Genomic DNA, 115,343 nt, shown 5'->3' with positions numbered 1-115,343 from the left:
GTGAATCGAGTCGTCGAACGGGAAGAACGCGTCGCTCGCCAGCACGCTGCCAGTCACCCGGTCGCCCGCCTTGCTGATGGAGATCTCCACCGAGTCGACCCGGCTCATCTGACCCGCGCCGGCGCCGAGCAGCATCTCGTCCTTGGCGAGCACGATCGCGTTGCTTTTGACGTGCCGGCACACCGCCCAGGCGAATCGTAGGTCGGCCATCTGCGTATCGGTCGGCGTGGTCTCGGTCACGATCTTCCACTCGGTCTCGTCGTCCGGTTTGTCGTCGGCAGTCTGGGCCAGGTAGCCTCCGTCGATCGAACGAAGCTGAATCGCACCGGTGCCTGGTTCGAGTTGGCCGATTTTCATCAGTCGCACGTTGGCTTTCCACTTGGGCTTGGTGGTCAGAATCTCTAGCGCTTCCGGCGTGTAGTCGGGAGCCACGATGGCTTCGACAAACTTGCCTGGTTCGGCCAGGCACTCGGCCGCGGCCGCATCGACCGGCACGTTGAATCCGAGGATCGAACCAAACGCGCTGATCGGATCGCCGGCCCACGCTTTTTGCATCGCTTCGCCCAGCGTCGAGGCGCTGGCCGCGCCGCACGGGTTGTTGTGCTTCAGCACGGCCACGCCAGGCGTGGGGAGCGAGCGGGCCACTCCCAGCGCGGCATCGAGATCGAGCAGGTTGTTGTAGCTCAGTTCTTTGCCGTTGAGTTGTTCGGCATTCACCACGCTGTGTGGACCCGCATCGGCCAGCTTGTAAAGCGCGGCACACTGATGAGGATTCTCACCATAGCGAAGCGGCAACGTGCGCGAGAGGTTCAAGCGAATCGTGCTGGTGAAGTCGCCCGACTCGGTTTCGGTTTGCTTCGCAAAGTACTTGGCAATCCCAGCGTCGTAGTCGGCAGTATGAGCAAACGCTTCGGCGGCGAGTTGGCGACGCTGCTCCGGGGTGGTGCCGCCTTGTTGCTGGATGGCCGACAATATTTCTGAATATTGCTGAGGATTGCTAGCAATGGTAACGAACGCGTGGTTCTTGGCTGCCGAGCGGACCATCGAAGGGCCACCGATGTCGATTTGTTCGATCGCTTCGGCGAAAGTGGTTTCGGATTTGGCGACGGTTTGGCTAAATGGATAAAGATTAACCACTACCAATTCGAAGCGGGCAATTTCGTGATCTTCCAGAGATTTTTGGTCGCCGGTATGGTCATGTCGGCATAGAATGCCTCCGTGCACCTTAGGGTGCAATGTCTTGACTCGTCCGTCCATCATTTCCGGCGAACCCGTATACGCTGCAACGTCTTGCACCTCGATACCGGCTGTTTCGAGCGCCTTACGAGTACCACCTGTGCTATAGAGACTGACTCCCGCGGCTACCAAGCCTTTGGCAAACTCAACGAGCCCCGTTTTGTCGCTGACACTAAGCAGTGCTCGTTCGATTTTTGAAGAAGTCATCCTGGCAGTTCCTCGCTATTTGAATCTCTAGTGTTGAGCGGAATGTATCGCAGATCACAGACGGTTTAGCCCGCAGGCCTTATTTTTCTATCAACCGGTTGGTTCCTAGCTTCGTATAAATAACAGGTCTTGAGAAGTGGTCGCCCCGCGGGTCAGAAACGCAGGCGATCCCTACACTTTGTACGATCTCGTCGTATTTTTCTGGTTGATCAAAAGCCGATCGACCCAATTGAGTTTCCCCACAGATCCTTAGAGTCGCCCCTTTCACTCAGCGTGGCCTATCGCGAGTTCCCCCCCTCCCTATCGATGGCCATTACGCGAAAGGGGCGACTTCTTTTTCTCACGGCCACTGTCGGGGGGCAGGCCCGCTCGTGCGGGGGGACGCTCATTATCGTCGCAGTTCCAGTTCGCTGAGTTCCACGTCGATCGCGCCGCTGGAGATCTGAATCTCGACCACGGAGTAGAAGAGCGAAACGATCAGCAAAATCAGGCTGCCGCCGAAAATCCACTCGCCGATCAGATCCTGGTGCAGGAACAAGCAGAACATCGAAGCGGTGCAGGTGATGAAGCTCACCACCCCGTAAAGTTGCATCCGCTTGATTAGCACGATTCGCTTTCGCAAATTCTCGATCTGCGGAAGGATGCGATCGCCGAGCTTGTCGGTACCGTTGCCATGAAGTTGGCGAATGAGCTGCGCGATGGCCAGAAAGCGATTCGAGTAGGCCAAGAGCAACAGCGAGATGGCCGGAAACAGCAAGGCCGGCGTCGTAAGCGTCATGGGGGGACTCGGGGAAATGGAATGAGGGATGCTTTTCGTTACGGGTAGGTTGCCTGCCAGTCTCGCCCCCCGATCGGGGTTCGAAAAGACCATGCCCCCACGCTGGGGGCACATGGTTTGGCCTAACTCTTTCGTTGGTAAGCATTTGTGATTCTGCCCCCACTTCCGGAATATCGCCCCAACAACGATTCGTGGGGGCTTTATTTTCAGTGGGGCGATCGCCTCTCACCCGCAAACCACTCGTTTTCCAGTGGCTGCCATCCAGCGTGGCGATCGGCTGCCCTGCGTTTTGCCCCCACCCGCTGCGCATCCATCGCTGCGGAGTTCGGCAAAATCGGGGGGCAAATCGGTGCAGAAGCATCATGAAGCCGTCGGTGGGTTGGAGGATTGCGACTGGAATAGGGAGGGGAGAGCAGGGATCGTAAACGAGTTAATTGGCATACTGTTCATTAGAACAGATTGGTGTCCATTTGCCACATTAAACTTCTCAGAAAGTGGGCTCGCTCTCGGAGCGGTGCGGGGAGGCGAAAGTCGGCTAGCCGCTGTCAGTTTTGTCGACTCCAGTGGTGGTTTGTTCGACCCCAAATCTGTCCTTGGCAATTCGGCCGCCCGACACGGTGCGAGAGAATCTTGCTTGGTCGTCGAAGAATCGCCCGCTTATGAAGAGTTAGAGAGACACCGGTACGCAACTTGCAAAAGTGAATGGGCGTTTGGTGGTTCACCGAATTACTACATTCGCATTTCTCACTCCCGCAGGCTCTATGAGTACCCCAGTCACTTTCAGGCACCCCCCGCGGCAGGCGTTCACGCTGGTGGAGCTTCTTGTGGTGATCGCCATCATCGGTATCCTGGTCGCGTTGCTGCTTCCCGCGGTGCAGGCCGCCCGCGAATCGGCTCGCCGCAGTCAGTGCGTGAACAATCTAAAGCAGCTTGGCTTAGCGCTGCACAATTACGAGTCGACCAACAAGGTGCTGCCGTCGCTGCACAACTACTTCACCCCCACGGCCACCCTGTTGCCGTATTGCGAACAATCGCAGTTGGCCGACCTGTTCGACTTTACCGAGAACCCGACCTCGAGCGACCCGCGGGTGATTCAAGCCGCGGCAACCGTGATACCGATGTTCCTTTGCCCCAGCGACAGCGAACCAGCCACGCATCAGGTGGAGGAGTCGGGAGCCACTTACGAGTGGGCGGGGGCCAACTATGGCATCAATGGTTCGAGTGGAGTCGGCACGTCGCAGAATTGCGATCCTTTTGGGAGTAAGACGGATGGACTCTGCTACGTCGACTCGAAACTACGCATGGCACGCGTGAGCGATGGATTGAGTAACACGCTAGCGTTTACCGAATCGTTACGCGGCCCATGCGACGAGGCTCCTTCCGATACGACTCCCGACGTGCAGCGTTACGTCGCGACCTTGGGGCTGGCGGTTGACTCGCTTATCCCTACTGCAGACTCGGCTGAGTTGAACGGGCCGGACTCGGCCATTTCGGCCGCCAGTGCTTGGAACTCCATGCGGTTTTGCAACTGGTTCAAGATGGACCGCATTCCCGGCACCATCATGGTCGGGCGGTTTCCGCCGAATAGCGCGATCCCCGATCTCGGAGCCCGCCGCATTCGCATCCAGGCCGCCCGCAGCAACCATCCCGGCGGTGTAAACGCCTGCTTCGCCGATGGGAGTGTGCGGTTTGCCAGTGACGACACCAATTACCTGGTATGGCAATCGTATTGGACACGCGCCGGCGGCGAAGTATTGCCAGCGGAATAGGAGAGGAATCATCGAAATGCAAACCCACAACGAACATGGTTCGGCTCCCCCGTTGGAACTCACGGGGTTAACCAAACGTTTCCGGCAAGGAAGCAAAGAAATCACCGCGCTCGACGACGTATCGCTTACCGTCGCCGCGGGAGAGTTTGTCGCGGTGATGGGAGCCAGCGGCTCGGGCAAGAGCACCCTGCTGCATCTGGCAGCAGGTCTGACCGACGCATCGAGCGGCACCGTGCGAGTCGACGGGCAGGACCTCTCCGCCTTGTCCGATAAGCAGCTCACGCACTTTCGCCGCCGGGAGATTGGCCTGGTGTTCCAGTCGCTAAACCTGGTGCCCGCACTCACAGCGGAAGAAAACGTGCTGCTGCCGCTGTACGCAGCTGCGGACCGCAGCCATCGCGTGAAACTCGCGGGCGAGTTGCTCGATCAGCTCGGCTTGGGCGATCGCCGCACGCATCGTCCGAGTGCCTTGAGCGGCGGCGAGCAGCAACGCGTCGCCATCGCCCGCTCGCTGGTGACCGAGCCGGCCATCGTGCTGGCCGACGAACCGACGGGGAGCCTCGATTCGACCAACGGGCAGCTTATCTGCCAAGTGATTCGTAAGCTGAACGACGAGCAGCAGCGGACCGTGGTAATCGTCACGCATGAGCCCAGCGTGGCCATTTGGGCCGACCGCATTGTGGTGCTCAAAGACGGAAAGCTCGAGAGCGATTTTGCCGCTTCGAGTTTCACAGGGCCACAGGAGCTTGCCTCCCACTATCAACAAATCACCTCCCCGACCGAGCAGACGGAGCTAGTGCATGGCGTCGTTTAAGCTCGTGTGCAAATTGGTCGTCGCCCAGATGGTGCTGCACCCCGCGCGGGTGATCCTCACCAGCTTGGCGGTTATCGCCTCGGCGGCCGCGGTCGCGTGGGTGGTGAGCGGGTACGATGCGCTGGTGTCGCAGTTCGACGAAAACGCGAACAAGTACCTGGGCCGTTACGATCTGCTGGTCACTCCCCAGGGAGGTCCACCGGGTGCGACCACCAGCATTGAACCCGCTGTGATTGAGCAACTCCAGCAGGATCCCGCTGTGTTGGAAGTGAATGCCATCGCCCAGTCGCGAGCCAGCGTGAGTGCGGCACTGAAAGAGGGCGAGGAGCATAGCGGCCCGCTCGGGTTGCTGATCGGATCGAAACCGCCGGTCAACGGAGCCCCACCGCTAGGGCCGACGCTTGTCGCGACCCCTGCGTTGGAAGGCCCTTACGAAATGGTCGCCGGCGAGTGGTTGACCGACGCTGGCGAGCATCAAGCCGTGCTGAGTCAGGGAGCGGCCAAAAGCCTGGAAGTCGAGGTCGGCGACCGCATCGTGGTCACGACGTTTGCCAATCAGGTACGGCTCGAAGTGGTCGGCATCATCGAACAAGCTCCCCAGTCGCTCGGCGGCCGACGCGGCGGCGGTGGCGGCAGCGGAAGAGGTAGCGGAGGGAATGCCCGCGGCGGAGCAGACGCTCAAAGAGCCTCGCGCGAAGGGCAGCCAGCCGACACGCCACGCGGCGAAGGTCGACCCTCCGGCCGAGGGCCACGTGGGGCTGGACCTCCCCAATCTAGTGAGCCAGGCCCAGCGGCCGACGCTGCCTCTCGCGGGCCATCGATCCCCGGCGGTAGCGGTGGTTCGACCTTGGCAACCAACGCGGTGTACGTGCGGTTTGCGACCGCCGAGTTGATCAACGGATTCGCGTCGAAACCCGCCATCCTGCAAATCGCGCTCCGCGATGGGTTCGATGTCGAAGCCTTTCACCGCGCCTGGGATGAGCGGCTATCCACCCTGCGACCGTCGCTCAAGGCGATTGATTTCGAAGACGTTCGCGAAGGCCTGGCAACCAGTGGGTCGGTCTCGCAAAAACTCACGCAGGCCTACTCGGCGACCGGACTGGCTGCCCTGGCGGCGGTGTTCATTATCTTCAGCACCCTGAGCATGGGCGTCACCGAGCGAAGTCGCGAGTTCGCCATGCTGCGGGCGATCGCCCTCTCGCGCGGGCAGGTCGGCATGATCATCGCGGTAGAGAGCCTTGCCTTGGCCATCATCGGTTGGCTCGGCGGACTGCTCGCTGGTTGGGTGATTCTCAGCATTGCTGCCCAGAGCAAGCCCGACCTGTTTCCCGACGGGGCCAAGCTCGGCTGGACCTGCGTAGGGCTCACCGGGGCGAGCGTGGTGGTCGGGGCGCTCGGCGCTGCGATCGTGCCCGCCTGGCAAGCGATGCGCATCCGCCCGCTCGACGCTCTGTCGCCATCGACCACCGAGCAATCGCCAAAATGGCCGTGGGTTTGTCTGGCGATCGGCCTGGTGATGATCTCCATGGCACCGATCTCGGTATTCTTCGTCGCGATGGACGACGCCTCGCGTACCTGGTTGTGGGCGGTGGTAAGTTACCCTTGCCTGCTGGTCGGTATGGCCCTGGTCACCCCAGCGGCGATCATCGCCAGCGAGAAGTACCTCGGCCCGCTCGTCGCCCGTTTGCTGTGCATCGACCCGCTACTGCTGCGGGGGCATCTGTCGACCAACCTCTGGAGAACACTCGGCACCACGCTCGCGCTCGCTTCCGGCCTGGCGTTGTACGTGTCGGCCCAGACGTGGGGCTACTCGATGCTGCAGCCCTTCCTGCCTGGCGAGTGGATGCCCGACGCGATTGTCGGATTCCAGCCGATTGGGCTCGACGAGTCGCAGGCCGCCGAGGTGGCCAAGATCGACGGAGTGCAGGGCGACCTGCTTCCACTGGCGCTCGAGCAGTCCAAAATCGCCTGGCCCGACGACCAGTTGCCCCGCGGCATGGGCAAGGACAACGCGATTGTCATCGGCCTCGACGCCCCCCGCGCCTTGGCTAGCAGCGATCCGTTTTTGGATTTGAAGTTCGTCGCGGGTTCACCCGCCGAGGCGGCCGAGGCAATCGCCAGCAGCAACAGTTGCCTGGTGTCGGAAGACTACGAAATGGCGACCGGCATCGGCGTCGGCGACCTGCTGACGTTTACTCCCCCCAATGCTCCGCAGTCGAAGGTCGAGTACCAAGTGGTCGGAGTCGTCTCGCTGCCAGGCTGGCAGTGGTTTACCAAGTTCTCCGGAGTCCGGCGGCACTTCGTCCGGACCGGCGGCATCGTCCTCGCCGACCACGATCGGGTGCGGAGCGACTTCGCGCTCGGCGAGCGAACCGAGTTCTTCTGGCTCCACTTCGACGGTTCGAAGCCCGTCGCCGAAATCGAGCAAGCCATGCAATCGCTGGCCGAGCAAGACTCCGGCGAGTCGTTCGTCGCCGACGGGGTAGGGCAGGTCACCGCCTACCGACCCTTCGCCCGGCTGACCGACACCGCGAGCATTCGCACCAGCATCTCTCGGCGGGCCGATGGGGTGATCTGGAGCATGAGCCAACTGCCGCTCGTGACGTTGCTCATCACCTCGCTGGCGGTCGTCAACACCATCATCGCATCGGTGCGGGCGCGGACCTGGGAGCTTGCAGTACTCCGATCAATCGGAACCACCCGCGGCGAACTCGTGCGGCTGGTGATTGCCGAGTCGCTGTTGATCGGGCTCGTGGTTTGCCTGGTGAGCCTGAGCTTTGGGCTGATCGCAGGTTGGTGCGGAGTCGGCATGAGCCGCTACTCGGGCGCGTTCTTCGGCGGGCCGCCGACCTTCCTGATTCCCTGGAGTCACCTGAGCCTGGGCTTCGCGCTCGCGCTGGGTGCCTGCCTGCTGGCAGCCGTGTGGCCCGCCGTAACGATTGGGCGAGCCAAGCCGCTCGCGTTGTTACAAGCAGGTCGCACTGCGATGTAGGTGCTTACGAGCTCCGCAGATAACCACCATGGCGACGAGCCCCAGCAAAGCAGTTGCCGGCTCTGGCACCGCGGTCAGCGTCGGAGCAACCGGGGTGCTGGCGCCCAGGTTGTCGCGCCAGAGGGTGTAGTCGCCGAGGTCGACCTGGCGGTCGCCGTTGCCATCGGCATCGAGCGGTCCGCTCAATCCGTACTGAGTTTTCCAGACCTCGTAGTCCGCGATATCTACGTTGCCATCGGCATTGAAGTCACCAGCGATCGGGGCCGCAGCCGTGGCAATCTGGCCGATCGAAATCTCTCCAACTCGGGTCTGGCTTGCTGGTGCAAAGAGTTCGACCGTCACGCCATCGATGTCAGCCATGTCCAGCGATCCAGTCGCGTTATACTGGAACCAATCGTATTCGATATCCAAGTAATACGAATCCATCGTGGCGATTGGCAAGTACACGGCTGAGCTGCCCCGGGTACTACCCGATTCCAGGCCGCTGAATAGTGAGACACGCACGATAGCGCCCTCGTTGCCTGCACTGCCTGGCGTGGTGGCTCCCATATCGATCCGCAAGCGGTCGTGTCCCGCAGCGGTGAATTCGGCGTTCAGGTAGTCGCCTTGCGAAGTGGAGATCAGCTTTCCGTACCGCACGAGCGAGACCTCGAACATGCCGCCATCGAAGCCCATGGTGAACGAGCCTTCGCTCTGTGCCAGTTCGAAGTTGCCATCCCACATGGCAATCACCTCGCGAGCGCCGCCCAGTACTTCGGTGGTTGCCAGGGTGTGCTGCGTCATGTTCACGTCGACAAAGCCGTCGGTGTCTTCGTAAGCGCCGGCGTCAAACGAGTCGATAATCAGAGCAAAACTAGCTTGGGTGCCAATCGCCCAGATGCCGCCCACCCACAAGAGTGTAGTGAGCCAAGAGAAAATAGCCTTCATCGTTGTTCCTAGTCGTTTGTATGGAAGCTCGCCCCAAAGGAGTCCCACACGCCACTTGAAACTAAATGGCTTTTCTCTGGTTGTCAAGCGAGTCGGTACTACCACGATTCACTACGAATCCCATCCCTCTTGAGGGGGTGGGCTAGAGTGGGGACACTAGGCGATGTCGTTGTGCCCCCAAAACCGGGAAATCGATTCGTGGGGGCTTTATTCTTTCCGCACGGAGGCCGGGGGATTTGCATTTTGCCTTTGTTTTTCGGTGTTTTCTCGCACGGCCGAAAATCTCCCGCTGGGAGTTTTGCCCCACCCTGCGATGGAGTGGGGGCAAAACGATTGGTGGCCAGTCGTCCGTAGTTGTCAGTTGTCCGTAGTTCGTTGTAAGTGCAGCAGTCCGTTGTAAGTGGACGTAGGGTGCGGTCGAGCTCCGAGCTGCCCCACCGGTTTTTCACACGGTAATTCCGGCTACCACAAACATGAACCTTCGCGCAGCAGGGAGCCTACCGCTTATCGCCCAAAAGCCTACAGCCAAATTGCCAAACAGCGTCGCACCAATCGTGTCGTGGTGTGCTGATCATTAGTGCACATCTGGTGGCCAATTGCAAAGGGAATCTAGCAAAAATTCCCGACGTATAAACTGCTAGTATTCGTGTGGCCGGATCGACTACAATGCGGACCTCCTCGGCCTTGTCGCAAACTCTGGTTGGAAGTTCATGGCTGGTTTCGACCTCACCCACACCACGACGCGAGTCCTCACCTGCACCGGTTTGGTTGCTGGGGGGGCTGCCATTGCCGCGTTTGCCCCCGTAGGGGCTGCTGGTTCGTTGGCGGCACCAGTTGCCGGTTTGGCGTCAAACGTTCTAGCCAATGATATTCAGACTTCGCTGCTCAGTCGGTCGGCAAAGCCAGGTGAACTGTTCAAGAACCACGACCTCACCAAGCTCTCGGGCAATGCGGTGCGGACTTGCCTGGAGGCTGTGGCCAGCGACAAATCGTCGGGAGTAGCGGCGGCTGATGCCAAGACGCTTCGCAAAGTGGGTAAAGCGATTGAAAAGCGGTGGGAAGAGCTAACCACCATGCCCGAGTGGCAGGACGACGTTGCCCCTGTGCAGGGGGAACAGCTGACGAAAGTCATTGTGGGCGAGGCCAATATCACCCAGGCCGGCATCGCCCAGGCTACGGCACTGGAGCCCGAAACGTGGCAGGAGATGGTGGCCGTGCATGCCCGCCTAAATAGCTGGAAACTCACGCCAGCAGCAGCCAAGGCAGCCGGCGGGTGGCTTCACCAGCGATTTGCTCAAGCCGTATGGGAATTGCTAAAAGAGGACGCTACAGGCAAAGGTCCCGGGGGTGGCAAAGCGTACGCCGCCTTGCAGATGACGTTGCTGGCGGAGATTTTGCAGCGACTGCCAGACCATGCCGAACGCGATGGCGAAACCAAAGAGCTAAAAAAGCACCAAGTGAAAAGTGCCCGAGCCTTGCGAGAGGTCATTCAAGGGCAAGTCGAGCAGTTTCGCCAGCACCTGGATGCGGAAGGAGCGGAAAAGCATACCGAGCTGCTGTCGACACTGGCCACTGTTTCGCAGGACGTTGGGACCAAGCTTGACTCGCTAGCCATGAGTCTGGAGGTGGTTGTAGAAACGACAAGTGCCGCTCGCGAAGAGGCCCGCGACCATCGGGCGGAGTCGCTAGCCAACCAGCAAGAGATTCTGAGGCTACTCCGAGAAGACAGCAGACAGCGCGATTCCGACGAACAGCTTCGTACCGAAAACGAGAACCTGCGAAGAGAGCTGGAAGAGGCCAAAGCTGGCCTTGAAAGACTAGCTGCCGATGCCGAGCACGGTAACCAACGTGCCGACGAAGCCTTGGCCTCGAAAGACCCGGCCCAGGTGCAAGCCGCCCTGATGGCGATGTGCGACGAGAAAACGGAGCAAGCAGAAAGGACCCAGCAGGAGGTATTGGAGCTCCACCGCGAAATCGCCGCCATAGCTTACTTGCGAGGGGATATTAAAGAAGCCGAGCGTCGGATTCGCCTTATTCTCAATCAGTTACCGAGCGACCTGGATGCCCTCAATCGCTTAGGCCTCATCCGTAGTCTGCAAGGAGACTTAAACGAAGCAGAATGTCTGTACCAACAGGTGGAAGCCCTGGCAGCAGGGGACGCACAAATACTTGCTACTGCCTATGGCAACTTGGGGAATCTCTATCTGACTCGCGGTGACTTGGGGCACGCCGAAGTGATGTACCAGAAGGCACTCGATAATAACGAGGAGCTAGGTTGTAAGGAGGGGATGGTGAGTGCCTATGGCTGTCTGGGGAACCTCAATCTGACTCGCGGCGACTTGGGGCAGGCCGAAGCGATGTACCTGAAGTCGCTCGAGATTGGAGAGGAACTAGGCTGCAAGGAGGGAGTGGCGAGTGCCTACGTCAACCTGGGGATTCTCTACGGGACTCGCGGCGACTTGGGGCGGGCCGAAGAGATGTACCAGAAATCGCTCGAGATTGATGAGGAGCTAGGCCGCAAGGTGGGGATGGCGAGTGCCTATGGCAATCTGGGGAATCTCTGTCGGACTCGCGGCGACCTGGGGCGGGCCGAAGAGATGTACCTGAGGTCGCTCAAGATTGAAGAGGAGCTAGGCCGCAAGGAGGGGATGGCGAATCAGTATAGCAACCTGGGGATTCTCTATAAGACTCGCGGCGACCTGGGGCGGGCCGAAGAAATGTACCAAAAATCGCTCGGTATCAACGTGAAGTTAGGTCGTAAGGAGGGGATGGCGATTGTCTATGGCAACCTGGGGATTCTCTATAAGACACGCGGCGACTTGGGGCGGGCCGAAGAAATGCACCAAAAATCGCTCGATATTAATGAGGCTATAGGTAATAAGGAGGGGATGGCAATTCAGTACGGCAACCTGGGGGATCTCTGTCTGACTCGCGGTGACTTGGGGCGAGCCGAAGAAATGTACCAAAAGTCGCTCGATATCAATGAGGAGCTAGGCCGCAAGGAGGGGATAGCGATTCAGTACGGCAACCTGGGGAATCTTTGTCGGACTTGCGGTGACTTGGGGCGAGCCGAAGAGATGTACCAAAAGTCGCTCGATATCAATGAGGAGCTAGGCCGCAAGGAGGGGATGGCGATTCAGTACGGCAACCTGGGGCATCTCTCTCGGACTCGCGGCGACTTGGGGCGGGCTAAAGAGATGTACCAAAAGTCGCTCGATATCAATGAGGAGCTAGGCCGTAAGGAGGGGATGGCGAGTGACTATGGCAACCTGGGGATTCTGTATCTGACTCGCGGCGACTTGGGACGAGCCGAAGAGATGTACAAAAAGTCACTCAGGATTGAAGTGAAGCTAGGTCGCAAGGAGGGGATAGCGAGTCAATGCGGCAACCTCGGGAATCTCTATAAGATTCGCGGCGATTTGGGGCGGGCTGAGGAGCTGTACCGCAAATCTCTAGCCCTGTTTAGCGAAATCGGCATGCCGCACAAGGTGGAGCTGGTCCAGGGATGGCTTGAGGACCTTGCTCAATAGCTGCAGCCCGAGGTCCCACCTGCCAGACTGCCAGAGTTGTCAGAACCATGGCAGTCGGTGGCAAACTGTGAGGATTGGCTTCTGCCAAATTGGCATTCGTAACTCGCCAGCTCAGGGCGGGGTGGCTGGAATCGGGCTATTTCTCGGCATCTATCGCGTTTCTTGGCTCTGGCACGCTGCTTGCATACATGGGGGACACTAGGCCTACGGTCTGCCAAATCATTCCAGCGGCATTTTTGCCCGCTGGTTCAGTGCGATAGAGCGCGGCAGCGACCTCCCTCAGGTGGGGGGCGGCCGCAAACCACCGACCCAAACACGACTTACAACTGTCTACCGACAACTGCAAACAAAGGAGTTTCGACAGTGGCTAAACAAATGGTATTTGACGACGAAGCCCGCCGTCCCCTCGCTGAGGGTGTCGCGAAGCTGGCTCGAGCCGTCCGTAGCACGCTTGGTCCACGCGGCCGCAACGCGGTGCTCGACAAGGGCTGGGGTTCGCCCAAGGTGACCAAAGACGGCGTGACCGTTGCCGAGGACATCGAACTCGATGATCCCTACGAAAACCTCGGTGCCCAATTGGTGAAGGAAGCCGCCAGCAAGACCAACGACGTCGCTGGCGACGGAACCACCACCGCGACCGTGCTGGCCGAAGGCATCTTCCGCGAAGGTCTGAAGATGATTGCCGCTGGTGCCGACGCCATGGCCCTGAGCCGCGGCATTGCCAAGGCGGTCGAAGCGGTTCAAGACTCGATTGCCAAGATGGCCGACCCCATCGACGTGAAAGACAAGAAGCGTCTGCAGCAAATCGCCACGATCGCTGGTAACAACGATCCCACGATCGGTTCGGTGCTGGCCGACGCGTTCAGCAAGGTTGGCAAGAACGGTGTGATCACCGTCGACGAAGGTCGCGGCAACGAGACCACCGTCGAAGTGGTCGAAGGCATGCAGTTCGATCGCGGTTATCTGTCGCCTCACTTCGTGACGAACGAAGACGAGATGTCGGCGGAGCTCGATAACTGCCACATCCTGGTGTTCGAAGAGAAGATTTCGAACGCCAAGAACATGGTGCCGTTGCTCGAAGCCATTTCGAAGGCGGGCAAGCCGTTGTTGATCATCGCCGAAGACGTGGATGGCGAAGCCTTGGCCACGTTGGTGGTGAACAAGATGCGGGGTATCGTCAACGTTTGTGCGGTCAAAGCTCCTGGCTACGGCGATCGCCGCAAGGCCATGCTTGGCGACATTGCCACGTTGACTGGTGCGAACGCCATCTTCAAGGACCTCGGTATCAAGCTCGACGCGGTGCAGGTCACCGATCTTGGTAAGGCCAAGAAGGTGATCATCACTGGCGACAACACCACCATCGTCGGTGGTGCTGGCAAGAAGGACGCCATTGCTGGCCGTGCCGATCAGATCCGCAACGAAATCAACACCACCGACAGCGATTACGATCGCGAGAAGCTGCAAGAGCGTCTGGCCAAGCTGGCCGGCGGTGTGGCCGAAATCAAGTGTGGTGCTGCGACCGAAAGCGAAATGAAAGAGCGCAAGGCGCTGTTCGACGACGCTCGTGCTGCTACGCACGCCGCGCTGCAGGAAGGCATTGTCCCCGGTGGCGGTGTTGCTTTGCTGCGTAGCGAGAAGGCCCTCGACAAGCTCAAGCTCGAAGGCGACGAGCAACTCGGTGTTGCCATCGTGAAGGCCGTGCTCGAATACCCGCTGCGTTACATTGCCGAGAACGCCGGTGTCGACGGCGCCGTGGTCGTCAACCGCGTGCGTCGCCTGAAGGGTAAGACCGAAGGGTATAACGCCGATAAGGACGAGTACACCGATCTGGTCGCTGCTGGCGTGATCGACCCCGCTCGCGTGGTTCGCACCGCTCTGCAAAATGCAGCCAGCGTCGCTTCGCTGCTGCTCACCACCGATTCGCTCGTGACCGAGATTCCTTCGGAAGAGGAAGAAGGCGGACACGATCACCATGATCACGGTATGGGTGGCATGGGAGGAATGCCCGGCATGGGTGGCATGGGTGGCATGGGCGGCATGGGTGGCATGCCCGGCATGATGTAAGCCAGCCGCTGGCTACCTAACTGCGATCCTTTCGACCTTACAAATACAAACAACATATAAACCAATCTGGAAATACAAATCATGGCAAAGATCAATCTGCGTCCCCTGGACGATCGTGTGGTGGTGCAACCCATGGAAGCCGAAGAGATGACCGCTGGCGGTATCGTGCTGCCGGATGCCGCTCGCGAAAAGCCGCAGCGTGGCAAAGTCGTAGCTGTCGGCGTTGGCAAGCTCATGGACAGCGGCAACCGTGGTGAGCTCTCCGTGGCCGTTGGCGACGAAGTGATTTACGGCAAGTACGGCGGATCGGAAGTCGAAGTAAACGGCCAGGAATACAAGATCCTGCGTGAGAGCGACATCCTCGCCAAGGTTACCGCCTAGGGGCAAACCCGCCCGACGCACCACTTGCGTCTGTAACCTGTAACGTTCCGCACAACTCACCGAATTTAAACCTGCAAAGGACTCAATCGTGGCTAAACAACTCATGTTCGACGATGCCGCACGAGCCAAGATGCTCAAGGGTGTCGACAAACTGGCCGATGCCGTGGCTGTAACCATGGGCCCCACCGGTCGTAACGTTATCATCAACAAGTCGTTCGGCGGTCCTACCGTGACCAAAGACGGCGTCACCGTCAGCAAGGAAGTGGAACTCGAAGACCCCTTCGAAAACATGGGCGCCAAGCTCGTGCACGAAGTGGCCGACAAAACCTCCTCGCTCGCTGGCGACGGTACCACCACCGCTACGGTGCTAGCCCGCGCCATCCTGAAGGAAGGTGCCCGCAACATCGTTGCTGGTAGCAATCCAACCGCCGTGCGTCGTGGCATCGAAAAGGGTGTCGCTGCTGCTTGCGAGTTCCTCGACTCGAAGAGCAAGAAGGTTTCGAGCAAAGAGGAAATCGCCCAGGTGGGTGCCATCAGTGCGAACAACGACCGCGTGATCGGCGACCTGTTGGCCGACGCGATGGAAAAGGTTGGCAAAGACGGCGTCATCACCGTGGAAGAAGGCAAGTCGACTGAAACCACCCTCGAGTTCGTCGAAGGTATGCAGTTCGACAAGGGTTACCTGTCGCCTTACTTCATCAACGAGCCTTCCACCATGGAATGTGCTCTGGAAGACGCTTACATCCTGATTCACGAGAAGAAGGTCAGCAATCTTCGTGAGTTGCTGCCGATTCTCGAGCAGGTGAGCCAGAAGGGCAAAGCCCTCGTGATCATCGCCGAAGACGTGGAAGGCGAAGCCTTGGCCGCGTTGGTGGTGAACAAGCTGCGTGGCATCCTGAACGTTGCCGCGGTAAAGGCTCCTGGATTCGGCGATCGTCGTAAGGCGATGCTCGGCGATATTGCCACCCTAACCGGCGGCACCCTGATCTCCGAAGACCTTGGCAAGAAGCTCGAGGCTGTCACGCTCGAAGAGCTCGGCCGGGCCAAGAAGATCACCATCAACAAGGACTCGACCACCATCGTGCAAGGTGGTGGGGCGACCTCCGACGTGCAAAAGCGAATCGATCAGATCCGCAAGAGCATCGAGAACAGCACCAGCGACTACGATCGCGAAAAGCTGCAAGAGCGTCTGGCCAAGCTCACCGGTGGCGTTGCCATCGTGTCGGTGGGTGCCAACAGCGAAGCCGACATGAAGCAAAAGAAGGCTCGCGTCGAAGACGCGCTGCACGCAACTCGTGCAGCGGTGGAAGAAGGCATTCTGCCTGGTGGTGGTGTGGCGTTGCTGCGGTGTCGCGAAGCGGTAGAAGCTGCTCGTAGCGGTGCCAAGGGCGACGAGAAAATCGGCGTTTCCATCGTGCTCGGCGTGTTGGATGCTCCGCTGCGTCAGATTGCCGACAACGGTGGTCTGGCCGGTAGCGTCGTAGCCGACGAAGTCTCGCAGAAGCCGTTCAACCAAGGTTACGACGCCAACGCTGGTGAGTACGTCGACATGCTCAAGGCAGGTGTTATCGACCCAGCCAAGGTTGTGAAGACCGCGCTGACGAACGCTTCCAGCATTGCTGGTCTGATCCTCACCACCGAGGCTCTCGTGACCAACTACGATTCGAAGGACGACGACAAGAAGGCTGTCGTTGGTTCGATTCGCTAGTGGTCGCTGAGTGAGAAAAACGCTTGCATCGGGCCACTCGTGCATGTTCGCGAGTGGCCCGGTGTTTTGAGACAGACTGGCGGTTTGAATGAGTCGCTAGCCTATAGCTTACAGCCCAAAGCCAATAGCTATTCATGCCTACACAACGTTGTTATTACGAAGTTCTCGGCGTCGAGCGTTCTGCGTCGGAGGGTGACATTGCCACCGCTTATCGCAAGCTGGCAATCAAGTACCATCCCGATAAGAACCCCGGCGACGAGGAAGCGATTGAACGCTTCAAAGAGTGCAGTGAAGCCTTCGAGGTACTGCACGATTCGCAGAAGCGTGCGCGCTACGACCAGTACGGCCACGCAGGCGTGAATGGTGCTGGGGGTGGTGGAGGTCATTTCCACGACGTCGGCGACATCTTCAGCGCGTTCGGCGACATCTTTGGCGACATCTTCGGTGGCGGCGGAGGAGGGCGACGCGCCCGCGCGGGACGCGATGTTCGCTGCGACGTAACGCTCACCCTGCACGAAGCAGCCGAGGGTTGCACCAAAGAAGTCGAGTTTCAACGACACGAAAACTGCGACGATTGCAACGGCACCGGAGCCACCGCTGGCAGCGCCCGCGAGGTCTGCAGCTACTGCGGCGGCCACGGTCGGGTGATTCAATCGGCTGGCATCGTCCGCGTACAAACCACGTGCCCCGCCTGCGGCGGCGAAGGCTCGAAGGTGAAGGACCCTTGCCGCACCTGTCGCGGCAAAGGGCAGCGACTCCGCACCGTGGCGATCGAGGTCAAAATCCCCGCTGGTGTCGACGATGGCATGCGGGTCCGAATCACCGGCGAAGGAGAGCCAAGCCCCAACGGCGGACCTCCCGGTGATTGCTACTGTTTTATTTCGGTGCTGAGCCACCCGCTGTTCGAGCGACAAGGCCCTCACCTGATTTGCCGCGTGCCGATTACCTATCCCCAAGCAGCGCTCGGTTGCACGCTCGAGGTGCCGACCCTCGCCGGGCGGGGCGAAGTAAAAGTACCGGCCGGCACCCAGTCGGGCGAGGTGTTTCGCATGAGCGGCCGAGGCATGCCCGACCCGCGGTCGCACAGCGTCGGCGATCTGCTGGTGCAGGTGAGCATCGAAGTACCGACCAAACTATCCAAAGACGAAGACAAACTGCTACGCGAGCTGGCTGAACTGGAACACACGAACGTGGCTCCGCAGCGGAAGTCGTTTTTCAAACAATTGACTGATTACTTTACCGCCAACGATTCTGATGGCGAGGAGGCATAAGCGAAGATGGCCAACGAAGAAGAACTGGTTGACGAAGCGATGGACGAATCGCAGGAGTTGGAAAACCAGCCCGAAGTCGATACCGAAGAACTCGAGGCCGAATTGGCTACCGAGAAGGATCGTTCGCTACGTTTGCAGGCCGAACTCCAGAACCTGCGTGCTCGCCAGGCGCGGGAACTGGCCGATGCTCGCAAGTACGCTGGTATCGAATTGATGCGCGATATTCTGCCGGTGCTCGACAACGTGGATCGGGCGATCGAAGCCGCCGGCGAAGGAGCCGAAGTGGCCAGCCTGCTCGAAGGTTTTAAACTGGTCCGCCAGCAGCTGCTGACCGCCCTCGATCAGCACAACTGCAAGCAGATTGCCGCCGAAGGCGAAGTGTTTGATCCCGATTACCACCAGGCCATCCTGCAGCAGCCTTCGCCCGAAGTGCCTGCTGGGGTGATCATGATGGTCACGCAAGCGGGCTATCAGTTGCACGACCGCGTGGTGCGGGCCGCTCAGGTGATTGTTTCCGCGGGTCCTGGCGAGATTGGCAACATTGCCGAGAACGATTCGGCTGGCGACGAGGCCACCGCTTAGCGACAATTGGAGTGTCTCGTAGAGACGTTTGAGTTCCGTGAGTCGTCTCAGCGACTCTGCGCGATATTTATTCTGGTTGGTGAGAAGTGAAAGATGCCTACCTACGACTATCAGTGTGATGCGTGCGATCATGAGTTCGAGCTGTTCCAGTCGATCTCCGAGCCGGTCAAACGCAAGTGCCCGGAGTGCGGCAAGTTGAAGCTCCGCCGGTTGTTCGGCACCGGAGCTGCGGTGATGTTCAAGGGTTCGGGGTTTTACGAAACCGACTACCGCAGCGACTCCTACAAAAAGGCCGCCGCGAACGACAAAAAGTCGGAGTCGAGCACCAAATCGGAAACCAAGGCGAAGTCGGATAGCTCGACCAAAAAGAAGAGTTCGAAGAAGGATTAAGCTGTTGGTCTGCCCTACCTGCAAAAAAGAGTTCGACCCGAACGATTCCGACTCGTTGCCATTCTGCAGCGAGCGATGTCGTCTAGTCGACTTGAACCGCTGGTTCGGGGAAGGTCACGGGCTGCCGTCGATTCCGGATCCCGATGCTGACGAAACGCCCGAAATGCTGTAAGTGCTAGCACCGATTCAAGGTAGGCGGACTGGCCAGCGCGGTTTATAATCGCGATTCGTTCCGTCTTAGGCATGACGCCGACTTCTGATGACGCGGAGGAGCCGCACGATGCAGGCCAAGCTGAATCCCACGAATCGCTTTGAACTTCAAGACACCCTTCACTTGCTGACCAAACCGCTGGCATTGGCCATGCGTGGGCGGGTGATGCTGCTGGCTGTGGTGGGAGTGCTGGCCATCTGGGCCGCTGATCGCTTGCTCGTGGACCAATCCGCCGGTGTTGTGCCGCTCGAAGCGACAGGCGTTGCTGGTTGGTGGGCCGCTTGCTGGGGCCAGCTGCAAGGCATCTGGCTGGGATTCGTCGACCCATTTGTGCAACTCGTACGCGGCGAGCACCTGCTCGCTAGTGCGGTACGTTGCCTAGTGCGGGTGCTCGTGTGGGGCCTGGTCGGCGGGGCAATCGCCCGCCTGTCGGTACTGCATTTGACTCGCCATGAAGAACCGAATCTGGTCGCTTCGCTCCGCTACGTCTGGAGCCACAAGTCGCATTTCCTCGGCGGCCCGGTCGTGATGCTCGTCGGCCTGGCGATTGTTGCTTTGCCGCTCGGTGCTGCGAAACTCGCCATGCAAGTCACTTGGCTCGCCCCGGTGGCAGCCGTGCTGTGGCCGCTGGTGCTGGTCGTTGCGATGGTCGCTACGGTTTACGCGTTCGGGGCTCTGCTGGGCTGGCCGATCATGGTGATGGCCGCGGCGGCTGATCAGAGCGACTCGTTCGACGCGGTGAGTCGCGTTTATGCATACGTATTTCAGAAACCCTTGCGACTGGTCGGCTACCTGGCGGCGATGCTGGTGCTTGGCACCTCGGCTGCTGCGGTGAGCCAGCTACTGGCGACCACGGTCGTCGCAGTGGGCGAAGCTACCGCCGGAGAAACACCAAGCACCTGGGCGGCCGAAACCACCAGTTGGTGGATGGGGCTGGTCGGCTCGGTCGTGACCGTTTACCTGACGTCGCTCTTCTGGACGACCTCGGCTGGGCTGTATTTGCTTCGTCGACGCGATGTGGACTGCATGCCGACCGACGAAGTCTATATCGATCCCGCAGAGTTCCGTGGGACGATTCCCACGCTCCAGCCAGGCGAGACCGGCGTTCCCGAGATCGTCGGCAATCAGGCCGATGCGGCTTAGGCAACTGAGACGCAACCGCTTGCATAACGCGACCTGCAGCACAGCAGGGCAGGGGGGCGAGCCTTCCTCCGGCTAGCGATGGGCCGCTACCGCGTCGGCGATCAACACCCGCAAGTCGCGGTGGAACTGCCCGCGGGAGAGCACCTGCGTGCAGCCAGCCGCTTGCGCCTTTGATAGCAGCTCGGCGTCCACGTGCGGGCCAAAAGCGATCACTGGGGTGTCGCTGCCAAACGCATTATGGACACTCTCGACGAAGCTGGTCACGTCGTCGATGGTCAACAGATCGAGAATTACCAGCCGAATCGGCAAGTCTTCCACGTCGGAGAGGTTTTCGGGGGCGACAACCAGACACCGCTCGCCATTTTGCTGCGAGGCTCGCTCGATCGGCGTAGCAGTGATCAGGTCGTTAGTAACAGCAAGAATCATCGGGGTTAAACCGCTCCTGGGCCACGTTGGCCATCGCTAATCTGTATGGACTGTTCCAAAGGCACCACAAACACCTTGCCGTCGCCAATATGGCCTTCCACGCTGGTGCGGGCGTGTTCTTCCAGGCACTCGATGGTGCGGTCGACGAAGTCGTCGTTCACGGCAATTTCGAGCTGCACTTTACGCAGTAGGTTGGTTTCGTATTCGTGGCCGCGGTAGGTTTCGATGTGCCCCCGCTGCCGTGCGTATCCCATCGCGTCGAGCACGGTCATGCGGGTCACGCCGATGTTAATGAGTGCTTTTTCGACACTCGCAAGCTTGGTGGGTTGAATGACCGCCCAAATTAGTTTCATTCTATGGTCCTCCGCCACGAATGATACCATGCTCAATCATAGTACCGAAGAGTGCGGTGCCAACAAAAAAAGGGGCTAAGCTGCCAGCGATCATCGCTAGCAGCGTTAGCCCCACAGTCACTGTACTACAAGCAGTCTTACGGACGAGCTTCGAAGCGGGAGTCCATTACTCTTTCGATGCGAGCCGAGGTCTCCTCGAGGTGAGCCTGGCTGTAGCGGTCGAGTTTCTCGCCGTTGGCTTCGAGGAACTTGTCGATCATGCCTTTCAGGCGACCGAGTTCGCTGTAGGCCATCGTCTGGCAGTCGGCCGGGGCCGAGGTGCCAAGCGCGAGCTGAACCAGGCGGTCCAGGTAGCTGCGTTGGATGTTCCGGCGAAGGCTCGATATGGCAGGCTTGCGAGCGGTGAACTCGGTGCCTTCCATGTTGCCGTTGAGCTCCTGGTACATCGCATCGGTAAGCGAGGTCAGCAGTTCGGCAACGGTCACCATGTCGGTGTCGGGCGAGGTTTTCAGTTCCGAGTCGTGAATCCGCTCGAGGGTCAGACCCGAGGTGAGCTGCTCCAGCACGCGTTCCTGCCACATGAGGATGGCATCGTGGGCCGGGTAGTCGTAGCGAGTTGTCTCGCTCACGCCCCAGTGGCTCCAGTGCGAAGCGGCCAGTTTGTCGTAGATCTCAGGCGAGAAGTTAAACGGCTCGGCGGAGAACATGTTCTCGCAGACGAACTTCAAGGCCTCCCGTTGGCGTTCGGCGGGCACCAATTCCAGCGGAGCTGGGGCATTTGCATCGCCCTTGTGGCTGCGGCTTACGTACACGCCGCCCACGTAACGCGAGGTAAAGAACACGGCCTTACCGTGCGACGACAGCAACAGCCCAAACGCCCGGCGAGCACGCTCGTATCCTTCGCCATCTTCTACCAGCTCGTCCACAATGCTCGGCATGGTCTCTGCAACCACTTGCACTTCCTGCTGAGCGTACTCAATCAGGTTGTCCGAGAAATCGAAACGGTTGCTGTGCGGGTCGGGGTCGATACCGCGAGTGTCTTCGTCGGTGGAGTACACCAGGTTTGGCTCACCGCTCCGGGCGGCAATCTTGCCCAGCTCTTCCAGCTCATCTTCCGGCTTCGAGCCCTTGATCGGCTTGTAGCCGTATTCAATTGCCCAATGGTCGTAAGGACCGATGGTGGTCGAGTAGTAATCGCCTTGCGGCTGACCCATCGGAGCCAGATTGGTGGGATTGTAGTCCATCACCGAACCGGTCAGGCCTGTTTTGCTGGTTTTCGAAACATCGTGCAGCTCATCCATCGAGTACAGAGTGCTCGACTTAAAGTTATGACGCAGGCCAAGCGTATGGCCCACTTCGTGCATGGCAACTTCCTTCAGGCCCTGCAGGATCATCTTGTCGAGCTCTGCGCTGCTGCGTTTGCGGGTCGAAACCACCGCAGCGCCCTTGGCAAACTGCATCGACATGCCGCCGAGCAGGTTACACATGCAACCCGACTGATGGCCGTTGTTCAGGTAGCTCGGTTGGCGAGCACGCATGGCCAGGTAGTCTTCGATCTCGAGCGGACCACCGGTCATCGCAGCGATGCTCTCGGGGGTGAAGGTTTCGTACTCCCGCTTCCACGATTGCAGGAAGTCGGAGTCGAAGATGATGTCGGCATCGAGAATCTGACCGGTGGTCGGGTCGACTCGCGAGGGGCCCATCGCAAAGCCAGCACCGGCGGTGATCCAGCGGAACGTGTTGTAGCGAACGTCGCCCGGTTCCCAGGTGGCGTCGTCTGGCTGCTGGCGAACCTCAATCGCGTTGTAGAAACCAGCTTCTTCGTAGGCCTTGTTCCACTCTTCAATACCATCGCGGATCGGCTTGCGATACTTGAACGGAATGGTCTTCTCGAGCCAGAACACGATCGGCTCCTTCGGAGGCGATTTTTCGGCCGAGGGGTCCGATTTCTCAAGATTCCAACGGTTGATGTAGCGAACGAAGCGATCTTCCGATTCCTTCTTCGAGTAGTCTTTGACCACGGTCAAGAAGTAACCAATTCGATCGTCGGCTAGACGCGGAGTGTAGTTGGTCTTGGGAAGATTGCTGATGGAGTAGTGCACGTTAACGGTCACGCCGCGCGTGTCGGGGACCGATTCCATGTTCGAGCTACCATTCGAGGCGTAAGTGGCAGCCACCTGAACTTCGACGTTCTTCGGGTGAGCTTGCACGTCGGCCCAGTTACTCTTAGACGGCGAGAACGAAAAGCCCGAGAGCACCTGACCAATTTGAGGCAAATCGCTCATCAGTACGGGAGTCATGTCGAGCACGATCGAACCACCAGGGCCGGTCGTGGCGATTGGCAAGCTGTACAGCACGCTATCGCTGTAAGACAGTTTGACCGCTTCGGCCGAGGGGCTGCCTTTGTCGGCAACAAAACGCACGTTGCGACGCACGATGTGGATGCGATCGCCTACCCGGCGGAACTGCCAGACCCAGTCGTCGCCGAAGCCCCAGCTATAACCACCCAAGAGCGGCCGCTGGCCAATACCCTTGGCGATGGTAATGAGTACGAAGAAATCTTTGTCGAGATCGCTCGGCTTGAGTTCGAAGAACAGCTTCTCTTCGCCTTTGTGCAGCTTGATGAGTCCCTCTTCCACGCTGGTGTCTTTGAGCACCTTGCTGTATTCAGGGAACTTGGCCGACGAGGACCCACTCGATCTGCTAGAGCTCGAGGAGCTACCACCTTGTCCGGAGTCGGACGAGATTTGATCGGGGGTAATCTCGGTTTGTTGTTCTTGGGTCGGCTCGTCCGACTGGTCGTCGGCCGCTGCCTGGGCACAATAGCTGAGGGACAAGCTCAGGGCGAGTAATGTCGCGAAGGAATACAAGTGATGCACGGAAAGGGACCTTCGAAAGGTGAGTAATGAAACGACCGTTAAAGGTGGGAATGTACCGGTTGGGTAAGCTGGGTGGCCGTAGGGAGCCCCCAGAATATACAACATTTCTAGCCGCCTGTCGAAGGATTTTGGCCTACGAACAATCGATTGGGGACATCTTGTGATTCCGGAGCAAGTCATCGCCATTGTGCAACAAGGCTGGCCCCAGCTCGCTGTCGCGGGAGCGGCCGCTACTCCAGTTACTACCGGCAGGTTCTCCACCGACCCGCTCTGGAGGATCGAGTCGTCGGGGGGAACCTACGCCTTGAAAGGCTGGCCCACCGAGCGGAACGAGCAGGCGTTGCGGGCGCACCGGTACGTGAATCACCTGGCAGTCCATTTTGCGATTCCGGTGCCAGTTCCGCACACCTGCTCGCAGCAGAACACCCCGCTGTATCGCACCGCGAACCAAGAGTGGGAGCTGACCTCCTGGCTGACTGGTGCCGCTTTGGACCATCCCCCCGACGAGCGTCAGCTGATCGCCGCAGCCGAGGCCCTCGCGCAACTGCACCTGGCGACCCGCGACCTGCCGGCTGGCAGCGGGGCCCGGGGCTCGTCGCCGCCGTGGTCGCGATACGCCGATCAGCTGCAACAATTAAAACAACAGATCTCGGCTAGTGTTTTTGCTGGTTGCCAGCTCCCGGTGCTCGCCAGAAGCTGGCAACCGGCCTGGCCAGATGCTTCGCATGCCCTCGATCGGGGGGCCACCCTGGCGCTCGGGCAATTGCAAGCGATCCCTGCGACCCAACCCTGCGTACAATGGATTTGGGGCGATGCCTGGCACGGCAACCTGCTATTCGACGGATCGCGGGTAACCGGCCTGGTCGATTTTGCCGCGGTGCGGGTCGACACCCCGCTGGCCGATCTCGCCCGGCTGCTGGGTATGGCGGCCTCGCCCGATTCGGCGGAATGGAGCTCGGCCCTCGACGCCTATGCTCAGGTAAAACCCCTGAGCCAAGGTGATCGGCAAACCGTGATCGCACTGCATGCGGCGGGCACGGTGCTGTCGCTCGGCAACTGGTTGCGGTGGCTAAGTGTCGAGCAGCGTCGCTTCGCCGATCCGCAAGCAGTCCTCGAGCGAGTGGACCAATTCGCCCAGCGGTTGGCAAAATTGCTGGGTTTATCGGAGAAGGGCCGTTTTTCGTGAGACATCTCACAGCCTGAGTGGGTAGTGCGTGTATATAGATTCGGTGTCGACACATCTTTCGCACCCCCCAGCGTACAGGTTACGCTAGTCATTGCGGTTTTCACCGAGCAATTCGCTGTTTTAACCGCCGCGGGCGATCGCTAGAATGCTTAGCCCAACGATCGACAATCAATTCCCTCCAACACCTCCCGCCAAATATGATGCCACGCATTGCTTGCTCGATCCGACTCGCCCTATTGCTCCTGTGTGCCCTTTCGCTCGGCACCCGGCCTGCGGTGTCGCAGGATTTCGACCCCTCCTTCGGGTATGGCGGTCTCGACGGAATTGGTGGTGTTAGTGAGCCAGAAGATCCGGTGAGCTTCGCAGCCCAGTTTACCGCTGCCACGGACGATCGTCCCGCGGTGCTCATGGTGACTGCCACGATCGAACCGGAGTGGCACATCTACTCCATCACCCAACCTAAGGGTGGCACCAAACCCACCAAGCTGGAACTTGCCGAGTCGAAGCAGTTTCGTCCCATCGGCAAATGGGCCGCGATTCCCAAGCCACATTCCTACGTCGACAACGATCTCTACAAAGGCGTACGGATCGAAGAACACGAAGAAACTGTCACTTGGTATCTGCCGATCGAAATAGCCGAGGGTGTCGACCCTGCAACGCTTGAGATCAAAGGTACCTACTCTACCCAGGCGTGCAAGCAATCGTGCTTGCAACTCGATGGCAAGTTCGTCGCCAAGCTCGGCTCCGGGGTACCAATCGGGCCGATTGAAGTCACCGACCCCGCCAGCGCGGTTGCCTTGGGAGAGAGTTCCACCAAGAGCAAGGGGCCCAAGCTGCCCGAGCAACCTGCCGAAGCCGGCGTGTTTAGCGCCGAGGGCTCGGTGGTGACCTGGTACGGATGGCTCGACCGCGGGCGGGTTCGCCCCGGCGACCGGGTGTTCCTGTACCTGCGAGCCGAACTGCCCGACCACTGGCACGTGAATGCGTACGAAGAACAGAAAGCCGAACTCGGTAACCAGCCCACGCTGATCGTGCCGAAGGAGACCACCGGCGTTCAATACTACCAGCCCGAAGCCCGCGCGATGGTGGTTGAGACCCCCAGTGCGGTCGAAGGGTTTGGCAACCTGCGTTACCACGAGAAGACTGCTGTGTGGGTCGTGCCGTTCGATGTGTCGGAAGACGTGGGGGCGGGCGAATTCGAATTGAATGGCATCGTTGGATACCAGGCCTGCGAACTCACCGAAGCCGGTGTCGGCAGTTGCGAACTTGAGTCGGCCGTTGAATTTACGACGAAGCTCACCGTCGATCCCCAGGCAACCAGCTTCGAGCCGATTGGCCTCACCTTCAGTCGTGGCACGTACGACCAAGCCGCCGAGTTGGCCGCAGTGGTCGCCCCGACACTGAAACCGGCTCCCAACAACCTGCGCATCATCGAATTTGGTGGCGAAGACACCGCCAAGATTGGCTTTGTCGGCATGCTGGGGCTCGCGCTGGTAGGTGGTTTGATTCTCAACCTGATGCCATGCGTCTTGCCGGTGATTGGTCTGAAATTGATGTCGTTTGCCAAGCAGGGGGGCGAAAGCCGCTCGCGGGTCTTCCTGCTCAATCTTGCCTACGTCGCTGGTTTGCTCGGTGTGTTCCTGTTCCTGGCCACCTTGGCTTCGTTGCCGCAGTTAGGGCTTTCGACCACCACTGATTACGACTGGGGCGAGCTGAACACCGAAACCTGGTTCAAGGTGTTCATGACCGTGCTCGTGTTCACGATGGCTTTGAGTTTTCTTGGGGTCTGGGAGATTCCGATTCCAGGGTTTGCCGGATCGTCGACCGCCGCCGAAATGGCCTCGCGCGAAGGCTACAGCGGTGCCTTTTTCAAAGGCATACTTACCACGATTTTGGCCACGCCTTGCAGTGGTCCGTTCCTCGGTCCGGTGTTTGGGTACACGATCGGCCAGGACGTGTTTACGACGTTCATGATCTTCTTCTTCGTCGGCCTGGGGATGGCGTTGCCGTACCTGGTGATTGGGGCTTTCCCCTCGCTGGTGCAGTGGATTCCCAAGCCGGGTGCCTGGATGGATACCTTCAAGCAGGCCATGGCCTTCATGCTACTTGGCACCGTGGTTTACCTGTTGTCGACGCTCAATGAAGATTACTTCATCCCTACCATGGCGCTGCTTGTCGCGTGCTGGTTCGCCTGCTGGTTGGGTGGCCGATTGCCGATTACTGCTTCGGGATTCTCTCGCGGTTTTTCGTGGTTCGTTGGTATTTCGGTTGCCGCCGCGGTTGGATTCGTGGGCTTTGGGATGGAGAAAGAGCACGAACTTCCCTGGCAAGAATTCACCCCGAGCCAATTGGCCGAAGCCCAAGCTACAGGCAAGCCAGTACTGCTTGAGTTCACCGCGAACTGGTGCCCTACGTGTAAGTTTAACTTAGCGACCGCCATCGACGTGGCGGCCGTTAAGCAAGTGGTCGAAGCCAATGGCGTCCAGGCGATCAAAGCGGACTGGACCGACGAAAACGCCGAGATCGAAGCCAGCCTCGAGCAACTCAATAGCCGTAGTATTCCGCTGCTGGCGATCTATCCAGCCGGCCGGTCGAACGAGGTGATTGTGCTCCGCGATACGGTGACCAAAACCCAAGTGCTGCAAGCCTTGGCCGCTGCCGGCGCTCGCGAGAATAATCCAGAGGAGAGCTTCCAACTCAAGCAAACAAGCGAGCCGAAAGGCGACCGCCTGGCCAGCAACGACTAGTACGTCTTTCCTGAAATCCATTCCGCTGCTATATGCTGCGGAATGAAAAAGCACATTGTTTGCCTGGACCACCAGGCCCGTGGAGGTTTGGAGCAGCTAGCACGCTCAGGCACCCGCGCGGCGCAAGTGGTGCGTCGCTGCCAGATATTATTGAAATCGGACTCGGGATGCACCGACGAAGAGATCGCCGAGCATGTGGGCTGCACGACGCGCAACGTCCGAGCCGTCCGAAAGCGGTTCTGCGAAGAGGGCGTCCAGCGGGCGGTGTACGATGCGCCTCGCTCGGGCCGCCCCCCAGAGTTCACCAAGCGGCAGCAGCAACAGGTAATCGCCCTGGCGTGCAGCGAGCCGCCCGAGGGACGGGCTCGCTGGACGCTGGAATTGTTGTGCGAGCACGCGGTGAAGGAAGGCTTCGTCGATTCGCTCAGCGTGACGGAGGTCTCGCTGTGGCTCAAGGAACACGACCTGAAGCCGTGGCGAAAAAAACTTGGTGCGTGCCCAAGCTGAACGACGAGTTCTGTGAGCGGATGGAGGACGTCCTCGAGCAGTACGAGAAGCCGCTCGACCCGAACGAGCCGGTCGTCTGCCTCGACGAGCAGCCCTATCAGAGGGTCGACGACGCGCGGCCGCCCGAGCCCGCGGCACCCGGCAAGATCGCGAAGCAGGACTACGAGTACCGCCGCTGCGGAACCTGCAGCGTGTTCGTGGCGGTCGAGCCGAAGGCGGGCAAGCGATTCGTTCAGGCCAAGCGTCACCGCAAGCGAGCCGACTTCGCCCGGTTCGTCCGCGACCTCTTGAAGCGCTATCCCGACGCAGAGCGGGTTCATCTGGTGATGGACAACCTCAACACGCACAACGAGAAGTCGTTGATCGAAACCTTTGGCGAGGAGGCGGCTCGGCCAATGCTGGAGCGGATTGTGTGGCATTTTACCCCCAAGCATGCCAGTTGGCTCAACATGGCCGAGATCGAAATCTCGGCCATACAGCGACAATGCCTGGGACGTCGGTTGGCTTCGCTCGACAAGGTTCAAAGCGAACTCTCCCACTGTTCACGCGACCGCAATCGGAAGAAAATCAAAATCAATTGGACCTTCCATCGAAAAGACGCCAAACGCGTCTTCCCTGAACTCTATAGGAAATGACTTCCGGGACGACGTACTAGAACAGTACGCGTTTGCTGGTTGTCAGCTTCTACTGCCCGCTAGAATGTTCGGAGAGGTCGAGCGGCACCCGAAACACGACGTCAGGCTCGCCCTGACGCACTTGTGGTCCATCGGGCGACTCGGTTGGCAGTTCCTGCCCGCCATCGTCGACGCGGTCGACACCGACGCTGTAGAAGCGAAGTTCGGTATTGGTGCGAGCCAGCCGGAGAGGCTCTCCCGTGCAAGGGTCGAGGGGCACTTCGGCCAGATGCTCCGGCACCAATGCTTCGAGTGTCTCCGGCCAGTTGCCGGTAGCTGTATGGTATCGAACCGCAGCGACCGCCGCGGCTGCGGCTCGGAGCCGAGCGGTGACTTCCGCGGTGAGTTCTATCCGCGAAGCAATCATCCCTGGCTGAGCCGACGGTGGTACATCTTGTTGCCCCCAAGGAGAGCGAGAGCCAAACGTGCGAAAGTCGATGTTTTGGTCGTACCGATCTAATAACTGGAGCGGGACAGGCCAATCTTGTGCAATCTCTTCTTCTACGTCGCCGAGCCCCTGCAAAACGGCAAGAGAATCATCGCCATGCCATGCGCCCCGCAAACGTCCTGAGAGGGACTGGTTTAGTTCCCCAACCACCAAGGCTCGCTGGCCTATTAAACCTCGGTGCATACCCTTGCGTAAATCGATGGAAAGCAACTCCGCTTGAATCAACTCCAAGGTTTCGGCTTCGCTGGCAATGCTGGGGAGTAACTGTTCGAGGCATGCGAGGCTGTAGTCGTGCATGCTGACACGAACAATTTGTGAGACAAGCATTGGCTCTCGATGAAGAGTTTCGCCCATCTGCAACAACCCCAGGAGGTCGGCAGCTACCCCTCTTGTGTCTCCCTGATGAGCCCAGACATAGGCTCGCAAAACAAGAAAGTGTTGAATCGATCGAAGGCCATCGATATGGGGGAGCAATATCATGGCAGGGGTGTAGTCACTAACGTAGCAGCAGTCTCCTTCGGTTGCTAACGCGGTATCGACGGATTGGTAGTAGATATTCTGGCTTGCAATGAATTGGGCTTCCTTATCGAGGTCTGGCCACTCGGTATTCGGTAGTGGCGGAAAAACCCATTCATCCCGTGAAAGGGGAAAATCCCAGGTGTGGGCTTTCTTCAATGCCAACGATTGACCAATGGGAACGTTCCAAATGGGAGTAGCGTCGCTGGTGCCAGCGGATACCGCGGCGTAGGTGTTCAACTCTATCGAGTTCGTCGGTAGCCCCAATTGGCGAATTCGATCATATTCGAATGCCGCTAATTGCCAGCGCCGCCATGATGAAATCTGGCGCAAACCCGCGACCACAAGCACAAGAAATAGACAACTCGCTACAAAGCGATGTCGCTTAGTCCAAGAGATAATGCCTGAGAAAAACACGGAGCCCCCCAACAAGAACAGTCAAAGATTGCCGCCCATTTCGAACACGGTATAGGCAATATGGCACTGAGGTCTTCGACGTTCAAGCGAATGCACGAAAAAGGCCTTGCCGACTAGAAGATCGGCAAGGCCATTTCGTGTTGGGCGATTGGCGGCCAGCGAGAACGGGAGTGCCCGCTGGCTCGGCCGCAGGTCGAGTCATTCGACGCTGCTGCCCTCTATGTTAAGCCACCCTACAGGTCTCGCAGCGCGGGTGGATCGTACGCTTGGTTTCTCGTTTCTCAAGAACTCTTAGACGAGTTCTTTCTTGCTTCCGATCAGCGTCCGCAAGCGTTCGGCCAACAAAGCGGCATCGAACGGCTTCTTGAACGTTTCGTTGATGCTCGAACGATCGAAGCTCATGCTCGAACCATCGTCCGGCAGCAAGGCAATCAGGATCGTCTCGGCGAAGTCGGGATTGCGACGCAGGTTTTGGCAAATCTGCAACGCTTCGACCTGACCGATCGAGAAGTCAACGATAATGCAATCGGGGTGGAAGCTCTCGGATTGAATTCCAGCTTCGAAGCCGCTCGCGGCAGTGGAAGTCTTGAACGACTTCTCAAGTGGTAGTTCGCGCTTCAGGTTCTCAATGAGTACCTGGTCCTGGGCGACGATTAGCACTTTGGCCATCGCTTCGTCTTCCAGGTCGCCCAAAGGCATACCATGCTCTTTGAGGAACTTAATCAGGTACTCGCGGGGGATCCGTCGGTCTTGGGAACCGGGGATGCGGTATCCCTTGAGACGTCCCGAGTCGAACCACTTGCTGACCGTGCGCGGGGCCACTTTACAGATCTTTGCGACCTGACCAGTAGTAAAGACCTTCATCGGGCTCTCCAATTTCAACATGCTGTTTTTTACTGCGAAGCTCGTGCTGGCGTTTACCAGCGGCGAGCGGCATTGGCGCCTGACGGCTACTCTCACACGGGACATGTGTTCCCTGATGCTCGTGTGCTTGGGTCGAGTGGCCGCTTCTGGGTCGGTGCCTTTGCGCTTTGGGAATTAATGGTTTGGGTTGGGTCAGGTCCTTCTGATCCGCTCCTGCGTAATGTTCGCATCGGTTAAGCAATGGCGGAAAGATTGGTCAAATTGCTTGCAGGCGGATTCTCCGGTTCGGGTGGGGTCGGAGAATCGTTACAACCTCTCTATCCTGCCAACGCCGGGACGATGTGATAGCATCGACGCAATCGTTGGGAATGGCCTTAGCAGGCGCAATGGGGGCACTGAGTAACACCGGCTCGGTGGGAGGTGCGCGGCGCACCGTGAGCCAAGGAATCGACTTTGCAAATCGACTGTTTAGGCAGGGCCCCCCCTGCTGGAGCTTCGACTCGGCCAACCTCGCCGCGCGGTGCGGGGGTGGCGGCCACCGAAGCAAACCATCCAAGATACTATTTCGCCCATTCGTGGGGTGCCACTTGAGGAAGATTGGACAGTCGCAACACAAGAACCGCTAATGCGGGAGCTAACCGGAGTGCCGGCAAGTCGGATCGTAGCGAAAGTGCCGGTAACAGAGAGTGAAAGGGATGCTCGACAGAAGAGCTGGCGGATCGCCGCGAAGCGAATTGCTGTTGAAATAGGGGCAAAGCTCGCTACCCACCGCGCACGAAAAAACCGCTGCGGCACCCTTGGGCACCGCAGCGGTTGTGGATTGCTATCTAAGACTCAGCGAGCTTAGTTGGGCTGTTGGATTTCGCGACCAGCACGGGTAACGAGGTGCAGGAACAACGAAGGATCGATGTCCTCTTCCACGCTATCGGCATGGCCATCCAGGTAACCGCAGATCACGACACCCGAGTGATTCGAGCTGGGGCCCCACTTGCGAGCACCACCACCATGCACCCAGTTGGTCATGTAGTATTCTTCCTGAGCAAGGGTGGTGTTCTTGTCGTCACCCTTGTTCAACGCGGAAACCGAACCTTCGTCCGAACCAGCATTGGGATAACCCCACTTGCCAGCGTTCGCACCAGCGTTGGTCGGCAATACGGTCGGCTTGGTGCCGCGTGGCCAGGCAGCCACTACGTACGACGAAACACCACTGTACCAGGAGGTTTTGTCCTGATCACGGGTTTCGGCAATCACCACCGTGTTCGAAGTACCATCGCGGACCGAAGCCAGCGTTACGCCATCCTTGGTCACCTTGTTGCCAACGTAACCAGGGAATACCAGGGTACCGTTACCGCAGTACGACTTGTTGTTACAGTCGGTTGCGCTCAAGCTGGCCGAAGGCGAGCTGGTAGCCAAGTGAGTCGAACCACTTGGGGGATGAACCGTGTAGTGGGTCGAAGCAATGGCAGCGTAACAGTTAATCGCGGTGTCTTCGCCGAGCAGTTCGTTGGTTTCTTCACCAGGATAGCTGGGGCAAAGGGTCTCTTCCAGTTGAATCTGGTAGGGGCGCTGACCGCTGGTCGAGGCAAACTCGGTCAATACTGTTGTATTGAACGGCGAGTATTGCAGCTTTTGCGTAACATCCGACAGTTTGTCGTAGACCGTGTTGCCTTCGATATAAGGCATGATCTGCACGACCCAGCTGAAGCCATCGCCGTTTTGGGCGGCGGTGTACTGACCCTGCGAAAGGGTACCGGCCATACCAGGAGTGATCGACTGGGTGTGGATCGGTGCGGTCGAAGCGAGCGGAAGTTCCCGCTTGCCACTTTCGAAGTTCAGAATCGACAGCATCAACTGCTTGTTGTTGTTGATGCACGAGTTACGGCGGGCAGCTTCGCGAGCGGCCTGCACAGCGGGTAGCAGCAGGGCTACCAAGATGCCGATGATGGCAATCACCACCAGCAGCTCGACGAGCGTAAAGCCTCGTCGTTGCGCACTTGAATGCGACTTCATAACGAACCTCCTCAAACAAAAAAACAAATAAAAAAGGATAAAGAGAGATATATGATCCAGCATCTTCCCGATGCCGGGTCCCTCCTACCATTCGTGCCTGTATCTAGCGATTCTTCCCCGTACGGTTCTCGTCCTGAATAAACAGCTTGGTCGGGGGTCGTGAAGTATAAGCCACGGTTGTGTGTTCCGATCCACAACCCAAAACACAAGTTCGTTCCGAAGTGCCGCCCGCTCCCGCGGGGGCAGACCGCAAGTAAAGTGATGAGAGACGCCAGGTTTCGGCATGAAAACAGTATTTTTCATACTATAAGTCGTTTTCCAGGCAGATGTCAATCAGTTAGCAACGTCGGTTTCCATTATTCCAGGCCTTCTTGCAAACTGCCGAATCGCCAGGAAATGCCCTGGGAAGCTAACGCCTTCTGCCGGTTCCAGGTACTATGATGCTCTGCGCAAATCTTCAGACAAAGGATGGCTGGAACGTACGCACATGTCCGCTTTATCTCATTCCGAAGCCACAACGGCTCAACTTCACCTGATTGAGCACCCCAGTCGGGTCCCAGCGACACGCCTGCTCGTCGGGCGGTATGCCGCATCGCTGTCCCACGCACGGGGGGCTCGGCAGGTCGCTCGGCTGCTTTGGATTACCCCTCACCGGTTGTCCGCAGATGCGGTTCGCCGGCAGCTGGTCGAGTCCAATATCGACGCCAGCCTGGAGCCCGGCATCAAAACCTTGAGTCGGCTGGCTGAGTCGATTGTATCGATGGATCCAACTGCACCTGCGGTGGTGCCGAACGCCGCGAGTCGCTGGTTGGTCGAGCAAGCGATCGCCGAGTTGCATCAGTCGGGGAAGCTGCGGGTGCTGGCCGGAGTGGCCCAGCGTTCGGGACTAGCCGACGCGGTAGAGCAGATGATCGGGCAGCTCAAGACCCGCGGCATCACCGCCGGGCGGTTCGCTACCTGGGCCAAGCACAAACGACGCTCAAATCGCGATCGCGAATTAGCCGCAGTGCTCAGCTTGTACCAGCAGCGGCTCGACGAGGCGCATGCTGCCGACCGGTTCGACCTCACGCGCTTGGCAGCGGACTGTCTCGCCAGCACCAAGGTCGAGCAGCGGTGGGACCTGGTGGTCGTCGATGGCTTTGCCAGCTTTGCCTACTACGAGCGGCAACTGCTGCTCCATCTGGCGCAGCGAGCAGGGGAGACTTATATCGCCCTGCCGACGCTCGACCAGGCGGAGCGGCGCGAGTTGGTGAGCACCGCCCGCCGAACCAAGCAGTGGCTGGTCGACGAATGGCCCTCGCTGGAAGTGACCGAGCATCGTGACCCCGACGCATCCCCATCCACTGCATTAGAGCACCTGGCCGACCAGGTGTTTGTTCCCCCTGACCAAGCAGCACCACCGGAGCAGGAAGCGTTAGCGACGCTCGAGCAGCTACAGGTTATCTCGTCGGCCGATTCCTACGACGAGGCGGTGACCATCGCCCGCCGCATCAAGAGTCTGCTCAACGCTAAAGTCTCGGCCAGCGAGATCCTGGTGGTCGTGCCGAACCTACAGGCCGAGCGGCGCCGGCTCGACGAAGTGCTGCAAGTGTACGGAGTGCCTGCATCGTTTACCGTGCCGGCTACGTTGGGCGAGGCCCCGGCCATCCGGGCGCTCGGCAGCCTGTTATCGATCACGGCCGACGACTGGCCCTTTCGACGCGTGTTGGCTTTGGTGTCGAGCGGCTTGTTCGGCCTGTTCGATGGAGAACTCGAAGAACCACCTTGGCGGACCCTGCGCGGGGCGGCCGAATGGCTGGTGCGCGACTTGCAGATTGCTACAGGCCGCGAGTCGCTACTGAGGGCGGTCCGCGCAATGGCCGCGGCGTCCGACAAAGCCAAGGCGGCCGGCGAGCGTCCCAGCGATCGGCAAGCGGTCGCGGCGACGACGCTGACGGTGTTTGAAAAGCTGAACCAGGCTTGTATGGCGCTCCCCTCCACCGCATCGCCGCGAGAGTGGGTTGCCGCCTGCGAGCGTCTCGCCCGCGCGGTGGGGCTGGTACTCGAACCTCGGCAACCTTCCGCTTGGCAAGCGGTTCGCGAAGCGGCCGCCTGGATTGAGCGAGTTGCGGTGGCCGCGAGTGTACCGCTGCCGCGGTGGAGTGCCAGCGACTGGCTCGCCCAGCTCAACGACTGGGCCGAACGTGTTTCGCTCGCCAAACCGCTCGACGAAGAAGGCCGCGTGCGGGTGGTGCCAGTCAGCGTCGCCCGCTTCGCCCACGCCCGACATGTATTCGTCGTCGGCATGGACGAGCAGGCGTTCTCCTCGGCCATCGGTGGCGGAGGGCTGTACAGCGAGCAGCGTTACGACGAGATGGTGGCCGCCGATAGTTCGGGACGAGCCGTGTCGGCCACGCCCGCCCATGAACGCACGATGCAAGCATTCCACAGCGTGGTGACCGCGGCCAGCGAGTCGCTCACGTTCAGCTACGCTGCGCTCGATGGCAGCGGACAGTCGACGCCGGCCAGTCCGATGCTGATCGAAGCTTGCCGCACGTTCGGCGATCAACTGCTAGGACTGCTGGAAGCAACGCCTCGCATCTCGCCGCTTCCGCCCGACGGCGCGATGCCAAGCTCGTTTCGCGACTGGCGTCTCTCTGCGGTGCACGAAGCCGATCAGCAAAGTCCCAAGTTGCTCGCCAGCCTAATCGGTAGCGAACTGGCCGAGCCGATGAACCGCTCGTTGGTCGATTCGCTCGAGTTGCTGCACCACCGCGCCCGCGGCGATTCGTTTGGGCCGATGGAAGGGGTGCTATCGAGCGAGAAAGTGCGGCGGTGGTTTGCCGATCGCTACGGGCCTGATCATCAATGGAGCACCAGCCAGCTCGAGACTTACGCGACCTGCCCTTACAAGTTCTTGATGCAAAACGTGCTTCGCATCCAGCCGCTTGGCGAAGCCACGCTGGCGGTCGACTACGGTCGCCGAGGTAGCATTCTGCACAGTGTGTTTTCCGAGTTGCATCAGCGGCTCGATCTGATTGCCCGCGACCTCTTGCTGTCGCAGCACCCGGAAGCCGAGTACGAAAAGCACCTCGCCTCGGCGATTCATCTCGCCAAGCTCGACCTTACCAACTTCGGGTTGGAAGGGGTGCTGAACGAGCTGTTGGTTCGCGAAATCACCAAGTGGGCGCGGAAGTACCGTGAGCAGCATGTGGAGTACGATGCTCGCAGTCGCGACTTCGACGAGCCGATGCGGCCCACGCAGTTTGAATGGCGATTTGGCAAGGCCAGCCGTGAGTCGGACGACGAAGAGTCGGAAGACTCGACCGACGTACCGTACACGCTCGATCTCGGCGACGGGATGCAAGTGTTGCTTGGCGGTCGCATCGATCGGCTCGACACCGGCAAGGTGCATGGCACCGACGTGCTGCAGGTGATCGACTACAAGTCGGCCAGCAAGCACCCGCTGAAAGAAGAGGAAATGACCAGCGGCCGCAAGTTGCAACCGCCACTCTACGCGTTGGCTGCGGCCGAGCTGCTAAGCACCCGGGAGCAACCGATCGTGCCGCTCAAGGCGGGATACTGGGTGCTCCGCGACAAAGGGTTCGCCGATCACAACACGCAGGAGCTGTACGTCGTGCAAGCGGGGCAAGTCGCGGCGACCAAAGACTGGCAGCGACTCGACGAAGCGATTCGCGAGCGGATTCGCGAACTGGTGTTCGGCGTGCGAGCCGCAGAGTTCCCGATGGTAAACACCGACGACAAATGCACGAGCGCGTGTGACTTGAGCCACGTTTGTCGTGTGGCCCAAACACGTAGTCTGGGCAAGGCATGGCCTCCGATTCAAGACGACACGCAGGAGGCAACCGATGGCAACGCCTGAATATACCGACCAACAAAAGAAAGCGGTTCACCCCGCTGGCGAGTCGCTGGCGCTCGACGCAGGTGCCGGTTGCGGCAAGACGTTCGTGCTGACCGAGCGATTCATCAAGGAACTCGAGAAACCCTCCGACGCAGGGGCGCAACAGCGGCTCACGCAGTTGGTGGCCATCACCTTTACCGATGCTGCTGCTCGCGAGCTACGCACACGCATTCGCAGGTTGGTGTACGATCGCATCGCAACCAGCTCGGGCGAGAATCGCGACTACTGGCTGCAACTGCAACGCGCGATCGACGGTTGCCGCATCAGTACCATTCACTCCCTCTGCACCACGATTCTGCGGGCGCACGCGTTCGACGCTCGACTCGACCCGCTGTTCACCACACTCGACAGCCCCGCGGCGATGGTGCTCGAAGCCGAGGCGGTGGAGGACACGCTCCGCGAGTTGCTCGAATCGAAAGATGCCGACGCCATGCGGTTGGGGGGAGCCTGGAACATCGACCAGCTGAAGACCCACGTGCGAAGCATGATGCAGCACCACCGTCGGCAGGCGTTCCGCGACTGGTGCGACAAGACCCCCGACGACCTGCTGGCTGCCTGGCTCGAGTACTTCAAGCAAGTTATCTGGCCCGCGGCCGTGGCCGGCTTGCAGCCGGAGCTGAACGATCTGATTGACCTGCTGGGACAGTTTTCGTCGAGCGAATCCGAAGCGATGGCCGATTGCCACGAGCTGATCGACGCCCTCGTTGCGCTGCGCGACAACGAAGCCGAGGAACATCACTTCCTGAGTATCGACGAGCTGTGTCGCAACCGCAAGTATAAGCGTCCGGTCCCCTTTCTCAAAAAGGCGTGGGGCGACGACGTGCTTCACGCCGAGTTTGGCATGCTCTCGAAAACCGTCCGCGAGGCGGTGCGGGAACTGCCGGTGTTCCATCTGGGCAACGATTTCACCCGCGAGTTTGCCGAACTCGGGCTGGCCATGGCGCGAGTCTCTCGCAAGGCGGCCGAGCGATATCAGGCGGCCAAACAAGAGCTCGGCGGGCTCGACTTCGAAGACCTGATCACGGCCACCCACCAGTTGCTCACCGATCCCAAGCATCGCGATATTCAGGAGCACCTCCGCTCGGAAGTAGCCGTGCTGTTTGTCGACGAGTTCCAAGACACCGATCGCGTGCAGGTCGAAATGGTGCAGGCGTTGGTGGGGGACATTGCTGGTGCGGGCAAACTGTTCTTCGTCGGCGACGAGAAGCAGTCGATCTACCGATTCCGCGGGGCCGAGCCGCAGGTGTTCCGCGAGTTGCAGGGGGCGGTCAAAGAAGACTGGCGACTGCCGCTGTCGAAGAACTTCCGCAGCCAGCCGGCGGTACTGAATTTCGTGAATGCGCTGTTCGAGCCGTTGTTCTCCAACTATCAGGCGCTCGAAGCGAGCCGCTCGCAATTGACCCCCGAGCCGGCCATCGAGTTCCTGTGGGCCGACACCCCGAAGGCGAGCAAGTCGGGTGGCAAGCAAGCAGGCGAGACCGCACTGGCCCGCCGGGCGGAGGCTCGCACCATCGCCGCCCGCTTGCGCGAGATGGTCGACAAGCAGCAGCCGCTGGCAACCAGCAAAGGAGCAACCGAGCCGCGGCCCGTGGAGTATGGTGACATCGCCATCTTGTTCCGTGCGCTCAGCGACGTGGCCGCTTACGAAGAAGCCTTGCGAGCCGAAGGCATTCCCTATTACTTAGTCGGTGGGCACGCGTTCTACACGCAGCAAGAGATCTACGACGTGCTGCATCTGCTGCGGGTCGTGGTAAGCGAATGCGACGAGCTGAGCCTGGCCGGCGTGCTGCGGAGCCCGTTGTTCTCGCTCGCCGACGAAACGATCTTCTGGCTTTCGGTGCGCGGGCGAAGTCTCGAACGTGGGCTTTTTGCCGAGTCGCTCCCGCCGGAGTTGATGCCGGAAGAACGCGACAAGGTGATCCGAGCGGCCGACACCCTGCGGGTGCTTCGCAAGCACCGCGACGATTGGACGGTGCCGCAGCTCTTGGCCGAGGCCATGGAGCGTACCGGCTACGACGCCGCGTTGCTGGCCGACTTCATGGGGCAACGCAAACTGGCGAACGTCTACAAGCTGATGGAGCAGGCCCGTTCGGCGGTGGCCAGCGGTGTCGGCTCGCTCGACGACTTCGTCACCCAACTGGCTGAGTTTATCACCGCCACGCCGAAAGAGTCGCTCGCGACCACCAGCCCCGACACGGCGAACGTGGTCCGGCTGATGACGATTCATAAGTCGAAAGGTCTCGAGTTTCCGGTGGTGGTCGTCGCCGACCTCGATCACAAGGCCAGCTTCCATCGCAGCGCGGTCGCGTTCACTCCCGAGTTGGGCCCGATGGTAACCCTGTCGAAGAACGACTACGACGACGCTAGTTCGAAGAACTCCCCGCCGTCGGGGATGAGCCTGTTTCGCTACGTCGACAACCAGGCCGAGCGGGCGGAGACCGATCGGTTGTTCTACGTCGCCTGCACGCGGGCTGCCGACTACTTGCTGCTCTCGAGCAGCGTTGCCGACATCGATAAGCCGAGCGGCCCGTTCCTCAAGCAGCTTTCGCAGCAGTTCGATCTCAAAACCGGCGACATGCTTCAGCCAGGGCGAGTCGAGTCCGGCGCGCGCCCTCAGGTGGCTGCCTCGTTGGTGACACCGCCGGCGCCGAAGCAGTCGACTGGCAAATCGACCAACTGGCTCAAGGTGATCGAGAAGGCCAAGCAAGGAGCTCGTTCGGCGAAGATCGAGCAAGCGGCCCGACCATGCCTTGTGGCCGCTGGAGCGCGACAGCGTTTCTCGGTCACGCGACTGTCTGGGCAGATCATCCCCAGCGGTGGCGACTGGTGGCAACACGATCCCGATCACGAGCGTCTGGCGGTGCCGCTCGATTACGATCCCCTGGGCCTTGGTACCTTGGTGCATGCGGTGCTGGAACGAGCCGACCTGGCCGACGAACAGTCGATCGCCACGTGGGCCAGAGCGTTGGCTCCGCACTACGATCTGCTGCACGCCGAGCGGGCGGAGGAGCTGGCTCGCGAACTGGTCGAGCGGTTCGCCGAGAGCCCTCGCGCGGCCAGTCTGGCGACCGCCCAGCAGGTATATCACGAGGTGGAGTTCCAACTCACCTGGCCGATCGGCTCGACGAATTCCCAAGGTCGTTATCTGCAAGGTTACCTCGACTGTCTCTATCAAACGTCCGACGGCGACTGGTGCGTGCTCGACTACAAGACCAACCAGACCATGGCCGACGACACCGCGGTGCTAGCCGACAAGTACGAGATGCAGATGCTGGTCTACGGGCTGGCGGTCGAGCAAACTTGGGGCGAAGGTCCAAAGGAACTGGTGTTGCATTTTCTCCGACCTGGGGTCGAGCAGTGTTTCGCGTGGGACGACCAACAACGGGAGCGGGCGATTGCGTTGGTCGACCAGGCCCTGGCGAGCATCGACTCGGCGGAACCTATCCCCGTGTCGTAAATGCCGAAGCCCAACTTCAGTGCTTATGCAAAACACAGGCGTGTATCGCTTGTGGCGGTTAGTTTCTCCGGATTCTCTTGCCCGAGTTGCAGCCGAACTCGGTAGGGCGATCTAAACTTAGGAACCATGATTGCGCGCCCTGCTCCTATTGAATCCTTCGAAACGCCGCACGGCGGCAGCTTTGCGCTGCGCCGGTTTCGGCCGGTCGGTGAGTTTCGCGGTTCGGTCGTCTTGTTGCATGGCATCATCAGTCACGCAGGTTGGTACACTGCGAGTGCCGACTATCTCGCCTCGCAAGGTTTCGATGTCCTGGCGCTCGACCGGCGTGGCTCGGGGCTCAATACCGAGTCGCGTGGCGACATCGAGCACTGGCAAACTTGGGTGCGCGATGTGGTCGCGGTGTGCGAATCCCAGCGACGCCTGGGGCCAGTGGTGCTGCTCGGCATTAGCTGGGGCGGGAAGCTCGCCCCTGCGGTCGCGAGGGCCCGTCCCGATTTGCTGGCCGGTATGGGGCTCATTTGCCCTGGTCAGTACGCCCACCAGCAGCCGGGATTGCTGAAGCGGGGTGCTTTGGCCGCAACCGGCGTAGTCGGCGTTCACGAGAAGCGAGTTGAGATCCCGCTGCAGGATCCCGCGTTGTTCACGAACTCGCCGATCTGGCAGCAGTACATCCGCAACGACCCGCTCACGCTTCGCCATATCACCTTGCGGTTCGCCCGCGAGGATCACAAGCTCACCCGCTACTCTCGGCGGTCGGGGCCGTTCGTCACGACCCCCTCGCTGCTGGTGCTGGCAGGTCGCGATCGCATGATCAAGAACCCCCGCACGCGTCGGTATTTGGCGACCTTTGCCGCTGGCGACAAGGTGGTGCTCGAGTACCAATCGGCAGCTCACACGCTTGAGTTCGAACCCGAGCCCGAGCTGTTCTTCGAAGACCTCACCGGCTGGGTGTCGCGGGTCGTCAAACGCCAGGCGTAGCACTGTTTGCCACGGCGTCGGCCGCTGCGACACCTTGACTTCATGCACCCGCCGGTCGATCATCCAATCTCCTTTCTCCTGGCTCGGCTTCCTTCTTTATGGCATAGCGACGACGTGAAACTACTGGCTCTGGAAACAACGTGCGACGAAACAGCGGCGGCCGTCATTACCGACCAGCTCGAAGTCCTATCTTCGGTCGTCGCGTCGCAGGAAGACTTGCATCAACAGTTCGGCGGAGTCGTACCCGAGATTGCCTCGCGGGCTCACGTGGAGAAGATCCTGCCGGTCATCGATCAGGCGGTTCGCAAGGCCGAGCTGAAACTCTCCGACCTCGACGCGGTGGCCGTGGCCAACACGCCGGGGCTGTCGGGCTCGCTGCTCGTTGGGCTCACTGCTGCCAAGGCGTTGTGCCTGGCGCTCGATGTGCCGCTGCTGGCGGTCAACCACCTGCAAGCCCACGTGTACGCCTGCAAGCTCGCGAGTGGTCGCGACGTATTTCCCTGCATCGGCATGATTGTCAGCGGAGGTCATTCGAACTTCTACCGTTGCACGGCCGCGACCGACTTCACTCTGATCGGCGGCACGATCGACGACGCTGCCGGCGAGGCCTTCGACAAGGTCGCCAGCCTGCTGGGGCTTCCCTACCCAGGCGGGCCAGCCATCGGCAAGGCGGCAGCCAAGGGGGATGGCAAGCGGTTTCGTTTTCCCCGGCCGCTGCTCGACGACAAGTCGCGACTCGATTTCAGTTTCAGCGGTCTCAAGACCGCAGTTCGCTATCAGGTGCACGGCACCGGCAAGCTCGACGATACCACGCAGCTCGACGAGCAAACCGTGTGCGATGTCGCAGCTAGCTTTCAGGAAGCGGTAGTCGACTGTCTGGTCGGTAAAGCCGAACTCGCTTTACAGCAAAGTGGTTACCAGACCTTGTGCGTCGGCGGTGGAGTCGCTGCCAACGGGCGCCTGCGTGAACGGCTCGAAGAGTCGGCCGCCAAGCAAGGCTACGAGTTGTTCATTCCACCGATGTCGCTTTGTACCGACAATGCGGTGATGGGAGCGATTGCCATCGAACGTTGGAAAGAAGGCAAGTTCGAATCGCTCGATCTCGATATCTCGCCCGGGCTCGAGCGCCCTCATTAAGCGAGTTTAAACAACAACCGGCCCGGACATTGCTGTCCGGACCGTTGCTGGGTCTTGCGGGTTTCATGGTCTAGGCCGGGGAACCTAGAACTTAGCGCTAGTGCGTTCGACTTAGTAGCCGCGTTGGCACTTCGCACAATAAGGCTTGGCCGACCCGTACGAGGGATAACCTTCGTAAGTGGGGTACGTGGTGACAGGTTGCTCGTTGATCACAGGCTTGGCAACAACGCGACGAACCGGCAGTTCACCAGTGCGGAACTTGCCCAGCACTTCGCTCCACTGTTCGGCCGAGACGTCGCCCGACTGCGAGTGAACAATCACCTTGCCATCCTTGTCGGTAATGGCCATGTAAGGGAACGAGGTCGTCTTGAAGGCTTCGGCAACTTTCTTGCCATACTTGGTGGTCGCGTCGATGTGGCACAACTGATAGTCGGCCAAGGCACCATCGGCCATGTTGTTCAAGATCTCTTCGTTCAAACTGTGCTCGGCGGTGCCGGGCTCGTCGATCACTACCAACATCGGGCGATCGTCGCTGCGGGTCTGCTTGAGAGCCTCAGCGTAGTCACTACTCCACTGGGGAGCCGCCGGTTCGTTGGCACTCAATCCAAAAGCGACGGTGACCAGGGCGAAGTAATGCAACATGAAACAACTCCTTTGCAATTTTAGCCATGCAACCAAAATGGGTCTCCATGCGAGCGTGAATCCACGCGATTCAAATCACTCGCGGCGAGCGGTTGGCTAGCTAACCAAACTAGAGTGCGGGGGGGAGGGGGGAGAGGGCCGAACGTTTCCTGCCGAGTAGCGACAGTCGGTGCTCGGTCTCGAGTGTTCCGTAGGGAGGGGGAAGGATGATTCAGGGTGGGAGGGGGCCAACCTTCGTGGCCTTCAAAAACTCGCAGCCTCGTTGCGAGCTGATGGGGGCAATCATGGCGGTCGTACTGGTCAGGTTCAAGGGGCAAACTAGGGTGGGTTTACCGATCGAGCGATCGAGGGGGAGTTCGCCGGTTTGTGCATTTCTCCAAGTTTGCCAAATCTGAGTTTGAGTTGAAGTTGTTGTCTCACAACGAGTTGAAGTCGATTTTGAGGAGCCGAAAACGGCTCGATTCTCTCCTGACTGGTCCCCTAAATTTGTCACAGAAAAAGCAAAAGAATTCATCTGAATAGGTGATGTTGGGTGATTTGGGAGGTCCTGGTGGAGTTGTCTTTGTGGGGGAAAACCCCTGGTTTTCGACTTTTGCGACTCGGCATCCGCGCGAGCAACGCTTTGTGCTCGGCTTGGTTCGACCATCGATGCGACTTACCCATCGCTGCTCAACTTCAGTTAGAATGGCCCTGCTGGAGTACTCGTTTTTCTTGACCAGGATTGAACTACCATGAAGCGACGTGACTTTATTGCCTCTTCGGCTGCAGCTTTGGGAGCCACCGCTGTAGCGAGCCAATCGGCCAGTGCCCAGGAAGCGGTCAAGCCGACCCCATTCAAACTCAAATACGCCCCGCACTTCGGAATGCTCCAAAACCTGGCGGGGGGCGACATGGTCGATCAGCTGAAGTTCGCTGCCGACCAGGGCTTCACTGCCTGGGAGGACAACGGCATGAAAGGCCGCTCCAAAGACACCCAGGACAAGATTGCCAAGACCATGGAGTCGCTCGGCATGACCATGGGCGTGTTCGTGGCTCATGCTAGCTTTGGCGATCACGCGTTTGTGACCAAGAACAAGGATGCCCGCCAGAAGGTGGTGCAGGAAGTTCGCGACAGTGTCGAAGTCGCCAAGCGGGTGAACGCCAAGTGGATGACCGTGGTTCCCGACTCGTGCGTCAACAATCTCGAGTGGGGCTACCAGACCGCCAACTGCATCGACTTGCTGCGCGAACTGGCCGAAGTGCTTGAACCGCACGGCCTGGTTATGGTGCTCGAACCACTGAACTGGTGGGCCAACCATCCTGGGTTGTTCCTCACCAAGATTCCGCAGGCGTACGAGATCTGTCGCGCGGTGAATAGTCCGAGCTGCAAGATTCTGTTCGATATCTATCACCAGCAGATTCAGGAAGGCAATCTGATTCCGAACATCGACATGGCCTGGTCCGAAATCGGCTACTTCCAATGCGGCGATAATCCCGGCCGCAAAGAGCCTGGTACCGGCGAAATCAACTATCGCAACGTCTTCAAGCATATCCACTCCAAGGGCTTCGAAGGCATCATGGGCATGGAGCACGGCAACAGCCAACGTGGCAAAGAAGGCGACCAGGCGGTGATCGATGCCTACCGTGCGGCCGACGACTTTTAAGCTTGTCGATTCGGTAATAACGTGAAAGAATCCATAGCCGGCGGGGCCGTTTCCCCGCCGGCTATTTGCAACTTGTGTACTCGCACCCCCCGAATTGAGATGAAGTATCTGGTATTTCTGCTGCTGCTCGTGATGGTTGTTTCTGCTCCGATCAAGGCCGCCGAGCCACTGAAGGTGATGACCTTCAACATTCGTTACGATGGCGGCAAGCGGTCGTTGCCGGGGCCCGAAACTCCGTGGATTGCTGCGAACGGCAAGAACCGTCGCGACCTGGTACTCGACGTGGTCGAGACCGCCGATCCCGACCTTCTCGGGCTGCAGGAAGCGCTGCCGCACCAGGTGCAGTCGGTTTGCGATCGCATGAAAGCTCATAAGTGCTATTCCGTGGGGCGCGACGATGGCCAGCAGGCCGGCGAGCATTGCACGTTGCTCTATCGGGCCGACCGTTTCGAAGTGGTCGACCAGGGAACGTTCTGGCTCTGCAGCACGCCCGACAAAGCGGGCGCCAAGCATCCCGATGCAGCTTGTGCACGCATTGCCTCGTGGTTGCGGTTGAAGGATCTGAAAAACTCGAAGGCCGAACTCCTGGTGCTCAACGCCCACTGGGACCATCGCAGCCAACCCGCTCGCGAGTACGCTGCCCAGGCGATCGTCGATCATCTGGCCAAGCTGGGAATCGTCGATAACGTGATCGTAATGGGCGACTTCAACGCCAACCCGGGAAACAAAGCAGTCAAGCTGCTGCTGGAGGACAAGCGAGTGCCGCTGGTCGATTGCTATCGCGCGGTGCACACCAAACCATCGGAAGACGAACGCTCGTTCAACGGCTTCACCGGCGAGACCAAGGGTGAACGCATCGACTACCTGCTCGCCGGCAAGGGCTTGCTGCCCACCTCGGCGGAGATCGTCCGCACCTCGTTCAACGGGGTCTACCCCTCGGATCACTATCCGATCGTCGTCGAGATGACCTACGACCAAAAGTAGTACACGCGGGTCGACGCACGCACCACGAGCTCTCCGCTTGGTCGCGGGGAAAATAGATTCCCAATTTTCCCATCGATGGGAAAATTGAATCTGCACGCACGCTACAAAACCAGTGGTTTTCGCGCCCGAATAGATTCCCATTTCCCAAAACGCATCGAGTGGGAATCTATTTTCCCGCTGCGCACTTGTCGCAAGTCGTTGGTAGCTATGAAGTTGCATCAACACCTCCGCGATAGATACCCAAAATAGATTCCCACCCATGGGAAACTATTTTTGGGTAGGGACACGATTGGGGATTGCGGATTGCGGAATGTCATCTTGAAGGAGCTTCCAGCGACCGAAAGATCTAGCCTGCAGCTTAGAGCTTACAGCCTAAAGCTTTGGCAACCGCGCAGCAGCGAACCCCCACGCAACCGAAATCGCGGTCAGAGACCGCTCCTACAGCGCGATTGCGTGGTAGATGGTTTCAGTGGATTTCATGTCCTCTCGGTTACATCTCTCCATCCTCCAACTACGGACTACTGACCACAAACAAAGGATAACTCGATACCTGTCCATTAGAGCATCACAGGTGGCCAATTCCCAGTGAAATCTGGAGAGAATCCAAGCACCAAATTCACCCTCCGCTGGCGGAGGGTCGGCCTCTCAGGGCCGGGGAGGTGGGAAGCGGAAAACGCCCCTCACTGTTTCAAATCCGACTGCGGCTTGTACCCAACCCAATTAGATAATGGAGACGGATAAGGATCCAAGCAGACTCAGACCACCACCTGCCCTCCCGCTTGCGGCCAATAAAGAGACGCGGGTCGGGCTATCAGGCCCGGGGAGGGTAGCACCAGAGAACGGCACGAGAATCAAACCAGCACGCAGAGTCGCAGAGTCCGCGGAGCATCTGGGTAGCACCAATAGCGGGGGCGCACTGCATATCGCCACTCCGCAAAACACTCCACGCCCAGTTGTCGGTGGACGAAGCCCAAGAGGCTATCCCATCCGTGATGATCGGTGTTCATCCGAGGCTTGAAGAAAACCGTCTCCTTGGCGGCTGGGAAGCGTTTGCATCCTTACGCTTCGTACTTCTGAGCGCCGGCTAGTAGGGCGGGGGCGAAGTCTTGTTGCACAAACTCGTTAATCCACGAGGCCGTAGCGCTTTTGTCGGCGAAGTGATGGAACAGCGCGCGGAAGAACCCGTCGGGCACGTGGGAGCGTCGCTGGAAGTCCATCAGCTCGCGCCGCCATGATTGCTGATAGCACTGGGTCGCGAACTTCGCGTTCAGCGGAAACCACAGTTTGTTGTCGAGCGTCGAATTCAATAGCCAAGGGGTCGCGATCGCGCTGGCAACCGCGATAAACCCAGCCACGATGAGGCCGCCATCGAGTCCTTTGTCGCCGAAGATCACTCCAAGAATCGTGGCAATGACGCTGCCGAGCATATAGCCTAGCATCATGGCTACCAGTCCCACGACACCGAGCAGCACGACCCGACCGACCAGCGCGGCCGACCAGAGCCAACCGATGCGCGAGCCGTTGCACTCTTGCTCCAGGCGATTGAGCAACGCGTCGGCGCGGCTCGCCCAGATGTTCTCGTTGATCTCATGCTCGGTCGAGATCGACTGTCGCTCGGCCACGTCGTGCGAGGCCCACGCCCAAATGGGGTAGAACTTGTGAAACAGGTCGCCTTGGTCGATGGGGAACTCGGCCATCAAGGCTTCGTTGCGGGCGAGGATCTCCATCTGCACGGCCACGATTGAGCGGTCGCCGATCTCCTGCGACTGGCTGAAATAGTCCTGCAACGCAGCATCCATCTTCGCCCGCAGCGACGACCCCTGGGCGAACTGATGACGCACCGCCAAGTACTCGCGGGCGAGCGACAGCAGTTCGACATCCCACTCGAGCCAGGGGGGAATGCTCTCAAAGTTCTCTTCGACAAACGCGAACTGCTTGGCCGACCAGCCTTCGACTTCGGTGTCGCGCCACATCGCACTCTTGAGCATGTGGATCAAGAACGCCATGCGGCCGACGATGTGCGAGTCGCGTAGTTCGGCCTCGCAGCGATCGAAGGTGCTGGAGAACTCGTAGAAATCGCACTCCTGCATCACCACTTGCCAGGCGGGTTCGGTGATCGGATAGAACTCGTCGGTGCGGATCGCCTTGGCCGCCAGCGGCAGCAGCTTGAGCAACAGCTTGCCAGATTGTGGGCCGCGAAAGTACTCGTGCAGCAGTTGTTTGAGGGCCCCGTCCTGCCGGTGGTTGGCGATGCCTTCGATAATCCACTTGCCAAAACTGGTGGGGGACTACTCGACCAGGTCCGAAAGCAACGCGAGCGCGTAGTACTCGTAGGGCGACTTGTCCGCTCGTTCCTTGAGTTCCGCGAATAGTTTGGCCGGCGATTCGTCGGCTACGCGATCCACCAGCCGCTTGGTCTTCGGTGCTGGCTGGCCGACTGTCTGGCCGGAGCCGGCGGCCGACTCGCGATTGGTTGCCGGCTCGGCGTCGGTTTGCCAGTCCTGCGGAACCGCCGAACGTTGCCGCTTGGTCGCCCCACCGTGGTAGCGAAGTTGCTCGTCGAGTTCCTCGTAAGCGCTGCGAATCTTCTGAAACTCTTGCGGAAACTTCTCCGGCTTATAAACCCGCAACAACCGATTGTACGCCCGCTTCAGGTCCTTGCGCCCGAACCCCTCTTCGAGTTCAAAGAACCCGATGGGGTCGTGGGGAAGCAGATCCCATTGGGGAGCATCGGGCGGTGCGGCCATGGCGCTAGGTTCGGAGGATTCAGGTCAAATCAGAAGTGAGGAGGCGTGTAGCCAGGCGCCGTCGGTCGAGTCGTGTTCGGCCGAGGGATGTTCGATGGCGAACGACCGGTCGATGGGCCCATGCGTGAAGGTATCTGCCGCGAAGGGATCGTGCGTGGAGTGTAGATGTCGTTCGACGAGCTATCGTCGAAGGGGTCGCCCCGCCCGAAGTTGCTGCGTTGCCGCAATTCCTCCATGCGTTGCCGACTCTCTTCCTGCGTCTTCCGCATGCGCTCAAAGGCATCGTTGGCCGGCGAATTAAACGAATCTGGCGGATTGAGTCCCGAGGTCGCTGACTCCCTCAACTCCCGCATTTGCTGGTTGAGCTCCTCGATTCTCTGGGCAGCACTGCTACTCGCATTCGAACTTGTTGGATCGATGTCCGATCGCGGCGGCGTATAGTTCGAGGGGGCCGAGTAACTAGATCGCGATTTGCTGGGGGAGTCCATGTTCGCGATGCGTATGCACCCCCGCGCCAGCGGGCCGATCAGGAAAATGAGCATCCAGATCGGCCACCCACTGCTGCTACTGCCAGAACTCGAACCGACCGTATTGGAACTAGTAGCGACCGCCGCCTTGGCGCTCCGCCCGTTAAAACGGAGCAGCGACTCGAGCCAGTCGTGCTCCAGTTCGTAGAGCGCAGGCAGTTCTTCCTTGATCAGGCAGATCATCGCCTGGCCGCGTTTGCGATTCGTGCGATGGCGGAACGAACTGAGCACCTGCTCGCGAAGCACCGCGACGTCGCGGGAGGGCTCGACCAGCACCTTTTTCAGGCAGCTAAAGAAGTCGCCATCAAACCGTTTATCGCCTAATAGCGCTGGCAATTTGCCGCGACTGTTGAGCACAATCTGCAGGCGTTTGCCGAGCGCGGCCAGGTCGGGATGATCTTCCAGCGACAGGTGGTTGATCTGATTTTGCAGGTCGGCAACGTCGCCGGTGAAGCAGGCACTGCGAATGCGCTCAAGCTTTCGCTTGACCCGTTGCCGATCGGAAACGTTGGTGGGGGCCGACGACGAGGCGTCGCTGCCGGGTCTTGTTTTGTTGAGTTTGAACGCCTTGGCACGCAGTGCGATGATGTCGCCACCCTGGCTGACGGGATTTCGCGAAAGCTGGTGTTGCAGGTAGTTCACCACCTGCGGCGAAGCGTTACTCATCGCCGTGATCCCCAATTTGCCCTTCGAAGTCGATTCCCAACATCGAGAGGATTTGTTCCAGGGTGTTGCGAGCCGCTTCCACCGTCTCGCGATCGCCGGAGCTCATGGCCTGCTCGAACATGTCGATCGCGGCCTCGAATTGTTCCCGCTGGAAGGGGCTAATCTCGCCAACCATCCGCTCGGCGAAACGCAGCAGCTTCTGGTTTGCCATGTCTTCGCGGGGATAGTACTTGAGCGTCTGCAGGTTGGCGACCGCCTCTTTCATTTCCTTTTCGGTCAGGTCGGCCGCATGCTGCGTGAGCACCGTGGAGAACTTGTGGTCGCTGTCGCCGACGTAGGCTTCCACTTCCAGCAGCCCGTTCAGATCGTAGGTGAAGCGGATGAACACTTCTTGGCCAGCCGGTCCGGGGGGGACGCCGGTCACGCGGAGCTCGCCGATCTTCAGGTTCTTCTCGACCTTGCGGTTTTCGCCTTGGTAGACCTCTACCTGCACTTCGCTCTGGTTGGGGCTGATCGTGCTGAACACGTGCTCCTTCGACACCGGGATGGTGGTGTTGCGATGGATAATCGGCTCGAAGTAGCCCGCTCGGATCTGGCCACCCATGTCCTTCGCGATGTTCACGCCGAGCGTGAACGGGCAGACGTCGGTCATCACCATGTCGTCGACAGCGCGATTGTCGGCAATCAAAGCCGCTTGCACCGCCGCGCCCAGGCAGACGACTTCGTCGGGGTTGAACAGCGCTTGCGGCTCGCTGCCAAAGTAGTCGCGGACAAAATCGGCCAGCGGCAACATCCGCGTCGCTCCACCGACCAGAATCACGTCGTCCACCTCCTCGGCCTCGGTACGACCGTCGCGAAGTGCTTTGCCGATAGGTCCAGCGATGCGATCGAGCAGCGGCTTCACGGCCGTAGCGAACGCTTCGCGAGAGATTTTGACCGTTTTGGCATTCTCAGGAACAGCTCCGTTTTCTTCCGGCAGCTTCACCTGCACTTCGGCCTCGTCGGTCAGCTTGCGCTTGGCGTCTTCGCACAATTGTCGCAATCGGGCGACCCGCAGCGGCTGTTGCATCTCGGCGATTTCGAATTGCAGCCCCTGCTTTTGCAGGATGAGCGACACCAGGCGATTGGTGAAGTCCTCGCCGCCGAGAAAGCTCTCGCCGGAGGTCGAGATGATCTCGAGTGTGCCTTCGAACAGGCCTTGTTGACTAACTCCACTCGAACTGTGGAAGCCCGAGTTGGGTGAATTGATTGATGATTTTACAGCGCAAGCGGGCTTCCGTTTGTTGGTTTTCGAATACTCGGTTTTTGAGATGGCTCCCAAAGCTTTGTTTCACTCGGTACATGGTCGTTTCCGCCAAGCTTCTACGATGATAGCCCACTTCCTCTTTCCAACTCCTACGCCCCTTGCGTCGAATCTGACGAATTGCCTCGTCCCGGGGCAAAGGCTCCTCCGCAGAGTTGCCATGTTGTTTGATCTTGGCGTTGTGCTGCGGCGGAATCACCGGCTCAATGCCTTCGGATTCCAGCCCTTCATAAACCTTCCACTTGTCGTAACTACCGTCGCCGTGAAACTTTTTTACGGGCTGCTCCACCTGCTCCAGCATTTCGGGAACCGCATCGGCATCGTGGCAACTGTTCTCGGTCAAAATCTCCGCCACAATCTCGCGGGTGTCAGGATTCACCGACAAATGCAGCTTCCGCCATGTCCGCCGCTTCGACTTGCCATGCGTCCGCATCTTCCATTCGCCCTCGCCAAACACTTTCATGCCGGTGCTATCCACCACGATATCGATGTCGCCCCTCTTGTTAGCGATATCGAGCGAAACATTCAGCTTGCTGGCTCGCTTGGCGAGCGAAGAATAATTGGGAATCGCTGCCTCGACGCCCAACATCGCCACCAGCGAGCGGCCGAATCCCTCAGTCTGCCGATAGGGAAGTTTCAGCAGTTCGCGAATCGTCAGCAAGCACTCGATCGCCGTATCGCTGAAGACAAAAGGGCGACCGACTTTTGTCTGGTCGTTAGGATGTTCCCAGTTCTCCAACGCCTCGTCGCTAAACCAAATAGTGATGTTTCCACGCTCGATGAGCGACTTGTTATACTCCTTCCAGTTCGTGACTTTGTAGGTTCGTTTTTCTTTCGTAGCCATGTTCGATCTCCGTAAAAAAGGTACGTGGTTCCATTCCACGTTAGTTTTTACGGAGGTTTGTGACTAATTGTTCAACAAGGCCCTTCGAACACCTCCATCAGGGTGACGTCGAAGGTGCCACCGCCGAGGTCGACGACGATCAGCTTCTTTTCAGCGTCGCGATCATGGAACCCGTAGGTTAGCGCGGCCGCGGTTGGTTCGTTAATGATCCGGCGCACCCGAAGCCCGGCGAGTTCGCCGGCCACTTTGGTGGCTTTGCGCTGGTTGTCGTTAAAGTAAGCCGGCACGGTAATCACCGCCTCGGTGACTTCCTCGGCCAGGAACTTCTCAGCATCGGCCTTCAGCGATCCGAGCACTAGGCTCGATAGCTCTGGGGCGGTAAACACCCGGCCGGCCAGCTCCACGCGCGAGTCGCTACCCATCAAACGCTTGAAGGTCGACGCGCATCGCTCGGGCTGAGTCACACGCAGGTCGCGGGCAGCCTCGCCTACCAGCACCTGGCCATCTTCCAGAACACCGACCACCGAGGGGGTCAGCATTTTGCCCAACGAGTTGGGAATCAATCGAGGCGAGTCGCCCAGAAAAACCCCGCACAGCGAGTTGGTGGTGCCTAGATCGATGCCGATGATGTAAGACATGGAACGCTTATGCTGTTGTGTCGGTAGTAGGTCGCCGCTCGCCGGTCGGGCGACTACTCGTTGGCCCGCATTTGCTCGTCGATCCAGGCTTCGAGTTCTTTCAAGTCCACCGGCGGCACATCGCACAGGTCGGGACGCAGACGCTCGGCCTGGCGGTGGTAGACGTGGTGCACTTCATCTTGAGCCTTGTCGGTGTTCCAGTGCAACAGAACACGGATGCATTTTTCCAGCGAACCAGGCACGTGAATCTCGTGCCCGCACAACAGCGGTACATCGCACCACCCGAGTTGCCGCGCAGCCAAGGCGGGGAATTCGGCGTCGAGATCAATCGTGGTGCTAAAAAACGCACTCGCAACGTCCTGCTTCTTGATTCCGTTATGACGGATGATCAAGGCTAGAAGTTCACGCGTCGCGCGGAGGATCTCTTCGCGCTCGTTGTTCTCGACGGTAGTTGCGCCACGGACGCCACGACAAGGCATACTGGTACCAAAGGCTATGTTTTAAGGAAAATGACCCCCTTTCAGACTACCCAAAAAGGTGGCCAATTCATAGCGTCTCGTTGCCGAGAAACTCAACTCTCACCGTGGATTCGCGGCCGACAGATGGGGGGATCGGAGCTATTCGCGCCAGGATGTCTGAATTCGCTCCACTAGTGCTTTGAGTCGCGTTTCTCCAGCCAAACCAGTCTGTTGCTGCCTAACGCGAAACAGCAGCGATGCTACCATTCGCCCGGTTTTTCTTGACCCACCGCTCGACCGGCGCGAGAATATCGGTCAGACGCTTTGGGTAAACCTTGTCGCTGGAGCAGCACATATGTCTGGCCGCGCAACCTCTTTGCACTGGTGGATAAATTGGCCGCGAGCTTGCTCGTTGGTTCTCGCGCTAGGGCTCTCCACTGCCGCGCTGGCCGATGAGTTGCTGGTTGCCAGCAATAGCGAGTTCTCCACCGCCCTGGCAGCCGCCGAGTCGGGCGATGTCATCCGGTTGGCTCCCGGAGTCTATTCCGGTGGATTCTCGCGCAGTGGGCTCTCCGGAGTCACGATAACTAGCGTGAATCCGGAACAGCCTGCTGTCTTCCAGGGAGGAAGCTTTGGGCTGCAGCTGAGCGACGCCACGAGCGTGACACTCGAGCATCTCATCTTCGAAGGCCAGACTGGCAACGGTTTGAATATCGACGACGGAGGCTCGTACGAAACCCCCTCCACCGACATAACGCTTCGCCATCTTACCGTTCGCGACATGCAGCAGGGGGGTAATTTCGATGGCATCAAGCTCTCCGGCGTCACTGGTTTCATGATCGATCGCGTGCTGGTCGAAAACTGGGGCTCCGGCGGTAGCGCTATCGATCCAGTGGGGTCGCACAACGGGGTGATTCAGAACTCGATCTTCCGCCATGCGAGCGGCGCGAGCAGCGGGGTGCGGCCAAAAGGGGGGAGCAAAAACATCGCGATCTACGCGAACCGGTTCGAAATGGGAGCCGGCGAAGGTCGGGCGATCCAGGCCGGCGGTTCCACGGGGCCCGAGTACTTTCGCTTCATCGATGGCGACTCCGACTACGAAGCGGCCAACATCGTCGCGGCCGGCAACATCGTGGTTGGCGCCCTCGCTCCCGTTTCGTGGGTGAACATCGATGGGGGTGTGTTCCACCACAACTGGTTGCAGAACACCGGTAAGTGGACCATGCGTATTCTCAACGAAAACGCTGGGAACAACATCGTCGACACCCAAAACGGTGTGTTAGTGGATAACGTGATCGAGTACGACTCGACCGCTGGATGGAGTCGCGCGGCGAACGTCGGAGCCGAGACCCTGCCCGACACGTTCACCTTCGCTCGCAATCAATGGCAGAACGCCGGAGGAGCGACGAACATCGACTTGCCTACGACCGAGATCGATGGAGTGTATGGGGCGATCAACGTTCCGCGGGTCGGCGACCAAATACGTTGGGACTTTCCCTGGGGGCATTGGGTCGTGAACGCATCGCCTAACCAGGCGAATGAAGCGATGGAGATCGCCGGTTCTCCGAACCTGCTCGTCGCCACGCCTGGCGAAAACGCTCACTTCGATCCGCTGGCTGCTGATCCACTGACCGGCGATTGGAGCTTTACTCCGCTAGAGAATAACGAGGTGACGCTCTCGCCTCAGTCGCAAATGATCCTTGTTTTACCGGGTGTTTCTTCCGCCATCCCGCAACTTCCCGGCGACTACGATCGTAACGCCGTGGTCGATGCAGAGGACTATCGGTTGTGGAAACAGCAGTTCGGGCACACGGGAACTCCACTCGCCGACGGCAACGGCAGTGGCATCGTTGATCTGGCGGACTACACGATTTGGAGAGACCAACTCGCGGTCGCGTCGAGGTTGCCTGGAGATTCGCAGATGCATTCGGTGCCCGAACCGAGCTCGATCGCATGCACCGCGATGTGCGTGGCAGTGTATCTAGTAATGGCTCGGTAAACTTTGCGGCGCGACAACCAGCGACGATGTCGCGCGATGGATGATTGTTCGCGCGTTGATTTGCCATGTTGAGAGTTCGAATTCGCGCCCGATTTCTGTTCGACGAGGTTGAGATTCGTCCGAACCAAGCGAGGTCCAATGGGGGAGGGCTCAATCTGGCAAAGAAATTAGGCCCTTGTTTTATAGGGTTTTAGAAGCGTCGCGGAAGTTTTCTTCTGAAATTGCTCTGAGCCCGTTGACAGTTTGAAGAACCTCCGGCATATTTACCGATCTCTGGTGAACGCGACATCGCAAGCAACTGCAAGCGACAAGCACTCGCAAGAGCGGCTGAGTCACTGACTCAATCGACAACAAGCTCTTTGACAATTTGGTGAGTATTCCATTCCTTGTCAGTCTGAAGACTGTAAATACTTCAGATGGCTAAGATGGCGAGGCAGGCATGCCGAGCACGTGAGTGTCAGTCATGTTTGCCGTAAGTCATCTTTAACTTATAGAAGCCATCAAACACTTCTAATGGCTCTTTAACTTGCTTAGCAAGTTGATGCATACATTAAATTGAAGGGTTTGATCCTGGCTCAGAATGAACGTTGGCGGCATGGATTAGGCATGCAAGTCGAGCGAGAAGCTTTAGTTTGACGCTTCGGTTGATTTCTAAAGTGGACAGCGGCGAAAGGGTGAGTAACGCGTAGTTATCTGCCCCAGGGTCTAGAATAGCCTCGGGAAACTGAGGGTAATGCTGGATAATATCTCCGGATCAAAGGTGAGATTCCGCCCTGGGAGGAGACTGCGTACTACTAGCTTGTTGGTGGGGTAAAGGCCTACCAAGGCTACGATGGTTAGCGGGCGTGAGAGCGTGGCCCGTCACACTGGGACTGAGACACTGCCCAGACACCTACGGGTGGCTGCAGTCGAGAATCTTCCTCAATGGGCGAAAGCCTGAAGGAGCAATGCCGCGTGCGGGATGAAGGCCCTCGGGTTGTAAACCGCGAAAGTAAGGAGGAAGGCTTTGTGAAGAGCAAAGTTTGACCAATTTACAGTAAGGACGGGCTAAGTTCGTGCCAGCAGCCGCGGTAAGACGAACCGTCCAAACGTTATTCGGAATTATTGGGCTTAAAGGGTGCGTAGGCGGTGCTGTAAGTCAGGTGTGAAATCCCACGGCTCAACCGTGGAACTGCGCTTGATACTGCAGTGCTTGAGGGAGACAGAGGTAAGCGGAACTGATGGTGGAGCGGTGAAATGCGTTGATATCATCAGGAACACCAGTGGCGAAAGCGGCTTACTGGGTCTCTTCTGACGCTGAGGCACGAAAGCTAGGGTAGCGAACGGGATTAGATACCCCGGTAGTCCTAGCCGTAAACGTTGAGCACTTGATTGAGGACCCTCCCATAGGTTCTTGGTCGAAGCGAAAGTGATAAGTGCTCCGCCTGGGGAGTATGGTCGCAAGGCTGAAACTCAAAGGAATTGACGGGGGCTCACACAAGCGGTGGAGGATGTGGCTTAATTCGAGGCTACGCGAAGAACCTTATCCTAGGTTTGACATGCATGGATTAACTCCCTGAAAGGGGAGCCACAGTTTCGACTGGAACATGCACAGGTGCTGCATGGCTGTCGTCAGCTCGTGTCGTGAGATGTCGGGTTAAGTCCCTTAACGAGCGAAACCCTTATCTTTAGTTGCCAGCGAGTAATGTCGGGGACTCTAGAGAGACTGCCGGTGTTAAACCGGAGGAAGGCGGGGATGACGTCAAGTCCTCATGGCCTTTATGCCTAGGGCTGCACACGTCCTACAATGGCACGTACAGAGGGAAGCGAACTCGTGAGAGCAAGCAAATCCCAAAAAGCGTGCCCCAGTTCGGATTGCAGGCTGCAACTCGCCTGCATGAAGCCGGAATCGCTAGTAATCGTGGGTCAGCATACCACGGTGAATGTGTTCCTGAGCCTTGTACACACCGCCCGTCAAGCCACGAAAGTGGGGGGGGCTTAAAGTCGCTGAGCTAACCGTAAGGAGGCAGGCGCCTAGAGTCAACTCCGCGATTGGGACTAAGTCGTAACAAGGTAGCCGTAGGGGAACCTGCGGCTGGATCACCTCCTTTCTAAGGATATCTTAGAACCGAGAGTTGGGTGACCAACACTCGGATATAAATGGGACGGTCTTTTGTTTCTGACAAAGAACGGAGGGAGCACAAACTCCCGCTCACCAAATTGATTTTGAGAAACCCGGCCTGGGGAAATAGCCTGCCCCATGGCCGGGTTTTTTTATGCGCGGAAGTGTGTTAACGGTGTCGTGTTGTGTGTTTACTTAACAGTGGTTCTGTGTTAGTTTCTCCAGTGTTGTTCTGTCACCGATAGTTGTCTTGGAGTGAGCTATGTCCAAAGCAGGTATGAACTTGATCGAGTTTATCACGAGCAATACTGCCTACAATCAGGCTGATTTGGCCAGGGCTTTAAATGTGAGTCGTGCACAAATTTCCCGTTGGAAGGCTGGAGAAGCGATACCCCGCAACCGTGAAACAGAGTTACTTGAGATCGGTGGCCTCTTCAGTACGGTCTGTACCGATTGGGCCATGTTTGCTCGTACGGAAGCAAATGCCGAGAACTGGTACATATATTTCACAGATATTCTGAGTGGCTCGGAATGGGGGTGGGCACTTAAAGATTTGTATAGGGACTCTCCTGACAAGTACAGTTCCCATGTCATTAGAACTCTTCTAAAACTTGGGGCTGATATACCGTTTGCGGCTCCTAGTGCTCGTGAACTGGACGGTGAAAATGTGGAATCGACACCTCTTGCAAGTGCTCTCTATGGATTATTCGATGCGTGGGCCCAGATACACGATTGGGTCTATCTTGCATTCGATACAGATGATTGTGGCGATCAGTTTGACTTGTTTGAGATTTCAAATGAATTAGAATGGCTCACTTTTGACTTAGGTGTTCTCTCTGTTGATATTGATTGTTTGCGAGGCATCGGCATTAAAGAGAAGGAACTAGATGAGTTCCACAGGAAAACAGTAGATACAATTGAGGTGCGGCTCCATCAGTTCTGCCTTTTACGCACACAGAATGGTTATCCCATCAAGCATGACTATTTTAATCTACTTGATCTTTCGCCGATTGAGCTTGCAGAGCAAGCGTTTATGAGAAATCGAGATGGCAAAAATCGTATAATGAACTATTTGTCATATGGTGAACAGATGTGTATTTCTCGCCTTGATTATAGTGTTCACTTGCTAAGCCGAATTGATGAGAAACTTGATGTTCTGCTTAAGGTGAGATAGCACGTACCAGATTGTTAAGCAGGTGTTGAGAACTGAATAACCCGCTTGCAGGATCACGCAACCAGGTGTGATAATTTTGCCATGAGCAAAACCACCCCCACCGACCGCCGTGATTTGAATTTTGCCACGCTCGATGACCTGCGGGCGGAGCTGGATCGCCTGGAAATGGCCGAACAGCGTGGCGAGCTGTCGGCTGTTGGGAAATGGACCCCGGGACAAATTCTGGGGCATGTCGCCGCGTGGATTCATTACGGATGGGAGGGCTATCCCATCAAAGCTCCGCCGTTTTTCATTCGCTGGTACCTGCGTTGGCAGCTACCCAAGATGCTCAAAGGCAAGATGCCGAGCGGGGTTCGCATTCCAGGGGTCGAAGGGGGCACCACCGGCGCCGAGCCGGTGGAGTTTGCCGAAGCACTGGCCAACATGCGCCGCGGCATCGAGCGTTTGGAGTCGGACGAGCCGGCCACGTATCACAGCCCCGCCTTCGGAGAGATGTCGATGGCCGATCGCATTGAGCTAAATCTACGCCACGCGGAGCTGCATTTCAGCTTTTTGCGTTATCCTGGGGACGGTTAGACGAAATCGACTGGTTGTGCCCCAAGATCTGCTTTTGGCTTGCGAATAGCTCCTGCCGACTTCAGTCTATTCTCTTCTTCCGCTTACGATGACTCCATATGTCTAACTCCGAAACGACGTCACCATCCGACGATTTTGCCCCTTCAGGCGGGTTTCGCATCAGCTTGAAGTGGATGCTTCTGCTGTTGCTTGTGATCGGTGCCGGAGGTGGTCTTCTCGGACGAGCGTTTTTTTGGCACCCGCAAGTTTTTCAGGCGGTCGTCGGGTTGCTGGCAACCATTGTGCCATTCGTCCTGGCGATTGGCACCCTGATCGTGCTAGGGATCCGCCAGCGTCGCAAGTCGATTGCCCTGTGGGGAGCGATGCTCGCCTGCATGCCGGTCCTAGGCTTTGGCATGCTGTTTCTTTCCGAGTATCTAAACTCCGGTGGCATGGGAGTGCTCTCGACCAAGCAGCTCATCGCCCAACGCTTGCCACAACAGTTTGACGAGCCGTGGGTGTGGAACGAACTCACAAGTCGCCTGGCCGCCGGCAAGTTGACTGCGGAGCAAGTAGACGATGCGATCGACGAGTTGGCGAATCAAATGACAGCAAGCAAGCCAAACGGCTGGGATAGTCCGTTGAGCTGGCAGGGCGACTTCGTGGAGCAAGCTGACGCTGCGGGCATGATTAGCGATGCGTCATTGTTTGCCTTATGCGATGCATTCTATGGCACACAGGCCAAGCTCGATCCGCTGCCGCGGTTGCGGGAAGGCAAACCGAGCTTCAATGTTCGCCTAAATTTTGGCAGCCCCTGGGGAGGCAATTCGCGGTTGCCACTGGAGCTTGCATGGCATCTGCAGGCCATCCGTATCGATGGCGAGGCGGTCGAGTTTCGCGAGAACCATCGGGGTGGGCAGGATTGGATGGGTGTCATCGAAGGCGATTTCGAAAAGGGGGAGTACAAGGCAGAGTTCGATATCGTTGCCGCCTACATCGATCGGGATAAGCTGCTGGGGGTCAATGCCAGCCGGTTGAAGATCGAACAATGGCCAAAACCACGTCAGCGGTGGGGCCAAACCGTCGAAGGCACGTTAGAAGTGTTTGGGCCTCAAGATAAGATTGTTGCCCTTTCGACTGACTCCGCTGATGCTCCATTGTCTGGGGCGGTCCGGATCGAGCGTCTGGTAATCCAGCCCGATGTAGAGGGTAAATGCAAAGTGGTGATGAAGATTGAGTATGGCGAGGTGCAGACTACCCCTTTGAGCTTCGATGTCGAGGTCGCGATTGGGGACGAAGTGATCGAGATGGGGAGATCGTATTACGTAACTTTTCAGCAACTTAACGGAACTAGTACGTCTTTCCTGAAATCCATTCCGCTGCTATATGCTGCGGAATGAAAAAGCACATTGTTTGCCTGGACCACCAGGCCCGTGGAGGTTTGGAGCAGCTAGCACGCTCAGGCGCCCGCGCGGCGCAAGTGGTGCGTCGCTGCCAGATATTATTGAAATCGGACTCGGGATGCACCGACGAAGAGATCGCCGAGCATGTGGGCTGCACGACGCGCAACGTCCGAGCCGTCCGAAAGCGGTTCTGCGAAGAGGGCGTCCAGCGGGCGGTGTACGATGCGCCTCGCTCGGGCCGCCCCCCAGAGTTCACCAAGCGGCAGCAGCAACAGGTAATCGCCCTGGCGTGCAGCGAGCCGCCCGAGGGACGGGCTCGCTGGACGCTGGAATTGTTGTGCGAGCACGCGGTGAAGGAAGGCTTCGTCGATTCGCTCAGCGTGACGGAGGTCTCGCTGTGGCTCAAGGAACACGACCTGAAGCCGTGGCGAAAAAAACTTGGTGCGTGCCCAAGCTGAACGACGAGTTCTGTGAGCGGATGGAGGACGTCCTCGAGCAGTACGAGAAGCCGCTCGACCCGAACGAGCCGGTCGTCTGCCTCGACGAGCAGCCCTATCAGAGGGTCGACGACGCGCGGCCGCCCGAGCCCGCGGCACCCGGCAAGATCGCGAAGCAGGACTACGAGTACCGCCGCTGCGGAACCTGCAGCGTGTTCGTGGCGGTCGAGCCGAAGGCGGGCAAGCGATTCGTTCAGGCCAAGCGTCACCGCAAGCGAGCCGACTTCGCCCGGTTCGTCCGCGACCTCTTGAAGCGCTATCCCGACGCAGAGCGGGTTCATCTGGTGATGGACAACCTCAACACGCACAACGAGAAGTCGTTGATCGAAACCTTTGGCGAGGAGGCGGCTCGGCCAATGCTGGAGCGGATTGTGTGGCATTTTACCCCCAAGCATGCCAGTTGGCTCAACATGGCCGAGATCGAAATCTCGGCCATACAGCGACAATGCCTGGGACGTCGGTTGGCTTCGCTCGACAAGGTTCAAAGCGAACTCTCCCACTGTTCACGCGACCGCAATCGGAAGAAAATCAAAATCAATTGGACCTTCCATCGAAAAGACGCCAAACGCGTCTTCCCTGAACTCTATAGGAAATGACTTCCGGGACGACGTACTAGTAGCTCTAGTAGCGGTTCGGAGTTAGTCCAGCAGATCAACCAATTGGATGTCGATGTGAATCAGGCGAGCGTTCGCTTGGTACCAAACGCCACGCACGTCGAAAACATGCGGCGAGTGGAGAAAATCTGGGGCAAGCCGCTGGTGTGGAACCGAGTGCCGGTGGAGCGACTGGACCTTGAAGCCCAGCAACAGGCCGAGAACGAGTAGCACCGCTTCGATTGCCATTCATCACGAACCTTCTACAGTGCCAGCAGTCAGTTGCCTAGTTCATTGGTCCGTGTAGGTGATTTCAGTTGTGGGCAAGCAAGTTCGCCATCTGATGGTCGTATTCGGCGATCAATTGAATTTGAATTCGGCCATTTGGGACGATATCGACCCCGATCGCGACCTGGCTTGGATGGCGGAAGTTACCGACGAATCGACCAGAACATGGTCGCACAAAGTACGAATTGCGGTGTTTCTCAGTGCGATGCGGCACTTCCACGAAGCCCTCGAACAGAATGGTATTCGTGTACGGTATCAACTGCTCGACGACGATGCCGAAGCAAACACGTTGCTCGACTGCCTGGCGGTGAGTATCAAGAAAGAGAAGCCAGAACGCGTGGTGGCCGTAGAGCCCGGCGAGTGGTGGTTGCGACAGGGGCTTATCGAGTTGTGCGACGAGTTGACGGTACCGCTCGATCTACTGCCGGATCGGCACTTTATGTGCACCCACGACGAGTTCGAACAGCATGCCAAGGGACGCAAGCAGCTTCGCATGGAGTACTTCTATCGCGAAATGCGCAAGCGATACGAGGTGCTGCTCGACGATGGCGAGCCGGAAGGTGGCGACTGGAATTATGACTCATCGAATCGGAAATCGTTCGGCAAATCGGGGCCAGGCAAGCTACCTGCCCCGCGAACCTTTAAGCCCGACAAGATCACCCAGCAGGTCTGCAAGCATATCGAAGCCTTGTTTCCCGATCATCCGGGGAATCTCGAACACTTCGACTGGCCGGTGACTGCCGAGCAAGCAGAGCAGGCGTTGCGCGATTTCATCAAGCATCGCTTGCCCGACTTTGGCGATCATCAGGATGCAATGTGGACCGACGAACCTTGGTTGTACCACTCGCGAATCTCTGCAGCGATGAACTTGAAATTGCTCGATCCGCGCGACGTGATCAAGGCGGCCGAGCAGGCGTACCGGGCAGGCGACGCTCCGCTCAACTCGGTAGAGGGTTTTATTCGCCAGGTGCTTGGCTGGCGAGAGTATGTTCGCGGAGTCTACTGGTTGCATATGCCAGGCTATCTGGAACGCAATGCAATGAGTGCTCGCCAGCCACTTCCCGAGTTTTACTGGACTGGCGAGACCGAGATGTACTGCCTGAGCCAGGCGATCGGACAGACGTTGGAGTACGGCTACGCCCATCATATCCAACGTCTGATGGTTACCGGGCTGTTCGCTTTGTTGTTAGGAGTCGATCCGCACCAGGTGCACCAGTGGTATCTCGCGGTCTATGTCGACGCGGTCGAATGGGTCGAAGCCCCGAACACCATTGGTATGTCGCAGTATGCCGACGAGGGAGTGATGGCCAGCAAGCCATATGTCGCGTCGGGCAAGTACATCAAACGTATGAGCAACTATTGCCAGCAGTGCGTATTCGATCCCGACCAAGCAGTGGGGGAGCAGGCGTGTCCCTTCACCACGTTGTATTGGGATTACCTGAATCGCAACGAGAAACAACTCAGTTCGAATCGGCGAATGACATTGCAGCTTCGTAATCTGGAGAAGAAGTCGGACAAGGATTTATCGGAGATCAAGAAGCAGGCGGAAGCGTGGCGTGCTGAGCTGTCTGACCAGCACTAACCTCGCTTGATTGCTCCGCACGTTTGGCGATGCGTTGCAGCATGCCATGGAATATCAAGTCGTGCACTGGGTATAGTGCGTACCAATAAGCCAAGCCCCAGATTCCGATGGGATCGAAGATAGCTGTCTGACGAATTGTTGTTTGGCCGCCGGACTTGGTGGCTTCGAATTCCAACCACGCCCGACCTGGCACCTTCATTTCGGCGAATAGCCGCATCCGTTCGTTGGGGACGTATTCTTCGACACGCCACCAGTCCAAGACATCGCCAACTCGTAGGTGGTCTGGATCGCGCCGACCGCGACGGATGCCGACGCCGCCGAGCATCAGGTCGATCCAGGCTCGCACGGTCCATAGCCAGTTGGCAAAGTACCAACCGTTGCGGCCTCCGATGGAGCGAATTGGTCGAAAGGCCTCCTCGGGAGAAGCGGTGGTGGAAATGGTCCGTGAGTCGACAATCCGATTCTTAAAAGCCACTCCGCCCCACGAGCGAATGCCTCGAGCCGACGATAACGCGTCGGACCAACGAGTTTCGGCCAGCTTGTGGTCTTCCGATTTGCAGGCGCGTTCAATCGCTGCGGTCAAACCGCGTGGGGCGATGTTGAACTCCTCCCGGGCAGCATCGTCGGTGACGATCGTGGGATTTCGCATGCCATCGATCAGTTTCTTTCCCACCTTGGCATAGACCGGGGTGACGAAGCCGAGCCACAAGCTGGAGAGTCTCGGCGTGAGCACCGGTACCGAGATCAAGTAGCGTTTCAAGCCGCGTTGCTGGGCGTATTCCTGCATGATGTCGCCGTAGCTTACTTGATCCGGGCCACCGATCTCGTAAATACGGCTTTGCTCGGCTGGGTGATCGACCGCGGCCAGCAAGTACTCAAGTAAGTCTTCGATGGCGATCGGTTGCGCTTGCGTGCGGACCCACCGGGGACATATCATCACTGGCAAGCGTCGAACGAGCGAACGGACCAACTCGAAGGAGAGACTTCCCGACCCGATGACGATTGACGCACGAAACTCCAGCACCGTGGCATCCGACTCCTTCAGGATTTGTCCTACTTCATGCCGACTTTTCAGGTGGGCCGAGAGTTCGTCGGTTTCGTCTCCGAGCCCACCTAGATAGATAATGCGCTGAACCCCAGCTTCGCGAGCGGCCTCTGCAAAGTTGCGAGCGCCTTGTCGATCTTGCTCTTCAAAGTCGCCATTCGATCCCATCGAGTGGACCAGGTAGTAAGCAACGTCGATTCCCTTCAGCGCATCGACCAGCGAGTAACGCTGAAGCACGTCGCCCCGAACGACTTCGGTAGTGCGAGCAGTGCGGCCGCTTAGGTTGGCTGGGTCGCGAGCCATGCAGCGAACTCGGTGCCCGTGCGATTCTAACAACCCTAATAATCGGCCGCCCACGTAGCCGGTAGCGCCGGTCAAAAGGACCAGCGGTGGCGAGCTTTGTGGCGAGCGAGCATTGAAGTGAGAAGAGTCGGACGGCTGCATCGGTGAAAGGCCCCTAAGTGGATGTCAGATAGCCAATTTTGAGTGTGCGATCGATCCAACAGCGCTATAGCACTGTAACGGTCTTGTTTCACTCGACAAGGAGATTTCACGTGTCGCAAGCAAAGGTGGAAGCAACCAAGCGGTGCTACTTGGTATTCGGCGCTTCAGGAGGTATCGGTAGTTCAGTTGCCAGCCAATTAGTCGCCCAGGGGCATCATGTGGTGTTAGCTTCAAGAGATAGTGAGCGATTAACGCAACTGGCGGACCAATTGCAAATGCCCTGCGAAGCGATCGACGCGGCCGACTTCGAAGAAGTCGAGCGAGTGTTTGCGAAGGGGGTAGAACTGCGTGGCCAGGTCGATGGGGCAGTGAACTGCGTTGGTTCGGTACTTCTAAAACCGGCTCATTTAACGAGCTTCGACGAACTACAGCAGACGATTGCCGCCAACTTGTTTTCGGCGTTTGCGGTGGTACGGGCGGCCGCCAAGCACGTAGGGCAGGGGGGTAGCTCGGTAGTGTTGATCTCGTCGGCAGCTGCGAGGATCGGGCTCGCCAATCACGAAGCGATTGCTGCCGCAAAAGCGGGAGTCGAAGGGCTAACACGCTCGGCCTCAGCTACCTATGCCCGCAAGGGGCTGCGCGTCAACGCAATTGCACCAGGACTAGTGAAGACGAAACTGACGGAGCGGATCTGGAAAAGCGAGCGGGCGGCTACTCATTCCGAAGCCATGCATGCCTTGGGGCGGCTCGGAGAACCAGGCGATATCGCGAGCGGCGTTTTGTGGCTGCTTGATCCAACGAATCAATGGATCACCGGCGAAGTGATCGGTTTTGATGGCGGGTTAGGAAGGATCAAGCTCTGATCGGCAAGTTAGCCGAGAACGATGTGAGCATCTTCCGGCGATTCAACAAGGCCGACTTCGATGTTGAAGCTGCCCCAGCACGAGCTAAACGGCAACGCAAGCGGCTTGACTTTCGAGGGGAATCGAATCGAGTGGTTCTTGCCCACGATCACAGTCGGCAGCGCCAGACTCATTTGCAAGTCTTGCAAGCTGGTCTTAGCGTTCCCGGCGATCATGTTGGTGAGCTCACCAACGGTATCCACCACATCGTCGTTGATCTCTTCGTAGCGGATTCCCAGCAACGCTTCGGCGGCCGAGAGGGCGACCTCCTGTTGGAAGCTAATCACAACGTCGCCATGGGCCTTACCCGACATACCGATAATACCGGTTATATCGTACTCGGGACAAAACGTTTCGTGCACAGTGAGGCCGGTACGCGAGACTTCGCAGCCAAGCATCGTCTTAAACACCTCAACCGTCGATTCAATGAACGGATTGATGTACTCAGCACGCATGTCGCAACTCCTGGTCGGTGAATGGGCAGGCAATTAAGAGATGGCTAGGCGATGGCCAGTTTTTCAATCTTCGCCAACAAAGCGTCCGCCTCGAAAGGCTTGGTCAGGTAGTCGGTGACTCCTGCCTGGATCGCCTGCAACACGCTTGCTTTTTCACCTTCGGTGGTGACCATAATAATCGGCACCGTACTGCCGGTAGCGCGTATCTCTTGAATAACTTCCAGCCCTGTCTTGTTGGGCATGTTCCAGTCGGTCAATACGAGGTCGAACGACTCGGCCGAGAACTTGGCGATGGCATCGGCACCGTCCACTGCTTCGACGATGTTCTGAATGCCAGCTGCCGTGGCCGCACGTACGATGATCTTGCGCATGACGCCAGAGTCATCGGCGATAAGGGCTTTGATGCTCATGTCTATTAGTTTCCGCTGGAATGAGAGCTGAGATATCTGGTGTGTCCCCGCTACGACACACTTCTTCCATTCCTTAGAAATAGGTTGGAATTTACAGAGAAGCAACCCAAAGTTTTTGCGGTTTCCAGCCAGCTATCAACTAAGGTATTCGCCTATGTAAGCACAAGACGATTGTGCGGGCAACGTCAAATAGAGAATCTGCAAAAAACATGCTTGTGAGCAGTGTCGCACAGTTCTGCGGTCTATGTTTACACATCCCAACCGGTTTCTAAATACGAAGGTTGGCAGGGGCTACTGGTTAGACCATTCTCCCGTGGGGCTAGATTATGACGATAGAGGACGAGGAACTAGTAGGTGAATTCGTCGTGGAATCGAACGAACACCTCGCCGATATTGAGAACCAACTGCTCCAGATCGAACAAGCGGGAGCAAACATCGATGCCGACCTTGTAAATAAGGTCTTTCGTGGCATTCATTCTATTAAGGGTGCGGCCGGGTTCCTGGGGTTTACCGCCATCAAGGAACTGGCTCACAGCCTCGAGAATGTTCTCAACAAGATTCGCAGTAACGAACTTGTACCCGACTCGAATAATACGAATGTGATGCTGCGCGCTGGTGACACCCTGCGGGTACTCATTAACGATGCGGCCAATTCGAATAACGTCGACGTGTCGGAGCAGATCAATCATTTGAATCAGGTGCTGGATGGCAACGCCGTCGGTGCTGCGCCCGCAGCCGAAGTACCTGTCGAACAACTGGAAGTCGCTGAAGCCCCGGTTGTTGAAGAACCAGCAACAGTTACTGAGGTTGCTGAGGTCGAAGTGGTGGACTCGCCCGAAGTGGTCGAAGAGTACACCCCGACCCCGGAGCAGAGTTACGAGCCCGAGCCCGTACCTGCTGCACCCGTTTCGTACACTCCCCCCGCTCCGACCTCTACGATAGATACGGGAGCGGCCAATAAGACAACGGTGACTCCTGTGGATTCGAGTATTCGCGTATCGGTCAATGTGCTTGACCATCTAATGAACCTGGCCGGCGAATTGGTGCTGAGCCGCAATCAATTGATGCAGGCCGTGGCTTCGCAAGAGCGCATGGGGTTGGATGCTGCTGCGGCCGATCTGGATCAAGTTACCAGCTCGCTGCAAGAAGCCATTATGCAGACTCGGATGCAGCCGATTGGCACCGTGTTCGGCAAGTTCCCTCGCATTGTTCGCGATCTGAGCGGCCAACTGGGCAAGCAGTGCAAGATCGAGATCGAGGGCAAGGAAGTCGAAGTCGACAAGACCATTGTCGAAGCAATCGGCGATCCGCTGACCCATCTGATTCGCAATTCGGTCGACCATGGTGTCGAAACCCCCGAAGTGCGGTCACGCAACCGCAAACCAGTCGAAGGCAGCATTTGGTTGCGTGCCTTCCATAAGGCTGGCAAGGTGTGCATCGAGATTCAGGACGATGGTGCCGGTATCGATCCCGCCAAGCTTCGTAAGAAAGCAATGGAAAAGGGAGTAATCTCCGCCGATCGTGCCGAAGCGATGAGCGACCGCGAAGCGGTTCGTTTGATCTTCCACCCCGGTTTCTCCACGGCCGAAAAAGTATCGGACGTGAGCGGCCGAGGCGTCGGGATGGACGTGGTTCGCACCAATATCGAGAAGCTCGGCGGAGCCGTTGATGTCGATTCGGAAGTCGGCGTTGGTACTAACATCCGCGTGACGCTTCCGCTGACGTTGGCCATTATTCCTTCGATGATTGTCAAATGCGGCCGCGATCAATTCGCTTTGCCGCAAGCCAACATTGCCGAACTTGTACGCCTGCGTCCAGGCGAGGTCGCTTCGCGCATTGATCGCGTGAAGTCGGCGGAAGTACTTCGCTTGCGTGGTGCATTGTTGCCGCTGGTCCGCCTTGACGAGTCGCTCGGACTTCCCCGCAATAAGTCGGAGAACTCGAACGCTCCGATGAACATCATCGTGGTCGAAACAGGCCAGGTGCGTTACGGACTGATCGTCGATGGCATTCACGACTCGGAAGAAATCGTGGTGAAGCCGCTTGGTATGCACCTGAAGGGTGAAAACTGTCTGGCTGGTGCCACCATACTAGGCAACGGACGAGTTGCTTTGATTCTGGATGCCGCTGGTATCGCCTCGAAGTCGGGTGTGCAACTCACACACGATTCGAACGAGGCTCACGAAGCTCATAAGGAGTCGGTTGAGCAGAACCATACTCAAACGCTGCTGCTGTTCTCGTCGGACCCTGCCGACTTGTTCGCAGTACCGATGGGAGTGGTCGCACGCATCGAGCGCGTGAAGACGGCCAACATCGATCGTGTTGGTGGTCAAGAGCTTCTGCAGTATCGTGGTACTTCGCTACCGTTGATCTCGGTGGAAAGTCAACTCAAAGTCAACGCACGTCCCGACGTGGATCGGTTGTACGTTATCGTCTTCACCATTGGGGAACGCGAGGTTGGTCTGGTCGCTCCGAAACTCGACGACATTCGCGAATTGTCGTGTGATATTGACGACGAAACCTTCAAGGAACCAGGTGTCGCTGGAAGCTTGGTGATCGACGACCGGGTGACTCGCTTGCTGGACGTGTTCGAACTAGCGGAAGTCACACATCCCCAGTGGTTCACTGAATCGCGTGAAGATGTCAGTGAACCGGAAGATAATCCCCCCCGCATTCTGTTGGCCGAAGACTCTTCGTTCTTCCGTCGACAAGTTGCTGGGTTCTTCAAGAACGAAGGTTTCGAGACCTACGAGTATGAAGATGGATTAGAAGCCTGGAACGCGCTTTCCCAGGATGGCGTGGAAGTCGATTTGGTTGTTACCGATATCGAAATGCCGAATATGGATGGCTTCCAGCTCTGCCAGAATATCCGAAACACCGGTTCGCTGCAGCACTTGCCGACGATTGCTCTGACTTCGCTCTCAAGCGAATCAGACGTTATGCACGGGCAGCAAGTCGGCTTCAACGACTATCAGGTGAAGATGCATCGTGAGAACTTGATACGCTCGATTCGTAATCTCTTAGCCGCCAGCAAGGGGGGCAAGAAAAACAAACCACGGCGCAAGCTGGCAACTGCAGGGAGCTAACCAAAAAATGTCTACTGTAACAGACAGTGTTGCCTTCGTCGCATCTTCCGAAGTACAGCTCGCCACGTTCTACGTGGGCGAGATGCTCTTGGGGCTCGAGATCGACAAGGTTCAAGAGATCAATCGTTGCTTGGATGTTACCACGGTGCCGCATGCTCCCAATTGGGTGCGAGGCGTCATCAATCTTCGGGGCGATGTGGTAACAGTGGTCGACATTCGCACGGTACTCGGGCTCGATCGGGCCACGGTCACCAAGGATAGTCGAAATCTGATTGTGAACGTGTCGGGTGAATTGGTCGGACTGTGTGTCGATCGGATCGCCGACATCATTACCGTGAAGTACGAGGATGTGATTCCTCCCCCTCCAAATATAAGTGCTATGGACGAACGCTTCTTCAGCGGCGTGTTCACTGGCGAAACCGACATCGTGGCCATTTTAAATTTGGAGGCGGCCCTCGAATCAGGAAAGTAAAAAACAACAGTCGACCACGACACGACTAGGTGCTGGGCGACTTCATCCCATATTCGTGTTCCGATCATTCATTCGAAATAGTTTTCGATATTCAATCAGATAACAGCATTAACTGGAGATAAACACATGGCAGCTCGCAAGACTACCACAGCCACCCGTTCCACCAAGCCTCGCCAATCCTCGGCATCGAAGGGCAAAGCCGAATTGCAAGCACTCAAGTCGCAAGTTGCTGCGATGGAGCGTTCGCAAGCGGTGATTCAGTTCAATCTCGATGGTACCATTACCACTGCCAACGACAACTTCTTGAACGCGTTGGGTTACACCCTTGAAGAGATTCAAGGGAAGCATCACCGCATCTTCTGCGAAGACTCGTACACCAGCAGTCCCGAATACAAGGCTTTCTGGGATAAGCTGAACCGTGGTGAGTTCGACGCGGGTGAATACAAGCGGATTTGCAAGGATGGCAGTGAAATCTGGATTCAGGCCTCCTACAACCCAATGTTCGACGAAAAGGGCAATGTGATCGGTGTGATCAAGTTTGCTACCGACATCACCGAGCAGGTGGTGAATCGTCAGGAAGCGTTCCGTCTTCGTGGAGTGGTCGACAATTCCGAGTCGGCCTACATGATGATCGACCGCGATTTCAAGATCACCTATTTCAACGATGCTACTCGCAAGTTGCTCAACGACAACCTGGCAACCCTTCGCTCGGTTTGGCCGACCGTCGATCCCGACAAGCTGCTGGGCGAGTGCATCGACCAGTTCCATGTGAATCCGCGTCATCAACGCGACTTCCTGGCCGATCCCAATAACCTGCCTTACAAGACCGATATCAAGGTCGGGCCGCTGACTATTTCGCTGATGGTTACCGCACAGTGGGATGCCGAAGGCAACTACACCGGTACCAACTTGGAGTGGAAGAACGTTACCGAAGAGCGTCAACGTGAAATCATCGATCGTAAGGTCGCTGAGTTCCAGGAGACCGAAGTGGTCGCTCTGTCGGCACTGCTGCAGTCGGTTGCCAATGGCGACTTGAGCAATAACTACATTGTTTCGGAAGCCGACGAGCACACACAAGAAACCTATGCAGTGTTCAACAACATTGCCAAGGCGGTGAACGCGATGAGCGACAACCTGCGTGGCTTGATCCGCAGTCTGTCGAGCAACGCTGGTCAGCTTACCAGCACTTCGCAAGAGCTGTCGGCTACCGCGACTGACCTGGCCAGCGGTGCTGAAGAAACCACCGGCCAAAGTGCTACGGTAGCTGCTGCTGCTGAAGAGATGTCGACCAATATGACCAACATGGCCGCGTCGACCGAGCAGATGACTGCCAACGTTCAATCGGTCGCCAAGGCGGTGGATGAACTCACTGCCAGCATCAGCGAAATCGCCAAGACCGCAGAGCAAGCTTCGAACATTGCTCAGAACGCGACCCAGCTCACCGAATCGAGCAATCAAACGATTGGTCAGTTGGGTGAAGCCGCCGAAGAGATTGGCAAGGTAATCGAAGTGATTCAAGACATTGCTGAGCAGACCAATCTGCTGGCCTTGAACGCGACGATCGAAGCCGCTCGGGCGGGGGAAGCTGGTAAGGGCTTTGCTGTGGTTGCCACCGAGGTGAAAGAGCTGGCCCGTCAAACGGCCGACGCCACTCAAGACATCCGCGTGCGGATTGAAGGCATCCAAAGCTCCACCAAGGAAGCGGTTCGCAGCATCGCCGACGTCGGCGAAGCGATCCAGCAGGTGAACTCGACCTCGGCCACCATTGCTTCGGCCGTGGAAGAGCAGAGCATCACCACCAAGGAAATCTCGGCCAACGTCAATCAAACCGCCACGGCCACGAGCACCGTGTCGACCGGCGTAGCCGAAAGTGCTTCGGCTTGCACCGAAATCTCCCGCAACATCGTGGGTGTCGATCAAGCTGCCAAGCAAACTGCCGAAGGTGCTTCGAAGACTCAAACGGTTGGTTCGCAGTTGTCGCAACTGGCCGCCGAGCTGGAAGGCATCGTTGGTCAGTTCAAGATCGAAGGTAACTCGCAGAGCAGCTATGCCGACTCGACAAGCTACGCTACTCGTGAGCCTGCACTGGCTCGCTAATGTGAAACGAAACGCCTGCAAGTCGCACCGCGAGCTTAAGCTCGCGGTGCGATGCCAGGTGCCTGCCTCTTTGTTTGCCCCACTTTGATTGAGATACCACAGTAATCATGTCCTCCCAAGCCACCAACCCGATCCGCATGCTGGTAGTCGACGATTCGGCTTTGTACCGAAAGTTCGTCTCTCAAGTATTGGAAGCCGATGAGCGAATCGACGTGGTCGGCACCGCCGTGAATGGGCGGGTCGCTTTGGAAAAAATCGAATCACTTAAGCCCGATTTAATTACGCTCGATCTAGAAATGCCCGAGCTCGATGGATTGGGTGTGCTGAAACATTTGCAGCAACAGAAATCGTCGGTGGGGGCGATTGTGCTCAGTGCCTTGTCGGCCGAGGGAGCCACTGCCACCACGCGGGCACTCGATGCTGGTGCGTTTGACTTCGCGCTGAAGCCATCGAGTTCGAGCCCCGCGGCGAGCATTGCAGAACTGGAGCACAGTTTGATCCCCAAGGTCCATGCCTACGCCGAGTCGAAGGCTCGCCGGGCTTCGCGTTTGCACACCGCTTCGCATGTGGACGCGCCGCGTGTGGTGCCAAACACGACGATCGATGCAAGTAAGCTCTCCGGCAACAAACCGCGCGTGGTCGCTATCGGCGTTTCCACCGGCGGTCCGAAGGCACTGATGCAGCTCATTCCATCGCTGCCAGGAGATTTTCCAGTGCCGATTGTGCTGGTGCAGCACATGCCACCGATGTTTACCAAAACACTTGCCGACGAGCTGAATCGTCATTCGCGACTGACCGTGGTCGAAGCCACCCATGGCGAGGCCATCAAGCCAGGCACGGTCTACATCGCTCCTGGCGGAAAGCACATGAAGCTGATTCGTCAGGGATTCTCGACAACCGTCGTGATTACCGATGAACCTCCCGAGAAAAACTGCAAACCTTCCGTCGATTACATGCTGCGTTCTGTCGCATCGATCTACGGCGGCGATAGCCTGACCGCTATCCTTACCGGCATGGGCGACGATGGTGCCGAAGGTTGCCAGCTTCTCAAGAAGCGGGGGGGAACCGTGATCGCTCAAAGCGAAGCTAGCTGTGTGGTGTACGGGATGCCAAGACAGATTGTCGAGCATGGTCTAGCAGACTGTGTTGTACCTCTCGACCAAATTGGTGAGCAACTGGTTAAACTCGTTGGGCAGGAGATGGCAGCATGTCGTTAGCAGCACAAGTTCAAGCAACGCTCAACACCAAAGCCGCGGCGCCTGGGGCCGACGGTGGCGTGACTGCCTTGATCGACTTTATCGACGAACTATGCGGCGTGTACCTGGACGATAGCAAAGGCTATTTGATCGAGTCGCGCATCGCTCCAATTGTCCGACGTCTCGAATGCCGCGACTATGCCGACTTGGTCAACCGAGCCAAGGCTTTCTCGGGACAAGAGATTCGTAGCGATATCATCGATGCGATTACCACCCACGAAACACTGTTTTTCCGCGACGAGTCGCCTTTCAAAGCGCTGCGTTTTAAGGTGATTCCCGACTTGATTCAGCATATCGAATCCACGGGGCGCCAGCGCCGGGTTCGTATCTGGTCGGCTGCTTGCAGCACTGGTCAGGAAGTTTACAGCATCGCCATGGTGCTGCACGACATTGCTCAGGACCTGCCAGGCTGGGACCTGCAGATTCTGGGAACCGATGTGTCGCCCGCTTCGGTAGCAACTGCCCAACGCGGCTGGTATTCGAACCTGGAAGTTGGCCGTGGTCTCGACGCGATGAGCAAGTCGAACTATTTCAGCCACGAAGCGGAAGGCTGGCAAGTTGCCCCTCAGCTGCAACGTTTCACCAAGTTCGAAGTTCGCAATCTGCTCAAACCGTATCCCGAGCGGGGACTGTTCGACATTGTGTTCTGCCGCAACGTGGCGATCTATTTCAAGCCCGACCAACGCGCCAGTGTGTTTAATCGCATGGTCGAAACCATAACCCCTGGCGGGTGGTTGTTTGTTGGCTCGGCCGAACGCCTTAGCGACCTTGGACCTCAGTTCACCCCACAAACGCACTGTAACTGCACTTGCTATCGCCCTAAGCCCATCTAGTTGGGGCGGATCGACGGCTGCAACCAGCATAGTTAACTACTCAACCTCTGCGACCACTCTTTAGCGGTCCAGACCTGGGCTTCCCACTCCGCCTGCAGGCGCGAGATGCTGGTAGGCCACTTTTGCGGCGGGGCTTCCGCCGACTCGCGGTAGGTGATTTCCACCGCGTATCGACCCGCGGCCGGCTGCACTGTAATCGGATGCAGCGAGAATCGGCCGGGTGCGATTTGTTCGATCGTTGTCTGATCGAGCCCGATCGTCACTGCTGGCGAGGGATCGCGAGCGACCTCTTCGCGCAATGTTTCGAGCGAGGCTTCGAGCATCTCGACCGTTAACGTGGGAAGTCCCACAAGTTCTAGCTGGCCATCGTCGGTTACTTCGAGCCAGAGCGGGCGAGCCTCGTGCGGCGACTCCACCAGGCGGGCCAAGGTTTCGGCCGTTGCCAGGCGGTGCCAATCATTGCCGGCGATACCTAACGATTGGTAAATAGCCCCCAGGATCAGCGAACCGGGAGCCGGCGACTCGCTGATCACCAGGCTGGCCCCAATCTCACAGACCTCCACGATCGGAGCGGCACCAAAGCGGATACTTGCGGTGTCGAGAATCGCCTCGTCGCTGAGCGAGGCTCCCGTCCGCGAGTGGGCGAGCGACTCGCCTGCGGCCAGCCACTCCACGACCTGCCCTACTTCTCCGCGAGTGCCGGTGCGTGCCAGGCTGGTCTCTTCCGAGTTCGCCTGGCACAACATTTCGGCGGCGGTTCTGAGTGTGCTCTCCAGCCCTTCGCGATCGACCGATACGAGAATCTGCAGTTCGGGTTGTAGGAATATTTCGCGTCGTAGCGCCGGCAGAAGCTGCTCGAGCCAAACCGCTCCCTCGTCGACACCGGCCGCCGGCAGTACCACCGCATCCACGGCCGGCATGCCCGCCAGCACTCGGCGAAGCTGCGAATCGTCGGATCCATAGGGTAGGCAAGCGACTAACATGGTAGGCAATTAAGGGCGAAGTGTTGGCTTTTGGCAACGCGGAGTTGGCCGAAATGTCGCGAATGATCACCACGCGATGTTTTGGCACCACTCTGTTTACGATCTTCAGCAAGCCCTAAGTCTTGTATTTACAAGCACTTGCGGTCAAGGGGCCGGGTGGCCGAAGGGCTCCTGGCGCGGCGCGTGCAATGGGAGAGGTCAGAGCTTTTCTCTCACCTCGTCGCCCTGAGCCTAAGGATTTCGCCGTGCCACGCTCCCAAACCGCAAAACCCGCCACCAGCAGCAAGCCTCGCAACGCAGGCAGCTTCCATTCGACTGGCAAGTCGAAGCTTGGCAACTCGAAATCGGATGCCAAGAACTCCGACAGCTTCGAATACGAAGAAGACAACCAACACGTCGACGAACTTGAAGTCGACGGCGATGCCCACATCGACGATCCCGTGCGGATGTACCTGATGCAGATGGGCGAGATTCCGATGCTGAACCGTCAGCAGGAAATCAACGCTGCGAAGCGCATTGAATCGGCTCGGTTGAAGTTCCGCCGCACCATGCTTTGCAACGATTTTGTGTTGCAAGCCGCTGCTGCCATGCTAGAGAAAGTACAGCGGGGCGAACTGCGTCTCGACCGTACCATTGAAATCTCAGTGACCAATACCGCCGAGAAGAAGCGGACCCTCAAGCGGATTGGCCCCAACCTCGATACCATTCGTGAACTGCTCGCCCGCAATAGCGAAGATTACCGCGTGGCCATCGACAAGACGCAGCCGATGAAGCTTCGTCGCGACGCTTGGCGGTCGCTGATTGTCCGCCGCAACAAAGTGGTGCGGTTGGTCGAAGAGATGAACCTGCGGTTGCAGAAGCTGCTGCCGATCATGGACGAACTGCATCAGATCGGTCATCGCATGGCAACCATCAAGCAACAACTGGCCGAACCCCAAGCGGGCCAAGGCGATGCTTACCGGGTGGAGCTCGAACACGAACTGCGTTACCTTATGCGGATCACCCACGAGAGCCCCGCTACGCTGGCTCACCTGGTGGCCCGCTCTGTGGAGCGTCGTGCTGCTTACGACTCGGCCAAGCGTAAGCTGTCGGCAGCCAACCTGCGGTTGGTCGTGTCGATCGCCAAGCGTTATCGCAATCGTGGTCTGAGCTTTCTCGACTTGATTCAAGAAGGCAACACTGGCCTGATGCGTGCGGTCGATAAGTTCGAACACGCTCGTGGTTACAAGTTCTCGACCTACGCCACTTGGTGGATTCGCCAGGCGATCACACGTGCCATCGCCGACCAGAGCCGCACGATTCGTCTGCCGGTTCACATGATCGACACGATGAGCAAGATTCGTGCGGTTGCCATGGACTTCTTCCAAACCCACGGCCGCGAGCCGAATCCCGAAGAAGTGGCCGACGAGCTGAACATTCCTTTGGACGACGCTCGTTGCATTCTCAAGATGACTCGCCAGCCATTGTCGCTCGACCAACCCGTTGGGGATCACGAAGACAACTACTTCGGTGAGTTCCTGGAAGAAGGCCGCGATGACGATCCGCTGTACGATACGCATCTCGAAGCGTTGAAGAATCGCCTGCAAGACGTGATGAGCGAGCTAAGCTACCGCGAACGCGAGATCATTCGTCTTCGCTATGGCCTGGCCGACGGTTACAGCTACACGCTCGAAGAGGTTGGCAAGATCTTCTCGGTCACTCGGGAACGTGTTCGTCAAATCGAGTCGAAAGCGGTTCGCAAGCTGCAACAGCCTTTCCGAGCCCGTTCGCTGCACGGTTTCCTTGATGGGGTCGAGGAGCCAGTAGTCGACTAAAGAAGCAGAGTTGAGAGAGAGAAGCTCAGATCGGCCGAAGTTTAACAAGACGTTAGACTTCGGCCGATCGCCTTTTGGTATCCGCAAAGGTGCGCGGAGTTCACCATGGAGTGTTTCGTGAGTTTCTTTACTGCGCGGGTGGTACGTCGTCCGGGGCGATCGGCGACGCTTCGAGCCGCGGCTCGCCAAAGGTCATGAACACCATGGTGGTCCCCGCCGGCCCGCGGTATCCCCCTTGGGCTTCGCAGAGCTTGCAGGCCAGTGCGGTGAACTCCCAGCACTTCTCTTCGGTGATATCCAGCTTGCGAGTGGTAAGTTCCTCTAAGTCGTGTGCTTGGCCATACTCGCGAAGCTTGGACGCATCTTCAGTTAAGGCAGGCTCGATTGACCGATTGTCCCAGCTCCACAACCAGGTGGAGTTAGTGGTGTCGTAGGTGCCGATAATCTGCACCTTGCAAGTAACGATTAATCCAGCCGGCGTCGCGAACTCCAGCACGCCTTCGTCTTGATCGACTCCCCACTCCGACTCGGTGAGGTGCCATAGGCGGTCGTGGGTTTCTGTCTTAATTTGCAGTTCTTCAAGACTGGCTGCAATGAGTTCGTGATGCTCCATGCTTTCCTCGTCACACATGGGGTGAATGCTTGGTGGGGACCGCGCCCTCCGCGCGACCGCGTCGCAAGGTAGCATGGGGATTGCAGCGTCGCCATCCCCCGAAAGGTGGAGGTGATGTATGGTTGATTGCGGTAGGTTTAGCAGTTGTATCGACCGCCGAAATAGTTACTCCGTTTGTAGAGCTTGGCGGAGCGTCACCAGTTCGTCAGGCGTGAGTCGCTGAGCGGTGGATTCGAGCATCTCGATGAAATGATCGATGCCCTGTTGGTCGCTCGGGTACCCGATGTTGCCGTTCGGTCCATCGGAGGTGACGAGTGTTGTGCCGTCAGCGTCGAGAATGGCCATCCAAGGGATTCCGCCATGCTTTTCGCTGTGCAGGGCGTCCATCACTTGTTGGCTACCGATCCACCGCTGGTCGATACGGACCCAAAAGATCTGTCCTTTACACAGATCGAACGATTTTGTTGCAGAAATCGCGTCAGTCGAGGGAGACGCTGCACCGGGGGCGGTATTAATACCGCAATGCAAGGTTTTAATCTTGTACGTGCGGAGATTGGAGGTACAATATATGTATCTCCACTTGCCCGTTGCCAAGAATCTGCAATAACTTGAAGCATATGCCAAAATGTACTGTCTCCCTCAATGAGTTCCTCAAAGACAGGCAAGGCCGTACCTTTGCTGATGTGGCCAATGATGAGTCGCTGCCGTTCGGCGATGTTCTTGCGTTTTTTAACGACCAAGATCGCCAGAAACGAATGGAAGATTCGGAAGTGCACCACGACCGTGCGCCGCTAGCAGGAGTGGTTCGAGAATTAGAATCTCAATCAACTATCCACCGTTTCCTGGCAGAAATACATGCCCGGAAGAGTCAACGATTGCGTCAGGCAATCGGTGTTCTGGTGCGAATCATTATGGAGAAGCGAGGTTGGGAAAAGACCGGCAAGAAGGGATCGCTCGGAGTTCGAGCTAGTCGGTCTTCCACGGCTCCTATTCACAACACGGGCGGCTTATCCCTGTGGTTCCTGCGGGCTGAGCGTTATAAGTTGGTCGAAGGTATGCCGTATCGCTCGGTGCAGTCTCGCTGTCGTGAGTTTCCGAGTAAGTCTCCTAAAGCACGCGCCTCGAAGGCGTGAAGGTGAGGAAAAAGAACTGACTTTACCTACCAGCCGGGGTTCGTCGTCGGTCATCATGGCCGACGAGGGGTATGCCTGCCGCTTTTGCGTGGATGGGATCGAGGTGGGGCGTTCAATTCTTTCGCACTTGAGTCGATCGTTTGCCTTTCAGACCAGCGAACCAATTCGCCCCGGGCCGCTTGCCTCGCAATTGATCTTCCGAGTCGCTTACGGCTCGCAAATGGATCTTAGAAGTCTAGTACAACTGGTGTCGAGAATACCTGGACTCAGACTGCAGGTGATGCCTGCGGTAATTAAGGAGAATACGCACCCACAAATAAGGAGGAGCTAGTGGCTTTTCTGGGTTGGTTGCGTAGTAAGTGGTCTCCTCGATACAGGGCCTACTGGCTTTATCAACGAGGAGTGTTTCGAGCTAAGGCTGGACTCACTTCTCAGGCAATTCAGGACTACTGCGACGTCATTGATATTGCTCAAACACCGCCCAGCGTGCGGGCCATGGCCCGCTATAATTGGGCGCTTTTACTTTGGGCATCAGGGGAGCAAGAGCAGGCTCATCAGGAGCTAACGAATGTTCTGGAGGATGCAGGTGCGCCGGAGCGAGTGAAAGCGGAAGCGCGACGCAAGATACTGCGTATCAGTCGATCTTCAGAGCGTTCAGATCCTATCGAGAAGTGATCCAGGTGATACCAGATGCAAACCTCCTTCGGCGGCGAATACGTAGTACGTAGAAAGACGAGTTATGATCTCCGAACGTGATGCCCAGCTAATGTGGCGACAGCTATTCCGCGGTCAAGCGATCACCCTCTTGACGATCAACGAGGCCACTACTGTGGTCGATGGGCTGCCAGAAGAAAGCCCCCTACGTATTCGACTCTCGGCGGAGTTGGAAGAATTGCGAGTCAGGACACAATCTCGTGAGTGAGAAAAAAGCGTTACCTTTGCTGGTGGTTCCTAAGCGTCCTCCTTGTCCCGTTTGTGGCCATCCGACCTATTCGTCTGGAGGGGTCCATCCTCAGTGTGCTGCTGTTCGTGCAGACCGCTTGCGTCGAGCCAATAGGGAAGCTGATAAAGAGGTGATTCACCTCAAGAAGCCTCCACCGATCCGTTTTAAGGTGTGCCCTGAGTGTCATCGTAAAACCTCCGTTGTGGCAGCAACGTGTGAATGTGGTTTTCGTTACAGGGGAATGTGATGCACGCGAGGCACAAATGTTGGGAGAGTCGTATCAGATAGTGAAAACATGGGAATCAGCCCGTTGCGTGCGTTGTCGCGTGCACCGGGGCGTGGTACACCGACGGACGGTTATTCGCCCGTCTCACCCCGACGCAAGGAGATTCCCATGAAGTACGTTGGTGCCGATTTGCATAAGAAGACCGTTAGCCTGTGCGTGGTCGAATGGCACGACCACTCCACGCGAGTCGTCCAGCGAAAGCGACTACGCTGCGACGAGCCCGATCAGATCGGCGAGTTCCTCGCCTCGCTCGGGGAGTTTTGCATCACCGTCGAGGCGACCATCGGCTACGACTGGTTTGCGGCCCTGGCCGAACCGCTGGCCCGGCGGGTGGTGATCGCCCACCCCCATAAACTCCGCGTCATCGCCGACAGCACTCGCAAGAGCGACAAGATCGATGCCCAGACGCTGGCCGACTTTCTGGCTCACAACATGATCCCCGAAGCGTGGCGAGCCACGCCCCGCGTGCGGCAACATCGCTCGCTGATCCGCCGACGGCAGAAGGTGCAGAATCGCATCACCTCGATCAAGACCACGATTCGCGCGCTATTGACCCGTTACAACGCCGACCGCCGCGACCTGTTCACTCGCATCGGGCGGAAGGCCCTCAGACAGTTTCAATTTCTCGACGAAGAACGGTGGCTCGTTGACGACCTGTTGGAAGACCTCGACCAGGCCCGGCACCACTTGGCGAACGTCGATTGCCGGTTGCGTGAGTTCGCCGAGCGGGCACCGCTGGCCGAACGCGAAGCCCGCGAGGTGTTGGCCACGCTTCCCGGCGCAGGTCCGGTGACCATCAACGTGCTACTGGCCGAGTTGGGCGACTGGCGACGGTTTACTAGCGGCGATGCGGTGGTCGCCTTTGCGGGACTGTCGCCCGGGTTCCGCGAAAGCGATGGCCACCGCAAGGCCTTGGGCATCACCAAAGCGGGCTCGCCGCTGTTGCGGTGGGCGATGATTCAACTGGCCCACCGGGTCAAGCAATCGAGCAGCCGCTGGCGGACGACCTTCGAGCGATTAAGCCAACGCACCGGCAAGAAAAAGGCGACCTGTGCGATTGCCCGGCGACTGCTCTTGGTCGTCCACGCCATGCTCCGCGACGGACGAGCCTACCAGTTTGCCGCGGCCAAGTAGCCATCCACGAACGAACCGACCGTAAGCCAGGATGATCTCGATATAGAGAATGCCGGCGGAGAGCGACTCCGATCGGCGCACGAGTGAATGGGACATTCTTCGCCGACGTTTTTATGGGACACTTGCCAACGGAGTGGCGGGTGATCACCGCATAGATGTTTGAGCACGGACGGCAGGTCCGATGACTCGCATACCCCAGCGGTCTTGGTTCAACGAAATAAAACATCCGACAATAGGAGAAAATGATGATCCCCTAAGAAACCACGCTTGACAAAGATTCCCATAGATGTGCGATTGCCCGGCGACTGCTCTTGGTCGTCCACGCCATGCTCCGCGACGGACGAGCCTACCAGTTTGCCGCGGCCAAGTAGCCATCCACGAACGAACCGACCGTAAGCCAGGATGATCTCGATATAGAGAATGCCGGCGGAGAGCGACTCCGATCGGCGCACGAGTGAATGGGACATTCTTCGCCGACGTTTTTATGGGACACTTGCCAACGGAGTGGCGGGTGATCACCGCATAGATGTTTGAGCACGGACGGCAGGTCCGATGACTCGCATACCCCAGCGGTCTTGGTTCAACGAAATAAAACATCCGACAATAGGAGAAAATGATGATCCCCTAAGAAACCACGCTTGACAAAGATTCCCATAGATGTGCGATTGCCCGGCGACTGCTCTTGGTCGTCCACGCCATGCTCCGCGACGGACGAGCCTACCAGTTTGCCGCGGCCAAGTAGCCATCCACGAACGAACCGACCGTAAGCCAGGATGATCTCGATATAGAGAATGCCGGCGGAGAGCGACTCCGATCGGCGCACGAGTGAATGGGACATTCTTCGCCGACGTTTTTATGGGACACTTGCCAACGGAGTGGCGGGTGATCACCGCATAGATGTTTGAGCACGGACGGCAGGTCCGATGACTCGCATACCCCAGCGGTCTTGGTTCAACGAAATAAAACATCCGACAATAGGAGAAAATGATGATCCCCTAAGAAACCACGCTTGACAAAGATTCCCATAGATTTCTCTATACGTGCAACGACTGGGGGCGAGAGTTGCCTTGTCCAGTTGCATCTTTTCTGGGGAGTTCGAACACAAATATGTTTGGCAAGAATCAAGTATCGGATAAAGAACTGCACAAGACCGTGACTAAGCGAATTGAACGATCCGGTGCCACCTCGCAAATGAAAGTGTTGGCAACTGTCCGAAGTGGCAATGTCACTCTCTCTGGAAAACTGCAATACGAAAAGCAACGCCGCCCGATTCTGAAGGTCGTGCAAGCCATTGCCGGAGTGCGGCAGGTAATCGATCAACTGCAGTCGCCTCCGAAAGTTAATCCGCACGCGAAATAATTTCCCTTCAACAGCGGAGTTGACTTTTGGGGAACGTAAAACTGCAAAGCGGTGTCTTATCTCCCATGAGCTTGTTCTGCTTGCGAATGCTGCGCAAGTTGAATATGCAACGTTAACAGGAAGTTCAAATGTTCATATTAGAGGGAGTGCCAATATCGCCAGGGTATGCTCAAGGGAAGGCCGTAGTTTACGACGTCGAGTTGGGGGCCAGGCTGGAAACGCCATCGAAGAGCCTGCTTCCAGAAGAGGTTCCTCAAGAGTGGGAGCGTCTGGAGGCTGCTTTGGAACAGTCGCGAATGGAACTACTCCAATTGGGCGACGTGATTGCAGGGAGTCCTTTGCTCAAACAGTCGGCAGGCATACTGGCGGCGCATGCTTCGATGACCATCGAAATAGCAGAGCTAGTAAAGCAGTATGTTGGTAAGCAACTGGTAAACGTGGAAGATGCGATCGGCAACGTGGTTGATGAGTGGATTGAGAGATTGCAACGCATCGATTGTGAGTATCTGAGGGAACGTGAGCAAGACGTACGAGATGTTGGACGACGTATGAATCGGTACCTTTCGGGGTCACTGTCTTGGAACAAAGGGCCACTGCCGCCGGGGGCGATTATTGTTGCACGGGAATTGTTGCCGTCGGAAGTTGTAGAGTTAGCCCATTGCGACATTGCTGGAATCATTACAGAACGGGGAGGACGCTTCAGTCACTTCGCTATTCTGGCAAAGGCCTACGGAATCCCGACCGTAACTAGAGTCTTGCATGCTACTTCTCGAATTCGTTCGGGGACCGACCTGTTGATAGATGCTGAAACGGGAGTTGTAACGGTCGCTCCGACCGTAGAAGAGCTTGCCTCTTTCGGTGCTTCCCAGCGTTCCCATCAAGTTGCTTTGGGAGAAGAACCTGACTGGGAAACGAGTGAGTGTAAGACGAGCGATGGAGTAGAGATTCTCTTGCGGGGGAACATCGGAGTGCCGGAAGATGTCGCCGCCATTTCAGCAAGCAAACTTATGGGGGTAGGGCTTTTTCGTACGGAATTTCTGTTCATGGAGGCCCAAACTCGGCCTGATACTCGATCGCAATTCGAAACGTACTCCGAGGTGGCAAATGCGCTTCAGGATTGTTCGATTGTCATCCGCACGTTCGATTTAGGAGGGGACAAACTTCCTCCGTTTCTGTTGCAGGAGGAGGCCCACTCATCTAGTTGCCTGAGACGTCGAGGTTTGCAATTCTCGTTACTAGAGCGCCAGCTTATGGAGAGTCAGTTGTGTGCCATTCTGAAAGTTGCCCAAACATCAGACATAAGTGTGTTGTTTCCGATGGTGCTAGGTAGCGATGACCTCTCTCAGGCTGTTGCAATGGTCGATCGAGTGCTGGATCAATTTGGTTTTATTAATGCTCCTCCATTGGGGGCGATGATCGAAACACCAGCGGCCTTGTTTGCCCTGGACGAGATACTCGACATTGCGGACTTTATCGCGATTGGTACAAACGACTTGACCCAGCAACTGCTTGTCGCTGGGAATGACGGCGGAGATATGGATGATAGTTGTAGTGCGACACACCCTGCCGTGTTGCGGGCAATAGAGAAAGTAATCAAAGCCGCGGTCAAACATCAGTGCCCTGTATATGTGTGTGGCGAAGAGGCAGCTCGTCCAGAGTTAGCGATCCTCCTGATCGGCTTGGGAATTCGTGAATTAAGTGTGAGTCCGAGTAATGCACTCCAAGTTCGGCAGACCATACGCAGCATCGATCTTAAAGAAGCGACGGAACTTGCCAATAGAGCCTTGAAGTGCCATCGGCAGGATGAAGTCGAATGCCTTCTCAGAAAGTTCGTCAGTTAGACGGGGCTGTGGATTCCCCTTGATAATTCGAAGGTGCTTTATGGGAGCACTCTAGTTGGGCCCGATCGAAGGTAGTTGCCGGGATGCGCAGCTGGCGACTCCATTCTGGAAGAAGGTCCAAAGAAAAACCTAGAATAGATAACTAGCATCTATCCAGTGGCGGAATCGCACCTTGGGATAGTCTCATCCACGCACGCAAGTCGATTTGTCGCGATAGCCGCTCTAGGCGGGCTGCTTAGATGTCGTTGTCGAACTCGTCTAAGAAACGCACTTCGCCAGTGTGGAGCGAGTAGATGGCTCCCATGATCTTGTAGCGTCCATCACGAAGGCCGTCGCGAAGATCCGGGATCTCGGAAAGTTCTTCGATGGCTGCCCGAACTTGGTTTTCGATGCCTTGGGCAATCTGATCTTCTGGCGATTGCGAAGGATCGAGACCACGCATGGCCGGTTCGATGCGATGCAGCAGCGAGTCGATTTCGTGAGGCTCCCGCTCCTTCATGTCGTTGGCCACGTACGAGTGATAGGCAGCGGTCACCGCACCACAGTGTTCGTGCCCCATGACCACCAGTAGCTTGGTGCCCAGGTGATCGACTGCGTATTCGATACTGCCCGCAACGTCGTCGTCGACCACGTTGCCTGCGACGCGGATCACGAACCGATCGCCAATGCCTTGGTCGAAGATCAATTCCGGCGTTACTCGCGAATCGCTGCAGGCCAGCACTGTAGCGAACGGGTGCTGTTCGTTGACCAGCGAAGCGCGGTATTGAGCCGAATCGTGCGGATGCATCGGTTCACCCGCCACGAAGCGACTGTTGCCTTCGATCAAAGATTCGAAGGCCTCTTCGGCGGTAGCGGGGCGAGCAGCGGAAGTGGTTCGCGTTAATTGCGATTCTGTTGAAGTCGCGCGATGGGCCGACTTGTCTTCGTCGTCTTCTTCGATCGCTTCGTTACAGCCTGCGATACAGAGTGTGAACACAAGAAACCAAACAGCCTTCGTGGTGTAGTGCATGGCGGTCGAACCTTCGCTCTTTTCAATTCGATAAATAGCGGGCAATCAAGTGAAGCCAGTTGCAGAAGAGGGGTATTACACAACGAATAACCATCGGCTTGCACCATGTCTAGGGACGGCTTACCGATGTTGCGCGAGTTTTTGGAATGTCAGCACGATCGTCTTCGAAGTTAGCGCAAAGCGATCATGAATAGCGCGCTCGATAGCACAGGTGTGCGTTGTTGACTCACCTGTTTGTGGGGTCTGATGAGGGCGATATTGGTAGGTAATGCCAACACTTATTTATCGCTCACTCGGTTCATCGACACCCCTTGAGTGAAGCGAGGGAAATGCGAGTCATGGACGCAACGCACTGCAGATCAGATTCGTCAGTTCTGTGTAGGAATTGGCCACTTAAAGGGGTAAAATAGCGATGTGTATGCATGAACACATGTTGAGTGGTCGTGCAGCATCGAGACCAGGATAGTTACCCGCTGCTGGTTTATAGTTTCCCACCCATGGGAATCTATTCCAGGCATTGTGAATGGAGGTGTTTATGTAACTCATTACTGACAAAAGACTTGCGATCGGAATCGACTGCGAAAATAGATTCCCATTCGATGCGTTTTGGGAAATGGGAAACTATTCGAGCGTGAAAACCACTGGTTTTGCAGGGTAGCCGAAGATTCAATTTTCCCATCGATGGGAAAATTGGGAATCTATTGCGCACTCACACTCCGATTGCCGCCAACAAACAAGAGGATGAACCACCGCCACGTGCAAGCGGGTGTCAGCTGGATGGGTGACAGCCAAGCCAGCAATGTGAAGCGAGTGCGGCGATTACCCCGCTACTGCTTGCTATCAGAGCGACCTACAATAGTTTTGATTAGTCCAAACTTTCGGAAGTATTGTTCCCATGCTTCATCCCGCGCTCGGATTGCTGGCAGTGGCTGTGTTGCTTGCAGGTGCTTGGCTCCTGTTCTGGCCGGGAATTGGTCTAGTCTCATTGATCCGGCGCGTGCTGTTGGTCGACGAGCGCGAGCGAATCGAAGACGCCCTGAAGCACCTTTACGACTGCGAGTACACCGGCTCGCTGGCAACTATCCACAGCCTGGCCGGCGCGCTGGATCTTCGTGTGTCGCGCGTGGCGGTGCTCACACAGCGGCTCGAATCACTCGGTCTGATGCGAGCCGAGGGAGATGGCTTGCGTCTCACGCCTGAAGGCCGGCACGACGCGCTGAAGGTGATTCGGGTTCACCGATTGTGGGAAGCCTATTTGGCCGATCGCACCGGTTTCGAAGAAGCCGAATGGCACGGCGAGGCCGATCGCCGCGAGCATCACACATCGGCCGATCAATTGGAGAAGATCGTGCGGGCGACAGGAAACCCGCGATTCGACCCGCACGGCGATCCCATTCCTACAGAGGAAGGGGAAGTCCTCTCCCGGCGCGGTCAGCCTTTGAGCGATCTGAACATCGGCTCGACCGGCGTGATCGTTCACGTGGAAGACGAGCCCGAAGCGATCTACGCTCAGTTGCGGGCACAGAGCATCCACGTTGGGCAGCATTTAAAGGTCGTGCACAAATCGTCGCGACGCGTGTGTGTGGAAGTCGATGGCGAGGAGCAGGTGATGGCTCCGGTGGTAGCGGCCAACGTATCGGTCGAGTTGCTTCCGACACGAGAGCCAGTTGAGATCGTGGATCGTCTCAGTTCGCTGGCGGTTGGTGAATCGCGCGAAGTGGTCGGCATCGCGCCGGCATGTCAGGGGCCAGAGCGTCGGCGGTTACTCGACCTCGGTTTACTGCCAGGCACGCAAGTGACCGCGGTGATGCGTAGTCCCACTCGCGATCCGACCGCGTATCGGATTCGAGGAGCCTTGATTGCACTCCGTCATCAACAAGCAGAGCTCGTTACCGTGCGACCTGCAGGTGAAGAGAAACCATCGTCATGAAAGTGTTGCCGTCGATTTGCGATCAGTGCAGTGCCAAGCGGCCATCGCCGTTGGTGCCGTTGAAAGCTGCGCCCGGCGAGGCGGATTACGTGATCGCTTTGGCTGGCAATCCGAATACCGGCAAGAGCACCGTATTCAATGCACTCACTGGTTTGCGACAACACACCGGCAATTGGCCCGGTAAAACAGTTGCCCGGGCGGAGGGGAGCTTTCGGCACGCGAACCAGTCGTTCTGTTTGGTCGATCTGCCCGGTACCTACTCGCTACTGGCAACGAGCTGCGACGAGGAGATCGCCCGCGACTTCCTATTGTTTGGCCGACCCGACGTCACGGTGATTGTTGTCGATGCGACGCGATTGCATCGCAATCTAAACCTGGTACTGCAGGTGCTGGAGATCACCGACCGAGCGGTCGTGTGTGTGAATCTCATGGACGAAGCCAAGCGGCATCGCATCAGCATCGATGATCAGCAGTTGTCACAGCAACTCGGCGTGCCGGTGGTCTGCACAAGCGCCCGTTTTGATCGGGGGCTCGACACACTGGTCGAGGCAATCCACGGTGTAGCCAACGGTTCGATACCGAGTAACCCAGTGAGAATGGAGACTTGGTCGCAGGGGCTCGACCTTGCCATTAAGCAACTCACCGAGCGGCTCGACGTGGCGTATCCCCATTTGCCGAACGGGCAATGGGTGGCGTTGCGGTTGCTCGATGGAGATGAACGCGTTGCGCAGTCGGTGGTAAGCGGTGAGTTGCTCGACCTCGCGCGGGTAGAGCGTCTGGAAGCGGAACCTCAGTCAAAGCGCCCACCGATTGACTCCAAAGCAAATCTGGCTGGTAACGAAATCCTGAAGCTCGCCTCGGAGCTTCGTTGGCAAGTCGGACCAAGATTTCACGAAGCCTTGGCCGAGAGTGTGTTTTCAAAGGCAGCGAATCTGGCGGATCAAACAGTCGTGCATCAGGATGGAGAGCAGGGGCCCTCGCTCGATCGAACGCTCGATCGCATTCTCACCAATCCCTGGACTGGTTTTCCGGTGATGCTGCTCTTGCTCGCGGGGGTACTATGGCTGACGATTGCCGGAGCCAATTATCCCTCCGCGGTCCTCTCCTGGTTGTTGCTCGATCGTGTGCACCCGCTGCTGCACGGGGGAGCCGATGCCATCGGCATGCCTTGGTGGTTGTCCGGAGTACTGCTCGACGGTATGTACCTGGCGACCGCGTGGGTGGTGAGTGTGATGTTGCCGCCGATGGCTATTTTCTTTCCGCTGTTTACCTTGCTCGAAGACTTTGGCTACTTGCCGCGCGTTGCGTTCAACCTCGATGGATTGTTTCGCAGGGCTGGCGCTCATGGCAAACAGGCGCTCACCATGTGCATGGGGTTGGGGTGCAACGCAGCCGGCGTGGTTGCAACGCGTGTGATCGAAAGCCCACGCGAGCGGTTGGTGGCGATCATCACCAACAATTTTGCCCTCTGCAACGGTCGCTGGCCGACGCAGATTCTGCTGGCCACGGTGTTTCTGGGAGCGATGGCTCCCCCGTACCTTTCGGGCATGGTATCGGCCTTCGCCGTGTTGTTCGTCGCACTATTGGGCGTGGTGCTCACGTTTCTCGTTTCGTGGGGACTCTCGAAAACCGTGCTACGCGGCGAGCCATCTACGTTTCATCTCGAGTTGCCTCCCTATCGTCCTCCCCGCTTGTGGCAGGCCATCTACACATCGCTCGTCGATCGAACGATTTTCGTCCTCTGGCGGGCCATAGTGTTTGCCGTGCCAGCGGGGGCAGTGATCTGGTTGATCAGCAACGTGTCGGTGGGAGATAGCTCGCTGGCAGAACACCTGGTGAACTGGATGAACCCGCTCGGCATTTTCGTCGGTTTGAACGGAGTGATTCTCTTAGCTTACGTCGTCGGCATACCGGCCAACGAGATTGTGATTCCCACGATCCTGATGCTCACGGTACTTACCACTGGTGTGCATGATACCGGAGCAGGTGCTGGGGTGCTGTTCGAACTCGAGTCGCACTCCGCAACGCGAGAGATTCTACAAGCAGGCGGATGGACCTTGCTGACCGCGGTGAACGTCATGCTGTTCAGCTTAGTGCACAACCCTTGTTCAACGACGATCTACACCATTTGGAAAGAGACCCGCAGCGTTCGGTGGACCTTGCTGGCCTCGTTGCTACCACTCGCGATGGGCTTCGTGTTGTGTTTCGTACTCACCCAATGCTGGAGGTTAATTACTGGCGTATAACCAACCGTCGCTGCATTCCTCGCTCTGCTTACGTACTACGGGCGGGGACGAACATTTCGATTTCCAGACGCACGAGCCGTTCGATGAGTTCGCGATACGTGAGCGAGCGACGGATCGGGTCTTTGGCAAGCAGCGTATGCACCAGCGAGGCAACCGGCTTCGGCAAGTCGGGACGCAAGCTGCGGATGCAAGGTGGCTTTTGACCACGGTGCAGCGCGATGAGTTCGCCAGGGTCGTTGCTGGTGAACGGAGTCCGGCCGGACAGTAGCTCGTACATCACGATGCCAAGGCTGTATTGGTCGCTCGAGATGCCAGTCGCAAACGCGCTGGTGACTACCTCGGGAGCGATGTAGGCCAAGCTGCCCATGAGCGAGTCGGCCAGGCGGCCGTGGTCGTCGCCCGGGCGGCGAGCGAAACCGAGATCGATGAGTGTGACATGCCCAGTCGGGGCGACCATCACGTTGTCGGGCTTCACGTCGCCGTGCACCATGCCAGTCGCGCGGTCGATGGCAGACAGGCCCTCGGCCATTTGACGAACGAGCCACAGGGCTTCGCTCAGGCTCGGTTGCCATTGGCGATCGAGACGCTGGCGAAGCGTTTCGCCTTCGAGCATCGGCATCGCCGCATAGAACGGCGGCTGCCGAACATTGGCCGATAACACAGGAACCACATGCGGATGCGAAACCCGAGAACCAACCCATACTTCGCGGCGGAACAGCTCGACGGCTACCTCGTCGCGCCACCACTCCTTGCGAAGCATCTTGACCATGTAGCTGGCCGGCAAGGCTTCGTCCGCTTCCGCAGGACGGGCAGTGTAGAGCCGGGCCAGGTTGGTTTCGGCGATCAGACGCACCAACTGCCAAGGACCGGCTCGGCCGATCATCTTCCGGCGAGGCGGAGCTGTGTCGTCAGATACGATCTTCACCGGGCGGGGCGACATCGAAGTCGTAGGCATAGTATTTCCGCGAATCGCAAGCTACGCAGTGTGCAGGAAAAGCTGGGAGGCACACTGCAAAAACAGTTGGGTCTTACGAGTGAATCGGTTATCTCGCCCGCAGACCTTAACGCTTACGCAGAAACGAACGGCTGCTAGCAGAGGATAGGCAAGCCGCGAAGAGTTTAACGCAGATACAGATCGTGAGCCGGTGCTTGTGTGTGCTAGCACTTGGGGGAATGTTCAGAGAAGTGAACAGGAGAAGAAGATGATAGCAACCCACTGGCACCGCTCGCGGATGCTTGTTGCTAACTGTTGGCCGCTGCTAGCACAGATGGCGAATACCGAGCTGGTAGAGTTCGCCGGCCAGCACTCGCGAGAGGGCGGACGCCTCAGAGTACTGCATGCGTACTCTGAGGCCACCCGTGAATGTTTACGAGCGACGATAACGCCAGAAACCTGCAGCACCCAGGCAACCTGCCAGCAGCAGGGTGACCGTGCCCGGTTCGGGAACGAAGGTCAGATCGATCGTGACATAGCTGTCCTCAGGGAAGCTATAGCCGCCGTACGAGATGGTGACTTCGTGACCGCTGAACGAGATGTTGTCGGCCGAGAACTCGGGCCAGTCCATCGGGGCGTCGTCTTCGGGGGTGATGTCGCGACTGAAGTCGACCGCGATGCTGCCGATGGACAAGTCGGAGTACCCGGGGATGTCGATGTCGCGAATGATCAACTTGCTCGGATCATTGCCGGTGTTGAAGTAAGGACTGTACCAGTCAGAAAGCGAAGTGAGCTGGATCGTCGTTTCGCTCAAGTCGAGCGTGTAAAGCGACAAGTCGGTGATGTACTCGACGCCTGGGTCGACGACCTCGACCGTGGTCGAATAATTCTCGACGCCGGTGTATTGAGGGAAATGATACAAGTCGACGTAATCGCCCACCATGCTTGGTGCGGCGAAGGTTGCGCTACCCATCATTAACGATGCGATAGCGAAGCATGCAAAGCTCAATGTTCTCTTCACTAGACAACCCTCCCAACAAATCAGCTATTTGAAAAACATGAAGCGTCATCACAAGTTCGCCCCTATCGGCGAATTCTGACAGACCTGGGAACCGGACGCAAGGAAAAATGCAGAAATTGGGTGTTTTCAGTGGCCTTGTTGACTAACTCCACTCGAACTGTGGAAGCCCGAGTTGGGTGAATTGATTGATGATTTTACAGCGCAAGCGGGCTTCCGTTTGTTGGTTTTCGAATACTCGGTTTTTGAGATGGCTCCCAAAGCTTTGTTTCACTCGGTACATGGTCGTTTCCGCCAAGCTTCTACGATGATAGCCCACTTCCTCTTTCCAACTCCTACGCCCCTTGCGTCGAATCTGACGAATTGCCTCGTCCCGGGGCAAAGGCTCCTCCGCAGAGTTGCCATGTTGTTTGATCTTGGCGTTGTGCTGCGGCGGAATCACCGGCTCAATGCCTTCGGATTCCAGCCCTTCATAAACCTTCCACTTGTCGTAACTACCGTCGCCGTGAAACTTTTTTACGGGCTGCTCCACCTGCTCCAGCATTTCGGGAACCGCATCGGCATCGTGGCAACTGTTCTCGGTCAAAATCTCCGCCACAATCTCGCGGGTGTCAGGATTCACCGACAAATGCAGCTTCCGCCATGTCCGCCGCTTCGACTTGCCATGCGTCCGCATCTTCCATTCGCCCTCGCCAAACACTTTCATGCCGGTGCTATCCACCACGATATCGATGTCGCCCCTCTTGTTAGCGATATCGAGCGAAACATTCAGCTTGCTGGCTCGCTTGGCGAGCGAAGAATAATTGGGAATCGCTGCCTCGACGCCCAACATCGCCACCAGCGAGCGGCCGAATCCCTCAGTCTGCCGATAGGGAAGTTTCAGCAGTTCGCGAATCGTCAGCAAGCACTCGATCGCCGTATCGCTGAAGACAAAAGGGCGACCGACTTTTGTCTGGTCGTTAGGATGTTCCCAGTTCTCCAACGCCTCGTCGCTAAACCAAATAGTGATGTTTCCACGCTCGATGAGCGACTTGTTATACTCCTTCCAGTTCGTGACTTTGTAGGTTCGTTTTTCTTTCGTAGCCATGTTCGATCTCCGTAAAAAAGGTACGTGGTTCCATTCCACGTTAGTTTTTACGGAGGTTTGTGACTAATTGTTCAACAAGGCCGTTTTCAGTTACCAATCATCTGGGCGAAAAACGTGCGTGCTTCGGCCACATCGTCGGTTCCGGCGATAATCGCCCGGCCATCAGGGAAAAGAGTTAGGGTAAATCTGCCGGTTTCCGCCCGCAAAAGGTACGGGTTGCACAGCACATCGGCTACGGATTCGAGCTGGTCGGCCAGGGCCTCCAGGTTGAGCTGCTGGGGGGAGTCGGGGCGTAACTGCACGGCGTTGCGACCGCAAAGCACGGCCGTGGTACTGCCGCGTCGGCCTTCGAGCCAGGCAAAATCACGCTGCCCGCACGCTCGGCAATCGCCGGCCGCGTGTAGTTTTTCGAGGCTAACCTGCCGCAGGGTGTTTTGCCAAAGGTCGACAATGGTCAGCTTGCGATTGATCGCATGGCGGTTGCCGCTGAGAAGCTTCAGCACTTCGGCCGATTGGATCGCCGCGACCATCGATACCGCTGGCCCAAGTACGCCGGCCGTGTCGCACGTGGGGGTGACTCCCGGGGGAGGGGGCTCCGGCAGTAAGCAAGCCAGGCAAGCGGTCTCGCCTGGCAGGATGGTCATCGATTGACCTTCGGCGCCGATCACCCCGCCGTAGACCCAAGGTTTATTTGCAGATAATGAGTAATCGTTGAGCAGAAAGCGAACTTCAAAGTTGTCGGTACCGTCGACGATCACGTCGCAGTCGTCGGCCAGGCGGTCGATGTTCTTGTACGTCACATCCTCGACGAACGGCTCGACGACCACTTGCGAGTTAATGGCTCCTAACTTGTTAGCGGCCGCTATCGCTTTGGGCAGCCCGCTGGCGACATCGTGCTCGTCGTATAGCACTTGTCGCTGCAGGTTCGAGAGTTCGAGGAAATCTCGATCGACAATGCGCACGTGCCCCACACCTGCACGAACGAGCGTATCGGCCAGCGAAGAGCCGAGGGCACCACATCCCACGACAAGCACTCGAGCGCTGCCAAGTTTTACTTGGCCCTCTCGTCCCAGCGGAGCAAACCGCATCTGCTTCGAGTATCGATCGAGCGGTTCGGGCATGGGAGAAAGGCTTTCCTGCAGAGTGCCCGCTTTTGGCGAGCACCTTAGCAACGTCGCGGTGCTTAGAGCTTTAAGTAACGCTCTTGAGCAAGCAGGGCCAAGGCCTTGAGGTCGAGCTTGCCGGAGCCGAGCACGGGGATTCCGTCGACCAGCATAAAGGAATCGACCGAAGGGATCCAAATATTTGGTAAGCCAGCCTGCTTAAGAGCGGCACAGATTTCGTCGGGCGTCTTGTTGAGCTCGCGATGCACTACGATCAGGCGCTCGCCCTTCTTTTCGTCAGGCACAGCGGTCACGACCACCAAGGGGGATTCATCGTCGTCATCGATGCCAATGACTTGCTCAATGGCTTCTTCGACACCGATGTGGGGAACCATCTCGCCGCCGATTTTCGAGAACCGACTCTCACGACCTGTGATGTGGATGAACCCATCCGCATCAATGCGGGCGATGTCGCCGGTAACGTACCAGCCGTTGCGAACGACTTCGCTGGTTTTCTCCGGCAGATTCAGGTAACCCTTCATCACGTTCGCACCGGTAATCAGCAGCATGCCGGCCGCACCTTGGGGAAGGTCGTCGCCGTTTTCGGGGTGAATCACCTTAGCGGCTACCCCAGGCACTGGGCGGCCGACCGATCCCTCTTTGCTGTCGACTTGTTCGTGGTGCGAACGACTCGGCGGGACATTTACACTGACCAGTGGGGCCAGTTCGGTGGTGCCATACCCTTCGACCGGACGGACACCGAACCGCTCTTCAAAAGCGTCGCTCACCGCCATCGGCAGTTTTTCGGCGCCTGCAACCACTACGTCGAGCGTAGCGAACTCATCGGGCGTGCATCGACGACTGAAAGTTCTCAGGAAGGTTGGAGTCGACAGCAGAATAGTCGCTTTGTGGCGGGCTGCCAACTTGCCGATCATCTTCGCGTCGAGCGGATTGAAATGATAGGCCGCGTGGATGTCGAGCGCCAGGGGCCCCCACAAGGTGATCGTGTAACCAAACGAATGGAAGAACGGCAAGATGCCCAACATCGTATCGTTGGGATTGAGTTGAATGACTTGATCGACCGAGTCGACATTAGCGGCGATGTTGCGGTAGGTGAGCATCACGCCCTTCGGATCGCCGGTCGAGCCCGACGTGAACACGATGGTCAACAGGTCGTCGGGATCGATGCGGTTGAGTCCGTAGAACAGGTCGAGCAGCATGCAGGGGGTCGCGTACCCATGCAGACCGCCGAGCACCTTGTCGCCGAGGGTGAGTTTCTCGCGAAGCTCTTCGAGGTAGACGATCTTGGCGTTGAGCTTCTTCAGGTCGAGCGGCAGCTTCTCGGCTACTCGGCGGCTGGTAAGAATCTGTCGGATGCCAGCCTGACGAATGCAGGCGTTCATCACTTCCTCGCTGACCGAATAGTTCAGGTTCACTGCTACACGTCCCGCTAGCGCCAACGCGGCATTGGTGATCGCAGCCCCGTTCGAGGGCGGAAGCAGCAGGCCGATGTTCTTTTCGTCGCTAGCCAGCACCTCACGCACCAACAGGCGGCGGAGGATAAAGCTACGCATCAGGAATTGGCTACCGGTCAGGGAGTCGCCGGTGCTATCGGCAATCTTCCAGCGGAAACGTGCCTTACGGCACGTGCGAAGCATAGTACGGACGACGTTGGTACTGCGGGCGTGGCGACTCACTGCGGCTTTCGCTCCCAGTTGCTGTACAGCTTCGCGGACTTGTCCGACGCTGTTTGGATGAGTAATCGGTTGGCCAAACCAACAAGTGACTCGATGCGGCCATCGCGAGGGCCAGCGGCCGAAAAGCTTCCCCCCGCGGTAACTAAACATACTGCCCCAGAGTTCATCGAGGTAGACCGGAATTACCGGGGCATTGATACCCCGGACAAGGGACAGCAGTCCGCGGGTGAACGATTGAAGCTGTCCGCTGCGTGTCACCTGGCCTTCGGCGAACAGGCAAACCAACTCGCCGTTCTTGATGGCTCGCCGGGCCTGGCGGATCGCAGGGCGGGCAGCGTGAGGGTTGGTGGGGACTTCGATTACCCCCATGAGCTTCGCCAATCGCTCTTTCCAGCGGGTATTCAGCAGGTCGCTCTTAATCATCAGCCGCACCGGGCGCGACGAGCTACAGAGCACCAGCAGACCGTCGACCCAGGTCACGTGGTTGGCTACCAGCAGTGCTCCCCCCTCGTTTGGCAGCACATCGCGATTCTCCATGTGGATGCGATACACGGTATGGGCCAGCAACCAGGCGATGAACTTGGTGGTAGTTTGGGGAATCAGGTAGACTATGTAGACCAGTACCGGCAGCGTGACAATGCTGCACATCAGGAAGATTTCGCGGGCATTGAATAGCGGCTCGTCGGTGAACAACTCGGTACGCAAAGCAAGGAATCCAAGCGTGACGACCAGCATGCCGGCAAACATCAGGAAGTTCGAAGCCGCCAGAATAGCTCCGCGGACGTCGGCCGGGCTGCGATGCTGCAGATACGCAGCGAGCGGCACCATGAAGAAGCCGGAGCTAAGGCCTAGCATCGCAAAGTACACGCACGCCAGAGCGTAGCTGTAGGTCATGTGGGCTTCGGCACCGGTGCCATGGAAGTAGTCGCCGCTGTTGGTAAACAGCAGGAAGGTGAACAGCACCATGCCGCCGGCTCCGAGCGGGAGCATGCCGAGTTCGACGTGATCGTTCGACCACAAGCCTGCCAGCAAACTACCGAGAGCCATCCCGATGACCAGGGAAACGAGTCCCGGAACCGTCTCGATTTGCTCGCTGCCACCTTGTTCGGAAACGAGTTGATCGATGGTAAGCTGCGACAGTGTACCGAGCGACCAGAAGAACATCCCGCCTAGAGCGACCAGCAGCAACGCTCGGTCGGAAGCCAGGATGCGAACGTCGGCCAGCGTGCGGCGGGGGAAGTCCCAGGGGAAAGGCATCTGCGGTTGGGCGGGACGCAGGAACGTGATCCACAAGCTGGTCCACCAGCCGATCAACGCGAAACCAACGAGAATTCCGGCCTCGACCATCCAGTCGTAGGAGCCAAACACCCCGCGAACGTGCTCCGTGGCGAGCCACCCTCCGATCGCGGTTCCGAACACGATCGCCAACACGGTGACGAAGCCCATGATGCCGTTGGCGGCCGAAATCGAGCCTTGGTGAAGCATCTCGGGAATGCTGCCGAGCTTCGCGGGGCCGAACAGCGCGCTTTGGGCACCCATCAGAGCAACCGAAGTAAACAGCAGCCAGCCCCAATCGAGATACACGGCCAGCACCGTGAGTATCATCAACACGACTTCGGCGATCTTGCACCAGATAATGACATCGCGCTTGCTGAATCGGTCGGCCAGGTACCCGGCCGGGGCTGCCAGAATGAGATATGGCAGAATAAAGCAGACCGAACCAGCGACCAGCATCTGGCTATCGTTAACGAATTTTTCCTTGCCGATGCCGATGACCAGCCAGCGGGTGATACTGTCGTTTGTCGCCCCGAACAGCTGAGTGAACAGCAGTCCCAGGAACGTGGCCGACTTAAGGCCTGCCTGGGGGGCTGGCTGCGGATGCGGTTCTCCCTGTTCGCCAGGAGTCGACGGATCGGCTTCAGGGTCGGAGTCCGTCATGGCCAGGTGAATGCTGATATCGAGGTAGATTTGGTAGGAAGGGTAAGATTCACCGTTTTACTTGGTTGGCCAAGGCCCGTCCAAGGGGCTAGCAGGCTTCACCAAGCTACCCAGCAGTACAAGAATAGCTGCTGGATCGCGAACTATACGCAGGGAACGGTAGAACTGGAAATGCCGAAAACCCGCTATTGGCACATTGCCTACCAGAAGCGGCCGACCATAATGTCGACTCGTACCGCTGAAAGTTGTTTGTGAGGTGTTGAATATGGGCAAGCTCTACAATTTCATCTTGGGCGTCGTGGTTGGCTTCGGCCTGTACCACGCGACGTTCAATTACCACTTGATGTACGCCGACGATGGCTTACACCTGATCGCCAAGCAGCCGCCCCGTTTCTCCGACTTATATGTCGACGTGCGGGGCTACTCCCTCAGCGACTGGGCCGCCCACCCCGAATTACTGCTGGCTGTGGAGAAAGCCGGAAAACGCCATCTAGTAGGCGATGCAGCCGAAAAAACCGTGAATGATGCGGTAAATCAGGCAGTGGATAAGCTCTTCCCGAAGCCCGAAGAGTAAGAGTCGGCTGCTGCAGCCCGCTTTTTCCCGCATAACCGCAACAAATCGTAGCATGCTCAGGACCCCGTCCCTGGCAGTCTCTGTGATGTTTTCCTCGACCGTTCCTCGATAAATAAGGACAGGAACGATTGTCGGCCGGCGCAGGCTAGCGTTGGTTTCCGCGTCCGGCATCCCGACAGCCAGGAATAGTGTCATGGACTTCAACCGCAATCAATTTTTCTTTCTGGGCATGTTTGTCTTGCTCATCGGGATCCAAGTGCGGATGGTCGAAACCTACGTACTTTCGCCCGAGGCTACGCAGTTCCTTGCCGAACGCTCGGGTAATCCGACCGTTGCGGCGGCAGCCAATGTTTCGGGCTCGGTGCAGGCATCCACCGGTGGATCGCCGACGGTGACCAAAAGCGTGAATCCCCCCGAATGGTTGGGGTGGTGCCTGATTTCCGTTGGGGCCGTGCTGGTGCTCCACAGCTTGGCGATGCCGAAACCAGGTTAATCGTCCTGCGATCCCGTTGGTGCGGCAACATGGGAGCCCCCCAATGCGGGGTTCAACGGGTAGCGACTAACTCTCCAGCCCGGTTTCAGGCGATTCAATCGTCATAACCCTAAGCAGCAATTGCACTTACATTGTCTGGTTGTGTGCTGGGTAGCTGCTAGGGCTGCGGATTAGGTATAGTTGTGGATAGGTCATGCTCCTAAGGCAGACCGCCCCGACGTTTTCCATTTCCGCACCCAGCGTGGTAGCCAGTGTGCTATCACGATTTTAGATGATCGACGCATCTATACCGGTAGGTAGCCCCGAACAGCTCATTCTCCTCTTTGGGACGTCGGATCAGCATCTCCGCCGGATTCGCGAGGCGACCGAGGCGAAGATCTCCACGCGGGGTGGCAAAATCCACCTCAGCGGTCCGGAGCAGGCTGTGCTGCAAGCAACCGCTATTTTCGAGCAGATGCGGGTAGCCATCAGCAACGAAGGGGCCCTGATGCCCCATCAGGTGGACGAGATCATCGCCAACGTGGTTGGAAAGGCGTACAAGGCTAAGCCCACTTCGGTCGACGTAAAGAAGCCTGGCCGTAAGATCCGCGCCCGCACGCCTGGCCAGGAAGGCTACATCGAGGCGATTCGCAATCACGATTTGGTGTTCTGCATCGGCCCCGCAGGTACGGGCAAAACCTACCTGGCGGTGGCCACCGCGATCGAGGCACTCAAGGCGCAGCAGATTCGTAAGATCGTGCTCGTGCGGCCAGCCGTCGAGGCAGGGGAAAGCCTCGGCTACCTGCCTGGCGACTTGCTCTCGAAAATCAACCCTTATCTTCGCCCGCTGCTCGACGCACTGGGCGAGATGATGGACTACGATCAAGTAAAGCGGTATATGGCCGACGACGTGATCGAAGTAGTTCCGCTGGCCTACATGCGAGGTCGCACGCTGAACAACGCGTTCATCATCATGGACGAGGCACAAAACACCACCGTGTCGCAGATGAAGATGTTCCTTACTCGTATGGGAGCCAACAGCAAAGTGGTGGTCTCCGGCGATACGTCGCAGGTCGACCTTCCCTCCCACACGCGTAGTGGGCTGACCGATGCGATGCACCGACTCAAACGAATCGATGGCTGCGCCCAGGTGACCCTCGGCAAAGACGACATCGTGCGTCATCGTCTGGTCCAAGCCATTGTTCGCGCCTATGAAGAGGGAACAGGATAACCCTCAGGCCCGTAAGGCCATGCAACGAGCAACAGTGATCGACGACCAGTTGTGACGATCGCTCGCCAGCATGGCCTTGTTTCGTTTCCAGTTTCGTAAGTCTCCATTAACCCCGCACCCAATCAGTTGTCTTCCGGATCCCCTAAGAAAACGCGAAGCGAGCGAGTCGCCGCGGTGGAATTACCACCGGGTCCGTGGGCGGCGTTTGCGATGCATGTGCGTCGTGGGCCGGTGGTGTTGCGGATGATTGTCTGTTTCGTGGCCGCAGTCATTCTGTGGGCGGCTACGCAGGGCTGGAACCCGCCGCTCGACATCCAGATCGGCGACGTGCCATTGCGTAACGTGGTGGCCCGCACCAATTTTTCGGTGATCGACAGGGACGAAACTGCCAAGCGTCGTCAACTGGCAATGGACACTGCTACCGCGGTGTACGATCAGCATCCGCAAGCCATCGTGGAACTCAAAGCTCGCGTTTTGAACGAGCTTACCCAGTTAGCCGCTGCAAAGACCTTGGACGAAGCGGACCCCACGATATGGAACAGCTACCAGCCTGAGCTGGCGGAGAATACCCCTGCTCCCACCAAGGAAGAGCAGCAGGCGCAGTTCGATGCGTTTAAAAAAGTGCTTCTCGACGAAGCGAGCGAGAAAAAGATAAAGGCAACGCTCGATTCGATCTTCACTCCGCTCGAACAGTCGGGCATTTTGGAAGCCTTGCCAAAAGAGAATCTGGCGACCAGCACGAGCATCTTGATCCAACCACCCGATGGCAAGAAGTTCCCATTCCAGAAGCAAATCAACGAGGTGCAGCTCTCGACAGTGCGCGATCAGGTACGCCGCAAGCTCGAGCAAGAGATGCCTTCGCTCGAAATGGCCGCCCATCTGTTCGCGCGGTTGTTTGACGAGCTGCCCGGCACGCTCACGCTCAACGAAGAGCTAACCCGTATCGAACGCGAAAAAGCGGCCGAGAAGGTCGACGAAAATCCGGTGAAAACCGAAATCGCCGAAGGCGATCTGATTGCCAAGGCTGGCCAACCGGTGCTACCTCCGCAGTATTGGTTGCTCGAGGCCGATCATGCGCGGTACTTGGAAGAACTTGGTTGGCAAGCCAAGGTGACTCGTACCGGAGCGATGTTTGGTTTGTATATCGCGTTGTACACGCTGTGCGGCTTCTATATGTACAAGATGGAGCCTCACATTCTGAACGAAACCAGCCGGTTTCTCGGGGTGCTTACGGCCGTGGTACTTGCCGTATTGATGATGGTGGTAACGTTCCGCTACAACTGCCAAGCTGAAGTGATTCCGCTGCTGCTGTTTGGCATGACGATTGCGATTGCTTATTCCCAACCGCTTGCATTGTTGCTATCAGCCGCGGTGGCTTTGATCGGTGTGATCAGCACCGGTACAACGCTGCACGAAGCGGTGGTGCTCACGGCTACCACCACGGGGGCGATTATTGTGCTCGACACCGTGCGAACCCGCAGCAAGCTGCTAGGGGTGGGGTTTGTTGCTGCTGGGGTGGCTTTGCTAACCAACGTTGGGGTCGGCACCTTACGAGGCGATGAGTTCATGCATTCGCTGCACGAATCGCTCTGGCTGGCATTGTGGGCGGTGATCGCTGGTTCGCTGATGACCTGTATCCTGCCGCAAGTGGAAAAGCTCTTTAGCGTGCAAACCGACTTGAGTTTGCTCGAACTCGGCGACCCCGCCCATCCATTGCTGCAAGAGTTGGTGCGTCGCGCTCCTGGTACCTACAACCACTCGATCAATGTTGCTTCGCTAGCCGAAGCGGCGGCCGAGTCGATTGGTGCACGCGGGTTGCTGGTTCGCGTGGGGGCGTACTTCCACGACATCGGCAAGATGCTAAAACCTGGCTATTTTGTCGAAAACCAGATGACCGGCGATAACCGACACGACTCGCTGGTACCAGCAATGAGCACCCTGGTGATCATTGCTCACGTGAAAGACGGTGCCGACCTTGCCCGTCAGAACAAGCTGCCTGAGCCGATCATCGACTTCATCCAGCAGCATCACGGTACGACGCTCGTAGAGTACTTCTACCGTCAAGCAACGGACCGCCGAGAGAACAACCCCGACGAAGCCGAGGTCGACGAGAGTTCGTTCCGGTATCCTGGGCCGAAGCCACAGACCAAGGAAGCTGCGGTGTTGATGCTCTCCGACGCCGTGGAAAGTGCTAGTCGCGTGCTAGTGGAACCCACCCCGTCACGCATCGAAAACCTAGTGGATGAGCTCACCCGCAAGCGCCTGCTCGATGGGCAGTTCGACGAATGTGGACTAACTTTGGAAGAAGTGCGTAAAATAGGCGACAGCTTGGTAAAATCGCTGACGGCCGTATATCATGGCCGTGTGAAATATCCCGAACAGGAAAAACCAGAGAAGAAGGCCAAGATCGGGTAGCTCCCCATTCTGGCCAGTTGTTGGAAGAGTATTAGCCCGATCGCGAGGCGGTTCGCGACTTACCCCTTTGAATCGGAATACGATGATCGATATCGCGATCACGAATCGCCAGGAACGTTTGCCGATCGATGCCGACCAGTTGGTTGAAGCTTGTCGCCAGATCATTGTCGGCGACGGCCGCGAAGCAGCCAGCATCAGTCTTACCGTAGTCGACGACGAAGAGATGCACGCGCTCAATCGCGAGCATCTGGAACACGACTATCCGACCGATGTGCTCAGCTTTCCACTTTCCGGTCCCGGCGAACCGCTGGCGGGCGAAGTGATTGTGAGCACCGGAACCGCGGTCTCGAATGCCGAAGAGTATGGCAATCTGCCAGCCGAAGAACTACTGCTGTACGTCGTACACGGCGTACTGCATCTTGTCGGCTTAGGCGATAAGTCGGAAGTCGATGCCAAGAAGATGCGCCAAGCCGAGGCCTATTGGCTCGCTGAGCTTGGGGTGCCCCGCGAACGAATCGATCGATTGGTCTATGTCGATCACGATTCTACGGATGATCCATTGGTCCCTAACGGAGAACCTGCGCGGTGACCCTCGATCCGCTGTTGTGGGTAGCCATCGTAAGTGGCGCCCTGGTTTGCTTCTTTTCGATTGGTACCCGCGTGCTGCGAGGTTTTTCGCGGCATGATCTGCGCGAACTGTGCGAAGCTCGCAACGACGTCGATCTGTTCAGCGAAGTGCTCCGCTCGCACGATCGAGTAGCACTGGGCCTCGACATGCTCGTGGTGCTGGCGACCACGACGTTTATCGTAAGCTGCGCGGCGTTTGCCTGGACTGAACCACATATCTCGTTGCCGCGCACATGGCCTTCGGTCGTTGGCGAAGCCTTGGTGCTGGGGCTAATTCTAACCGGTATTCGCGTGGCGGTGCCTTGGACCACGTCGCGACTATTCTCAGCTCACCTACTCTACTATTGCTGGCCGCTTTTTAACTTCCTGGCCCTTGTCGCAAGTCCTGTTGTTGGCTTCGCCCGCTTGCTAGATACCATTTTGCATCGGGTGTTCGGTCGCACTGCACCGCAGTTGGACGAAGAGTCGCTGGAAGAAGAGATTCGTACGATCGTCAGTGAGGGACACCGCGAGGGACTGCTCGAAGGCGAAGCCCGCGAAATGATCGAAGGTGTGATCGAGTTGGCCGATGCCGATGTGGCCGAGATCATGACTCCCCGCACCGACATGCACATGGTGCAGCTCGACTTGCCTTGGGACGCGCTACTGGCCGACGTTATTTCGTCGGGCCATACCCGCATTCCGGTGTACGACACCAATCGCGACGATATCATCGGCGTGCTCTACAGCAAGGATTTGTTGCCCGAGCTCACCCGCCCCGGCGACGAACAGCCTCGCCCGGTTCAAGACATCGTTCGCAAACCATTGTTCGTGCCCGAAACCAAAGCGGTCGACGACCTGCTCAAGATGTTTCAGCAAGAGCGAACTCATATTGCCATCGTGCTCGACGAGTATGGCGGCGTTGCTGGCCTGGTGACCATCGAAGACGTGCTGGAGGAAATCGTTGGCGAGATCGTCGACGAATACGACGAGGATGTTGAAGAAGTCATCGAACAGAAGGCCGAGGATATCTTCGAAGCAGCCGGCCGCGCCCATGTGGACGAGATCAACAGTGCGATGAGCATCGAATTGCCAGAAGATGGCGATTTCGACACCATCGGTGGCTTCGTATTCACGGAGTTCGGCCGCGTTCCGTCGGTCGGAGAATCGCTGCTGTGGGACGAGGTGCTCAAGATCACCGTGCTCGAAGCCACCCGGCGTCGCATCGACCGGGTGCGACTCGAGCGACTTCCTTCTAGCAGCCGGGAAAGCGCCTAGCGGGTTTTTCTTTATCCTGCCCCCCAAATAGGTTGTGCCTTTCAGCGCGGGGCGGGTGCCTAATCTTGCAGTGATGGTTAAACGGTGAAGGGTTTCTTGGCGATGTTTGAGTCGTCAAAAATCCTAAAAAACCCGGTGCTATTGCTGGCGCAAGAAATTTCTCTGCCATTCTGGTCGAATCCGCCTAAAGACCAGCACGGCTAACTACGACGTTTCGTTGCAAGCTTGTTGACAGCAGAGAAATCGTTGATTAGTTTAGATTTTACACAGAGGTACACGGCGGATTCTTTTCATGGTCCTCAAGGCAACTGATTTGGCAGTTGGCGGGCCAAAACTTATCCCTAAGGTTAGCTAACATAGGTTGGCAGATGCTCATGGCGGGTGCCTGGTGCACGGTCGTGGGCGCCTACAACTTTTCATTTATGCACGTTCAGTAGCAGATGAACGTTTTCTGCAGGTGGAGTTCTTTCGATGGCATTCGACACTAAGGCGAGTGGAATTATGAAAGCGGTAAGAGGATCCATAGAGGCGCGAAAGTTCGCCTCGGGCGTGAGAGTACTCCGCCCTGTTGCAAAAGCTGCTGGGCTTGGGGCCGTGGCTTTGTCTCTTTGTTTGGCGATGCCTGCTGCCCAAGCGGTAACGGTCGCTTACTACGACTTCGAGGAAGGTTCCGATGGTCTGGAAATTAACACCGTCGCAAACAGTCCAGCCGACAGTCTGACTGTTACCGACAGTGGCGATGGTACGAATGGCTTGATTTCGTACGGTTCGGCCCAGTCTCCTAACTACTCGGCCACGACGGTGCCCAATCGCACCACGACCGGCTCGACGTTGTCGATGCAATACGACGGCGGCGACGACCTTTACTTAGGGCCCGACACGGTTGGCAGTGCCTCTTGGGCAACCAACGCTTTTACCGATTTCACGATTGAAACATTCGTAAACTTCTCGAATCTTGATGGCTATCAAACCATGGTTGGTCGCGATGATGCCGATTTGGTTTCGGGAGGAGGTGCTCTGTTTTACTTGTCGCTTCACGACAACGACTACTTCCGCGTGGCATTGGCCGATGCCGCTGGGACTGACTTGGCCGTCGAAGGTACTTCGTTTACGCCCACGACGGACACATGGTACCACGTGGCTGCGGTAGGTAATGCTACGGCGGGTACTCTGGAACTATTTGTAGATGGCAACTCAGTGGGGACAACTACTGGATACACCGGCCTGTACGATCCTACGCCCGACACCATCTGGACTGTTGGCCGAGGGCAATGGGATGGTAATCCAGTCGACATGCTAAATGGTTACTTGGACGATGTCCGCGTTAGCGACGTCGCGTTGAATCCCAGCCAGTTCTTGTTTGAGATTCCCATGAATCAATGGGGAGTCGACGCCGACGGTTTGTATAGCGTTGGCACCAACTGGCAAAGCGGATCGGCTCCTGGTATCGGCGAAGACGTCGACTTTGGATTGGTGATTTCCGCGAATCGCACCGTGACACTCGACTCGAGCGTTTCGATCAATACGCTTACCTTCAACAACACCGGTGATGGCGACTACTTCATCGTCGACAACGGTGGCGGCGAAACCCTCACGCTCATCGGCGATGCTACCGTGAATACCACGGGACGTCACTGGTTGCGTGCCGAAGTGGCTGGCACCTCGGGCATGACTACCGCTGGTAACGGCGAACTAGTGCTCGATGCAACCAACTCGTTCTCGGGCGGCCTGAACATTCGCCAAACGAATGTCGCGGTAGTCAACGATGGAGCGATTGCTGCTGGCAATGCCATTGATCTATCGAACAATGGCGACTTGCGATTCTACGGATCGAGCAATACTTTCTTCACCGGCCAAGGTTCGGCCGGTTTTGGTACTGATACCATCAGCGACTCGGTTTCGGTCGCCAGCGGCAGTATTCTTGGCGTCTTTGACGGCGTCGATCTGACCCTTGATGGTGCTGTGACTGCTAACGGTGTTCTGAGTGCCGACAATGCGACGCTTCGCTTTAGCAACGCCAGCACTACCACCTTCAATCTGGCCGACAACAACACGAGTGGTTCGATCGTCGGTGCTGGTACGGTGGAACTGAATGGGGCCGTTTCGGTGGATAGTTCGGCTGTCACCGATCTGGTCGGTGCCTGGTCGCTGGTTAACACGGCAACGCTGAACGAGACGTTCGGTGCCAACTTCGCCGTGTCGAGCACTGCTGATGGGGCTTTCACCGAAGCGTCTGGAATCTGGACTAACGGTGTCTGGGCATTCAACGAAGCATCGGGGCTTCTCTCGAAGGGCGATGTCTGGGCCGTCGACGCCGATGGCGTTTCGAGTGTTGGTAGCAATTGGAATAGCGGTGTAGCTCCCACCTCGGGTGCGAGCACCAACGTGCTATTCAGTGATATCATTTCCGCGAACCGTACCGTAACTGTCGATAACGGAGGAGCCGCCTTCCAGGTAAACTCCATCGTGTTCGACAATCCTGCCGGTAATGGCGACTATCATTTGGTAGCCAACTCCAATGAGACATTCCAACTTACTGGAGACGCCGAGGTTAATATAACCGGTCGTCATTGGTTGCAGTTGGGGGTAGCTGGTACCAGCGGTCTGAACGTGACCGGCCCTGGCGAATTAGTTCTGGATGCGGCTAACAGCTTCACTGGCGGAATTGTTGTCGACGATGCGAACCTCGCGGTGACTCACGCTGATGCGATTGCCGCTGGCAACGACATCACCGTGCAGAATACGGGGTTGCTTCGAATCTGGGGGCCGAATAATGGATTCTTCTCCGATAATGGGGCAACTGGTTATGACACCGGTTCCATCGATGGCAATATCTCGATTTCCTCCGGCAGCGACTTCCGCATCTCCGATGGAGCAACCGTTGCGATCAGTGGTGCCATTGCCACGGATGGTACGTTCGACATCAATGGTGCCGACGTTACTGCTAGTGGTGTGATTTCGGGTTCAGCAGCTCCTCGCCTGTACGTGGGAGCCAACGACCAAGCCGCTTCGCTTACGATGTCGGCCGCGAACACCTACAACGGGGTTACTCTGGCAAACAATACTTCGGTTATTACCCTGACTGGTGCTGGGACGCTTGGTGCTTCCGACGGAACCGCTGCTACTGGTACTACTCTGGCTGAAGAGAGCCAACTGGCTCTCGATGGCATCGCTGTTGGTAACGAGTACATTCTGCTTTCTGAGAACTTCGATGGCGAACAAGCCAAGATCGCCAGTTCCGGCAATAGCTCGATTGCGGGCAACATTCACGCTGGTACCGACGACGAAGGCAGCCATTACGAGTTCTCCTCAGCTGCTGGTGGTAATTTAACTCTGAGTGGAACAGTCTCGGCCTTTGATGGTGCCGCTCCCAACGATCGTTTTCTGGTGTTTAGTGGTGACGGCAACTTCATCGTATCGAAGATCACCGACGGTGCCGTGGATGCCGATGGCAACTTCTCTGCCACCAGCGTTGGCTCGAATGTGACCGTCATCAAGCGTGGTGCTGGTACCATGACTGTGGCTACGGCAACCGATAGCGAAGATGATTACTGGGGTGTCGCCACCATCGTGGAAGGTGGAACGCTCAAAGTCGAATCCAATGGCTCCGGCGTAGGCGAACTGCAGAGTCAGTTGGTGCAAGTCAAGTCGGGTGCAACTCTTGATGTAACCGCCTGGCAAAACGACAGTGCCAACTACAACCTCGGTATCGGACAGGAACTAGCCGGTTCCGGTACGGTTGATGTTGGCACAGGTGCCTTGGGTATCTATGACGACAACATTGTGACGATCGGCGATGGCATCGGTACACTCACTGTCGATGGCCGTGCATCGATCACCAACGTCGGCGGTGGCGGTGCTTTGAACTACCAACTTGGTAGCACGACAACCGCTGGTGGTACTGCTAACGATCTGCTGCAGATCAATGGCACGCTGACCACCTCGGGTAACATGGCGTTCAACTTGAACGTCGCCTTCGACCAGAATCGTGCCGCTGCTGGTAGCAGCACCTACACACTGGCCAGCTTCAATTCGAGTGCTACGCCCAACGTATCGGGTCTGGCTCTCAATGTGACCGATCGCAAAGGCAACGCCGTAACTACCCGTCGGGACTTCTCGGTAAGCTCAACCAGCACCGCGATCAACCTGAACGTTACTGGCAACTCAGTTTCGTCCACCTGGAACGCTGCCTCGGGCATTCGTAACTGGGACAAAGGCTTGACTGGAACCAACAACTGGACCAGCAGCGATAACAAGTTCTACGACTTCGATAACGTGACCTTCGGTACGACTGGTCAAGGTAGCGTCAACGTATCTGGAACCGTTTCGCCTGGTACGATGACCGTGAGTGGTGGTACCTATGAGTTTGGTGGCGACAACATCAGTGCTGGTACGCTGACGGTTTCTGGGGCTAGCACCGTAGCCAGCTTCAGCAATACCGTGGGTGGTGTCGTAAACGTGCAGAGCGGTGGCACCCTGGGGGGGACTGCTACCTTCCAGGATAGTATCACTGTGAACAACACGGGGCGTCTACGCATCGGTGCGGCCACTATGCCCAAAGAGGTAACGGTGAGTGGTCGATTGCTCGAAAACTTCGACAGCTACGACAACTCCTCATCCACCGCTACTGCAACTGTTACCGGTGGTGTTTGGGCCAGCGTGTTCGATGGCACAGCCAACTCTAACGTGGTCGATTCGACCAAGGGGCAGTCACTCGAAACCAAGGGTGGTGCGGCCTGGCGAGGAGCTGTAGCAGACCTCAACTCCAATTGGAGTGCTGGCACTGCGGTAGGTGAGACATCCACCTATTTCTTCCAGTTTAACCCAACAACTACTGGTGGTTCTTTTGATGTTATGATGGGCCTAGCTCCCGAAGTCTCCAGTGTTGACCAGAACAATGCTTGGCAGGATTTCAATGTCATGCCGTTCTTTGCCGGTGCAGCAGATGGCACCGCTGATCTTAAAGCCACTGGTCCCGATGGTGATGAGAATCTCATCACGGATGCCACTCTGGGAACTTGGTACAACGTTTGGTATGTCGTCCATAATGACGCCACCAATCCTTATTACGAGGTTTGGACATCCACTGGAAATGCTGCGGGTAATGTAGCCATTAACGATGCTGTTTGGCGAAACACCACCCCGCTACCCGTGGGGCAAGCGTTGAATGCCATTGGTTTCATGGCAGCCGGCGGCGAAGGAAGCAATATGTTGGTTGACAACATTTGGTATGCAGAAGGTATTCGTACCGACAACCCACTCGTGGCCGACTGGAGTCAATCTGGTACAAGCTACGAAGGTGAAGTGCTGACAATCGAAGGCGATCTTAGCCTTGCCTCTGGTGCTATCATCGAGTTTGACATTGCCACGTCAGGTTCAAATGATTCGATTGATATTCTTGGGGAACTTGCGATTGCCAGTGGTGCGGTATTGGATGTCAATCTCGACTCTGGTCTTTCGATTGATGACTTGGGCGTTGGAAGTAGTTGGTCATTGTTCAGCTACGACACGCTCAGCGGTTCGTTCGATGACTTCACGCTGATGCTTCCCGAAGGATTGGATAGTTCCCTCACTTGGGATCTCACGGATGGTGTGCTGTCGGTGATTGCCGCTGGCTTGCTCGGCGATTTCAACGGCGATGGCATCGTGAACCTCGGCGACTACACCGTGTGGCGCGACAATCTTGGTGCCGATGATTCGGTGCTTGCCACTGGCAGCACTGAAGATGGTTCGGGCATTGTCGATGCCGCTGACTACGCGACTTGGAAGGCAAACTTCGGTGCGACTTCCGCTGCGTTCAGCGGTGTGAATGGTCAGGCCAATGTGCCAGAACCAAGCACCATGGCTCTGCTGGCTTTGGCCGGCTGTGGCCTGCTGGTCGTTCGCAAGCGAACGACTGCTTAGTGTAGTAAAACAAACTCTGCCGAACACGGGTTCGGCAGAGCGTTGCGCTGCGTCGCCGTGGGAAAGGGCAGCATCCCACGGTTTGACGCAGTCGCGACAATTCAACCATCCTTTGTTCTTCTCTGTGCTATTGTCATTCTCCTGGGAGGTACCGTTCTAATGAAATGTGTTCGCTGGGCATTCGCCCTACTGACAGCTGGCTGCATGATCAGCCAAACCGCCTCGGCGGCTTTTTTACTGCTCGATGATTTTGACAGCTATGACAACTCGGCTGATACAAGAACTTCGCTCGCTACCGGTGGAGTTTGGATGTCTGAGTTCGATGACGGAGTCGGTGGAATTACCTCTAATTCAAACGTCTTAGCCACAGACAAAGGCCAATCCCTTGTAACCAAGGGCGGCGCTGCGTGGCGTGGTGCCGATCGTGATCTCACTGGCACCGATGCGGCTATTGCCGTTGGTGAAACCAAGACCTACTTCTGGCAGGTGCAAGCCACTAGCACTGGTGGTGGATTCGACTTTATGATGGGCCTCTCTCCAAGCGTCGACAATATCGATATCACCAACGCTTGGCAGGATTTCAATGTGATGCCCTTTGTTAACAATGCTGCAGACACACCATTTATTAATGCCGATGGTCCCGATGCGGAGTGGTGGGCTCCGATGAATCCGGATGAATGGTATAATGTCTGGGTCGTTGTGAACAATGATGCCACTAGCCCTTCGTACGATCTATATTACTCAGCAGGTAGCGATGCTCCGACCCTTGTCAGCAACGATGCCTATTGGCGAAACACCGATTTGCTGCCGGCCGGCCAAGCCTTGAACGCTATGGGCTTCATGGCCGCTGGTGGTGAGGGAAGCACCCTGATGATCGACAATATCTACTACGCAGCGGGTAGCGATCTCAGCAATCCCGTTGGTGTTCCCGAACCATCGACCTTGGCCCTCTGTAGTCTGTTCGGCATGTTCGGCACCGCCACTTACCTTCGTTCTCGCTGGGGCTAGAGTTAAGAAAAAGCTGCTTTAGTCTTATGATACTTGAAAGCGGGAGTGACCCATTGTGAGTTGCTCCCGCTTTTTTGCTGCGCAGGCTTCGATGGCAATCGAGAACTAGATCGCCCCGTCGGGCAGATGCTCTGCAAAGTCGAACGTCGAATTGCAGTGCTTGCAGCAATAAGTCGAAAGCGTTCCTAGCTGTGGATCGAATGACTGGCTCTGCAATTCCAAAGCAAACCACCGGCCGCAGTCGAGGCACGCCCTCAGTAGGCCAGGCTGAAGCGGTCCCGCCAGGATAGGGCTTGCCAATTCATTGCCATCGTGCTTAGGTGCAGCTGGCTTTGACTGTGAAGACTGCATGATGAGTAGAGTGGAAAGTGATCAATCGACTCAAATCAATCGTATCAATCTTGCCAAAGACTTGCTACAAGAAAGTCTACCAATATGAAGCAATTCATTACTCGTAGGAATTGAATTCGCGAATGGCAAGCGGAACCATCATCTCGCAATGATGCTGCTCACACTCGAGAAACCCTGTCCCCACATCACTTCAACAGGGACCGCTGCGTAGACGCCTCGCGTGAATACCTGTTCGATTACCTCGTCGGCCATTTGAATCGGTGTTTTGGGGATCAGCACGATATCCGAATCGTTCAGCCAGATTTCATCCGCTGGCACTGGGCGGCGGGCGTATAGTGCTCCTCGCAGGTCGACCATGGTCGCCATGAGTCGCCAATCCTCTCCGCGGCGAAACACCACCACTTGGCGTAGGTTTGCCCCCACTTGCCATCCTCCCGCTTGGGCGATCGCTTGTATCACCGTCGTGGGGCCATCGAGTTCAAACTGACCGGGAGTTTGCACTTCGCCGAGCACGTAGACAAACCGTTGGGCACGCTGAAGCAAGTCGGGAGTCACGCGAACGCCTGGGATGGTCGCCTCGTAGCGAGCATCGAGTTCCATGCGAGTTTCGTCGAGCGTCAGCCCCTGCACGTACACGCTGCCGATGCCAGGCAAGTTGATCCGCCCCGCAGGGGTCACGGTGACCTGCAGTTGACGTCCGCCAATGTTTCCACCACGAGCGTCGACCGTATCGAGAAGGTCTTCCAAGCGAGTGTCGATATTCACCGCGGTAACGGTAATCGCTGGCAAACGATAAAACTCCTTGTAGAGTTCTTCGAGTTCATCGCGGAGTGTCGGAATCGAATGCCCCGCCGCGCGAATCTGCCCTAGCAATGGGAGCGTAATCGTGCCGTCCGGTTGCACGATTACCTGACGATTCAGGTCGCTGTTGGCCCCCGAAGCTCCTTCTCCTGTGGCCGAAGCACCTGATGCACTGCCTGCAGTGAGAGACTCCACCGAAATGGTATCGCCCACCTGCAATTCGTAAGGCTGCGAAAGTACTTCTCGCGTCCGCAGGTAGTACACGGCGATCTGATCGCCGACTCGCAATCGGTATTCGGTAACGTGGGGCAATCTCGCGTGGCCAACGTACTCGCCCTGAGCGTACGATTGCCAGTTGCAGTATCCACGCGAGTCCCAGCCAACCTCTCCACAACCTCGACCCGCGGCACTATCGACCGACCAGATGTTGTGCGGAGCAGCCGGACCCAATGCCTGACAGAGGGTGATCGGCGCGTTACTGGCAGTGCTTGGTTCCGTGACTGCAGAGTTGGAGACTTGTACTATTTCATCCTGACGCAGCATCTGGTTGCGATCCGATGGCTCTCGCGGATCACCAGACTCTGCTTGCATGTAGGCAAACGTCGGCACCAAGAGCAAGGCGACCAACACATACCAAGTTTTGAAGGACGTTAATTTCATGAATGCACAGGCAGTGAAATGAAGCTTGGCTTACCACCAGAACGAAGGTCGGGGGGCGGGCTCGCGAGGGGGCTCGGGCTGACGTACAGCACCAGCTGATGTTGGGGTAGGGGCAGCGAAGGGGCGGCTGGCCAGTTCGGCCGCCGGTGGGGTTTGCTGCCCTGTACGATTGAATTGATCGGGGCTGATCCAGGCGATGCCGCGCTCGGCGGATAGTTGTCCTTGGGCGATTTCGCGTTGGGCCAGGTAAGTAGCAATCTGCTGATGGGTACTCGCTAACTGCGTATCACCCAGCTTCTGGTGAACGAACGCCAAGTTGCGATGCGTTGCACTCGCATTTCCGAGCTGTGCGGCCAGCTCCAGCAGCGGCGCCGCCTGGCGGTAGCGACCTGCGCGAGCCAGCAGCACGCCAGCTTCGTTGGCAGCTAAGTGGTTTTGGCCATGAGCACCGACTGCCGCGCGGTACATCGTCAGGCTCTTGCGAATGGCTTGTGGCAAGTCATCGCGATCTGCGAGGTGAGCATACGTCTTTCCGAGTCCAAACAGCACCATCGATCCCGCTTGCTCCCCCAGTACCGCATCCGCCAGCTTTTGCTGAGCGTATAAGTGATACATGGCGATCGCCTCGTGACGCAACACCCACTTGGATTCAGGTTCGTGAAGCATCGGAGTTTGATGCCCCAGGGCTAGTGCGGCTGGGGTTCCCGCCTCGTCGCCGGCGGCAAGAAAATCGTCGGCTTCGGCCATCGCTCGCAAACCGGCGGCCAACGCCCGGCTGTGTCGATCGGTCATTTGGCTGGCGTCTTTCGCCTTGGCCATTTCGGAGAGCAACCGCTCAAACTCCCGGCGGGCAGCGTGCAGTGCGCCGTTGCGGGCCAGGGTGAAGGCTTGCTGCACGTCGTCGCGGAATTGCTCGCTCAGTTCGTTCTCAGCGGGGAAGTAGGCTAACATCTCCTCGACCGAAGTGTTGGCCGCGCGTTGCGCGGCTTCGTCGAACTCTTCCACGTTGTGCACGCGAGCTGGCGTACTCGACAGAGTCGCTGGTAAAGGAGCGGAGATTTCATCGGGCGAGACCGGCAACTCATTTGCCAAGTCTTCCGTATCGTTGTCAGCGATCGGCTCGTTGATTGCAGGAGCAACCAAGGTTGGTTCGTTGATGTCAGGTAGATCCGGAAGAACAGGGCCTGTCGGTTCCGGTCGAGCGGTTGCCACTTTGTTGACTGGAGACTTCTCCGTGGGCGTTTGGGCATTTTGTACCGGCTGATGCGAGTGAAGCTCAGCCGCTTGAAACGCAAGACGCGGATCGATCGGGGCCGGCGGAATATCACAAACTGGCGAGTGTGGCACCCAGGTCGGCTGGGGATCGTGGGTGAATGCGCGAGCCACCTCCGGCGGTTCGGCTTGCGGAGTTGCCGACGGTTGTCGCTGACACAGGCACGCGACTTGATACACAAGCACAGCAGTCAGCGCCGACGCTACCGTCCAGAACACGCGAGTCTGTTGTTGTGATGATCGAGGCATAGATGGTCACATGGTGATCGACTTCTCAAAGCATGAAAGCATGCCTGCTCAAGGCGCAGCATGCACCATTAGCAGTCGGCCAGCCGCGTGCGCTCCAGCCAACAAAAGCGGTTCAATCCGAACCAGCAAGCCGGTTCTCGACCGCACGGTCGTCACAACCGGACCACCCGAGCCGATAAGCCGTTAAAGTCTGCCTAGAGTCACTGTCGAATACGCCCGGCGTTGCGTGCTAGCATCGTGGCTCAATGAAACAGTCGCTGCTGCCGATTGCGATTCAGCGGTTCGGCGTCGAAGCCCGCAGCACGAAGGTGCTCATCAAAGCCGGCCGGCCCGTGCGTTGTGTAGATTTTCTTGGGAGCGATGCGTTTGGCAGCTTCCATCAGTTGGTCGAAGTCAGCATGATCCGACAACGGCACCGCCAGGTCGACTTTCCAGCGATGTTGGGTGGAAGGATGAACTGCCCATCCAGTAACTGCAATCGAAACCGCCTCGCCAAGACCTGCGAGTCGAAACCCCTTCATCGACTTCGGAAGGGTCACCACCACATGACCATCGAACACTCCATGTTTGTACTCCGACCAGTTGCCGAGCGACACACCGCAGCGCTCGTATACCCGGCTGATTTCGGCGATGCTTGAGTGTTGCAGCACCGGGAAACCCGCGCGGGTGAGAATGGCGGTGACTTCCTGCGCCTTGCCCAAAGCGTACGCGTGCACCACTGGAGTGCGGCCCGAGTCGAGCGTCTGCTGCACACCCTCGACCAACTGCTCAATCGACTCCTCCCGAGGGGGCAAGCGGTAGCGGGGGGATCCAAACGTGCTTTCAATTACCAGAATGTCGGCCGCAGGTAGCTCGGCCTCCCGGGCGGTGAGCGACTCGCCGAGCTTGAAATCTCCGGTGTAGAGCAGCCGCGTGGTCCCGTTGTCGGCCAGCAGCATGGCAGAGCCCAGGCAATGCCCTGCTGGCAACGTGGTGAGCTGCACACTGCCGAGTTCGGTCGGCGTTCCGTAGGGCAGTTCACGCACCCGCAGGTTTTTTCCAAGGCGGTGTTGATACAGCTTTCCCGTTGCGGGAGTTGCGAAGGCATACTCGTGTCGGGCCATATGATCGGCATGAGCGTGCGAAACGAACCCCCTCGGTTGTCGCCTGCGCACATCGACCGCCAGGCCTGCTCGGGTGATAAAGAGCCCATCGTCGTAGTGAAACATATCCATCCTGCTATGCCAAGTTCTGCTGCTGCGTGCTATCCTATCACATTCGCCAGCCCGATCCTCTCAATGATCCCGACACCTGTTATGAGCCCTTTC

86 protein-coding genes and 1 rRNA gene (2 of these 87 cut by a window edge) are annotated in these 115,343 nt (G+C 57.7%); 53 read left to right on the top strand and 34 right to left on the bottom strand.

Annotated elements, in window-relative coordinates; translation table 11 throughout:
* A protein-coding gene (purH, locus tag Pan181_RS20500; protein WP_145249601.1) for a bifunctional phosphoribosylaminoimidazolecarboxamide formyltransferase/IMP cyclohydrolase crosses the window boundary here: on the bottom strand, window positions 1–1,443 show its 5' portion. The gene continues 132 nt to the left of window position 1, outside the view; 1,443 of the gene's 1,575 nt are visible here — the first part of the coding sequence; the start codon lies at window positions 1,441–1,443; the stop codon falls past the left edge of the window.
* 388 nt (window positions 1,444–1,831) lie between these two features.
* A complete protein-coding gene (locus Pan181_RS20495) occupies window positions 1,832–2,221 on the bottom strand; it encodes a DUF2721 domain-containing protein (RefSeq protein ID WP_145249599.1) in 390 nt (129 codons plus the stop codon).
* A gap of 761 nt (window positions 2,222–2,982) precedes the next feature.
* Between Pan181_RS20495 and Pan181_RS20490 the strand changes: the two genes are divergently transcribed.
* From Pan181_RS20490 to Pan181_RS20480, 3 genes are read left to right on the top strand one after another with little or no spacing between them, the layout of a single operon-like run.
* Window positions 2,983–3,990: a DUF1559 domain-containing protein gene (locus tag Pan181_RS20490; RefSeq protein ID WP_145249597.1), complete on the top strand. Its 1,008-nt coding sequence runs from the start codon at window positions 2,983–2,985 to the stop codon at window positions 3,988–3,990.
* A gap of 16 nt (window positions 3,991–4,006) precedes the next feature.
* The gene (locus tag Pan181_RS20485) at window positions 4,007–4,804 is read left to right on the top strand and encodes an ABC transporter ATP-binding protein (RefSeq protein WP_145249595.1); all 798 of its coding nucleotides are present in this window, start codon (window positions 4,007–4,009) and stop codon (window positions 4,802–4,804) included.
* Window positions 4,791–7,796 (top strand): ABC transporter permease, encoded by a 3,006-nt coding sequence (locus tag Pan181_RS20480; RefSeq protein WP_145249593.1) that lies wholly within the window; start codon window positions 4,791–4,793, stop codon window positions 7,794–7,796. Before Pan181_RS20485 ends, Pan181_RS20480 begins: the two co-directional genes overlap by 14 nt.
* Here Pan181_RS20480 and Pan181_RS20475 read toward each other — a convergent pair.
* The gene (locus Pan181_RS20475) at window positions 7,770–8,723 is read right to left on the bottom strand and encodes a hypothetical protein (RefSeq protein ID WP_145249591.1); all 954 of its coding nucleotides are present in this window, start codon (window positions 8,721–8,723) and stop codon (window positions 7,770–7,772) included. The two genes, Pan181_RS20480 and Pan181_RS20475, sit on opposite strands and share 27 nt — an antisense overlap.
* Window positions 8,724–9,433: 710 nt before the next feature.
* Here Pan181_RS20475 and Pan181_RS20470 point away from each other — a divergent pair.
* From Pan181_RS20470 to Pan181_RS20430, 9 genes are all read left to right on the top strand, one after another.
* Window positions 9,434–12,253, top strand: a complete 2,820-nt coding sequence (locus tag Pan181_RS20470; protein WP_145249589.1) for a tetratricopeptide repeat protein — start codon at window positions 9,434–9,436, stop codon at window positions 12,251–12,253.
* A 375-nt stretch (window positions 12,254–12,628) separates the two neighbouring features.
* A complete protein-coding gene (gene groL / locus Pan181_RS20465; protein ID WP_145252365.1) occupies window positions 12,629–14,317 on the top strand; it encodes a chaperonin GroEL in 1,689 nt (562 codons plus the stop codon).
* 81 nt (window positions 14,318–14,398) lie between these two features.
* On the top strand, window positions 14,399–14,698 hold the full coding sequence (gene groES / locus Pan181_RS20460) for a co-chaperone GroES (RefSeq protein ID WP_145249587.1): 300 nt from the start codon (window positions 14,399–14,401) through the stop codon (window positions 14,696–14,698).
* Window positions 14,699–14,786: 88 nt separating this feature from the next.
* Window positions 14,787–16,406, top strand: coding sequence for a chaperonin GroEL (gene groL / locus Pan181_RS20455; protein WP_145249584.1), 1,620 nt, complete (start codon window positions 14,787–14,789; stop codon window positions 16,404–16,406).
* Between the two features lie 134 nt (window positions 16,407–16,540).
* Window positions 16,541–17,677, top strand: a complete 1,137-nt coding sequence (gene dnaJ, locus Pan181_RS20450; RefSeq protein ID WP_145249582.1) for a molecular chaperone DnaJ — start codon at window positions 16,541–16,543, stop codon at window positions 17,675–17,677.
* Window positions 17,678–17,683: 6 nt separating this feature from the next.
* On the top strand, window positions 17,684–18,259 hold the full coding sequence (grpE, locus tag Pan181_RS20445; RefSeq protein ID WP_145249580.1) for a nucleotide exchange factor GrpE: 576 nt from the start codon (window positions 17,684–17,686) through the stop codon (window positions 18,257–18,259).
* 93 nt (window positions 18,260–18,352) lie between these two features.
* Window positions 18,353–18,649, top strand: a complete 297-nt coding sequence (locus Pan181_RS20440) for an FmdB family zinc ribbon protein (protein WP_145249578.1) — start codon at window positions 18,353–18,355, stop codon at window positions 18,647–18,649.
* Between the two features lie 4 nt (window positions 18,650–18,653).
* A complete protein-coding gene (locus tag Pan181_RS26675) occupies window positions 18,654–18,821 on the top strand; it encodes a DNA gyrase inhibitor YacG (protein ID WP_261342238.1) in 168 nt (55 codons plus the stop codon).
* A 108-nt stretch (window positions 18,822–18,929) separates the two neighbouring features.
* Window positions 18,930–20,003, top strand: a complete 1,074-nt coding sequence (locus tag Pan181_RS20430) for a hypothetical protein (protein WP_145249574.1) — start codon at window positions 18,930–18,932, stop codon at window positions 20,001–20,003.
* A gap of 72 nt (window positions 20,004–20,075) precedes the next feature.
* Here Pan181_RS20430 and Pan181_RS20425 read toward each other — a convergent pair whose 3' ends face one another.
* The 3 genes from Pan181_RS20425 to Pan181_RS20415 form a co-directional block, all read right to left on the bottom strand.
* Window positions 20,076–20,429, bottom strand: a complete 354-nt coding sequence (locus Pan181_RS20425) for a hypothetical protein (protein WP_145249572.1) — start codon at window positions 20,427–20,429, stop codon at window positions 20,076–20,078.
* Between the two features lie 5 nt (window positions 20,430–20,434).
* Window positions 20,435–20,782, bottom strand: coding sequence for a P-II family nitrogen regulator (locus tag Pan181_RS20420; RefSeq protein ID WP_145249570.1), 348 nt, complete (start codon window positions 20,780–20,782; stop codon window positions 20,435–20,437).
* 137 nt (window positions 20,783–20,919) lie between these two features.
* Window positions 20,920–23,619 (bottom strand): zinc-dependent metalloprotease, encoded by a 2,700-nt coding sequence (locus Pan181_RS20415; RefSeq protein WP_231943658.1) that lies wholly within the window; start codon window positions 23,617–23,619, stop codon window positions 20,920–20,922.
* Window positions 23,620–23,821: 202 nt separating this feature from the next.
* Here Pan181_RS20415 and Pan181_RS20410 point away from each other — a divergent pair, with 202 nt between their 5' ends.
* The 4 genes from Pan181_RS20410 to Pan181_RS20395 all read left to right on the top strand — a co-directional run bounded on the left by Pan181_RS20410 (window position 23,822) and on the right by Pan181_RS20395 (window position 28,736).
* Entirely contained in the window at window positions 23,822–24,847 is a 1,026-nt protein-coding gene (locus tag Pan181_RS20410; RefSeq protein WP_197528553.1) for a phosphotransferase, read from the top strand.
* A 197-nt stretch (window positions 24,848–25,044) separates the two neighbouring features.
* The gene (locus tag Pan181_RS20405; protein WP_145249564.1) at window positions 25,045–27,594 is read left to right on the top strand and encodes a protein-disulfide reductase DsbD family protein; all 2,550 of its coding nucleotides are present in this window, start codon (window positions 25,045–25,047) and stop codon (window positions 27,592–27,594) included.
* Window positions 27,595–27,636: 42 nt separating this feature from the next.
* On the top strand, window positions 27,637–28,101 hold the full coding sequence (locus Pan181_RS20400; protein WP_145249563.1) for a helix-turn-helix domain-containing protein: 465 nt from the start codon (window positions 27,637–27,639) through the stop codon (window positions 28,099–28,101).
* Window positions 28,089–28,736: an IS630 family transposase gene (locus Pan181_RS20395; RefSeq protein WP_145244957.1), complete on the top strand. Its 648-nt coding sequence runs from the start codon at window positions 28,089–28,091 to the stop codon at window positions 28,734–28,736. The genes Pan181_RS20400 and Pan181_RS20395 overlap by 13 nt, the downstream gene beginning before the upstream one ends.
* A 49-nt stretch (window positions 28,737–28,785) precedes the next feature.
* On the opposite strand, the gene Pan181_RS20390 is transcribed toward Pan181_RS20395, so the two are convergent.
* The 3 genes from Pan181_RS20390 to Pan181_RS20380 all read right to left on the bottom strand — a co-directional run bounded on the left by Pan181_RS20390 (window position 28,786) and on the right by Pan181_RS20380 (window position 33,030).
* On the bottom strand, window positions 28,786–29,550 hold the full coding sequence (locus tag Pan181_RS20390) for a hypothetical protein (protein ID WP_145249562.1): 765 nt from the start codon (window positions 29,548–29,550) through the stop codon (window positions 28,786–28,788).
* Window positions 29,551–30,447: 897 nt separating this feature from the next.
* Window positions 30,448–31,020 (bottom strand): helix-turn-helix domain-containing protein, encoded by a 573-nt coding sequence (locus Pan181_RS20385; protein ID WP_145249560.1) that lies wholly within the window; start codon window positions 31,018–31,020, stop codon window positions 30,448–30,450.
* An 843-nt stretch (window positions 31,021–31,863) separates the two neighbouring features.
* The gene (locus tag Pan181_RS20380; protein WP_197528552.1) at window positions 31,864–33,030 is read right to left on the bottom strand and encodes a DUF1559 family PulG-like putative transporter; all 1,167 of its coding nucleotides are present in this window, start codon (window positions 33,028–33,030) and stop codon (window positions 31,864–31,866) included.
* A gap of 487 nt (window positions 33,031–33,517) precedes the next feature.
* Here Pan181_RS20380 and Pan181_RS20375 point away from each other — a divergent pair, with 487 nt between their 5' ends.
* From Pan181_RS20375 to tsaD, 4 genes are all read left to right on the top strand, one after another.
* Window positions 33,518–36,892: a PD-(D/E)XK nuclease family protein gene (locus Pan181_RS20375; RefSeq protein ID WP_145249557.1), complete on the top strand. Its 3,375-nt coding sequence runs from the start codon at window positions 33,518–33,520 to the stop codon at window positions 36,890–36,892.
* Entirely contained in the window at window positions 36,879–40,388 is a 3,510-nt protein-coding gene (locus tag Pan181_RS20370) for a UvrD-helicase domain-containing protein (protein WP_145249555.1), read from the top strand. The genes Pan181_RS20375 and Pan181_RS20370 overlap by 14 nt, the downstream gene beginning before the upstream one ends.
* Window positions 40,389–40,514: 126 nt before the next feature.
* On the top strand, window positions 40,515–41,366 hold the full coding sequence (locus Pan181_RS20365) for an alpha/beta fold hydrolase (protein WP_145249554.1): 852 nt from the start codon (window positions 40,515–40,517) through the stop codon (window positions 41,364–41,366).
* A 6-nt stretch (window positions 41,367–41,372) separates the two neighbouring features.
* A complete protein-coding gene (tsaD, locus tag Pan181_RS20360; protein WP_231943657.1) occupies window positions 41,373–42,503 on the top strand; it encodes a tRNA (adenosine(37)-N6)-threonylcarbamoyltransferase complex transferase subunit TsaD in 1,131 nt (376 codons plus the stop codon).
* Window positions 42,504–42,614: 111 nt separating this feature from the next.
* Here the strand turns inward: tsaD and Pan181_RS20355 are convergent, their stop codons facing one another.
* Complete coding sequence (locus tag Pan181_RS20355) at window positions 42,615–43,145, bottom strand: thioredoxin domain-containing protein (RefSeq protein WP_145249552.1); 531 nt, start codon at window positions 43,143–43,145, stop codon at window positions 42,615–42,617.
* A 731-nt stretch (window positions 43,146–43,876) separates the two neighbouring features.
* Between Pan181_RS20355 and Pan181_RS20350 the strand changes: the two genes are divergently transcribed.
* Both Pan181_RS20350 and Pan181_RS20345 read left to right on the top strand, forming a co-directional pair.
* On the top strand, window positions 43,877–44,788 hold the full coding sequence (locus Pan181_RS20350; RefSeq protein ID WP_145249550.1) for a hydroxypyruvate isomerase family protein: 912 nt from the start codon (window positions 43,877–43,879) through the stop codon (window positions 44,786–44,788).
* 99 nt (window positions 44,789–44,887) lie between these two features.
* On the top strand, window positions 44,888–45,772 hold the full coding sequence (locus tag Pan181_RS20345; protein ID WP_145249549.1) for an endonuclease/exonuclease/phosphatase family protein: 885 nt from the start codon (window positions 44,888–44,890) through the stop codon (window positions 45,770–45,772).
* Window positions 45,773–46,830: 1,058 nt separating this feature from the next.
* Here the strand turns inward: Pan181_RS20345 and Pan181_RS20340 are convergent.
* From Pan181_RS20340 to aroH, 7 genes are all read right to left on the bottom strand, one after another.
* On the bottom strand, window positions 46,831–47,946 hold the full coding sequence (locus tag Pan181_RS20340; protein WP_145249547.1) for a hypothetical protein: 1,116 nt from the start codon (window positions 47,944–47,946) through the stop codon (window positions 46,831–46,833).
* 114 nt (window positions 47,947–48,060) lie between these two features.
* A complete protein-coding gene (locus Pan181_RS20335; RefSeq protein ID WP_145249545.1) occupies window positions 48,061–48,519 on the bottom strand; it encodes a J domain-containing protein in 459 nt (152 codons plus the stop codon).
* Window positions 48,520–48,548: 29 nt separating this feature from the next.
* Window positions 48,549–49,712, bottom strand: a complete 1,164-nt coding sequence (locus Pan181_RS20330; protein ID WP_145249543.1) for a hypothetical protein — start codon at window positions 49,710–49,712, stop codon at window positions 48,549–48,551.
* Window positions 49,705–51,033, bottom strand: a complete 1,329-nt coding sequence (locus Pan181_RS20325; RefSeq protein WP_145249541.1) for an Hsp70 family protein — start codon at window positions 51,031–51,033, stop codon at window positions 49,705–49,707. The genes Pan181_RS20330 and Pan181_RS20325 overlap by 8 nt, the downstream gene beginning before the upstream one ends.
* A complete protein-coding gene (locus Pan181_RS20320) occupies window positions 50,918–51,859 on the bottom strand; it encodes an IS5 family transposase (RefSeq protein ID WP_145244898.1) in 942 nt (313 codons plus the stop codon). Before Pan181_RS20320 ends, Pan181_RS20325 begins: the two co-directional genes overlap by 116 nt.
* A 71-nt stretch (window positions 51,860–51,930) precedes the next feature.
* Window positions 51,931–52,497 (bottom strand): Hsp70 family protein, encoded by a 567-nt coding sequence (locus tag Pan181_RS20315; protein WP_145249539.1) that lies wholly within the window; start codon window positions 52,495–52,497, stop codon window positions 51,931–51,933.
* 53 nt (window positions 52,498–52,550) lie between these two features.
* Entirely contained in the window at window positions 52,551–52,976 is a 426-nt protein-coding gene (gene aroH / locus Pan181_RS20310; protein WP_145249537.1) for a chorismate mutase, read from the bottom strand.
* A 391-nt stretch (window positions 52,977–53,367) separates the two neighbouring features.
* Between aroH and Pan181_RS20305 the strand changes: the two genes are divergently transcribed.
* From Pan181_RS20305 to Pan181_RS20270, 9 genes are all read left to right on the top strand, one after another.
* On the top strand, window positions 53,368–54,954 hold the full coding sequence (locus tag Pan181_RS20305) for a right-handed parallel beta-helix repeat-containing protein (protein ID WP_145249535.1): 1,587 nt from the start codon (window positions 53,368–53,370) through the stop codon (window positions 54,952–54,954).
* A 552-nt stretch (window positions 54,955–55,506) separates the two neighbouring features.
* Window positions 55,507–57,044: ribosomal RNA gene (locus tag Pan181_RS20300) — 16S ribosomal RNA — on the top strand.
* 273 nt (window positions 57,045–57,317) lie between these two features.
* Window positions 57,318–58,229, top strand: coding sequence for a helix-turn-helix domain-containing protein (locus Pan181_RS20295; RefSeq protein WP_145249533.1), 912 nt, complete (start codon window positions 57,318–57,320; stop codon window positions 58,227–58,229).
* Window positions 58,230–58,310: 81 nt separating this feature from the next.
* Window positions 58,311–58,805 carry a DUF1569 domain-containing protein gene (locus Pan181_RS20290; protein WP_145249531.1) on the top strand — a complete coding sequence of 165 codons (495 nt, stop codon included), beginning with the start codon at window positions 58,311–58,313 and terminating at the stop codon, window positions 58,803–58,805.
* 98 nt (window positions 58,806–58,903) lie between these two features.
* The gene (locus Pan181_RS20285; protein ID WP_145249529.1) at window positions 58,904–60,184 is read left to right on the top strand and encodes a hypothetical protein; all 1,281 of its coding nucleotides are present in this window, start codon (window positions 58,904–58,906) and stop codon (window positions 60,182–60,184) included.
* Entirely contained in the window at window positions 60,181–60,645 is a 465-nt protein-coding gene (locus tag Pan181_RS20280) for a helix-turn-helix domain-containing protein (RefSeq protein ID WP_145244956.1), read from the top strand. Before Pan181_RS20285 ends, Pan181_RS20280 begins: the two co-directional genes overlap by 4 nt.
* Entirely contained in the window at window positions 60,633–61,280 is a 648-nt protein-coding gene (locus tag Pan181_RS20275) for an IS630 family transposase (RefSeq protein ID WP_145244957.1), read from the top strand. The genes Pan181_RS20280 and Pan181_RS20275 overlap by 13 nt, the downstream gene beginning before the upstream one ends.
* Before the next feature lie 75 nt (window positions 61,281–61,355).
* The gene (locus tag Pan181_RS26280) at window positions 61,356–61,508 is read left to right on the top strand and encodes a hypothetical protein (protein ID WP_197528551.1); all 153 of its coding nucleotides are present in this window, start codon (window positions 61,356–61,358) and stop codon (window positions 61,506–61,508) included.
* Window positions 61,509–61,596: 88 nt separating this feature from the next.
* Window positions 61,597–63,147, top strand: coding sequence for a cryptochrome/photolyase family protein (locus Pan181_RS20270; RefSeq protein WP_231943656.1), 1,551 nt, complete (start codon window positions 61,597–61,599; stop codon window positions 63,145–63,147).
* Here the strand turns inward: Pan181_RS20270 and Pan181_RS20265 are convergent.
* Window positions 63,098–64,636 carry an SDR family oxidoreductase gene (locus tag Pan181_RS20265; protein WP_145249527.1) on the bottom strand — a complete coding sequence of 513 codons (1,539 nt, stop codon included), beginning with the start codon at window positions 64,634–64,636 and terminating at the stop codon, window positions 63,098–63,100. The two genes, Pan181_RS20270 and Pan181_RS20265, sit on opposite strands and share 50 nt — an antisense overlap.
* 110 nt (window positions 64,637–64,746) lie before the next feature.
* Between Pan181_RS20265 and Pan181_RS20260 the strand changes: the two genes are divergently transcribed.
* The gene (locus Pan181_RS20260; RefSeq protein ID WP_231943655.1) at window positions 64,747–65,499 is read left to right on the top strand and encodes an SDR family NAD(P)-dependent oxidoreductase; all 753 of its coding nucleotides are present in this window, start codon (window positions 64,747–64,749) and stop codon (window positions 65,497–65,499) included.
* An 8-nt stretch (window positions 65,500–65,507) separates the two neighbouring features.
* On the opposite strand, the gene Pan181_RS20255 is transcribed toward Pan181_RS20260, so the two are convergent.
* Together Pan181_RS20255 and Pan181_RS20250 are read right to left on the bottom strand one after the other, a co-directional pair.
* Complete coding sequence (locus tag Pan181_RS20255; protein ID WP_145249525.1) at window positions 65,508–65,993, bottom strand: chemotaxis protein CheX; 486 nt, start codon at window positions 65,991–65,993, stop codon at window positions 65,508–65,510.
* Window positions 65,994–66,037: 44 nt separating this feature from the next.
* Window positions 66,038–66,403 (bottom strand): response regulator, encoded by a 366-nt coding sequence (locus Pan181_RS20250; RefSeq protein ID WP_145249523.1) that lies wholly within the window; start codon window positions 66,401–66,403, stop codon window positions 66,038–66,040.
* Window positions 66,404–66,729: 326 nt separating this feature from the next.
* Here Pan181_RS20250 and Pan181_RS20245 point away from each other — a divergent pair, with 326 nt between their 5' ends.
* The 5 genes from Pan181_RS20245 to Pan181_RS20225 all read left to right on the top strand — a co-directional run bounded on the left by Pan181_RS20245 (window position 66,730) and on the right by Pan181_RS20225 (window position 74,147).
* The gene (locus Pan181_RS20245) at window positions 66,730–69,489 is read left to right on the top strand and encodes a hybrid sensor histidine kinase/response regulator (RefSeq protein WP_145249521.1); all 2,760 of its coding nucleotides are present in this window, start codon (window positions 66,730–66,732) and stop codon (window positions 69,487–69,489) included.
* Window positions 69,490–69,496: 7 nt separating this feature from the next.
* On the top strand, window positions 69,497–69,961 hold the full coding sequence (locus tag Pan181_RS20240) for a chemotaxis protein CheW (protein ID WP_145249519.1): 465 nt from the start codon (window positions 69,497–69,499) through the stop codon (window positions 69,959–69,961).
* A 126-nt stretch (window positions 69,962–70,087) separates the two neighbouring features.
* Window positions 70,088–72,058, top strand: a complete 1,971-nt coding sequence (locus Pan181_RS20235) for a methyl-accepting chemotaxis protein (protein WP_145249517.1) — start codon at window positions 70,088–70,090, stop codon at window positions 72,056–72,058.
* A gap of 107 nt (window positions 72,059–72,165) precedes the next feature.
* Window positions 72,166–73,275: a protein-glutamate methylesterase/protein-glutamine glutaminase gene (locus Pan181_RS20230; protein ID WP_145249515.1), complete on the top strand. Its 1,110-nt coding sequence runs from the start codon at window positions 72,166–72,168 to the stop codon at window positions 73,273–73,275.
* A complete protein-coding gene (locus Pan181_RS20225; RefSeq protein WP_145249514.1) occupies window positions 73,266–74,147 on the top strand; it encodes a CheR family methyltransferase in 882 nt (293 codons plus the stop codon). The genes Pan181_RS20230 and Pan181_RS20225 overlap by 10 nt, the downstream gene beginning before the upstream one ends.
* A gap of 32 nt (window positions 74,148–74,179) precedes the next feature.
* On the opposite strand, the gene Pan181_RS20220 is transcribed toward Pan181_RS20225, so the two are convergent.
* A complete protein-coding gene (locus Pan181_RS20220) occupies window positions 74,180–75,130 on the bottom strand; it encodes a hypothetical protein (RefSeq protein WP_145249512.1) in 951 nt (316 codons plus the stop codon).
* Window positions 75,131–75,375: 245 nt separating this feature from the next.
* Between Pan181_RS20220 and Pan181_RS20215 the strand changes: the two genes are divergently transcribed.
* Complete coding sequence (locus Pan181_RS20215) at window positions 75,376–76,944, top strand: sigma-70 family RNA polymerase sigma factor (RefSeq protein WP_231943654.1); 1,569 nt, start codon at window positions 75,376–75,378, stop codon at window positions 76,942–76,944.
* A 127-nt stretch (window positions 76,945–77,071) separates the two neighbouring features.
* Here Pan181_RS20215 and Pan181_RS20210 read toward each other — a convergent pair whose 3' ends face one another.
* Together Pan181_RS20210 and Pan181_RS20205 are read right to left on the bottom strand one after the other, a co-directional pair.
* Window positions 77,072–77,575, bottom strand: coding sequence for a DUF6882 domain-containing protein (locus tag Pan181_RS20210; protein WP_197528550.1), 504 nt, complete (start codon window positions 77,573–77,575; stop codon window positions 77,072–77,074).
* A gap of 147 nt (window positions 77,576–77,722) precedes the next feature.
* On the bottom strand, window positions 77,723–77,944 hold the full coding sequence (locus Pan181_RS20205; RefSeq protein WP_145249508.1) for a hypothetical protein: 222 nt from the start codon (window positions 77,942–77,944) through the stop codon (window positions 77,723–77,725).
* 230 nt (window positions 77,945–78,174) lie between these two features.
* Here Pan181_RS20205 and Pan181_RS20200 point away from each other — a divergent pair, with 230 nt between their 5' ends.
* Both Pan181_RS20200 and Pan181_RS20195 read left to right on the top strand, forming a co-directional pair.
* Window positions 78,175–78,690, top strand: coding sequence for a hypothetical protein (locus Pan181_RS20200; RefSeq protein WP_197528549.1), 516 nt, complete (start codon window positions 78,175–78,177; stop codon window positions 78,688–78,690).
* Between the two features lie 1,337 nt (window positions 78,691–80,027).
* Window positions 80,028–81,053 (top strand): IS110 family RNA-guided transposase, encoded by a 1,026-nt coding sequence (locus Pan181_RS20195; protein ID WP_197528511.1) that lies wholly within the window; start codon window positions 80,028–80,030, stop codon window positions 81,051–81,053.
* Window positions 81,054–81,262: 209 nt separating this feature from the next.
* Here the strand turns inward: Pan181_RS20195 and Pan181_RS20190 are convergent, their stop codons facing one another.
* A complete protein-coding gene (locus Pan181_RS20190; protein ID WP_145249504.1) occupies window positions 81,263–81,520 on the bottom strand; it encodes a hypothetical protein in 258 nt (85 codons plus the stop codon).
* 113 nt (window positions 81,521–81,633) lie between these two features.
* Window positions 81,634–81,891 carry a hypothetical protein gene (locus Pan181_RS20185; RefSeq protein WP_145249504.1) on the bottom strand — a complete coding sequence of 86 codons (258 nt, stop codon included), beginning with the start codon at window positions 81,889–81,891 and terminating at the stop codon, window positions 81,634–81,636.
* A 269-nt stretch (window positions 81,892–82,160) separates the two neighbouring features.
* On the opposite strand from Pan181_RS20185, the gene Pan181_RS20180 reads away from it, so the two are divergent.
* Both Pan181_RS20180 and ptsP read left to right on the top strand, forming a co-directional pair.
* A complete protein-coding gene (locus Pan181_RS20180) occupies window positions 82,161–82,412 on the top strand; it encodes a BON domain-containing protein (protein ID WP_145249502.1) in 252 nt (83 codons plus the stop codon).
* 128 nt (window positions 82,413–82,540) lie between these two features.
* The gene (gene ptsP / locus Pan181_RS20175; protein WP_145249500.1) at window positions 82,541–84,253 is read left to right on the top strand and encodes a phosphoenolpyruvate--protein phosphotransferase; all 1,713 of its coding nucleotides are present in this window, start codon (window positions 82,541–82,543) and stop codon (window positions 84,251–84,253) included.
* Between the two features lie 235 nt (window positions 84,254–84,488).
* Here ptsP and Pan181_RS20170 read toward each other — a convergent pair whose 3' ends face one another.
* A complete protein-coding gene (locus Pan181_RS20170; RefSeq protein ID WP_145249498.1) occupies window positions 84,489–85,262 on the bottom strand; it encodes a carbonic anhydrase in 774 nt (257 codons plus the stop codon).
* Window positions 85,263–86,157: 895 nt separating this feature from the next.
* On the opposite strand from Pan181_RS20170, the gene Pan181_RS20165 reads away from it, so the two are divergent.
* Both Pan181_RS20165 and feoB read left to right on the top strand, forming a co-directional pair.
* Window positions 86,158–87,192 carry a metal-dependent transcriptional regulator gene (locus Pan181_RS20165; protein WP_145249496.1) on the top strand — a complete coding sequence of 345 codons (1,035 nt, stop codon included), beginning with the start codon at window positions 86,158–86,160 and terminating at the stop codon, window positions 87,190–87,192.
* A complete protein-coding gene (gene feoB / locus Pan181_RS20160) occupies window positions 87,189–89,438 on the top strand; it encodes a ferrous iron transport protein B (protein WP_145249494.1) in 2,250 nt (749 codons plus the stop codon). The genes Pan181_RS20165 and feoB overlap by 4 nt, the downstream gene beginning before the upstream one ends.
* 28 nt (window positions 89,439–89,466) lie before the next feature.
* Here the strand turns inward: feoB and Pan181_RS20155 are convergent, their stop codons facing one another.
* From Pan181_RS20155 to Pan181_RS20135, 5 genes are all read right to left on the bottom strand, one after another.
* Window positions 89,467–90,393, bottom strand: coding sequence for a serine/threonine-protein kinase (locus Pan181_RS20155; protein WP_145249493.1), 927 nt, complete (start codon window positions 90,391–90,393; stop codon window positions 89,467–89,469).
* 412 nt (window positions 90,394–90,805) lie between these two features.
* Window positions 90,806–91,348, bottom strand: coding sequence for a PEP-CTERM sorting domain-containing protein (locus Pan181_RS20150; RefSeq protein ID WP_145249491.1), 543 nt, complete (start codon window positions 91,346–91,348; stop codon window positions 90,806–90,808).
* A 187-nt stretch (window positions 91,349–91,535) separates the two neighbouring features.
* Window positions 91,536–92,477, bottom strand: coding sequence for an IS5 family transposase (locus Pan181_RS20145; protein WP_145244898.1), 942 nt, complete (start codon window positions 92,475–92,477; stop codon window positions 91,536–91,538).
* An 86-nt stretch (window positions 92,478–92,563) separates the two neighbouring features.
* A complete protein-coding gene (locus tag Pan181_RS20140; protein WP_145249489.1) occupies window positions 92,564–93,598 on the bottom strand; it encodes a ThiF family adenylyltransferase in 1,035 nt (344 codons plus the stop codon).
* A 62-nt stretch (window positions 93,599–93,660) separates the two neighbouring features.
* Entirely contained in the window at window positions 93,661–97,215 is a 3,555-nt protein-coding gene (locus Pan181_RS20135; RefSeq protein WP_145249487.1) for an acyl-[ACP]--phospholipid O-acyltransferase, read from the bottom strand.
* Between the two features lie 265 nt (window positions 97,216–97,480).
* Between Pan181_RS20135 and Pan181_RS20130 the strand changes: the two genes are divergently transcribed.
* The 8 genes from Pan181_RS20130 to Pan181_RS20095 all read left to right on the top strand — a co-directional run bounded on the left by Pan181_RS20130 (window position 97,481) and on the right by Pan181_RS20095 (window position 110,703).
* On the top strand, window positions 97,481–97,789 hold the full coding sequence (locus Pan181_RS20130) for a hypothetical protein (RefSeq protein ID WP_145249485.1): 309 nt from the start codon (window positions 97,481–97,483) through the stop codon (window positions 97,787–97,789).
* 193 nt (window positions 97,790–97,982) lie between these two features.
* Window positions 97,983–98,282: a hypothetical protein gene (locus Pan181_RS20125; RefSeq protein ID WP_145249483.1), complete on the top strand. Its 300-nt coding sequence runs from the start codon at window positions 97,983–97,985 to the stop codon at window positions 98,280–98,282.
* A gap of 271 nt (window positions 98,283–98,553) precedes the next feature.
* Window positions 98,554–99,492 carry a PhoH family protein gene (locus Pan181_RS20120; RefSeq protein ID WP_145249481.1) on the top strand — a complete coding sequence of 313 codons (939 nt, stop codon included), beginning with the start codon at window positions 98,554–98,556 and terminating at the stop codon, window positions 99,490–99,492.
* A 126-nt stretch (window positions 99,493–99,618) separates the two neighbouring features.
* Window positions 99,619–101,907, top strand: coding sequence for an HD family phosphohydrolase (locus Pan181_RS20115; protein ID WP_145249479.1), 2,289 nt, complete (start codon window positions 99,619–99,621; stop codon window positions 101,905–101,907).
* A gap of 82 nt (window positions 101,908–101,989) precedes the next feature.
* Window positions 101,990–102,496 carry an rRNA maturation RNase YbeY gene (gene ybeY, locus Pan181_RS20110; protein WP_145249477.1) on the top strand — a complete coding sequence of 169 codons (507 nt, stop codon included), beginning with the start codon at window positions 101,990–101,992 and terminating at the stop codon, window positions 102,494–102,496.
* The gene (locus Pan181_RS20105; protein ID WP_145249475.1) at window positions 102,493–103,791 is read left to right on the top strand and encodes a transporter associated domain-containing protein; all 1,299 of its coding nucleotides are present in this window, start codon (window positions 102,493–102,495) and stop codon (window positions 103,789–103,791) included. The genes ybeY and Pan181_RS20105 overlap by 4 nt, the downstream gene beginning before the upstream one ends.
* A gap of 618 nt (window positions 103,792–104,409) precedes the next feature.
* A complete protein-coding gene (locus Pan181_RS20100) occupies window positions 104,410–109,695 on the top strand; it encodes a beta strand repeat-containing protein (protein WP_197528548.1) in 5,286 nt (1,761 codons plus the stop codon).
* Between the two features lie 204 nt (window positions 109,696–109,899).
* Window positions 109,900–110,703 carry a cupredoxin domain-containing protein gene (locus tag Pan181_RS20095; RefSeq protein WP_145249471.1) on the top strand — a complete coding sequence of 268 codons (804 nt, stop codon included), beginning with the start codon at window positions 109,900–109,902 and terminating at the stop codon, window positions 110,701–110,703.
* Window positions 110,704–111,192: 489 nt separating this feature from the next.
* Here the strand turns inward: Pan181_RS20095 and Pan181_RS20090 are convergent, their stop codons facing one another.
* The 3 genes from Pan181_RS20090 to Pan181_RS20080 form a co-directional block, all read right to left on the bottom strand.
* The gene (locus tag Pan181_RS20090; RefSeq protein ID WP_145249469.1) at window positions 111,193–112,515 is read right to left on the bottom strand and encodes a polysaccharide biosynthesis/export family protein; all 1,323 of its coding nucleotides are present in this window, start codon (window positions 112,513–112,515) and stop codon (window positions 111,193–111,195) included.
* Window positions 112,516–112,545: 30 nt separating this feature from the next.
* Window positions 112,546–114,036: a tetratricopeptide repeat protein gene (locus tag Pan181_RS20085; protein ID WP_145249467.1), complete on the bottom strand. Its 1,491-nt coding sequence runs from the start codon at window positions 114,034–114,036 to the stop codon at window positions 112,546–112,548.
* A 242-nt stretch (window positions 114,037–114,278) separates the two neighbouring features.
* The gene (locus Pan181_RS20080; protein ID WP_197528547.1) at window positions 114,279–115,139 is read right to left on the bottom strand and encodes an MBL fold metallo-hydrolase RNA specificity domain-containing protein; all 861 of its coding nucleotides are present in this window, start codon (window positions 115,137–115,139) and stop codon (window positions 114,279–114,281) included.
* Here Pan181_RS20080 and Pan181_RS20075 point away from each other — a divergent pair.
* On the top strand, window positions 115,128–115,343 hold the start of the coding sequence (locus Pan181_RS20075; RefSeq protein WP_231943653.1) for an undecaprenyl-diphosphate phosphatase. Its footprint extends 792 nt past the window's final position; 216 of the gene's 1,008 nt are visible here — the first part of the coding sequence; its start codon is at window positions 115,128–115,130; the stop codon falls past the right edge of the window. The genes Pan181_RS20080 and Pan181_RS20075 overlap by 12 nt on opposite strands.

Origin of the sequence: Aeoliella mucimassa, assembly GCF_007748035.1 — a bacterium.
Classification (GTDB): Bacteria; Planctomycetota; Planctomycetia; order Pirellulales; family Lacipirellulaceae; genus Aeoliella; species Aeoliella mucimassa.
This window is presented reverse-complemented; position numbering and strand designations above follow the sequence as displayed.

Excerpts from the sequence above, each read along its gene's own strand:
- Pan181_RS20495 (WP_145249599.1), bottom strand. The coding sequence starts at position 2,221 with ATGACGCTTACGACGCCGGCCTTGCTGTTTCCGGCCATCTCGCTGTTG.
- Pan181_RS20490 (WP_145249597.1), top strand. The coding sequence starts at position 2,983 with ATGAGTACCCCAGTCACTTTCAGGCACCCCCCGCGGCAGGCGTTCACG.
- Pan181_RS20485 (WP_145249595.1), top strand. The coding sequence starts at position 4,007 with ATGCAAACCCACAACGAACATGGTTCGGCTCCCCCGTTGGAACTCACG.
- Pan181_RS20480 (WP_145249593.1), top strand. The coding sequence starts at position 4,791 with ATGGCGTCGTTTAAGCTCGTGTGCAAATTGGTCGTCGCCCAGATGGTG.
- Pan181_RS20475 (WP_145249591.1), bottom strand. The coding sequence starts at position 8,723 with ATGAAGGCTATTTTCTCTTGGCTCACTACACTCTTGTGGGTGGGCGGC.
- Pan181_RS20470 (WP_145249589.1), top strand. The coding sequence starts at position 9,434 with ATGGCTGGTTTCGACCTCACCCACACCACGACGCGAGTCCTCACCTGC.
- groL (WP_145252365.1), top strand. The coding sequence starts at position 12,629 with ATGGTATTTGACGACGAAGCCCGCCGTCCCCTCGCTGAGGGTGTCGCG.
- groES (WP_145249587.1), top strand. The coding sequence starts at position 14,399 with ATGGCAAAGATCAATCTGCGTCCCCTGGACGATCGTGTGGTGGTGCAA.
- dnaJ (WP_145249582.1), top strand. The coding sequence starts at position 16,541 with ATGCCTACACAACGTTGTTATTACGAAGTTCTCGGCGTCGAGCGTTCT.
- grpE (WP_145249580.1), top strand. The coding sequence starts at position 17,684 with ATGGCCAACGAAGAAGAACTGGTTGACGAAGCGATGGACGAATCGCAG.
- Pan181_RS20440 (WP_145249578.1), top strand. The coding sequence starts at position 18,353 with ATGCCTACCTACGACTATCAGTGTGATGCGTGCGATCATGAGTTCGAG.
- Pan181_RS20430 (WP_145249574.1), top strand. The coding sequence starts at position 18,930 with ATGCAGGCCAAGCTGAATCCCACGAATCGCTTTGAACTTCAAGACACC.
- Pan181_RS20425 (WP_145249572.1), bottom strand. The coding sequence starts at position 20,429 with ATGATTCTTGCTGTTACTAACGACCTGATCACTGCTACGCCGATCGAG.
- Pan181_RS20420 (WP_145249570.1), bottom strand. The coding sequence starts at position 20,782 with ATGAAACTAATTTGGGCGGTCATTCAACCCACCAAGCTTGCGAGTGTC.
- Pan181_RS20405 (WP_145249564.1), top strand. The coding sequence starts at position 25,045 with ATGATGCCACGCATTGCTTGCTCGATCCGACTCGCCCTATTGCTCCTG.
- Pan181_RS20400 (WP_145249563.1), top strand. The coding sequence starts at position 27,637 with ATGAAAAAGCACATTGTTTGCCTGGACCACCAGGCCCGTGGAGGTTTG.
- Pan181_RS20390 (WP_145249562.1), bottom strand. The coding sequence starts at position 29,550 with ATGCTTGTCTCACAAATTGTTCGTGTCAGCATGCACGACTACAGCCTC.
- Pan181_RS20385 (WP_145249560.1), bottom strand. The coding sequence starts at position 31,020 with ATGAAGGTCTTTACTACTGGTCAGGTCGCAAAGATCTGTAAAGTGGCC.
- Pan181_RS20380 (WP_197528552.1), bottom strand. The coding sequence starts at position 33,030 with ATGAAGTCGCATTCAAGTGCGCAACGACGAGGCTTTACGCTCGTCGAG.
- Pan181_RS20375 (WP_145249557.1), top strand. The coding sequence starts at position 33,518 with ATGTCCGCTTTATCTCATTCCGAAGCCACAACGGCTCAACTTCACCTG.
- Pan181_RS20370 (WP_145249555.1), top strand. The coding sequence starts at position 36,879 with ATGGCAACGCCTGAATATACCGACCAACAAAAGAAAGCGGTTCACCCC.
- Pan181_RS20365 (WP_145249554.1), top strand. The coding sequence starts at position 40,515 with ATGATTGCGCGCCCTGCTCCTATTGAATCCTTCGAAACGCCGCACGGC.
- Pan181_RS20355 (WP_145249552.1), bottom strand. The coding sequence starts at position 43,145 with ATGTTGCATTACTTCGCCCTGGTCACCGTCGCTTTTGGATTGAGTGCC.
- Pan181_RS20350 (WP_145249550.1), top strand. The coding sequence starts at position 43,877 with ATGAAGCGACGTGACTTTATTGCCTCTTCGGCTGCAGCTTTGGGAGCC.
- Pan181_RS20345 (WP_145249549.1), top strand. The coding sequence starts at position 44,888 with ATGAAGTATCTGGTATTTCTGCTGCTGCTCGTGATGGTTGTTTCTGCT.
- Pan181_RS20335 (WP_145249545.1), bottom strand. The coding sequence starts at position 48,519 with ATGGCCGCACCGCCCGATGCTCCCCAATGGGATCTGCTTCCCCACGAC.
- Pan181_RS20330 (WP_145249543.1), bottom strand. The coding sequence starts at position 49,712 with ATGAGTAACGCTTCGCCGCAGGTGGTGAACTACCTGCAACACCAGCTT.
- Pan181_RS20320 (WP_145244898.1), bottom strand. The coding sequence starts at position 51,859 with ATGGCTACGAAAGAAAAACGAACCTACAAAGTCACGAACTGGAAGGAG.
- Pan181_RS20315 (WP_145249539.1), bottom strand. The coding sequence starts at position 52,497 with ATGTCTTACATCATCGGCATCGATCTAGGCACCACCAACTCGCTGTGC.
- aroH (WP_145249537.1), bottom strand. The coding sequence starts at position 52,976 with ATGCCTTGTCGTGGCGTCCGTGGCGCAACTACCGTCGAGAACAACGAG.
- Pan181_RS20295 (WP_145249533.1), top strand. The coding sequence starts at position 57,318 with ATGTCCAAAGCAGGTATGAACTTGATCGAGTTTATCACGAGCAATACT.
- Pan181_RS20290 (WP_145249531.1), top strand. The coding sequence starts at position 58,311 with ATGAGCAAAACCACCCCCACCGACCGCCGTGATTTGAATTTTGCCACG.
- Pan181_RS20285 (WP_145249529.1), top strand. The coding sequence starts at position 58,904 with ATGTCTAACTCCGAAACGACGTCACCATCCGACGATTTTGCCCCTTCA.
- Pan181_RS20280 (WP_145244956.1), top strand. The coding sequence starts at position 60,181 with ATGAAAAAGCACATTGTTTGCCTGGACCACCAGGCCCGTGGAGGTTTG.
- Pan181_RS20265 (WP_145249527.1), bottom strand. The coding sequence starts at position 64,636 with ATGCAGCCGTCCGACTCTTCTCACTTCAATGCTCGCTCGCCACAAAGC.
- Pan181_RS20255 (WP_145249525.1), bottom strand. The coding sequence starts at position 65,993 with ATGCGTGCTGAGTACATCAATCCGTTCATTGAATCGACGGTTGAGGTG.
- Pan181_RS20250 (WP_145249523.1), bottom strand. The coding sequence starts at position 66,403 with ATGAGCATCAAAGCCCTTATCGCCGATGACTCTGGCGTCATGCGCAAG.
- Pan181_RS20245 (WP_145249521.1), top strand. The coding sequence starts at position 66,730 with ATGACGATAGAGGACGAGGAACTAGTAGGTGAATTCGTCGTGGAATCG.
- Pan181_RS20240 (WP_145249519.1), top strand. The coding sequence starts at position 69,497 with ATGTCTACTGTAACAGACAGTGTTGCCTTCGTCGCATCTTCCGAAGTA.
- Pan181_RS20235 (WP_145249517.1), top strand. The coding sequence starts at position 70,088 with ATGGCAGCTCGCAAGACTACCACAGCCACCCGTTCCACCAAGCCTCGC.
- Pan181_RS20230 (WP_145249515.1), top strand. The coding sequence starts at position 72,166 with ATGTCCTCCCAAGCCACCAACCCGATCCGCATGCTGGTAGTCGACGAT.
- Pan181_RS20225 (WP_145249514.1), top strand. The coding sequence starts at position 73,266 with ATGTCGTTAGCAGCACAAGTTCAAGCAACGCTCAACACCAAAGCCGCG.
- Pan181_RS20220 (WP_145249512.1), bottom strand. The coding sequence starts at position 75,130 with ATGTTAGTCGCTTGCCTACCCTATGGATCCGACGATTCGCAGCTTCGC.
- Pan181_RS20210 (WP_197528550.1), bottom strand. The coding sequence starts at position 77,575 with ATGTGTGACGAGGAAAGCATGGAGCATCACGAACTCATTGCAGCCAGT.
- Pan181_RS20205 (WP_145249508.1), bottom strand. The coding sequence starts at position 77,944 with ATGGACGCCCTGCACAGCGAAAAGCATGGCGGAATCCCTTGGATGGCC.
- Pan181_RS20200 (WP_197528549.1), top strand. The coding sequence starts at position 78,175 with ATGCCAAAATGTACTGTCTCCCTCAATGAGTTCCTCAAAGACAGGCAA.
- Pan181_RS20195 (WP_197528511.1), top strand. The coding sequence starts at position 80,028 with ATGAAGTACGTTGGTGCCGATTTGCATAAGAAGACCGTTAGCCTGTGC.
- Pan181_RS20190 (WP_145249504.1), bottom strand. The coding sequence starts at position 81,520 with ATGTCCCATTCACTCGTGCGCCGATCGGAGTCGCTCTCCGCCGGCATT.
- Pan181_RS20185 (WP_145249504.1), bottom strand. The coding sequence starts at position 81,891 with ATGTCCCATTCACTCGTGCGCCGATCGGAGTCGCTCTCCGCCGGCATT.
- Pan181_RS20180 (WP_145249502.1), top strand. The coding sequence starts at position 82,161 with ATGTTTGGCAAGAATCAAGTATCGGATAAAGAACTGCACAAGACCGTG.
- ptsP (WP_145249500.1), top strand. The coding sequence starts at position 82,541 with ATGTTCATATTAGAGGGAGTGCCAATATCGCCAGGGTATGCTCAAGGG.
- Pan181_RS20170 (WP_145249498.1), bottom strand. The coding sequence starts at position 85,262 with ATGCACTACACCACGAAGGCTGTTTGGTTTCTTGTGTTCACACTCTGT.
- Pan181_RS20165 (WP_145249496.1), top strand. The coding sequence starts at position 86,158 with ATGCTTCATCCCGCGCTCGGATTGCTGGCAGTGGCTGTGTTGCTTGCA.
- feoB (WP_145249494.1), top strand. The coding sequence starts at position 87,189 with ATGAAAGTGTTGCCGTCGATTTGCGATCAGTGCAGTGCCAAGCGGCCA.
- Pan181_RS20155 (WP_145249493.1), bottom strand. The coding sequence starts at position 90,393 with ATGCCTACGACTTCGATGTCGCCCCGCCCGGTGAAGATCGTATCTGAC.
- Pan181_RS20150 (WP_145249491.1), bottom strand. The coding sequence starts at position 91,348 with ATGATGGGTAGCGCAACCTTCGCCGCACCAAGCATGGTGGGCGATTAC.
- Pan181_RS20145 (WP_145244898.1), bottom strand. The coding sequence starts at position 92,477 with ATGGCTACGAAAGAAAAACGAACCTACAAAGTCACGAACTGGAAGGAG.
- Pan181_RS20140 (WP_145249489.1), bottom strand. The coding sequence starts at position 93,598 with ATGCCCGAACCGCTCGATCGATACTCGAAGCAGATGCGGTTTGCTCCG.
- Pan181_RS20135 (WP_145249487.1), bottom strand. The coding sequence starts at position 97,215 with ATGACGGACTCCGACCCTGAAGCCGATCCGTCGACTCCTGGCGAACAG.
- Pan181_RS20130 (WP_145249485.1), top strand. The coding sequence starts at position 97,481 with ATGGGCAAGCTCTACAATTTCATCTTGGGCGTCGTGGTTGGCTTCGGC.
- Pan181_RS20125 (WP_145249483.1), top strand. The coding sequence starts at position 97,983 with ATGGACTTCAACCGCAATCAATTTTTCTTTCTGGGCATGTTTGTCTTG.
- Pan181_RS20120 (WP_145249481.1), top strand. The coding sequence starts at position 98,554 with ATGATCGACGCATCTATACCGGTAGGTAGCCCCGAACAGCTCATTCTC.
- ybeY (WP_145249477.1), top strand. The coding sequence starts at position 101,990 with ATGATCGATATCGCGATCACGAATCGCCAGGAACGTTTGCCGATCGAT.
- Pan181_RS20100 (WP_197528548.1), top strand. The coding sequence starts at position 104,410 with ATGCCTGCTGCCCAAGCGGTAACGGTCGCTTACTACGACTTCGAGGAA.
- Pan181_RS20095 (WP_145249471.1), top strand. The coding sequence starts at position 109,900 with ATGATCAGCCAAACCGCCTCGGCGGCTTTTTTACTGCTCGATGATTTT.
- Pan181_RS20090 (WP_145249469.1), bottom strand. The coding sequence starts at position 112,515 with ATGAAATTAACGTCCTTCAAAACTTGGTATGTGTTGGTCGCCTTGCTC.
- Pan181_RS20085 (WP_145249467.1), bottom strand. The coding sequence starts at position 114,036 with ATGCCTCGATCATCACAACAACAGACTCGCGTGTTCTGGACGGTAGCG.
- Pan181_RS20080 (WP_197528547.1), bottom strand. The coding sequence starts at position 115,139 with ATGGCCCGACACGAGTATGCCTTCGCAACTCCCGCAACGGGAAAGCTG.